Consider the following 110,603-nt stretch of genomic DNA (forward strand, 5'->3'; position numbering starts at 1 on the left):
GCGGCCGGGGCAGCGGCGGCTTCGCGCCGTTCGAAGTGCGGGGCATCCTTGAAGCTTTGCCAGTTGCCGCCCCAACGGTTGGCGGCATCGAGGCTCTCCCAGAACGCGCCCAGCTGGCGCACCGCATCGCTGTCGTAGACGAGGTTGAGCTTGCCGTCCGGCGTGGTCTCGAAGAAGTTGAGGTCGATGGCCAGGCGCTTGAGGTGCTGGCTGTTCATGGTCTGGCTGCGGCCGTTCTTCACGTGCAGCGCCTGCTGCTCCGGCGTGCGGTAGAGCTCGCCCGCCGTCAGCGTCAGGCCCAGGTCCGGCGCTTTGCGGATCAGTTCGGCAACGTGCTGCAGAAAGATGGCCTGTTCCCGGTTGAGCCCCATGTCAGCGCCCTCCCTCGTGATCGAGCCGGCTGGCCGCCATGCGCTGCGTCAGCTCGTCCAGCTGTTTTTGCTTGTTGCTGCTGCCGCGACTGGAGCCGTAGAAGTACTGGATGATGGTGGAGAGGCCCACGCCGAGCAGGAAGCCGACCACGGTATTGATGATCTGCGCCGAATCGCGTGGCAGCTCGTTCGCGCTGAACAGGAAGGGCAGCAGGATGGCGAGCACGATGAAGACGAAGGTCAGGCCGGTGATCAGGTAGGCGTAGTGGTAGGTGAAGCGGCGTACCAGCGGATCGTCGTTGTCATCGCGCTTGCTGCCGGTGGCGCGCGCATCCTGCAGATCGGCGGCGCGCAGCTTTTCCATCTCCAGTTCGTGCGCATCGATCTGCTGGCGCCAGGCGATCAATTGCGCTTGGTTGTCGAGCTCGAACTGCTTGAGCTGCAGCCACTGGTCGTCGGTGAGCTTGTTGTCGGCGACATCAGCGATGTCGATACCGGTCTTTTCCTTGATCAGCTCGGTCACCTGCTCGGCACCCTGGTCAATGGCACCGCGGAAGATGCCGCTGAGCAGGTCGAGACCGCGCTTGGCGAGTTGTGGAGCAATGGCGCTGAGCACGGCGCCGATGAGGGGCAGGGGCATGGCAATCCTCCATGCATGACCATGTCGGAGGCATGCATCTGCCTGCACCCTAGTCGCTTTTGCAAAAATGACGTGTTGCTTCTGACAATCGTTATGAACCAGCAAAACATCATATGCATGCATCCACCCGCCACCAAAGCAAACGCCCCGCTGAGCGGGGCGTTGCGGCGGGTGCTGCTGGCTTACGCCGGCAGTGCGTAGCCTTCAATCGTCGCGGTCTTCACCAAGCCTTGCAGGTACTCGTTCATGGCCTGGCGCTGGGCCATCTCGACCAGGAACTGGGCCAAGCGATCCTTCACTTCCTCAAAGCCCACCGGCTCGCCGGACTGCTTCTTGCCGGCCTTGATGATGTGATAGCCGAACTGGGTTTCCACCAGCTCCGGGCTGATCTCGCCTTCGTTCAGCGCGAATGCGGCGGCCTCGAACTCGGGCACCATCTGGCCGCGGCCGAAGCTGCCGAGCTCGCCACCCTGCGCCTTGGATGGGCAGGACGATTGCTCGCGCGCCACGGCGCTGAAGGTGAACGGCGCGGCTTTCACGTCGGCCAGTACGCGTTCGGCCTTGGCGCGCACCAGCGGCGCGCTGGCGGCGTCTTCGATCGCGAACAGGATGTGGGCGGCCTCGACCTGCTCGCCGCGCACGAAGCTTTGCGGATTGTTCTCGTAGAAGGAGCGGGCATCGGCCTCGGTGGGCGGGGCCACCTTGATTTCCTGTTGCAGCAGCGTGTTGATCGCCTCGTCGCTGTCATCGGCGGCGATGCCGTGCTTGCGCGCTTCCTGGGTGAGCAGCTCGCGCAGGATGAATTCCTGGGTCAGCGCATCGCGCGCGCCCGGTGCATCCTGTGCCTGGGCGATGGCGGCGTTGAGTTCGGCTTCGTCGATGGCGACGCCGTTGACGGTAATGGCCATGGGGGCTCCTGGGCTGACATGAAGAGGCCGTCCACAAGGACGGCCGATGGGGCGATTGTACTCGCTTGAGTGGGGCAGCACGACTTTGGACGGTCGAGCGCGAATAGCCGGTGATCCTGAGAGGTCACCGTAGTGGTTGATGGTCGAGCTGGGGTGCGGATGGGGCCGGCTTGCTGGCGCCTGGCTCGCTTGTCTCGACAAAATGAACCAGTGCGAGGCGTCCTCGGACAAGGGTGGAAAAGCACCATGCGCGTTGCAGCCCGTTCAGCGGCACGGGCGCCGAGCCCTGTGTCGCAATACGCAATTCATTCAGCGATGTTTCACGCATCCCTTTGATCTCACCTGGAACGAGCTCGTCTGCCCATGCCACTGGGGCCTGGACAAAGGACTGGGCGACGACCTGAGATAGATAGGTTCCGCCCTCAAATTCCAGGATGAATGTATAGAGCGGCATTTACGGGGGCTGATCCAACGGGTTTGTCTTGGTTTTCGCTGCTGCTGAATCGGGGTGCGGCACAAACAATCGCAAGTCGATTTGGAGAAGTTCGTTGTCTTCGTGCGCCGGATATTGCGGCCTTGCGTCGAAGGTTTGGCGACTGGGAACCACCACCATGCCAACCTGATGGGGTGCCGCTGCTGCTGCACTGTATACCAGCACCTTGCCAACCCCTGCATCGCCCCGCCATGCGTCAGGGCCAGACAGGATCTTTCCGGCCAGGTGATAGATCACGCGGCAGTGGGCCCCGTCGTCATGTGCCTCATAGGCATAGAGGTCTGACGGACGGGAGACATTGATTGGCAGTCTGCAAAGCTGGTGATAGAGCTTGTCAGGCACGGCCGTGGCGCAAGTGAGCAACCAGTTTGTGCACCACAAGCATGAGCAGGCATAAGCGGGCATTCCCGCCTGGTTCTGCAACAGCCGACTTGCTGCCAAGTCGACTGCGATTTTCCATGGGCCGACTGCGAGAGTCGGCCTTTGCCGCGTTGCGCCGATATCAGCGCGCCCCGGCCAGCTTGGCATTCCAGAATGCCGCCGCCGCATCGAGCGCAGCCTTGGCGCTCTTGCGGCCGGTGACGGCCGATTCCACTTCCTCGCGCAGCTTACGGTAGAGCGGTTCCGGATCGTCGATCCCCAGCAGCGTCAGCGTACGTACGTTGGCAAGGTTGCGCGCACCGATGGCGCGGGCCTTTTCCACGGCGCCGGCGTTGGCCGGCAGCTGCTGGAAGAAGGGATCGAGCGCGGCCTGGCGCACGGACGGGTAGGTGCCGCCGGTGGCCTTGGAGAAGCCCAGCTGGTTGGCATCGTTGGTCAGGAACTTGGCGAACTTGGCCACTTCCGGCAGGGCCTTGGGGTTCACGCCGCGCGGCACGGCGAAGTTGAACAGCCAGCCGCCCTTGACCACGCCGGTGGGGCCTTGCGGCGCCGGCAGCACATCGGTCTTGCCATACACCGCCTTCCCTTCGTCCTTCACCCGGGTGAGCGCGGTGGGCGCGGTTTCCAGCATGGCGAGCTTGCCGGTGTTGTAGGCGCCGATGGCGGCCTGGAAGTTGTCCTCGGTGAACAGCAGCGCCTTCTCGCGCGGCAGTGCGCCGTCGCGATAGGCGGCGGCGTATTTTTCCAGCAACGCCACATGGCGCGGTGAGTTGAACACGGCTTGGCGGTTCTGCGTCAGCGGCAGGCCTTCGGCGAGGAAGATGCGCACCGGCAGCCCGAGTTCGGGGGCGAAGCCGGCCACGCCGGTCTTCTGCTTGATCACGCGCGCGGCGGCGAGCTGCTCGTCCAGCGTCTTCAGCGGTTTCTTCGGATCAAGCCCGGCCTTCTGGAACAGCTCGGTATTCACCGCCAGCACCGATACGCCGTTGTACCAGGGGAAGGCGTAGGTCTTGCCGTCGAAGGTCACGTCGGCCAGCGCCCCCGGCATGTAGCGGCTGCGATCGGCGCCGAGCAGGCTGTCGAGCGGCACGATGTCGTGACGCTGCGCTAGGTCGTACGCCCATTCGACGTTGAGGTTGACGAGGGCGGGCGGCTGCGAGATGGCGATCGCGCCCAGCAGCCGGGCCTGGATTTTGTCCCACGGATGGTCGACCCAGACGATGTCCACATTGGGATTGGCGCGCTCGTAATCCTGCTCGAGCTTCTGGAAATAGCCGTCGAACTTGGGTTTCAAGCTCATGGTCCAGAATTCGATACGCGTTTTCTCGGCGTGGACGGCGGCGCTGGCGAACAGCGCGCAGGCCACGAGGACCGCACGGGTCGGTTTCATGCAACAACTCCAAGGGGATAGTGATGGCGCGGCTGCGTCGTGAGCACGGCGGAACGGCGAGGTGTGCTTGCTTGTCTTGTCAGCCTTTGGGTCGCATTCTGCCACGCTGGCCATGCCGTTGTCACGCCTTCTTCGCAGATAAGACGTTGATTATCCGTAAATATGCCGGTGTTGCGTTGTGGAGGGGCGAGGGCAAAGCTTGCAGCAAGCATGTTGAAACCTGTTTGAAACGCGTTGCTTTCGGCCAGCTCATGCCACTCGCGTAAGCGCGTGGCCATCTGCGTCGAACACATGGCAGCGGGCGGCGGGAAAGGCCAGATGGACGGTGGCGCCAAGCTGGGCGTGGGCTGGCAGCTTTACGGTGACGAAGCCGTCCACGCCGGCGATTTCCACATAGCCGAGCAGGGTGTCGCCCAGGTGCTCGACCAGATCGACCCGCGCGGCGATGGCATCGGGGTGGCCGGCATCGACCAGCGCGATGTGTTCGGGGCGGATGCCGAGTGTGACGCTGGTGGTGACCGGCAGCGCCCGTGCATCGCGCCGGGTGGCGATGGCGCTGAGTGCCAGCCGCACGGTGGCGCCGCCGGCGTCGTTGCCGACCAGCGTAGCCGGCAACAGGTTCATTCGCGGCGAGCCGAGAAAGCCCGCGACGAACAGGTTGCGCGGTTCCTCGTACAGCGCCAGCGGCGTGCCCAGCTGCTCGATGCGGCCGGCGTTGAACACGGCGATGCGATCACCCAGCGTCATCGCTTCGACCTGGTCGTGGGTGACATAGATCATCGTGGTGCCGAGCTCCTGGTGCAGCTTGGCGAGCTCCACCCGCATCTGCAGCCGCAGCGAGGCATCGAGGTTGGACAGCGGCTCGTCGAACAGGAATACCTTGGGCTCGCGCACGATGGCGCGGCCGATCGCCACGCGCTGGCGCTGGCCGCCCGACAGTGCCTTGGGCTTGCGATCGAGCAGGTGGGTGATCTGCAGGATCTCGGCGGCGCGGCCGACGCGGCTGGCGATCTCGTCCTTGGGCGCCTTGGCCAGCTTGAGCGCAAAGCCCATGTTCTGCGCCACCGTCATGTGCGGGTAGAGCGCATAGCTTTGGAACACCATGGCGATGCCGCGCTTGCTGGCGTGCATGTCGTTGGCGGACAGGTTGCCGATGGTGAGCTCGCCGCCACTGATGTCCTCCAGTCCGGCGATCATGCGCAATAGCGTGGATTTGCCGCAGCCGGAAGGGCCGACGAACACCATGAATTCGCCGTCGTCGATGTCGAGATCGAGGCCGGGGATGATGTAGTGGTCGCGGGTGTAGGCTTTCTGGATGTTGCGTAGGTGGACGGCGGCCATGGTGGCGTTCCTCTGCGATATTTGAATGCGGTGTTATGCGCCTGCGGCGCGGGTGTTCAGATGCCGGTTCCGCCCGGCGGACGGGTTCATTTCTTTTGCTTCGCCAAAAGAAACGAACCAAAGAAAAGGCGACCCGCGCCTGCGGCCCTCCGGGCTGCCCTCAGTCGGTCGCGAGCCCGAGGTCTCGCTTCGCTCCCTAGGCGCTGCGAAACGGGAGGAGAAACCCAGTTGTGTGCCGCCGTTTGCACCCCGATCTGGGTTTACGGAGCACACAACGAAGGGTTTAGCCCCGGCTCGTTTGTAGCCAAGTGGCCTACTCATTTCACAGCCCCATCCAGCCCGCGCATGAAGTAGCGCTGGGCGAGCAGGAACAGGATCAGCACCGGCAGGATGGTGAGCACGGTGCCGGCGGCGATGACGCGGGTCTTGGCGGCGAAGGTGCCGGAGAGGTACAGCACACCGACGGCGAGGGGGTACTGGTCGGGGCTTTGCAGTACCACGGCGGGCCAGATGTAGGCGTTCCAGGTGGCGACCAGCGTGAAGATCGCGAGTGCAGCGAGCGCGGGGCCGGCCAGTGGCAGGGCCACGCGCCAGAACAGCTGCCATTCGCTGGCGCCGTCGATGCGCGCGGCGTCGAAGATCTCGGCCGGAATCTCGTCGAAGGCTTGCTTCAAGAGGAAAATGCCGAAGGCGTTGGCGAGTAGCGGCAGCACCACGCCGGTGTGGCTGTTGGTGAGCTTGAGCATCGTCAGCGTGATGAAGTTGACGATGATGTTGAGCTCGGAGGGCAAAATCAGCGTGGCGAGCACAGCGAGGAACACCAGGCGCTGGCCGCGAAACCGCAGCACCGACAGCGCATAGCCGGCGAGACTCGCCAGCACCAGCGTGCCGGCAACGGTGGCGCCGCTGATCAGCACCGAATTCCAGAAAAAGCGGTCGAGCGGAATGCTCTGGCGTGCTTCCTCGATGTGCCTGAGCGTCGGTGCTTCGGGCCACAGTTGCGGCGGGAAGGCGTAGATGTTGCCGGCGTCGCCGAGGGCGGTGGAGAGCGTCCAGAGAAAGGGGAAGGTGGTGAACAGCGCCACCAGCAGCAGCAGGCTGTAACGCGGCGCCCACGACAGCAGCAGTGTGCGGACGAGATGCATGTCAGCGGCCCTCGGTGCGGAAGAAACGGAAGTTGATCCACGCCAGCACGAAGCCGATCAGCGACACCACGGCGCTGGCGGCCAGTGCGCGCGAGAAATCGAAGGCGCGGAACCCCTGGTCGTAGGCGTAGAAGGCCAGGGTGTAGGTGCTGCCGATGGGGCCGCCGCCGGTCATCACCACCACTTCCTCGAAGGCCTTCATCGCCGCCAGCGTGGAGAGCAGCGTGCACAGCAGCAGCGTGGGCCGCAGCATCGGCACGGTGATGCGCCAGAAGCGCTGCCAGCGGTTGGCGCCATCGAGCATGGCTGCTTCCTCCACCTCCTGCGGCAGCGCCTGCAGCCCGGCGATGTAGAGCACCATGTAGTAGCCGAGGCCGCGCCAGAAGGTGACGAACATGACGGAAAAGAGCGCGATGCGCTCGTCGCTGAGCCAGCCGATCGGCGCATCGATCAGCCGCAACCAGGCCAGCAGCTGGTTGAGCATGCCGTCCTCGTTGTACATCCAGCCCCACATGATCCCGACCACCGACACCGAGGTGACCACGGGCACGAAGAAGGCGGTGCGAAACAGCTTCATCGCCGGCAGTTGCGCGTTCACCAGCACCGCCAGCGCCAGCGCGGCCAGCTGGATCACCGGCACCACCAGCAGGTAGAGCAAGGTGTTGACGACGCTGGCGATGAAGGTCGGGTCGTCCCACAGCGCCTGGAAGTTGGCGAGCCCGACCCAGCGCGAGGCGGTCAGATCGAAAATGTTCACCTCGGTGAACGCGAGCATCGCCCCCAGGCCCACCGGCCAGAAGGCGAACAGCAGCAGCACCAAGAGGGCGGGGGCGAGGAACAGCCAGGCACGCGCGTCGTCGCGCCAGCTATGGTGTCGGCTTGGATTGAGTTTGAACGTGGGCTTGGACATGGCGGTCTCGTGGCCGCCACCGGGCATCTGAAAGAAATCCGGCGGCGGCGTGGTCTTGCTTTTCGGACGTACTGCTTGGCGTTACTTCTTCAGCTGCGCATTCCAGAACGCCACGGCAGCGTCGAGCGCGGCCTTGGCATCCTTGCGCCCGGTGACGGCGGCTTCGGTTTCCTCACGCAGGCGCTTGGTGAGGGGGGCCGGATCGTCGATGCCGAGGATGGCCAGCGTGCGCACGTTGGTGAGGTTCTTCGCGCCGATGGCCCGTGCCTGCTCCAGCGGGCCGGCATCGGCCGGCAATTGCTGAAAGTAAGGGTCGAGCGCGGCCTTGCGCGTGGAGGGGTAGGTGCCGCCGGTATCCTTGGAGAACGCCAGCTGGTTGGCATCGTTGGTGAGGAAGCGCGCGAACTTGCCGACCTCGGGCAGCAGCTTGGCATCGACGCCGCGAGGCACCACGAAGTCCATCAGCCAGCCACCCTTGACCACGCCGGTGGCACCGGGCGGCACCGGGAGCATCACGGTCTGGGCATAGATGTCCTTCGCGTCATCGCGCACCCGGGCGATGGCAGGTGGCGTGGTTTCCAGCATCGCCAGACGGCCGCCGTTGTAGGCGGCGATCGACACCTGGAAGTTGTCCTCGGCAAACAGGTTGTCCTTGAGCAGCGCGCCGGCCTTGTAGGCATCGGCAAACTCGCGCAACAGCGCCACATGGCGCGGCGAGTTGAACACCGCCTTGCCGTTTTCCAGTACCGGCAGGCCCTCGCCGAGGAAGATGCTCTCCACGCGCCCGAGCCGTGGCGCGAGGCCTGCAACACCGGCCTTCTGCCGGATGGTCTTGGCCACCTTGAGCTGGGCCGAGAGGTTGGCGATGGGCTGTTTCGGATCGAGCCCGGCCTTCTTGAACAGTGCGCCATTCACCGCCATCACGTCGGCCGAGTTGTACCAGGGGAAGGCGTAGGTCTTGCCGCCCCAGGTCACGTCGGCCAGTGCGCCAGGCATGTAGACGCCACGGTCGGTGCCGAGCAGCGCATCGATCGGTACGATGGCGCCGGTCTGCGCGTAGTCGTAGGCCCATTGCACATTGAGGTTGGCAAGGGCGGGCGGCTGGCCCGCGGCGACTGCGGCGGTGAACTTGGCGCGGATCACGTCCCACGGCAGGTCGGTCCAGACGATGTCGACGTTGGGGTTCTGCGCCTCGTAGGTCTTTTCGATGTTCTGGAAATAGGCTTCGAAGCGCGGCTTCATGCTCATGGTCCAGAACTCGATGCGGGTCTTGTCGGCCTGGGCGGCGCCGCTGGCGACAAGCGCGCCGATCACGAGCGCGATGGTGCTGTGTTTCATGCTTCCTCTCTCCTGTTGAGCGCGGGGTCGGTGCGCGTTTTTCAATCTACGGATCGCCCGGCATCGAACGGAACCGCCACCGGCGCATGCGGGCCATGCACGCAGCGCATGGCGGTGCGGTGCACCGTTCCCGCAAAAAGAAAGCCCCGCACGCGGCGGGGCCAAGGGGGATGGAAGACGTGCAGATGAAGCACCCAGAAGGATGCCGATGCATTAGCGCATGCCACTCACGGCTTTCACAGCGCCAGCGGCGCATTGCCGCAATGCACGCCATGCATGACGGCGGCCTGTAGTTCGGCCGGGCTGCCTACGCCGTCGCCACCGTCCTGCCGGTGATGGGCGGCAAGGTCGGCTTTGCCGGAATTGTGCTGTTGGCCGCGCGGGTGTGGTGAGCGTGCGGCCGAAAGCCGCGTGTTTCATGGCGCCTCGCGCGCGGTGCATGTGCTGCATGCGTGGCGCGCATGCAGCCCGTGCTGCCCGAACGGCATAAAGGGTTTAATGTATTGCCTAGGGCATGACTACATAAAAAAGCCGCACCGCGGCACCCGGAGGATGACCATGCTTGCTGCGAATCTCCAGCTCGATCTCAACCTGCTGCTCAGCCTGCAGGCGCTGCTCACGCAGGGCAGCGTGACGCGTGCCGCCGAAACGCTGGGCGTGACCCAGTCGGCGATGAGCCGTTCGCTCGGCCGGCTGCGCGAGGCCTTCGACGATCCGCTGTTCGTGCGGGCCGCCAACAAGCTGGCGCCGACGCCACGCGCCGAGGCGCTGCGCGAGCCGCTGAATGTGATCCTGCGTCAGATCGACCAACTGGTGGTGGCGCAGGATTTCAACCCGGCCACGGCGCGCGGCCGCTTCCGCGTCGCCTGTGCCGGCAGCGCTGAGCACGCGCTGCTGCCCGCCGTGCTCGGTACTGTGCTGTACGAAGCGCCGCAGCTGGAACTCGACGTGGTGCCATGGGAAGCGCACATCCTGGAGGCGATGTCCGATGACGGGCCGGATCTGGCGCTGGGCCTGGCGTTCGATGCGCCGGCCGATGTCTACCAACGCGTGGTCTGTCGCGACCGGATGATGTGCGCGCTGCGCGCCGATCACCCGGCCCTGGAGGGCGGCGAGCTGACGTTGGCACGCTATTGCGCCGCGCCGCAACTGCAGCTGCGGCTGGGCCAGGAGCTCTCCCGCATGGTCGATGATCGCCTGGTCGCGCTGGGGCAGACGCGCCGCGTCGGGCTGCAGCTGTCGCAATGCACGGCGGCGTTCGACCTGCTGCTCGACAGCGATCTGATCCTGACTGCGCCGGAACTGGTGCTGCGCAGCGCCACCGAGGGCCGACCGCGACTGCGGCTGGTGCCATTGCCGTTCGATGTGCCGCAATTGACGCTGTCGCTGTACTGGCATGCACGGCGTCACCACGATCCGGCGCACGTTTGGCTGCGCAACGCGCTGTGTGGCGGGCTCAAGGCCGAGTTCGACGCGCGGCGCGACACCTGGGCGGCGGTCGACTTGTCGCGCCTGGCTGCCGTGCAGCCGATGCGTCCGTTGCGGGGCGACGACCACGTGCCGTGCGCCGAGCCGCCGCGCTTCCCCCGCATCGGCAGCTTCTACCCGGCGTACCGCTGACATGAGCAATCCCCAAGTCATCCAGCGCCTGAGCGAGGCGGCCGCCACGCTGCTGCTGGCCGGTGTCTGCGCCACCACCGCGCTGATCGCCGGCAGCGAAGGCGCGAGGGCCAGCCTCGTGTGGCTGCCGGCCATCGTGGCGGTGATGCTCGCGCTATTGGGCTGTTCGCTGGCGGGCTCCGGGCTGCGTCGATGGCGGCGCGCCTGGCGCGAGCGCGTGCGGCATTGCCAGCGTTGCGGTGCCCATACCGAGTTCTGCCCGACCAACTGTTACATCCGCTACTACCGCTGCCCGCGCTGCGACGTGGGCCGTTGATCGCGCTGCGCGCTGCGGACCGGGCGGCAGTCTAGACTGAAGCCATTCCTTCGCCCGCCACCACCATGCCCGAAGCGCAATCGTTCTTCCTTGGCCGCCAGCCCATCGTCGATCGCCACCAGCACCTCGTTGCCTACGAGCTGCTGTTCCGCGATGGCACCGCCAACCGCGCCGAGGTGGAGGATGGCCTTGCCGCCAGCGCCAGTGTGATCAGTCACGCCTTCACCGACCTGGGGCTGACCGGCGTGCTGGAGGACAAGCTCGCCTTCATCAATGTCAGCGCCGAGCTGCTCTATTCGGATGTGATCGCGCTGTTGCCACCACAACGCGTGGTGCTGGAGCTGCTGGAGACCATCCCGCTCAGCGAGACAATGTACGCCCGCTGCCACCAGCTCAAGTCCGCTGGCTACCGGCTGGCGCTGGACGACGTGATCGCCGTCTCGCCGCAGCACGAGCCCTTGTTGCCCATGGTCGACATCATCAAGGTCGACCTGCCCGGCGTGCCTGCCGGCAAGCTGCCGGGCCTGGTGCAGCAGCTGCGCCAGCGGCCGGTGCAGCTGCTGGCGGAGAAGGTGGGCGATCCGGAACTGCAGCGCTGCTGCCACGACCTGGGATTCGATCTGTACCAGGGTTACCACTACGCCCGGCCGACCGTGCTGTCCGGCCGCAGGTTGCAGCCGGTGGAGGGGCAGCTGCTGCAACTGATGGCGCTGATCGGCGGCGATGCCGAGGTCGAGGAGATCGAGGCCGCGCTCAAGCGGGCGCCGGATCTGGCGGTGGGCCTGCTCAAGCTGGTGAATTCGGTGGCGAGCGGCCTGCCGGTACATATCCACAGCGTGCGGCACGCCATCACCATGCTGGGTCTTCGCCAGCTCTATCGCTGGCTGCAGATCCTGCTCTACGCGCAACAGGCGGCGCAGGGCCAGGGCGACCTGCTGCTCTATACCTCCGCCACGCGCGGCCGCTTCATGGAGTTGCTGGCGCATGCGCGCGCGCCGGCGGACAAGCGCCTGGGTGACAAGGCCTTCCTCGTCGGCATGCTGTCGTTACTCGATGTGTTGTTTGCCCGCCCGCTCGGCGAATTGCTGGCGGAGCTGCATCTCGCTGGCGATGTGCTGACCGCATTGCGCGATGGCGAAGGCGCGCTGGCCGAACTGCTGACGCTGGCCATCGCGGTGGAGCGCGGCGATCTCATCGCCATCGGGCGCTGGCTGGCGCAGCACCCTGATGCCAGCACCGGCGTGCTGAACCGGCTGCAGGTGGAGGCTCTGCAATGGGCCGCGGCCATCGGCCGCGACGGCATGGTCAACTAGGCGCTTAGTCCGCCATCCGGCGGCGGAATACCCAGGTGTCGGTGTTGCTGGCGTCGGCCACATAGCGGTATCCGTCGAGATCGAATGCCTTCAGCTCATCGACCTCGGTGAGGCCGCGTTGTGCCGCGTAGCGCACCATCAGGCCGCGTGCCCGCTTGGCGTAGAAGCTGATGATCTTGTAGCGATCGCCCTTCCAATCCTCGAACACCGGCGTCACCAGCCGATGCTTCACCCGACGGGCGCCGACCGACTTGAAGTATTCGTCGCTGGCAAGGTTGACCACCACCTTGTCCGCCTGTTTGTTCACCGCCTTGGCCAACGTCTCTCCCCAGAACGCATACAAATCCTTGCCGTGTTCGTTCGCAAGCCGGGTGCCCATTTCCAGCCGGTAGGGCTGGATCAGATCGAACGGCTGCAGCAGACCGTAGAGCCCGGACAGGATGCGCAGGTGACGCTCCAGATACTGGCGTTCGCTATCGTCCAGGCTGTAGGCATCGAGCCCCTCGTACACGTCGCCGTTGAAGGCGAACACGGCGGCGCGGGCGTTGTCCGGCGTGAACGGCGGTTTCCAGCCGTGATAGCGCCCGGCATTGAGCACGGCGAGTTCGTCGGAGATCTCCATCAGCGCGGAGAGTTCGGCTGGCGCCATGGGCTTGAGCAGCTTGACCAGCGTTTTCGACTGCTTCAGGTATTGCGGCTGGGTGTGGTGGCCGGTCGGCAACGGCGAGGCGTAGTCCAGCGACTTGGCCGGAGAGATCAACATCAACATCGGGGCGGATTCTGGAGGGTGGGGGAACGCGGGGCGATGATGCGCGATGCCACCGGTCGCGGTCAAAGGTAGGGTGTCACCTTGCGTTCGAGCAGCGTGACGAGTTCGTCCTGCAAATAGCCGTAGTCGTCCGGGATATCGAGGCAGACCACCTTCTTGCCATTCAAGTGAGCGCGGAACTGTTGCGACAGCTTGCTGCGGTGCTTGCGTTCCATCACGAAGATCACTGTTGCCCAATCGATCTGCTCGGCGGTGAGCAGCACATCGGCATCGTGGCCCAGTCCGGCCGAATCGGTGTCCACGCCCGGCCGCTGCGCGAACACCTGCTCGGCGGTCGGGCTGCGGCGGCGGTTGTGGGTGCAGAGGAACAGCGCCCGGATCATGACTCAGCCCCTTAGCAGCAGATAGAGCACGCTGGCGATCAGCGTGGCGCCCAGCAGTACCAGCACCCGGTACTGTCGGCGTAACCGCAGCGTGAGCTGCGCATTCTGCTGCGCCAGCGCCTCGATCAACCGTGCACTTTCCTCCTGCCGGGTGGAGAGTTCGATCAATACCCGGCGGTTGTCCTCGACCAGCGTTTCCAGCGTGGCGATCCGTTCCTCGGTGGAGCCGCTGGGGTTGATCTCGATCTCCACCGGTGGTGGTGGCGGCGTCTGCGCGCGGCGGAACAGCTTGCGGCTCGCCTCCAGGATGCGCGGTGCGTTCTCGATCAGCACCGCCCAAGGGATGGCGGCAAGCCAGACCGGCGCCGGCATCAGGTTTCCACACCGGCATCGCGCAGCAGCGCGGCCAGCTCCATTGCTGTCTTCACGTGCATCTTTTCCAGGATGCGCGCACGGTGCACTTCGACGGTCTTCATCGAGATCGACAGGTCGTCGGCGATCTGCTTGTTGAGCCGGCCGGTGAGGATGAGCTTCATCACCTCGCGCTCGCGCGGCGTCAGCGCGGAAAGCCGGCCTTCGACCTGGGATTTCGCATGCCACTCGTCACGGTGCGTCGCATCGGCAGAGAGCGCCTTTTCGACCAGGTCGACGATGTCGTTGTCGTTGAACGGCTTCTCGACAAAATCGGTGGCGCCGCCCTTGAGCGCCGACACGGCCATCGGCACGTCGCCGTGGCCGGTGAGGAAGATCACCGGCGGGGTATACGTGTATTCCTTGAGCTTCTCGAACAGCTCCAGCCCGCCCATGCCGGGCATGCGCACGTCCAGGATCAGGCAGCCGAAACGATCGGGGCTGTAGTCGGCCAGCAGGGCCTCGGCGCTGGCGAAGGCCTGGGCCTCGTGATTGCGGGTGGAGAACAGCCAGACCAGCGCATCGCGCAGCGCGTCGTCGTCGTCGACGACGGCAATCCGTCGGTTAAGGCTCATGGGCTTCGGTCTCCTCGGCGAACGGTACGGTGAAGATGAAGCGGCAGCCGCCACCCGGGTTGGCTTCGGCCCACAGCCGCCCGTGATGGTGCTCGATGATGGAACGGCAGATGTTGAGCCCCATCCCCATGCCGCTGTCCTTGGTGGTAAAGAACGGCTTGAACAATTGTTCCAGCTGTTCCGGCGCGATGCCAGTACCGCGATCGGCAATGGCGACACGCAGATTGCCGTCGATGCGGGTCAGCGTGATTGCCAGCTGGCGCTGCTCGGCCGGCGTGGCATCCATCGCCTCGAGCGCATTCTTGATCAGGTTGAAGATCACCTGTTCCAGCATCACCGCATCGGCATAGAGTGGCGGCAATTCGCCGGCCTGGGCGATGGAGACGTCGACACCGCGGCGCACGATCTCGTGGCCCAACAGGCCGAGCACCGTATCGAGCAGCGTGCCGATGTCGCAGCGCTTGCGATGCGGCGCGCGGCGCTGCACGAATTCGCGGATGCCGCGGATGATCTGGCCGGCGCGCTTGGCCTGCTCGCCCATCTTGTCGATGGCCTGGTCGAGCTGGGCGAGGTTGGGCACCGGTGCCGCCAGGATGTTGCGGCAGCCCGAGGCGTAGCTGGTGATGGCGCCGAGCGGCTGGTTGAGTTCGTGTGCCAGGCTCGACGCCATCTCGCCCATGCTGATCAGCCGGGCGGTCTGCTGCAGCGCTTCGTTCTGTCGCCGCTCACGTTCGGCCGCACCCTTGAGCGCGGTGATGTCGGAGGCGATCTCCAGCCACACCGCGGTGCCATCCACCCACACGCTCTGCCGGCTCTTGATCTGGTACCAGTGCTGGCGGTAGCCGTCGTACCACTCGGCATCGATCGGGGGCTCGGCGCGGCGCGGCACGAACGGCACCACGCAGCAGCGGCCGCGCCAGTCCGGCAGGCCGAAGGCACGGTCGAACTGCTGGTTGCTCATCAGCAATTCGCCGCTTTGCGCATCCGACACCGCTACGGCAGCATCGAGCCCGTTCATCACGGTGACGAAGCGCTCGTGCGACGCCTGCAACGCCTCGCGCTCGCGCCGCAGCTCGGTCACGTCGTACATCGAGCCCATCCAGCCGATGTGCTGGCCGTTGCCATCGATCAGTTTGGAGGCGTACACGTGCACGTCAAAGCGCTCGCCGTTGCGGCGCATGAAGCGAGTGGAGAAGCCGTTGCGGTCGAGCCGGCCGGCGAGGATGGCGTCGAACACCGCCTCGCAGCGTTCCAGCTCTTCTGGCGGCCAGTAGGGCATGGGCGGGTGCTGGCCAATCAGCTCCTCGGCGCTGTAGCCGACCATCTCGCAGAAGGCGCGGTTCACGTAGAGCACGCGCCCGTGCTTGTCCATGGCCCTGAGGCCCGTGACCAGCGAATCCTCCATCGCATTGCGCAGCGCGGTTTCCGATCGCAGCCGCGCCTCGGCCTCCTCGCGCACCCGCATCATGCGGCCCAGCGCCCAGGTCGAGGCCAGCATCGCCAACGCCAGCGCGAACACGATCCACGGCAGTGTCTCGGTCACCGGGTTGGTAGGTGTCTGGTAAACCTCGGCCTTCAGCGTGAGGCCGACCGGAGGCTCGTTGAGCGCGATATGGCCGATCACGCCAGCCGGATCGAGCTGGCGCTGGAACTTGGAGGCGAGCGGCGTGTTGTCGGCGCCGTACAGCGTGATCTGATAGCGCTGGGCGATCCACCAGGGCACCTGCTGTTGCAGCAGGCGGTCGAGCGCCAGCACCATCACCAGCACGCGGCGCCGGTCGGCAGTCTGGGCGGCATAGATCACGCGCGGCTGGCCGTGCGATACCCAAACCTCGCCCCAGCCTGGCTCGCCGCGATAGGGCAGCGCCCAAGCGGCCTGCGTCGCGTGCCATTCGATATGGCCGGCGCGGTCCTGCACCGACAGGCCGACCACTTCCGGACTGGTCTGCAGCAGCGACAGCACTCGTGCCTGGAAGATGGGCGAGCGGTAGTCCGAGCCGGACAGCGTGGCCGCAAGGCCATGCACCGCATCGCGGTCGATCGCCACCTGCTGCTCGATCGCCTGCTTTTGCCACAGCAGATCCTGCTCCAGCAGCGAGGCCCGCTGTTCCGCCGCTTCACCCCGGGTCAGCAGCAGGTAGCCGGCGAAGGCAAGCGTCACCAGCGCGGCCAGAAGGCCAGGCACCAGGGCAAGCCAGCGATGGGAGCGGGGAGGAGACACGCTGGAACTCGTTCGATGTTAGGTGAGCAGGTTATCTCAGTTCACATGAGTAGCGCGGCTGGTGAAAACCACAACTTCGGTTCCCGAAAAACATACGATCTACGTTGTATTTGCGCTAATCCTGACAAGTGGAGAAGGGAAGTGCAGTGGGATGTACTAGAATCCGGCCCGTCTTGTTGACCAAGCCCGGCAGAAACGCTTGTCCTAGGTCAAGTTTGTCAGCAAGGGTAGTGGTGCATCATTCCTTGTGATTGGTACACGCATCCATAAGAGAAATAAAAAAACTTACAAAATCTAACCTTGAGTTGCGCATGAGATCGCTTATGGAAGCGACAACAGACATTCAAACATATCGTTCATCAGGGGGTTTATTAATGTCCAATCTATCTACCAAAGTATGGATTGCATCCAGCTTGGCGGTGCTTCTGATTGCTTGCGGCGGTGGCGGTGGCGATGGAGCAGCTCCCACTCCGGCTCCTACGCCCACTCCGACTCCTATACCGGATGCTACTTACGCATCGTGTCTTGACACACTGCCTGCTAACCAATGGGGTGCAGGCACGCCAGCGCCGGGCCGCAACGATTTCTGGCGAGAAAATCGCGTGTTGACTTCAGCTGCGACACCGGTAGTGACGACCAATCGTATCCTGACCGTAGATCGCGCTGCAGCCAATTCGACATTTCAGGGGCAGACCGTTCGCCGGTACGACGTAACCTACTGGGATAATGGCTCGGCGACCCCGAGTGGTACCGAGTTCAACTACGACGTGGTCGACAATGCCGGCGTGACCCAGCGTTACTACGGTTACGAAGACGCAGACAACCTTCCGCCTTTCTATGGGGCCTATAAACCCCAATCGACGTATAGCCTTGCCGCAGTCAACGCAATGGCTAAAGGAGCAAGCTATAGCTACACCAATCGTCGCGAGAATGTGGGTTGGAATGCCGGAGAATTTGTGACCGAAAATGTAACGATCGAATACTTCGGTCTTGCTACGGTGACGACTACCGCAGGCACGTTCAAGACTTGTCATACCAAGACCACCACAACGGCTGATAGTGCTAGTGCACCCAACTTCAAGTTGCAGCTGACTGAAGAAATCTGGCAGACCAAGGATGTTCGCATCAAGCGCGTTTCGTCCGAGCGCCAATACAATCATGCCGATATACTGCAATGGGGACGTGATGCCGATGAGGTCGTAGTTGGCTATATCAAGAATGGTGTGGCGTACGGCAATGTGGCAACGCCCTAATTAAGGAATTTTTAGTTGTGATCGAAAACCGGTGGGCTGTCCCACCGGTTTTTTTTTTGCTCGCGCAATCTGATTGCTTGTCCCTGCACAGTTCGTAGCCGAGTTCTTGTGCGCATCTTACAAGATGAACGCACTAGCCAAAAAACGCCTGAACTTAATAGACGTTTAAGTCCAACGCTGGCATTTGACTTTACGTGGAATATTGGCGACAGGCCCGGAGGCGGCTGGCCCAAATGGGTCTATACCAGAAGGCTTCTGTGATTTATGGCCGGACCGCATTCGCCAGTGGCTTGCCTGCAGCGTAGTCCGCCACGTTCTGCATCACGGTGGTGGCGATGTTCGAGAGGGCTTCGTCGGTGAGGAAGCCCTGGTGCGAGGTGATGACCACGTTGGGGAAGGTGGTCAGCCGCGCCAACACATCGTCCTGCACGGCGGAGCCGGAGAGGTCCTCGAAGAACACGCCTTCCTCGTACTCGTAGACATCGAGCCCCACCCCGCCGAGCTGGCCGCTTTTCAGCGCGTCGAGCAGTGCGGCGCTGTCGATCAGGCCACCGCGGCTGGTATTGATGATGACGGCGCCCGGCTTCATCGTTGCCAGCGAGGTGGCATTGATCATGTGTCGTGTTTCCGGGAACAGCGGCGCGTGCAGGCTGATCACGTCGGCGCTGGCGAGGAGCTCGGGCAGACTGACGAAACGGCAGCCGAGCGCTGCTTCGTGCGCAGGATCCGGCGATCGGTCATACGCAATCACCTGCATGCCGAAGCCGCGGGCGATCTGCATCGCTGCGCGGCCGATCTTGCCGGCGCCGACCACGCCGAAGGTGCGGCCATGGAGGTTGAAGCCGACGAGGCCGTCGAGCGAGAAGTTGGCATCGCGTACCCGGTTGAACGCGCGGTGCGTCTTGCGCACCAGCGTCAGCAACAGCGCGAACACGTGCTCGGCCACCGCTTCGGGCGAGTAGGCCGGCACACGGGTGACCACGATGCCGAGCCGGGCGGCGGCGGCGACATCGACACCGTTGTAGCCGGCGCTGCGCAGCGCCACATGGCCGACGCCGAGGCGCTTCAGTTCGAGCAGCGTGGCTTCGTCGACCCGATCGTTGACGAAGGGGCAGACCACGTCGAAGCCGGCGGCCAGCGGCACCGTGCTGCGGTTGAGCCGATCCTCGAAGAACTCCAGTTCGTAGCCGGCGCCGTTGGCGGCGGTCAGTGCGGCACGGTCATAGCGCTTGCTGTCGAATACGGCGATGCGCATGCGCGGGCTATTCCCAGGAGAAGTTGGTGTGATTGGCGGTCAGATCACGGCCGTTCCAGTGGTGGCCGTTGAGCTGTTTGCACACGGTGGCGATGGCGGTGTCGCCCAGGTCCAGCTTGACCAGGGCACCGGTGCGCTCCGGGCCTTCCTCGATCACGATCTCGCCGATACCGGGCACGCCCTGCTCGGTGAGCAGCGTGCGCACGTCGTCGCTGGAGGTACCAGGGGGCAGGTTGCCGATCAGAATCTGCATGACAAAGTCTCCGGTTGGGAAAGGCGTGGGGGATGCTCAGTGTCGGGCTGGGGTGTGTGCGTGCTGCCGCAGCGTATCGAAGCGCCGGGTGCTGCCGAGGTAGCCGGGCGCCACCGCTTCCAGCGCGGTGGGTGTCCATCCGAGTTCCGGGGCGAAGCCGGGGGCGTGCACGTTGTCGACCTTCATCGAATCGAGGTTGTCGTGACTCAGTGGTGGATTGGGCAGCAGTTGCATGGCGCTGGCCTGCAGGCGTGCGGCCCAGTCCGGCAGGCCGAACACCAGGCGGCGATGCCCGGCTACCCGCCCGGCATAGCGCACCAGCTCGGCTAGGGTATACACCCTGGGCCCGACCAGGTAAAGCGTATGCCCGGCAAGTTGCGCTTGTTCGATGCCGGTGACGAAAGCGCGTGCCACATCGCCCACCCATACCGGTTGGAAACGCGCGGTGCTGCTGGCCAGCGGCACGCAGGGGGCCAGCCGCTGCAGCGCGGCGAACACGGTGAGGAAGCTGTCGCCGCGACCGAACACCACCGAAGGGCGGTAGATAGTCCAGGCGAGACCGCTGGCGCGCACCACAGCCTCGCCATCGCCCTTGCTGCGCTGGTAGCGCGAGGGGCCATTCACGTCGGCGCCGAGTGCGCTCATATGCAGATAGCGCCGCACGCCGGCCATGGCGCAGGCGTTGACAATGCGCTCGGTCAGCTTGACGTGGACCCGCTCGAAATCGGCTGTACTGCCCTGCAGGATGCCGACCAGGTTCACCACCGCGTCATGGCGCGGCACCAGCTCGGCGAGCTGGCTGCTGTCATGCACATTGGCCTCGACCAGCGTCAGCCCTGGCAGCTCGAGTAGTTGCTCGCGGTGCGCTTCACGATTGCGGCTGGGGATGGTCACCGTATGGCCATGGTCGGCCAGCTGGGCGGCGATCTGCCGGCCGATGAAACCACTGCCGCCGATCAACAGCACATTGCTCGTCATGATGGGCTCCTCGCTGCGCGTAGTGTGGCGATGGTGCACCCGCCGCGATTTGTCCTGCGTCAGGGGGCGTCGACGGCGCCACCTCGCGGCGGGATCGCAGCGAGCCGGTCCCGTAGCGCCGGCGCCTTGGGGAAGGCATAGCGGTAGACCTGGGCATTGCCCAGCACCTTCTTCACGTAATCGCGCGTTTCGTCGAACGGAATCGTCTCAATATAGATGGCGGCATCGATCGGTTGGTCGTCCTGCCAGGCGCGTGCGCGGCCAGGGCCCGCGTTGTAGCCGGCGGTGGCAAGCACCGGGTGCTTCTCCAGCCGCTCGAGGATGTAGGAAAGGTAGAACGTGCCCATCTGCAGATTGGATTCGGCGTGATGCACCGCGCTCGGGTCGTAGTTCTTGTCGCCCATCTTGGCGGCCACCCACTTGGCGGTACCTGGCATCAGCTGCATCAGCCCGCCAGCGCCGACGCGTGAGCGCGCATCGGTGACGAAGCGGCTCTCCTGGCGGATCAGGCCGAACACCCAGGCGGCATCGATGCCGTTGAGCAGTGCCTGGCGCTCGACCTCGTCGCGATACGGCACCGGATAGCGCAGTGCGATGTCGGCCATGGTGCGGCCACGCTCGGCGGCGTAGATCGAACGATCGAGCTGGCCGGCGCGCTCGGCCAGCACCGCCGCGGCGATCAGCTCGGGATCGGTGAGGCCGCGCAGCGACCAGTTCCATTCGCGCACCGCCTCGCTGCGCCAGCCGCCGTCGAACAGCGCCAGCGCCCGTGCCACACCGGGGCGCTGCCGTACCCGCGCGATCTCGGTCTCGGTGGGGCGATACGGCAGGTTGTTGGCGCTGGCGATCGGCGTATCGAGCTCAGCCGTGGCCAATTGGCCGTAGTACTCGTCGTGGGTGGCGAGCGCGGCCAGCAGCGCATCGGCCTCCATCTTGCGGTTCTTGGCCTTGAGCGCCTGCGCCTTCCAGTAGCGCCAGACCACTTCGCCTGCCTCGTCGGCGGGCAGCGCATCGATGCGCGTCAGCACGGCATCGACATCCTTGGCGCGTAGCGCCGCGCGGATGGCCCAAGCCCGGCCGCTGGCTGTCTGCGGCGTACCACCGCGGGCGAACCAGCTGCTCGCCTGCGGATGGCGCGATTTGGCTCCGGCTTCGCCGAGCTGCTGCCAACCGAAGCGCACATCGTCCTGCGGCCAGCCCTCGGTGCGGTTTTCCAGCCACGCCGCCGCCGCATCCGGGTTGCTGCGCGCCAACCGGCCGATCGCGTACAGCGCCGCTTCGCGTGCGCCGCGCCGCGCCGGGTTGTAGCCGCCGAGGGCCTTCACCGGGTCGCGCGCGGCCAGCGCCAGCGATTTGGCCTGCAGTTCGGCCGGGTTGCCGACGCGGGCGGCGATCTGGCGGGCGAAATCGGTGTTGTTGCGCAGCAGCGCGTCGCGGATGCGGGCCCAGACATCGCCCTCGCCGAGCTGGCCCTCGGCCAGCAGCCAGTCGAACACCGGGCCGCAGCTTTGCGGCTGGGCACGGCCCTGCAGATACAGCGCCTTGAGCTTGAGTGCCCCCTCACGCTTGCCGCGCGACAGGTTGGCCTGGGCGGCATAGCAATCGAGCTCGGTGGTCGGGGCATCGAGCTTCGGGTATTCGGCGAGCAGGGTGTCCCAGTCGCTGCGCTTGCCCACTTCGGACAGCCATTCGCTGCGCAGCTTGTCGGCGAGCGGGCTGCCGTCGTTGCGGGCGAAGAAGGCCCGCACCTCGTCGTTGGGCACGGTCGGCAGCTGTACGCTCAGCCAGTAGTAGTGCGGGTACATCGCCAGCACGTCGTTGGCATTGGCATCGGTGATGCTGGCCAGCCGGTTCAGGTCCCGCTTCTTGGCCGCGTCACGCACGGCGTCGAGATCGACGGCGGCCTGGGCGGCGAGGCTGCAAAAGGCAAGGGCGAAGACGAAGCGTTTCATGCGGGACGATACCGGGAGAGGGGTCAGAGTGAGGAAGAGCGCCAAGGCGCGACGAGGTTCCGTGCGCATTTTACTGCGAAACGCGGGGAGGGCTGACATGAGCCGTCATCGCCCGTTGGCGAGCTGGGGCATTTGCCATGCCCCGATTAGCGGGGCGCGGGCAAAAACAAGTAGAATCAACCGGTTTACAGGCACACACGCCGCGCATCGCGGTACACGACAACAACATGCTGACCTTCCAGGACATTCTGCTCACGCTGCAAAACTACTGGGGCCGCCAGGGCTGCGCCCTGCTGCAGCCCTACGACATGGAAATGGGCGCCGGCACCAGCCACACCGCCACCTTCCTGCGCGCCATCGGCCCCGAGCCGTGGAATGCCGCCTACGTGCAGCCGAGCCGCCGCCCCAAGGACGGCCGCTATGGCGAGAACCCCAACCGCCTGCAGCACTACTACCAGTTCCAGGTGGTGTTGAAGCCTTCGCCCGACCATATCCAGGAGCTGTACCTCGGTTCGCTCAAGGAACTCGGCATCGATCCGCAGGTGCACGACATCCGCTTCGTCGAGGACGATTGGGAAAACCCCACGCTCGGCGCCTGGGGCCTGGGTTGGGAAGTGTGGCTGAACGGCATGGAAGTCACGCAGTTCACCTATTTCCAGCAGGTGGGCGGCCTCGATTGCAAGCCGGTACTGGGCGAGATCACCTACGGCACTGAGCGGCTGGCGATGTACCTGCAGGGCGTGGAGAACGTCTACGACCTGGTCTGGACCGTGTTCCCCAATGGCCAGAAGGTCACTTACGGCGACATCTATCACCAGAATGAAGTCGAGCAGTCGACCTACAACTTCGAGCATTCCAACGTCGAATTGCTGCTGAGCCTGTTCAACAGCTTCGAAGGCGAGGCCAAGAAGCTCCTGGAAGCCAGCCTGCCACTGCCGGCGTACGAAATGATCCTGAAGGCGGCTCACACCTTCAACCTGCTCGACGCGCGTGGCGCCATCTCGGTGACCGAGCGCGCCGCCTACATCGGCCGCATCCGCAATCTGGCACGCGGCGTGGCGCAGGCGTATTTCGAAAGCCGCGAGCGCCTCGGCTTCCCGATGTGCCAGGCCTGATCCGGAATCCCCGATGAAGACCGCCCTCGTCCTGGCCTGCCTTCTCGCGCTGTCCGCCTGTGGCGACAAGTTCGAGACCGGCACGCGCGGGCCGGAGCCCGTGCCGTACAAGGGCGAGTGGCGCAACTACGGGGAAATGCCCGATTTTGACGTGTGGGTGGATGTCGATTCCATCAGCCACAATGATCGCTTCGCGCCGGACCAATACACCTATGTCTGGATGCGCCAGAACTTCAAGCGCGATCAGGTCGACGGGGTATCGAAGGGAACGTACCGCATCAAGTACGCCCGCGTCGCCATCGACTGCAAGAGCGGTCGCATGGCCGAGACCGCGGCCGAGCTGCGTGACGAGAACGATGGCGATGTGGCGCGCTACGACGTGCCCGGCTACCAGTGGGAATTCTCCACCCCGCAAACCGACAGCTATGGCGCCGATTTCGTGCGCCAGGTCTGCAAGATCATGGCGAGCAAAGACGCCGCAGAGAATCAAGAAGAGTAGAACCCATGTCCCAACAAACGCTGTTGATCGAGCTCCTGACCGAGGAGTTGCCGCCCAAGGCCCTGAAGAAGCTGGGCGACGTGTTCGCCCAGTCCGTGTTCGACGAACTCGCCAAGCTCGGCTTCGTCGACAAGTCGGTCGAGTTCCATCCCTTTGCCAGCCCGCGCCGGCTGGCGGTCAGCATCCCCAACGTGCTCGGCGTGCAGCCGGACCAACAGATCGAACGCAAGGGCCCGGCCGTGGCCGCGGGCTTCAAGGATGGCGCGCCGACCCCGGCGCTGGCCGGCTTTGCCCGCTCGTGCGGCGTGGCGGTCGAGCAGCTGGAACAGGGCTCGGACGGCAAGCAGGACGTGTTCATCTTTCGCTCGGTGAAGACCGGCGAGCCGCTGGCCAATGTGCTGGCCGGCATCGTCGAGGCTGCGCTGAAGAAGCTGCCCGCGCCCAAGATGATGCGCTGGGGTGATCGTGACGGGCAGTTCATCCGCCCGGTACATGGCCTGACGATGTTGCAAGGCGCCGAGGTGATTCCGGGCCAGGTGCTGCACCTGAATGCCGATCGCGTCACTCGCGGTCACCGTTTCCTCTCCAGCGGTGAGATCACGCTGGATCACGCTGACCACTACGCCCGCACGCTGTTCGAAGCGGGCAAGGTCGTGGCGAGTTTTGCCGCGCGCCGTGCACTGATCGGCAAGGAACTCGAAGCGGCAGCGGCCAAGCGTAGCGCCGCCATCGCTGCCGACGAGGCGCTGTTCGATGAGGTGACCGCGTTGGTGGAGTGGCCGGTGGTGCTGGAAGGCGAATTCGAGGCGGACTTCCTCAAGGTGCCGCAGGAATGCCTGATCCTCACCATGCAGCAGAACCAGAAGTACTTCCCGCTGCTCGATGGTAGCGGTCGCCTGACCAATCGCTTCCTGCTGGTGTCCAACCTCGCCAGCCTCGAGCCGGCGCAGATCGTGCAGGGCAACGCCCGCGTGCTGCGCGCACGGTTGTCCGATGCCAAGTTCTTCTACGAGCAGGACCAGAAGAAGACGCTCGACAGCCGCGTCGGCGGTCTTGCCAACGTGGTGTACCACAACAAGATCGGCAGCCAGCTCGAACGTGTCGAGCGGCTGCAGACGATAGCTGGCGCCATCGCCGGCCTGCTGCAGGCCGACGCGGCCCAGGCGCAGCGCGCTGCCCGCTTGGCGAAGGCCGATCTGTTGTCCGACATGGTTGGCGAATTCCCTGAGCTGCAAGGCATCATGGGTCGGTACTACGCCAAGCTGGACGGCGAGACCGATGCGGTGGCCGATGCCATCGAGGGCCACTATCACCCGCGCTTTGCCGGCGACACGCTGCCGCAGGGCACGATCGCTACGGCAGTTGCGCTGGCCGACAAGCTCGAGGCCATCGTCGGCATCTGGGGCATCGGCATGGTGCCGACCGGCGACAAGGATCCGTTCGGCCTGCGCCGCGCCGCGCTCGGTGTGCTGCGCATGCTGCTGAACCTGCCACTCGATGTACGTGAGTTGTTGGCGAAAACCGCAGCGGCCTTTCCGGCGGGCGTGGTCGCCGACGGCACCGTCGAGGGCGTTGCAAGCTTCATGCTGGAGCGGCTGAAGAACTACCTAGCTGCCGACTACCCGGCGGCCGACATCGATGCCGTGCTGGCGCTGGTACCCACCCGCCTCGACGATGTCGAGCGCCGGCTCGCGGCCGTGGCCGAGTTCAAGGCGCTGCCGGAGGCCGCCGCACTCGCCGCCGCCAACAAGCGCATCCGCAATATCCTGAAGAAGGTCGAGGGCGATCTGCCGGCGCTCAATGCCAACTTGTTCGCTGAGGCCGCGGAAAAGTCGCTGTACGATGCGTTGCAGACGGTGCGTGGCCCGGCTGAAACGGCGCTGGCGGCACAGGATTTCACCGGTGCGCTCAAGCAGCTTGCCGCGCTCAAGGCCCCGGTCGATGCGTTCTTCGACGGCGTGATGGTGATGGCCGACGATGCAGCGGTGCGCGGCAACCGCCTTGCCCTGCTGGCCGAGCTTGCTGCGCTGATGAACCGCGTTGCCGAGCTGTCGCTGCTGGCGGAATGATGTTCCGGCGGGGCGGCACGCGCCGTTCCCGCTTTTTCCACTCCGAATCGCCATGAAACTGCTCATTCTCGACCGCGACGGCGTCATCAACGAAGACCGGGCCGATTTCGTCAAATCGCCGGACGAATGGGTGCCGATTCCCGGCAGCCTGCAGGCGATCAGCGAACTGTCGCGCGCCGGCTGGACGCTGGTGGTGGCCACCAACCAGTCGGCGATCGGCCGCGGCATCATCAGCATGGATACGCTCAATGCCATCCATACCAAGATGCACCGCGCAGTGGCCGAGACCGGTGGCCATATCGATGCGGTGTTCTTCTGTCCGCACGCGCCCGATGCCGATTGCCAGTGCCGCAAGCCGCGGCCCGGCATGTTGCTCGACATCGGCCGGCGCTTCCATGCCAACATCGGTGATCGCGCCATGGTCGGCGACAGCCTGCGCGATCTGCAGGCGATCGCCGCGGTCGGCGGCAAGCCGGTGCTGGTGCGCACCGGCAATGGCGCCAAGACCGAGGCCACTGGCAACCTGCCGGTTGGCACCCGCGTCTACGATGACCTAGCTGCCTACGCCAGCGCCCTGCTCAATCCCAGCCTCGAATCCCAACCATGATCTGGTTCCGCTCCGCCCTGTACTGGCTCGGCATGGTCGTGCTGACGCCCCCGTTTGCCATCCTGGCCATCCTGATCCTGCCGTTGCCACCCCAGGTGCGCTATCGCGTGATCACGCTGTGGACCCACTCGCTGCTGTGGTGGCTGCGCGTGACCTGCGGCGTGCGCTATGTGGTCGAAGGGCGCGAGCACATCCCGGCGGGTCCGGCGATGATCCTGTGCAAGCACCAGTCGGCATGGGAAACGATGGCGCTGCAGCAGATCTTTCCGCCCATGGTGTTCGTGCTCAAGCGCGAGCTGTTGAAGATCCCGTTCTTCGGCTGGGGTTTGTGGGCGCTGTCGCCGATCGCAATCGATCGCGGCAACCGCGCCGAAGCGCAGCGCATGTTGATGGATCAGGGGCGTGACCGGCTGGCCAAGGGCTTCTGGATCCTGATCTTCCCCGAGGGTACCCGGGTACCGGCCGGCACCCGCGGCAAGTACAAGCACGGCGGGCCACGGCTGGCGATGGCGCTGGATATTCCCATCGTGCCGGTGGCGCTCAATTCGGGCGAGTTCTGGCCGCGCAACTCCTTCCGCAAGTGGCCGGGCACCATCACCGTGCGCATTGGCCCGACCATCCGGCCGCATGGCACGCCGACGGCGGTGAGCGAACAGGTGGAAAGCTGGATCGAAGGCGCGCTCGCCACCTTCGAAGGCCAGGGGCCGTGCCACCCGCGCAATCGCTGATGCGATGACCGTGCTGCACCGCCTCGTCACGCCAACCCGCACCCTGGAGTATGCGGTGGCGCGCTCCAGCCGGCGGCGCTCGATCGGGCTCAAGATCGATCATCGCGGGCTGACGGTGCAGCTGCCACAACGCGCACCGCTGGCCGAGGCCGAGCGGGTGCTGCGGCTCAAGCTTGACTGGGTGCTCAAGCACCTCGATGCGCAGCCCGCCGCACGGCCAGCCCTGGTGGATGGCAGCAGCGCCTGCTGGCTGGGCCAGCCCCGTGTACTGCGCAGCGGTGCCACCCGCACCCGCTTGAGCGAGCAAGAACTCCACCTGCCGGGTAGCGAGGTACAGCTTGCCGCAGCGCTGGCGCGCTTCCTGCAGCGCAGCGCCCGCACCTACTTCAGCGAGCGCGTGGCCGTCTGGTCCGCCCGCATGGGCCTGGCGCCACGCGCGCTCAAGCTGACTTCGGCGCGTACGCGCTGGGGCAGCTGCACCTCCGCGGGTGACATTCGACTCAATTGGCGTTTGCTGCAAGCGCCGCCCGAAGTGATCGACTACGTGGTGATCCACGAGCTGGCCCATCTGGCCGAGCTCAACCATTCCGAGCGCTTCTGGGCCATCGTCGAGGCGCACAGCCCGGCATGGCGCGTGCACCGCGACTGGCTGCGCCGCGAAGCGGCGCATTTCGCGGTCTAGCCCGGATCGCCTCGCGCAGCCCGTTACAATGGCGTTTTGCCCGCTGGAAGCTGCAATGAGTGATGAATCGATCAGGCTGTCCAAGCGCTTGACCGAGCTGGGCCCCTATTCGCGCCGTGAAGCCGACGAACTGATCGAACAGGGCCGCGTGCGCGTCGATGGTCAGGTGGTCGATACCCTGGGTAGCCGGGTGTTGCCAGGCCAGCGCGTGGAAGTGCTGGCTGCTGCGGCCACGGTGAGCGCATCGCGTGTGACCTTGCTGTTCAACAAGCCGGCAGGTCTGGCCGAGGGCGAAGATGGCGTGGCGGGCTGGCTGAAGCCGGCGCAACGCCAGGCGCATGGCGCCAGCGACATCCTGTTTCTCAAGCGCCACCTGCGGCACCTGCAATTGGCCACGCCGATGGCGGCGGAGGCCAGTGGCCTCGTCGTACTGACGCAGGAGCGGCGGCTGGTAAGCAAACTGCAGCAATCGCGCGATTTCGAGCATGAATGGCTGCTGTGGACCGATAAGCCGGTCGATGCCGCGCAGCTGGCGAGGCTGAATGGCGTGCGTAGCCTGGATGGGGTGGCACTGCGGCCGTTCAAGCTGACGCAGCAGGCCGAACGACAATTGCGGCTGGTCTTGCGCGAAACCCTGCCATCCGGGCTGGCCGCACTGTGCGCTGTGGCAGGAATAAGGCTGGTGCGCAGCCAGCGCATCCGGGTGGGCCAGATCGCCGTGACCGGCCTCGCGCCGGGGCAGTGGCGCTATCTGGGTTTGGGCGAGCGCTTCTGAGCGTTGTCTGGTTACCGGCTTTGTACTGCAATACAGGCGTGCTGGCACCGGTTCGCCAAAACGAGAAAACCACCGCAAGGGTGGTTTTCTCGCTTGGAGCGGGGAAAGTCGCAATTACTTGCGGCACTTCACCCACTTGCCGGCGACGGAGGCGTCCACCAGTTGCGAACCCGGCCATTGCTGTTCGCAGAACGTGATCGGGCTCATGTTGTTCAGCCAGCCGTAGAAAGTTTGCGTCTGCGGTGCGGCGGGGGCGGAAGTATCCTTGCTGCACTTCACCCATTGACCAGAGACGGAAGCATCAACCAAGTTGGAACCCGGCCATTGGCTGGAGCAGAAAGTGATCGGGCTTTGATTGTTCAGCCAGCCATAAAACGTGCGGACTTCCACCGCGGCCGATGCAGCGGTGGACATGCCCATCAGCACGAGTGCGGCGGATACGAAATACTTCTTCATGTTTCCTGTTCTCCATGGAGCAACAAGCCATCCCGGTGGGCATGGTCTTGGGTGAACGTTGCAAGGGGCTGAGTCGATACGCGAATTCAACCACACATGTTTGCATGTGCACGCCAAGAATCAGGATTTTCTACTACACGGTCAATGCACGCGTCATTTGCTGTGGTTGTGCAACAACATGCACGCGTTGCGCTTTCGAGACGGTATCAAGGCCGCACAGTATGGCGGCAGGCGCTGCCGACGCGTTGGCCTGTCGTTGCCATGCCATCAGGCGCTGCAATGCCAGATCAAGTCCGACATGCGCCGGGTGAGGGAGCGTATGCAGGATGGATGTGGGCTTGCCGTACGCATCGCCGTGGCCACGGTGTAGCCCTGCAGTGCCCAACCGTGCGTCCCGTGTTGGTGGATGGCTTAGCGCCGTGGCCGACTGGTGCCGCGGGCGTAATCGCCCACGTCGGCCGTGCCGCCTTCGCTCTGGGCGATGGAGAACTGCGGCTGGGTCTGGGTAATGACCAGCGTGCCGGCCAGTTGCTCGGGCATGCCAAGGCGCAGCGCGTCGCCCTCGATCAGGCCGTCCACTGGCATGCTGCCGGGCTTGAGTCGGTAAAGCTGCAGCCGGTCGCCCGGCTTGAGGCCGGCCATGCTGCCGGCGTCGAGATAAACCTGGCCGCGCTCGGCGCGCACGACCCGGGCCGAGAACGGTAGGCAACCGAGCTCCGCCTGGGTCGTGCGGACCATCTCGTCCAGTTGTTGCGCCACGGCGGCGCCATAGCCGGTGTCGTAGAAGCTGGCGCTGCCGAACTGAGTGCCGCCGCGCATGGCCACCTCGCCACCAGCGCGCGCCGTGAAGCGCTTGCGGCTGATCAGTGCGCCGGATACGCCATCGAACAGCAGCAGGTCGGTGTCGAAATAGCGTGTCCTGGGGGTGGCCTTGAGGCCGGGCTCGAAGAAATCCAGCAATGGCACGATAAAGCCCAGCTTGCGCTCTCCCTGGCGCACGTCATTGGCACCGTAGCTCAGCGTGTAGCGCTCGCCTTCGGTGCTCATGTCGTTGATCACACCGGCAACGACGAACTGGGTGGCGTGCTGCCGTGCCAGCCGGCGCACGTGCTCTGGTTGCTGGCGCAGGTCGGCGAGGCCGGGATCGATGGTGAACGGCGCATCGTTGCCGCTGCGGCTGGCAGCGAAGCCGGCGTCGTCGAGCCGGCTGGTCAGTGCATCCTGCAGGCCGATCTGCAACTGGCCGATGTCGCTACCCTGACCGGGCTGACGGATGCGGAATGGCGTAACCAGTAATTTGCGGCGATAGCCGTCGCTGCAAACGGGTGCTGGGGTGGGCGCAACGGCCGTCGTTGCTGCCGGTGCCGTTTCGGGCGCGGCCGCTGCGGCCGTTGCAGGGGCGGGAGCCGGTGCACTCGTCGGCTCGATTTCAATGTGGTAGAGGCCGCTGGCCTGCCATTCACGCAGCACGCGGTAGCCGGTGGGCTGGCTGCGTGGCCGCAACTGGCTGGCCTGTGCCAGCCGGCCGCCATCACTGTCTTCCATGGCCTGGATTCGGGCACCGTCGGCCAAGCCGGCATTGAGCAGCGCGTCGTCCAAGGCCTGGCTGCGCGCCAAGGCCACGTCGTTGTCGACCGGTGCCACGCCGACCACTGGCGCCGCGGCCAGCGGCGCGATGCAGACGGCGGCAAGTAGCAGGGGCAGCAGGCGTTTCATTGCGCGTAGTAGAAGTTGCTGGTCGGGCTGCGGTCCGGCACCACCTCCACGGCGGCTTCCGCCGTGGCTGCCACCGGCGCGGGTGCAGCGGTGATGGTGGAGACGATCTCGCCGTTCGGATCAGCTGCCGGCGGCGAGGTTTCCGGTAGCTCGCCGCCGGCCAGTGCGGCGACAAAGGACGGCGCCAGCGTCAGTTCCAGCGTGGTGGTGAAGCTGCCATCGGCCGCTTCGCGCACCGCGACGACGCGCGCGCCGCGCAGGTAACCATCGACGAACACGCGCATCCGGTCGTCCGTCAGTACCATCATGCCGACGGTGCTCTGGCTGGACAGCCGCACGCCCGAGACCGTCTCCGTCAAGCTGCGATAGGCATCGAGCTTGGACGCGCGCATTGCCGCGAGCTTGCGTTGGGCCGGCGACAGTTCCTTGGCTTGCGGTGGCGCACCGTGGCCGATGGCTGTGACGACCTGCGGCACGATCACGGCGGGTGCGCTCTCGGTCGGTGCGGGCGACTTGATCCAGCTGCAGGCACCGAGCAGCAGGCTGAGCGCGAGGAGGGCGATGCGTGGGGTCATGTCGGATAGAAGGCGGCTGGATGCGGCTAGTCTAGGGCCTGTCACCAACGAATGCCATGGCGACAGGCCGCGCTGTGCCGCCAGCGGGACAGCCTTAGCTGCCGCGCACCCGGAACACCAGGTCCCACACGCCATGACCCAGCTTGATGCCCCGGTTCTCGAACTTGGTAAGCGGGCGATAGTCCGGGCGTGGCGCATAGCCGTCGGCGGTGTTTTCCAGCAGCGGCTCGGCGGACAGCACCTCCAGCATCTGGATGGCGTAGTCCTCCCAGTCGGTGGCCAGATGCAGATAGCCGCCGGGACGGATGCGCGAGACCAGCTGCTTCACAAACTCGGGCTGGATCAGCCGGCGCTTGTTGTGCCGCTTCTTGTGCCAGGGGTCGGGGAAGAACACGTGGGCGCCATCCAGGCTGCCCGGCGCGATCATGTGCTCCAGCACCTCGACTGCGTCGTGATGGACGATGCGGATGTTGCCGAGGTTCTGCTCGCCGATCAGCTTGAGCAGGCTGCCGACACCGGGGGTGTGCACTTCGATGCCGAGGTAATTGGTCTCGGGGGCGGCGGCGGCGATCTCGGCGGTGGCATTGCCCATGCCGAAGCCGATCTCCAGCACGGTGGGGGCACTGCGGCCGAATGCGGTGGCAAGGTCCAGCGGCTCGGCGACATAAGGCACCAGGAAGCGCGGGCCCAGTTCTTCGAGTGCACGCTCCTGCCCCTTGGACAGATGGCCTTGGCGCAGCACGAAGCTGCGGATGCGGCGCATGAATTGCGGTTGGTCGTCTTGCGGTTGATCGGTGGTCATCATCGGGTACTCAAAGCAAAAGGCGCCGCTCGCGGCGCCTGCGAACGAGGGCGGATTATACCTGCAGGCAGCGCGGCGTTTGCCGTGGCCGCCCGGCGGGAATCAGAGCGTCAGCCCGTAGTAGCGATACACCGTATCGAGCTCGTAGCCCAGTGATTCGTACAGCGCCTGTGCGCGGGTGTTGCTGTGTGCGGTGGAGAGCTCCAGCCGGATTGCGTCGCTCGCCCTGCCATGATCGCGCGCCTTGTCCATCAACTGCCGGGCCACGCCGTGCTGCCGGGCATCCGGCGTGACATAGAGATCGGACAGGATCCAGATGCGCGCTGCAGCGGTCGAGCAGAACGAGGGATAGAGCTGGATGAAGCCCGCTGCTTGTCCGGCCTGCTCGGCGAGCAGCAGCACCGATTCCTGCCGCGCCAGCCGCTGCTGCAGGAAGGCGCGTGCGGCGGGTACATCGTGCGGCTGTTCGTAGAACACCCGGTAGGCGGCGAACAGCGGCGCCAGGGCGTCCAGATCATCGAGGCAGGCGTAGCGGACAAGCGCGGACATCGGTTTCCTTATTGGGTGGCAATCAGCCCTTGGAGCGGGCTGCTGGGGTCGCCACTATATAGCTTCCTCGGCATGCGTCCGGCCAGATAGGCATCACGCCCAGCCTCGACCGCCAGCTTCATCGCGCGGGCCATGCGGATCGGGTCGCGGGCGCCGGCAATTGCGGTATTCATCAGCACGCCGTCGCAGCCCAGCTCCATGCCGATGGCGGCGTCCGACGCTGTACCGACGCCGGCATCGACCAGTACCGGTACCGACGATTGCTCGATGATCAGCCGCAGGTTCCACGGGTTGAGGATGCCCATGCCCGAGCCGATCAGGCTGGCGAGCGGCATGATGGCGCAGCAGCCGATCTGTTCCAGCTCGCGGGCGATGATGGGATCGTCCGAGGTGTAGACCATCACATCGAAGCCTTCCTTCACCAGCACTTCGGCGGCCTTCAGCGTTTCGCGCACATTGGGGTAGAGCGTGTTCGGATCGCCCAGCACTTCCAGCTTCACCAGCCGATGGTCATCCAGCAGTTCGCGGGCGAGGCGCAGCGTACGGATGGCGTCTTCGCTGCTGTAGCAGCCGGCGGTATTGGGCAGGTAGGTGAATTCGGATGGCGGCAGGTAGTCGAGCAGGCTGGGCTCGCCGGCGGTCTGGCCGATGTTCACGCGGCGGATTGCCACGGTGATGATCTCGGCGCCCGAGGCGTCGATCGCGGCGCGCGTCTCGGTGAAATCCTTGTATTTGCCGGTGCCGACCAGCAGGCGCGAGTTGTAGTTTTTGCCTGCGATCTGGAATAGGTCTGGACCGGCGAGGTCTGGGGTCTGGGCGTTCTGGGTCATTCTGGCCTCATGGAAAGCATCGAAAGCACGTTTTTGCCCGAAGCAAGCGTAGCGAGCGGGGGCAGGGCAAGGAATAGCACTGGAGCAACCGAAATGGGCGTGTGGCCCATGAGGATTGTGAAGCGCGCATGACGCCGCAATGCGCCCGCGCAGTAGCGTTGCCGGGTAAAAATCAGCCGCCGCCGACGGCGACGACCAGCTCCAGCACATCACCGTCGGCGAGTTCGATCGCGGCATGCTGGCTGCGCGGCACGATCTCGCCATTGCGCTCCAGCGCAACGCGCTTGCCGGCAAAACCGAGTTGTTCGATCAGCGTGGTGACGGTGAGCGGGCCGGCGAAGGTCTTGGCCTCGCCGTTGATGGAGAGCTGGAGCACGGGGCGATCCTGAGAATGGAATACCGGCGGCGATTTTAACATGGGGTGGCATGGCCCCCCTTGATCTGACACAGTCGGTGCAGGCTACGGGGGCTGCGAACGTGTTCGCAAGGCGGAGTTCGCGTGAGGCGCTTAGTTGCTGCGCGTGCGCTGGATACGGTAAACCGAAGGCAGCGCGCGCAGGCGTTTCATCACCTGGGCAAGGTGGACCCGATCATGCACCTGTAGCGTGAACTGGATCTGGATGTAGCGCTCGTCACCGCTCTGTTCCTGGGTAGCGACCGAGGCGATGTTGGCGTTGGCTTCGGCAATGGATGCGGCGATCTCGGCGAGCGCGCCGCGGGTGTTTTCGGCCAGCACCCGGGCCGGCACGTCGAACAGCCGGGCCACGGCCGGATCCCATTCGACGTCGATCAGCTTGTCCGAATCGACGCGCCCGCCCGACAGCAGCGGACAGTCGTGGGTGTGGATGACGAGGCCCTGGTCCTTCTTGAAGAAGCCGATGATGGGGTCGCCCGGGATCGGGTTGCAGCAGCGGGCAAACTGGATCGCCATGCCCTCGGTGCCGCGGATGGTGACCGCGGTGGCCTTCTTGCCCGGCGCGGGCTCTTCCAGCCATTGGCCGGACAGCTGCAGCAGGCGCTTGGCGACCACCACGGCGAGGCGCTTGCCGAGGCCCACCTCGGCCAGAGCCTCTTCGCGGCTCTTGGCGTTGTTCTCGCGGATCCAGCGCTCCCACACGTCTTCCGACGGCATGGTGGCATTGGGCAGCAGCGTGGTCATGGCCTGCAGCAGCAGCCGCTCACCGAGCAGCACCGCTTCCTCGTGCCGCATGTTCTTGAGGAAGTGGCGGATATGGCTGCGTGCCTTGCCGGTGGTGACGAAGGTCAGCCAACTCGGATTGGGTTTGGCGTGAGCAGCGGTGACGATCTCGACCTGGTCGCCGTTCCTGAGCTTGGTGCGCAGCGGCACCAGCTCGTGGTTGACCTTGGCGGCGATGCAGCGGTTGCCGATGTCCGAGTGCACGGCATAGGCGAAGTCGACGCAAGTGGCGCCGGACGGCATCGACAGGATCTTGCCCTTGGGCGTGAACACGTAGACTTCGTCGGGGAACAGGTCGACCTTGATGTGCTCGAGGAATTCGACTGCGTCGCCCGATTCCGATTGCAGCTCCAGCAGCGATTGCAGCCACTGGTGGGTCTTCTGCTGCACATCGGAAAAGCTTTCGTCGCCGGACTTGTACATCCAGTGGCTGGCTACGCCGGCATCGGCGACGCGGTGCATCTCCTGGGTGCGGATCTGGATCTCGATCGGCGTGCCATAGGGGCCAAACAGCGTGGTGTGCAGGCTCTGGTAGCCGTTGGACTTCGCGATCGCGATGTAGTCCTTGAACTTGCCGGCGATCGGTTTGAACAGGCTGTGCAATGCGCCAAGTGCCAGGTAACAGGTGGGCACGTCGCGTACGATGACGCGAAAACCGTAGATGTCGAACACCTCGGAGAAGCTGAGCTGCTTTTCCTGCATCTTGCGGTAGATGCTGAAGAGGTTCTTTTCACGGCCGGTGACGCTGGCATCGATGCCGGCATCCGACAGCTTGAGCTTGATGCTGTCGAGGATCTTGCCGACCACCTCGCGCCGGTTGCCGCGTGCGGCCTTCAGCGCCTTGGACAGCACGTCGTAGCGGCGCGGATGCAGGTACTTGAACGACAGGTCGTCCAGTTCCTGGTAGATGCTGTTGAGGCCGATGCGGTTGGCGATCGGCGCGTAGATTTCCATGGTCTCGCGGGCGATGCGCTTTTGCTTGTCCTCGCGCATCGCGTCCATGGTGCGCATATTGTGCAGCCGGTCGGCGAGCTTGATCAGGATCACCCGCAAGTCGCGCGCCATCGCCAGCAGCATCTTGCGGAAGTTCTCCGCCTGCGCCTCTTCCTTGCTCTGGAACTCCAGCTTGTCGATCTTGCTCATGCCGTCGACCAGCTCGGCCACATGACGGCCGAATTTTTCGGTGAGCTCGAGCTTGGAGACGCCAGTGTCCTCCATCACGTCGTGCAGCAGCGCGGCGGCGAGGGCCTGGGCATCGAGGTGCCAGTGAGTCAGGATGCCGGCGACGGCCAGCGGATGGGAGATGTACGGATCGCCAGTACGGCGCATCTGGCCGCGGTGCGCGGCCTCGGAAAACTTGAAGGCGGTGGCGAGGAAGGCCCGGTCTTCCGGGCGGAGGTAGGCGGTTTCCTCACTGAGGAACCGGTTGGCCGCTGCCAGCACCGCCGGCGCGGAGCCGGCAAGTTCGGGCACATCTGCAGCGGCCAGTGCCGGCTCCATGACGACGGTTCCGGCGATCAGGTCCGGTTGCGCGTCAGGATCTCGCGGCCGACGAGGCCGGAGGCGATTTCGCGCAGCGCGAGCACGGTGGGTTTGTCACGGCCCGGGGCATCGATCTGCGGTGTGGCGCCGTTGGCGATCTGGCGAGCGCGATAGGCGGCAGCCAGGGTCAGGTCGAAGCGGTTCTCGATGCGGGGCAGGCAGTCGTCTACGGTCACGCGGGCCATGGGAAATCCTTGTCTTGAAAGGGGAAACAGTTAGCTTGGATTGTACCAGAAACGCAGACCGCCCCGCGAGGCGGGGCGGCAGGGGAGCACCTGGGCTCAGGCCTTCAGTGCGTCGAGCAGGGCGCCGTGGCGGATGCGCTGCGTCGGCAGGCGCAGGCGCATCGCCCGCACCACCGAGACGATGTCGCGCACGGCTTCGTCGATGTGCTCGTTGACGATGATGAAGTCGGCCTCGCCGTAGTGGCTCATTTCCTCGCGGGCGGCGGCCATGCGTTCGGCGATCACCGCCTCGCTGTCCTTGCCGCGATTGCGCAGCCGCGCTTCCAGTGCTTCGATGGCGGGCGGCAGCACGAAGATGCCGACGGCGTCCGGGAACAGGCGCTTGACCTGTTGCGCGCCCTGCCAGTCGATCTCGAGCAGGATGTCGCGGCCATTGTCGAGTACCGACGCGATCCAGGTCTTGGACGTGCCGTAGTAGTTGCCGTAGACCTCGGCGTACTCCAGCAGCTCATTGGCGGCGATCATGCGCTCGAATTCGGCGCGCTCGACGAAATGGTAGTCCTGGCCGTCCACTTCGCCGGTGCGCGGGGCACGGGTGGTGAAGGAAATCGACAGCTGCACATTCTGGTCCGCCGCCAGCAGGGCGGCCACCAGCGTGGTCTTGCCTGCACCGGAAGGGGCCGTGACTACGAAAATATTGCCTCTCGCCATCGTGAAAATCCGTAAAAAACTAAGGGGCAGGTTAGCACATTCATTGCGTCCGCAAACAGCACCGCCATTGCGTCGACGGGCCATGCAACGAAAAAGGGCGACCGAATGGTCGCCCTGGCTTGGCTGGCCCGTGATCAGCCTTGCAACAGGCTTAGCACTTGTTGCGGCAACTGGTTGGCCTGCGACAGCATCGCAGTGCCGGCCTGCTGCAGGATCTGCGCGCGGGTCAGGCTGGCGGTTTCCGCCGCGAAATCCGCATCCTGGATCCGGCTGCGTGCGGCCGAGAGGTTCTCGGTGGTGGTTGCCAGATTGGAGATGGTGGCCGAGAAGCGGCTTTGCAGGGCGCCGAACTTGGCGCGCTGGTCGTTGATGGTGGTCAGCGCGTCGTCGACGATGCGCAGTGCCTGACTGGCGTTTTCCACAGTCGAGACGTCCAGCGTTTCCACTGTCTTCAAATCGGCCTGGAAGGACGAGCCCGAGGCGAATACCGTCGAGTTGTCCACTGCCGTGAAGAACACCCCCGAGGTGAAGGCGGCGCTGGCCGTGGTGATCGAGTATGAATCGGCTGCATTCAGCACCACTTGGCCACCAAAGTACACGGAGCCGGTGGTGCCGCCGGTGAACACGCTGGCGCTGGCGAGGTACTGGCTCGAGCCGCTCGACGACACAGGATCGTAGTTCCAGATGTTGAGGTCGCCGCCGATGCCGCTGGCGATGCCGCTGGCCGAACTCAGCGCGATATTGGAGCCATCCTCGGCCACCAGCTTCACGCCGTAGCGGGTGGTACCGGTGGTGTCGGTGAAGGTTTCCACCTGCGCAGTCACGCCGGTTTGCGACGCCTTGGCATTGAAGGCGGCGACGGCCTGCGAGTATTCGTCGGCATCGATGGCGCCATTGTTGTTGCCATCAGCCACGTTGAAGGTCACCGACTGGAAGGTGCTGCTCTTGGAAGCGAGCGCCAGCGAGAAGGTGCCGCTACCCATCGACAACACGGTCTCGGTGCGGGCGCTGGCTTTTACGCCGGTGCCAGCCTGGTTGATCTTGGCGGCGATCTCGCGCGCCATGTCGGTATCCTCGACCGAGATCGAGATGCCGTTGATGCTGAAGGTGCCCGAGGCCGAGACCGCGACGCCTGCGGCATTGACGATGCCGGTGGCACCCGGCGAGAAGGCGGTGCCGGAGGTCAGGAAGTTGCTGATGGTCTTGGCGCCAGTGCCGTTGCCGTTGCCGATCTGGTAGGTACCGTATTGGTTGGTCTTCAGATTGGACGTCGTTGCCAGAATGGTTTCGTTGGCATTGGCACCGATCTGGTAGACCGCAGCGGTGAAGCTGCCGTCGAACAGCTTCTGGCCGTTGAACTGGGTGGTCTGCGCGAAGCGTTCCAGTTCGCTGGTGAGCTGGGTGACTTCGGCATTGATCGCTTCGCGGTCGCCGGCCGAGTTGGTGGCATTGCCCGATTGCACCGCGAGTTCGCGGATGCGCTGCAGGATGTCGCCCATCTGCGCGAGCGCGCCTTCACCGGTCTGGGCCAGCGAGATGCCGTCGTTGGCATTGCGCTGCGCCTGGGTGGAGCCACGGATCTGGCTGGTCATGCGCTCCGAGATGGCGAGCCCGGCGGCATCGTCTTTGGCGCTGTTGATGCGCAGGCCGGACGACAACCGTTGCAGCGATTGCTGCAGGTCGCCCTGACTCTTGTCGAGGTTGCGCTGCGCATTCAGCGACGGAATATTGGTGTTGATGACTTGCATCACGGTTCTCCTTGGCGGGCCTGCGACGGTCCGTCTGTCGGCCGACGACAAGCGCCGTGCCCGGTTCGGCAGCCACGCCACGCGTGCCACCCATTGCGGGGCGTGTCATGCAAAAGCCATGCCAAGAATATTTTCGCCAGATGACGGACGGCATTGCCGCCCGGAAATGCGCACCAATGCTCGCTGTTCCCTGCCGGGATGGGGCGGGATACGCCATTGAATCAAGGCACTAACCGCGTCTGGCTACAGGGCGGCAATCCCAGGCGGCAAAGCCCACCACGGGATGACGCGGCAAAACTTGCCGCCGCGAGGGCGGCAAGGATGTCGGCGCGCTTGGCAGGCAAAGGCTGGATGGGAAACCGCATTTCGCAACCCGCGAGCGGATCGACGTGGGCATTGCCGTGCCGCTTGCGCGTGCTCCTTTCCCCAAGGCTTCGCGCCAGAAGCTGCAACGAACCCGCGCGAACGCAGGGTGCGACCTAGTCGGCGATCAGCTGGATGCCCGGCAGGCTGGCCAGGCTGACCTCACGGGTGATGGCGACGAACTCGGTGAGGTAGGCGGTGCTGGCGCGTTCCTGCGGCACGGCAGCATAAAGCTCGGAAGTGAGCCCTGCGGCGGTGATCGGCTTGGCCACGATGTAGCCGCGCTCCAGATAGGGCTGCACGCTCCAGCGTGGCAAGGCAGCGATGCCGCGCCGGCTGGCCACCAGCTGCAGCATCGCCACCGTGAGCTCGGTGGTGCGGCGCTTCGGGTTCACGCCCGCCGGTCGCAGCACCTTGCGTATCAGGTCCAGCATGTCGTCCGGCACCGGGTAGGTGATCAGCATTTCGTCGGCGAAGTCGGCGGCGTCCAGCAGCGGCTTGCTGGCGAGCGGATGGTCGCGGGCGAGAAGGGCGACCATGTCGTAGGCGAACAGCGGAAAGTGGGTGATGCGGGCCTCAATCTCGCGCTCGGACACGATGGCGAGGTCGGCGCGGTCTTCGAAGATCAGCCCGACCGGATCGGCATGAAAGCCGGAAACGATGTCGAGCTCCACCTCCGGCCAGCGCTCGCGAAAGGTGTCCATTGCCGGCATCAGCCAGTCGAAGCAGGTGTGGCATTCCACGGCGATGCGCAGGCTGCCGGCCTCGCCTTCGCGCAGCTTGGCGATGTCACGCTCGCTCGCCGCCACGCGCGGCAGTACGTCCTCGGCGAGCTGCACCAACTTGTCGCCGGCCGGCGAGAGCTTGAGCGGCTGCTTGCGCACGAACAGCGGCAAGCCGTAGTGCTCTTCTAGCAGGCGGATCTGGTGCGACAGCGCTGACTGCGTCAGGTGCAGGCGTTCTGCCGCGCGGGTGAGGCTGCCGGCGTCGCGGATTGCCAGCAGCGTTTTCAGGTGGCGCAATTCGAGCAGCGATTGCATTGAGCAAAACTCATGATGATCGTGAAAAGAATGAGTTTGAATCATATGAAAGTCGGGCGGATCATGCAAACCACATTCATGGATGTTGGAGTTTGCAATGACTACTGCTCATGTATTGGGCTTTCCCCGCATCGGCGGCCAGCGCGAGCTGAAGTTCGCCATCGAGGCGTTCTGGCGCGGCGAGATTGCCGAGACCGAGCTCGCCGCTGTCGGTAGCACGCTGCGCCGCCGCCACTGGCAATGGCAGAAGGATGCTGGGCTCGACTTCGCCAGCGTCGGCGATTTCGCTTGGTACGACCAAGTGCTGAACACTGCGGCGCTGCTCGGTGCGCTGCCGTCCCGCTTCGGCTTCGACGCCAAAGCGCTCAATCTCAAGCAGTACTTCGAGCTGGCGCGCGGCAATGCCGGCCAGCCGGCGCTGGAAATGACCAAGTGGTTCGATACCAACTACCACTACCTCGTGCCGGAACTGGACGACCACACCCGCTTCGACGGCGGCGTGGACTGGTTCTTCCACGAGGTGCAGGAGGCGCTGGCCCAGGGCCACGCGGTGAAGCCGGTGCTGCTGGGGCCGCTGTCCTTCCTGTATCTCGCCAAGACCAAGGCGGCGGGTCTTAACAAGCTGGGGCTGGCTGCCCGCATCGTGCCGGCATATCGCCGCATCATCGACAAGCTGGCGGCGCAGGGTGTGACATGGCTGCAGATCGACGAACCCATCCTTGGTCTCGAACTCGATGCCAGCTGGCTCGCCGCATTCGAGCCGGTGTACCGCGAGTTGGCGCAAGGTGGCATGAAGCTGTTGCTGGCTACCTACTTCGACAGCGTCGCCGCGCATGCTGAGCTGCTGGCTGAGCTGCCGGTGGCTGGCGTGCATATCGATCTGGTGCGCGCGCCGGAACAACTCGATGCACTGATCACCCACTGGCCGCAGGACAAAATCTTGTCGGCTGGCGTGATCGACGGCCGCAACATCTGGGCGGCCGATCTTTCCGCCAAGCTGGCCACGCTGGAAACGGCCCAAGCGCGGCTCGGCGAGCGGCTGTGGGTAGCGTCGAGCTGCTCCTTGCTGCACAGCCCGGTCGATCTGGATTCCGAGGACGCGCTCGATGGCGAGCTCAAGTCTTGGCTGGCCTTTGCCAAGCAGAAGCTCTCGGAAGTGGCGCTGCTCAAGACCGCGTTGGTGCAGGGCCGTGCCGCAGTGGCCGAGCAGCTCGCCGCGAGCGATGCGGTGGCCAAGGCGCGCCTGACCTCGCGCCGCATCCACAATCTGGCGGTGAAGGCCCGTGTTGCCGCCCTGACAGCGGGCGATGCCCAGCGCACCAGCACCTATTCGCGCCGCGCCGAACAACAACAGGCCTGGCTCAAGCTGCCGTCGCTGCCGACCACCACCATCGGCTCCTTCCCGCAAACCCGCGAAATCCGCGCCGCCCGCGCTGCGTTCAAGCGCGGCGAGTTGCCCGAGGCTGATTACATCACCGCAATGCAGGCCGAAATCCGTCTGGTGGTGGAGAAGCAGGACGCGCTGGGCCTTGACGTGCCGGTGCACGGCGAAGCCGAGCGCAACGACATGGTCGAGTACTTCGGCGAGCAGCTGGCCGGCTTCACCTTCACCCGCTTCGGCTGGGTGCAGAGCTACGGCAGCCGCTGCGTGAAGCCGCCCATCATCTTCGGCGATGTGTCGCGCCCCAAGGCGATGACGGTCGAATGGAGCCGCTACGCGCAATCGCTGACCACCAAGCCAATGAAGGGCATGCTCACCGGCCCGGTGACCATTCTGCAGTGGTCGTTTGTGCGCGATGACCAGCCGCGCGAGCAGACCTGCCTGCAGATTGCGCTGGCGATCCGCGACGAGGTGGTCGATCTGGAACAGGCGGGCATCAAGGTGATCCAGATCGACGAGCCGGCGTTCCGTGAAGGCCTGCCGCTCAAGCGCGGCGACTGGGATGCCTACCTGGAATGGGCTGGGCGCGCCTTTCGCGTATCGGCCTCCGGCGTGGTGGACAGTACGCAGATCCACACCCACATGTGCTATTCGGAGTTCAACGACATCCTGCCGGCGATCGCCGCGATGGATGCGGATGTGATCACCATCGAGACCAGCCGCTCGGACATGGAACTGCTCGAAGCTTTCGGCACCTTCCACTACCCGAACGAGATCGGTCCGGGCGTGTACGACATCCACAGCCCACGCGTACCGCCGGTGGCCGAGATGCTGCGGCTGATCGCCAAGGCGCTGGACGTGGTCCCGTTTGATCGGCTGTGGATCAACCCGGATTGCGGCTTGAAGACCCGCGGCTGGCCGGAGACCGAGGCGGCACTGCAGAACATGCTGGATGCTACCCGCCAGGCGCGCGCCGCGCTGGCCGAGGGCCGCAAGCTGGTGGTCGATGCCGCGCAGGCCTATACGCCAGTGCACGGCAGCGGCGCCTGCAGTTGCCACTAGGAGCGGCCAACAAAACCCTTCTGGCTATGTCGCACTCCCCTGCCGTACGCCGTGTACTTTCTGCGACCGAAGGAAGTCCGGTTTATCGCCTTTCAGGGCGCTTCGTGCTCCTTGCCAGAACCGCTGCATTGGGTTTTCAGCCGCTTAGAGCCATCGAAGAAAACCCGGCAATGCCGGGTTTTCTTTTCCTGGAATGACGAGAGACCGCGATGTTTAGCCAGATCGTGCAGTTCCGTCTGATGGTTGAAGCCGATGCCGATCACTTCGAGGCGCTGATCGACCAGATGATCACCTGGCTGCAGCAACGCTCCGGCTTTATCGGCTACCAGCTGTTCCGTACCGGGCGGGACGGTATCGACCTGATCCACTGGCAGGATGAAGCCAGCTGCCGGGCCGGCTTGGCCGCTTTCCTCGAAACCGGGCTCGCCCAGGCGCTGATGGCACTGTGCGAGTCGGAGTGCAGCAGCTTCTTCGGCACGTGCCGCCGCAACGTTTGATCGGCGTCATGCATCGGAGATAGCAGCTTGCTGCGTTGCAGCATATGCTGGGATGCGACCCATCCTGAGGAGGAAGCTGCCGTGTCCTATGCCTTTGAAGACCTTTCCGTCGGCTTGACGGCCGAGTACCGCAAGACACTGACCGAGACGGACGTGGTGCTGTTTGCCGGCCTCACCGGCGACAACAACCCCATGCACATCGATGCCGAGTTCGCCGCCGAGACGCGCTTCGGCGAGCGGGTGGTGCACGGCATGCTCACGGCCAGCATGCTGTCATCGGTGATCGGCATGAAGCTGCCAGGCCCAGGCTGCATCTACATGTCGCAGAGCCTGCGTTTTCTGAAGCCAGTGCATATCGGCGAGACGGTGACTGCAACCGCCGAAGTGATCGAGTTGCTGCCTGAGAAACAGCGGGTACGGCTCAAGACCACCTGCTCGGTGCGTGGCGAGCCGGTGCTCGATGGCGAGGCGCTGATCTGGGTGCCGAAGCACGATTGAGTTTGCGCTGCCGCGTGCCGATGGGCTCAAGCCGATAGCGGCTTGCCCATCACCACCAGATCCTGCGTCCGGTAGCCATTCCTTTGGTAAAAATCGCGCGCTGGTACCACTGCACCGGTCATCAGGAATGCTTCGCCATAATCCACGGCGGCGAGCTGGTGCTCGAACTCGGCGAGCAGTCGTTGGCCGTGGCCTTGCCCCTGCACTTGCGGCGCCACGCACAGCTCCTTCAGGTGAAAGCTCCAGTGGTCGATCCAGCGCTCGCCCCAGCCAAAGACCAGGGCAATGGGCGTGGCGCCATCGTGCAGCGCCAAACCGACAAAGCGTGGAAAGGCGGCGAAGTGCTGCAGCCGTTCGCGGGCTGCGGCTTCGCTCCAGCCGTCACACCAGGGCGGGGCGTTGAACACCGTGCAGTAGAGCGGGGCATGGTCGGCGATATTGGCAGTGGTCAGCGATACGAACATGGCGGCGATGAAAAAGCCCGGCGAGGCCGGGCTGTGTGGTTGGCAGGAGGGCGGTCTTACAACCCGATCGCCTCGTCCTGGCCCAGGAGGATGTTCAGATTCTGCACCGCCGCGCCGGATGCGCCCTTGCCCAGGTTGTCGAGGCGGGCGATCAGCACCAGCTCGCCGCCGCTCTTGCTGGCGTAGGGCAGGATCTGCAGCTGGTTGGTGTTGGATAGCGTATCGGCGCGCAGGAAGGCGCCGCGCTCCAGCACGTCCTGGCTGCCCAGCGGGGCCACGGTCACGAAGCGCTCGCCCGCATACCAGTCGGTCAGTGCCTTGGCCACGTCTTCTGCCGAACCGTTCAGTTGCGAGGCATGCAGCGGGATCGCCACCAGCATGCCGGTGGGGAAGTGGCCGACGCTGGGCAGGAACACCGGCTTGGTGGCAAGGCCCGTGCAATGCTGGATTTCCGGCAGGTGCTTGTGTGACAGCCCCAGCGCGTAGAACGCGAACGGTTCGGCGTCCGCGTTTTCATGCACCTCGATCAGTGCCTTGCCGCCGCCGGTATAGCCGGAAACGCCGAGGATGTTGAGGGCGGTATCGGCCGGCAGTACGCCGCGTTCGATCAGTGGGCGCAGCAGCGCGATGGCGCCGGTGGCGTAGCAGCCTGGGTTGGCGATCCGGGTGCTGGCGCGGATTTTCTCGCGCTGGTCGGCGGCGAGTTCGGGAAAACCATAGACCCAGGTCGGATCGATGCGGTGGGCGGTGGAGGCATCGATCACGCGCACGGCTGGGTTCTCGATCATCGCAACCGATTCGATAGCGGCATCATCGGGCAGGCAGAGGATGACCACATCGGCCTCGTTCAGCAGCGCCTTGCGGTGTTCGACCGAACGGCGCAGCGCGACGGGCAGGCTCAACAGCTGCAGATCGGTGCGCCCGGCAAGGCGTTCGACGATCTGCAAACCGGTGGTTCCGTGTTCACCGTCGATGAAAATCTTGGGCAGGCTGGCCATCTCGTTCTCCTCATTGCGCGAACTGGGGAGCTTAGCGGCAGATGCCGCAGCGCATCAACGACGGTGGCGTGACAAAACGTCAGCGCTTGAGCCTGTGGGTGATCTCGAAGCATCGACCCTCGCGGAACCAGACGTCGTATGCCACCTGGCCCCTGCCAGGTGGCATACGCATCGCCGTGATCCCACGCATCCCACTGCGTGCAAGGCCCGGCGCGCGTTTCAAGTTGCTCCAGCGTCAAACCGAGCAAGGTATCTGGCTGTGAAAAGGTCTCTTCCAGACGGGCTTGCGCGATGCGGCGCTCCCGACTGGCGTGCGGCCAGCCGATCGCGCAAAGCAGGCCCAATGCGCACAGCAAACCGAGGGTGATCAACATAGGTCATCGTGCGCGTTCCGGTCAGTACTCAACAACTGCGCGATGATGAGCTTCTGGCCTGCCTCATCGTGAAGCCGTCTCTGTCGCGTTCGGTAGGCTTTAACGGCCGGGTGAGCGTGACTAGGTGCACCGTTCAGCGTTGATCTGATGCACTGTGTTATTCAGAAACACAAATTGCCGCAAGCCCTTTGAACGCCTGATTGTTGATGTAGGTAACGGGTTCTGTTTTCTGGCCTTGGATGAATTTTTTAAATAATTCAAGTGTGGTTTCGATGGGGGATTCGCCGCGAAATTGTACGAGAATGCGGGTGTCTCTGTCATTTTTGTCCTTGAATTTGTAGGGCTCACTTGTTGGATCCCAAGCCCAGAAACCCGTATCGGCCGTTCTGCCATCGGAATAATGCAAAACAAACTGCGTTTGAGGGACTTGGGGCTTTCCATAGATATTGACATTCAAGGTGTCTTTCAGGCTGCCCAACTTCATTTTCGGTTCCAGAAGTTGGCAAAACTGCAGCGCATGGTGACGATCATTGAAAAGAATCTTGGAAACAACGACGTTGTATTCGCTGCCAATTTCGATCACGTAAGACTGCTCATTCCAGAAATTGGTCGCAAATGCGCTGGAAGTACCCAGTAATAAAACGGGGGCAAGCAAAAGCGATTTCATGAAATCCTCTACAAGGGCTTGGGGGTCGAAGGGGGTTCCAATTGCAACACAGGGAAGTAGTCTCCAATTGACTGACGGCGATCAATTAAATGGGTTGAATGCCAGCCAAAAAATCCTTGACCGCCTTGGGGCGACGTCACCCCCTCATGAATAGCATTTCGCTTTAGAGTCCGGCCCCCGATATTACCGGTTTCTTCCTCGCTAGCTGCCGGGCATAGGCCGATGGCGTCAGCCCGCCCAACGCCTTCTTCGGCCGCTCCTCGTTGTATTCCCGTCGCCAGGCTTCGATCACCACCCGCGCATGCGCCAAGCTGGTGAACCAGTGCTCGTTCAGACATTCGTCCCGCAGCCGGCCATTGAATGATTCGATGTAAGCGTTCTGGTTCGGTTTGCCCGGTTCAATCTGCCGCAGCGTGATGCCGCGCCGGTACGCCCAGTGCAGCATCGCTCGACCGCAGAACTCCTTGCCGTTGTCAGTGCGAATCACCTGCGGCAAGCCGCGTGAGACCGCTAATCGATCCAGTTGCCGCGTCAGAATTTCGCCACTGATGGCTCGCTCCGGGATCACCGCAATGGCTTCATGCGTGGCATCGTCGACAACGGTCAGGCATTTGATCACTCGTCCTTCGGCCGTGCGATCAAACACGAAGTCCATCGACCAGACCGCATTGGCGACCTGCGGCCGGATCAGCGGCTGCCGCTCCGATGGCGGCACCTTCTTGCGCTTGCGTCGCCGCACTTGCAGCCCGGCCAGTGCATATAGCCGTTCTACCCGCTTGTGGTTCACTGCCCAGCCGCTCTGGCGCAGCTTCAGATAGATCATCCCTGCACCGTAGCGACGATGGCGCTGCGCCAGTTCGACGATCCGCTGCCGTAACATGCCGTTCCGATCCGGCTTGGGCCGGTAGCGCAAGGCGCTCGGACTCATTCGGGCGATGCGCAACGCCCAGCGCTCACTCAGACCCCGTCCGGCGAGGAACCGCACCAGCTCGCGTCGCGTTGGTGCGGTCACCACTTTTTTTGCAGTGCTTCCTTGATGACCTCGTTTTCGAGCATCGAATTGGCCAGCATGCGCTTGAGCCGAGCATTCTCGGCCTCGAGTTCCTTGAGCCGCTTGGCGTCGGAGACGCTCATGCCACCGAACTTGCTGCGCCAGAGATAGTAACTGGCTTCGGAGAAACCGTGCCGGCGGCACAGTTCCTTGATGGGCAAGCCCGCTTCGGCCTCGCGCAGGAAGCCGATGATTTGTTCTTCGGAAAAGCGTTTCTTCACGTCCAGTCTCCTTGATGGAAGGGATTGGACTCTAAAGCTGCGTGCTACTCAAACTTGGGGGGACGTCGGTTGTACTTTTTTATTTGGGAGAAACCATTTTTCTTGAAGAGATGAAAGGCTTTCCCAGATGGTCTGCAAGAATGCGTCAAGCGCACTCTGCAGCTCCGGCTTGAAACAGATGGGGCTCAAAAGCGCGATCGTTGACATTTGCTGAGGTGCGAAAGAGGTTGAGCAATCGGTTGGAAAAGGTGCCAGCCGCTCGACTTCGCGATACTCACCTTGCATTTGGCTGCTGCATGGCGACTGCGATCATGAACTTGAAGCAATATTGCATAATGTCTGCTTCGGTGGAGGCACTGCGCTTGCTCAACTGAGTGCGTCGGCGAGAGCGAGGTTCTGTCTAACACAGTGCCAACCCTAGGTCATGCAGTCGTCTCTTTTCGAGGGCAGTCGCGCGGTGTCGGGCTTCCAGGCAGGAACGGGCTTAAGGCCAAAGCAAAACCGGGGCACTGCCCCGGTTTTTCTGTATCAGGCCGCCAGCTTGGCTGCCGCATCGCGCAGTGCGGTGCGCAACCCTTCCTCGATCACCGGATGGTAGAACGGCATGTCGAGCATCTGCGGCACGGTCAGCTGCATCTGGTGTGCCCAGGCGAGCAGGTGGGCGATGTGCTCGGCGCGCGGGCCGATCCATTCGGCGCCGAGGAAACGACCACTCTCCTTGTCGGCATAGACATGCATCAGGCCCTTGTTCTTCAGCATCACGCGGCTACGGCCCTGGTCCTCGAAGCTGACTTCGCCCACCACGATGGTCGCGGGATCGAGATCGGCGTAGCGGGCGCCGACCATGGCGATCTGCGGATCGCTGAACACGATGGCGATCGGCGAGCGGCGCAGGCCGGGACCAACTTCCGGGTAGCGGGCGGCGTTGTTGCCGGCGGTCTTGCCTTCGTCGGCTGCCTCGTGCAGCAGTGGCAGCACGTTGTTGGCGTCGCCGGCGAGGAAGATGGGGCTGTTGCCACATCGCAGCGTATCGGCATCGAACAGCGGCACGCCGCGTTCATCCAGCGCGATGTCGGTGTGCTCAAGGCCGAGGTTCTTCACGTTCGGTGTGCGGCCGGTGGCGAGCAGCACATAGTCGAAACGCTCGGTCACCGGTTCGCCATCGCGGCCGGCAAAGCGGATCACCGCCTCGTCGCCATCGCGGCTCATCGCTTCGATCTGCGCGTGCGCACTCAGGGCGAAATCGGCGGAGAGCACGGTGTTGGCATAGTCGCGGATGGCTGGGTCGGTCAGTGGGCCGATGTGGCCGCTGCGGCCGAACACGCGCACGATCACGCCGAGCCGCGACAGCGCCTGCCCGAGCTCCAGCCCGATCACGCCGGGGCCGAACACCGCTACGCGGCGTGGCAGCGCATCCCAGGCGAACACGTCGTCGTTCACTACCAGGCGGTCACCGAACACGGTGAAGGCATCAGGCACGCTGGGGCTGGAGCCGGTGGCGATGACCACGCTGCCGGCGTGTACGCGGGTGGCGCCGACCTGCAGGGTGGTGGTGTCGACAAACTGGGCGTAGCCGGCGAGCTTGTCCTCTGCAGGAATGCCGTCGACGCTGCGCAGCACGAAACCGACGAAGCGATCGCGTTCGCGCTTCACCCGGTCCATCACCTCGCGGCCGTTGATCACGATGTCGCCATCGACACGCACGCCAAAGGCTGCCGTGTGGCGCAGCTCGTGCGCGGCTTCGGCGGCAGCAATCAGGAGCTTGGACGGCATGCAGCCGACACGGGCGCAGGTGGTGCCGCCCGGGCCGCCTTCGATCAGCAGCGCAGTCTTGCCGGAGGCCTTGGCGGCGCGATAGGCAGCAAGGCCAGCGGTGCCGGCGCCGATCACGGCAACATCGACTTGGCGGGTGTTCTGGGTCATGGCGGGCTCCTGTTCTTGATTTGGCGCTGTTGCTGCTGGTGCAACCGTCGCACCCGGCATCACTCGCTGGGAATGGGGCCGGGTCCGACGACTGTCGGACCGATCGCCTGCTGTTCGCTGGCGATTGAGGGGAGCGAAACTTCGACCCCCTTGCTTCGCACGGTTACGCGGCCGCGAGGTATTCCTCGAGCTGTTCCGAACCACCGATGAGCTGGCCATTGATGAACACCTGTGGGGCGGTCATCTTGCCGGAGACGGCACCGAGCACCTTGCCGCGTGTCTTGTGTTCCAGCGCCACGTCAATGAAGTCGAAGCCCTTGTTGGTCAGCAGTTCCTTGGCCTTGGCGCAGAACGGGCAACCTTCCTTGGAGAACACCACGACCTGGTCCGGCTTCTTGGCGTTCGGTGCAACGTGGGCCAGCATGGTGTCGGCATCGGATACCTCGAACGGATCGCCTTCCTTCTGTGGCTCGACGAACATCTTTTCGACCACGCCATCCTTCACCAGCATCGAGTAGCGCCAGCTGCGCTTGCCAAAGCCGAGGTCGGCCTTGTCCACCAGCATGCCCATGCCTTCGGTGAATTCGCCGTTGCCGTCCGGGATCATCACGATGTTCTGCGATTCCTGATCCTTGGCCCATTCGTTCATCACGAAGGTGTCATTCACCGACACGCAGAGGATGGCGTCGACGCCGTGCTTGGCGAACACCGGCGCCAGTTCGTTGTAGCGCGGCAGGTGGGTGGAGGAACACGTCGGGGTGAAGGCGCCAGGTAGCGAGAACACCACCACGGTCTTGCCGTTGAACAGCTCGTCGGTGGTGACGTTCTTCCATTCGTTGTTCTCGCGGACGCGGAAGGTGACATTGGGGACGCGTTGGCCTTCGTGGTTCTTCAACATGCGGGTTCTCCTGTTTTGAGCGGGGATGCTGCGTTGCAGCGACGGAACGAAGTATCCCGTCCCAGTGGATGATTGGTCCAATTGATCGTTTAAAAGTTTTTAGTGAAAAAAAACTATTGATCGCGATCAAGCAGAGGCTGATCAGCCATGGTGTGGCCGTTGAGCTAGAACGCGCTCCTACTCCTGCTTGAGAGCGCTTCTAGGAAGGAAAGTGACTGTGCAAACTACCGCACAGGTGCACGGATCAGGCGAGGAAGAGGTCGAGAAACCAGTAATCGCCATGGCGCTGTCGTGCACCGTGACGTACAGCGAGCGGTGCGGCGAACGCGGGCGCATCGAGCACCGCGGTGTGGTACTCGCCGTTCTCGCCACAGGCGTCGATGCCCAGCGCCTCGAGTTCGGCCAGCAGTGCGCGGTCGATGGCACGGCCGAGGAAGTCGGGCCCCATCGCGGCATGGCACGAGACGATGTGCGCCACGATGCCGCTCTCCACCATCTCCTCGACCAGTTCGCGCCGACTGCGTTGCCACAGCGGCAGCAGCGGCGTGATGCCGGCGTGTGCGCAGACCATTTCCTCCCAGTCGCGGTGTGGCTGCAGATCGATGTCGCCGAACACTGCCGCCCTGGCGCCGTGTCGCTCGCGTGCTTCGACCAGTCGGGCGATGAATTCGGCTTCATAGTCGCCCCAGCTGGCGCTGCCGGTGAGCAAGGGCAGTCCGAGTGCCGTGGCCTGCGCCTGCAACAACGCTGGCGTGAGGCCGTGCGAGCGCGAGCGCTCCCCGGTTTCGTTCAGCATGTTGAGCAGGGCGACGGGGCGATGGCCGGCGGCAAGGGCGAGCTGTAATGCGTGGCAGCTATCCTTGCCGCCACTCCATGAGGCAACGAAGGGGAGGGGCATGGCGGCGATTGTCGCACCGCTTGGCGCAACTACGTAAGCAAAGTATTCCAAGCTTACAAACTTCGAGCTATAGTGTGGGGCAAATGGTTTGAAGTTAACCCAATGAATCTGCGCGGTTTTTGGCTGTTTTCCGCAGCCTTCCTCTTTGCTGTCCCGGTGCTGTCTCAAGCAGCGTCTGACCCTGTATTAAAGGTGGCGCACACTTCGGGCACCGGGTACCCGCTGGTGACGCTGGACGGCAATCGGGTGAACGGTGGCCTGCTGCGCGATCTGGGCGAGCTGATCGCCCTGCGGCTGGGCACCCGCGCCCAGCACGTGCTGATGCCGCGCGGTCGCATGGAGAAGGCGATCGAGGTCGGTGAGGCGCATATCGTCTGCTATTCCAGCCCCGGCTGGTCGTCCGGCGCGGTCGGCAACTGGACCCGCCACGTGCTGCCGCAGATCGAGCGTGCGGTCACCCTGGCCGAAAACGCGCCGCCGCAAAAAACGCCTGACGATTTCATCGGCAAGCGCATGGCGGTGATGACGGGCTACCACTTCGCGCCGATCCAGCCCTTGTTCGAGCGCGGCGAAACGCAGCGCGTCAACGATACTAAGGTCGAGAATCTGTTCCAGCGGGTCAAGCATGGCCAGGCTGATGCGCTGATCGCGTCCGAGGCGGAAATCGAGGGCTACTTCAAGCAACGGCCGAAGGAGCGTGCCCGCTATGCGATCGGCCGCTTGCCATTCACCGTGGTGCAGACCCAATGCCTGGTCTCGCCGCGCTCGCCCTGGAGCGTGGCGGCGATCAATACCGCGCTTGCCGAGATGGAACAGGCCGGCGAGATCGAGCGCCTGGCCCGCCGCTATGGCATGTCGGTGCGCTAGCCCAGGCGCTTGAGGAACACCTTCATCTCACGCGCGGCCTGGATGTCGCCGCGTGCCTCGGCCACCGCAACCCCGTCGCGGTAGGCTTCGGCCGCTCCCGCGGCATCCCCCGTCGTTGCCAGTGCCTTGCCCAAGAGCTTATAGGCAGCTGAATACTTCGCGTCGTGTGCAATGGCGGCGCGCAGGTGCGTGACCGCCTCCGCGGCCTGGCCGTCGGCAAGCAGTGCCTGGCCCAGACCGAAGCGCAGCAACGCGTTGTCCTGGCCACGCGCCAGCATGGCGCTGAAGGCGGCGATCTGGCGAGCGTGATCCATCATTGCCCCAGTTTGCGTGCCACCCACGCCAGCAGTGCCCAGCCGACGATGAAGGCGGTGCCGCCGAGCGGGGTGATCGCACCGAACCAGCGCGGCGCGCCGAGCGCCATCGCGTAGAGCGAGCCCGAGAACAGCACGATGCCGATCTGCAGCGCCCAGCCGGCCGGGCGCACTGCGGCGGCGGGTTGTTGCAGCAGCAACAGACCGATGGCGACGAGGCCGAGCGCATGCCAGCTATGGTATTGCACGCCGGTCTGCCACCAGCCGAGCTGTTCCACCGACAGCCGGGCCTTGAGGCCATGTGCGCCGAAGGCGCCGAGCACCACGGCGAGCAGCAGGTTGAGGGCGCCAAGGGCGATGAAGTTGGGCATGGCAGGTTCCGGGTGAGGCAAAAACGAAGGGGCCGTTGCCGGCCCCTTGCGGTGATCGTCGCTGGCCACCGGCAGTGCCGCGGCCAGGCCGTGCCGGCTTACTTCTCGACGAAGGCGCGCTCGATCACGTAGTCACCGGGCTGGCCGATACGCTTGGAGACTTTGAAGCCGCGGGCGTCCAGCAGATCGCAGGTGTCCTTCAGCATGGCCGGGCTGCCACACAGCATGGCGCGGTCGGTTTCCGGATTCAGCGGTGGCAGGCCGATGTCGCTGAACAACTTGCCCGATTCGATCAGGTCGGTGAGGCGACCCTGATTGCGGAACGGCTCGCGGGTCACGGTGGGGTAGTAGATCAGCTTCTCGCGTACCGCATCACCGAAGAATTCGTTGTTCGGCAGTTCCTTCTCGATGAAGTCGGCGTAGGCGAGCTCGCTGACCTGGCGTACACCGTGCACCAGGATGATCTTGTCGTATTGCTCGTACGCTTCCGGATCCTGGATCAGGCTCATGAACGGGGCGAGACCGGTGCCGGTGGAGAGGTAGTACAGGTGCTTGCCCGGGTTCAGGTCGGACAGCACCAGCGTGCCGGTTGGCTTGCGCGACACCAGCAGCTCGTCGCCCACCTGGATCTTCTGCAGGATGGAGGTCAGCGGGCCGTCCTGCACCTTGATGCTGAAGAATTCCAGATGCTCTTCGTAGTTCGGGCTGGCGATCGAATAGGCGCGCATCAGCGGCTTGCCGTTCACCTGCAGGCCGATCATCACGAACTGGCCGTTCTCGAAGCGCAGGGCGGGGTCGCGCGTGGTCTTGAAGCTGAACAGCGTGTCGTTCCAGTGGTGTACCGAGAGAACGCGTTCGGAAGCGAAGGCACTCATTGCAAATCCTGGTTGTGATGTTCGTTGGCGCCGTCGCAACGCCGGGGGCGGTGACGGCGAAGGCCGGGATTATCCCGGCCCGTGCTTACTGTTTCAATGCGGCGGTGAGCTGCGGCACGGCGTCAAAGAGGTCGGCAACGATGCCGAAGTCGGCCACCTGGAAGATGGCCGCGTCTGGATCATGGTTGATCGCCACGATGACCTTGCTGTCCTTCATGCCGGCCAGATGCTGCGCGGCACCGGAAATACCTGCGGCGATATAGAGCTCGGGCGCGACCACGGTGCCGGTCTGACCGACCTGGATGTCGTTGGGTGCGAAGCCGGCATCGACCGCGGCGCGGGTGGCGCCCAAAGCGCCGTTCAGCTGTTGTGCCAATGGTCCGAGCACCGATTCGAAGCGCTCACCGAGGCTACGGCCGCCGGAGATCACGACGCGGGCGGTAGCAAGCTCGGGGCGGTCGCTGACATTGCGGGTTTCCGCCACCCAGCGCGACAGCGTGCCGGCGGCAGGCGCGGCCAGCGTGGTCACGGCGGCGCTGCCGCCGTTGCCGGCGGCATCGAACGCGGTGGTACGGATCGTGACGAGCTGCAGGCCGGCGGCGTTGGTTACCGAAGCGAGCACGTTGCCGGCATAGATCGGGCGCACATAGCTGTTGTTGCCCTTGATCTCGATGACATCGGCGATCAGCGCCACATCCAGCAGCGCGGCGGCGCGCGGCAAGGCGTTCTTCACGAAGGCGGTGTGGGCACCGACGATGGCCTGGTAGTCGCCGGCCAGGGCAACCAGCACGCTGGCGATGTCTTCGGCCAGCGGGTGTTCCAGATGCGCTGCGTCGACGCGGATCACCTGCGCCACGCCGGCTACCCGGGCGGCATCGGCTGCCACAGCGGCAGTGTCGCCCCCCAGCAGCAGCAGGTGGACCGGCGCATTCCATGCCTGCGCGGCGGTCACGGCCTGGCGGGTGGATTGCTTCAGTTGCTGGCCGTCGTGTTCGGCAAGAATCAGGATGCTCATCAAATCACCTTCGCTTCGCGCAGTTTCTGGACCAGCTCGGCAACGCTGCCGACCTTGATGCCGGCGGCGCGCACGGGCGGCTCGGCGGCGGCGGTGCGCGCGACGCGCGGCGCGAAATCGACGCCCAGGCTGTCGGCAGCCAGCGTCTCGATCGGTTTCTTCTTGGCCATCATCAGGTTCGGCAGCTTGACGAAGCGCGGTTCGGCCAAGCGCAGGTCGGCTGTGATCACGGCGGGCAGCTTCAGCGCTACGGTCTCGGTGCCGCCTTCGACTTCACGTACCACTATGGCTTCGCCGTTCTCGATGTCGATCTTGGAGGCGAAGGTGCCCTGCGCGGTGCCAAGCAGGGCGGCCAGCATCTGGCCAACCTGGCCGGCGTCGTCATCGATCGCCTGCTTGCCCAGCAGCACCAGTTGCGGCGCTTCGCGCTCGGCAACGGCCTTCAACAGCTTGGCCACGCCCAAGGGCTGCAGCTCGGTGGCGGTCTCGACCAGGATCACCCGGTCCACGCCCATGGCCAGCGCATGGCGCAGCACGTCCTGGCTGGTGGCTTCGCCCAGCGTCACGGCGACGATCTCGCTGACGAGACCGCGCTCTTTCAGGCGCAGCGCTTCCTCGACGGCGATCTCGTCGAAGGGGTTGATGCTCATCTTGACGCCGGCGGTATCGACGCCGGAGCCGTCCGCTTTGATCCGTACGCGCACGTTGTGATCGACAACGCGCTTTACGGCCACGAGTGCTTTCATCTTTGCAAGTCCTGGCTATCCCACGATTGCTGCGGATTATATGGCGGGGTGGGGTTATCTGTGAAGTAGATTTGTTAGAACGTTTTTATCTGAGTTAATGATATAGATCAGGATGCTACCCCGTTGTTGATGCCTGCACAGGCCTGCCAACGCACGAGCGGATCGCGCTATGTCCTTGGAATTATTAATCATTGTTAATGATCGAGAATGAATCTCGATACGGTTCAAGGCTTACAATCTCGGGCAGTCCCATCTGTCAGGAGTGCTCCGATGAAGTCCATGCTGTTTGCCCTGCTGTGCGTCGCCGGCCTTGCCCAGGCTGCCGAATACCCGATCGGCAAGCCCGCGATCAAGGCAGGCATGGAGATCGGCGCCGTCTACCTGCAGCCGATCAAGATGGACCCGCCGGGCATGATGCGTGCCGTCGAGCAATCGGATGTGCACCTGGAAGCCGACATCCATGCGGTGAAGGACAACCCGAACGGCTTCGCCGAGGGCGAGTGGATGCCCTACCTGCTGGTGAGGTACGAGATCCAGAAGGTCGGCAGCAAGAACGTGCTCAAGGGCGACTTCATGCCGATGGTGGCGAGCGATGGCCCGCATTACGGCGACAACGTGAAGCTGGAAGGCCCGGGCAAGTACAAGCTCAAGTACACCATCCTGCCGCCATCGCAGAACCCGATGGCGCACTTTGGCCGCCACGTGGACAAGGAAACCGGCGTCGGCCCTTGGTTTGCACCGTTCGAACTCAACTACGAGTTCACCTACGCCGGCACCGGCAAGAAGGGCGGTTACTGAGATGGGGAGCGCGGTGGCCCGCAGCGGTGCGCTCGCGGCCGTGCTGCTGCTGAGCGCCGTTGGCGCGCGGGCTGCCGACATGCCGGTGTTCAAGATCACGATCCGCGACGGCACCATCAGCCCAACCCGGATCGAAGCGCCGGCGGGCACCCGCTTCAAGCTCGAGATCACCAATGCCGGCAAGTCACCGGCGGAGTTCGAGAGCATCTCGCTGCGCAAGGAAAAGGTGCTGGGCCCTGGCGTGACCTCCTTCGTGGTGGTGAACCCGACCAGCCCAGCACAGCATGTCTATTTCGATGATTTCCACCCGCAGGCCAAGGGCGTGCTGGTGATCAAGTAGCGATCCGCCAAGGCATTCATGGAACAGGTTCTCTTCATCGTCTGGCGCGAAAGCGTCGAGGCGCTCTTGGTCGTCGGCATCCTCTATGCCTGGCTGCGCGCCAATCCGGCCGGTCGGCCGGGGCTGCGCTACCTGTGGGGGGGCGTCGCGGCGGGTCTGGCGCTGTCAGGCGTGCTGGCGCTGTTGATCCTCGGCGTGGCCACCTTTTTGTCGGACGATGGCCAGCAGTATTTCCAGGCCGGCATGAGCCTGGTTGCTGCGGCGCTGATCGTGCAGATGGTGTACTGGATGCGCCGCCACGGCCGCACGCTCAAGCGCGAGCTCGAATCCGGGCTGGCGTATAACGTGGCGCGGGCCAACTGGTGGAGGCTGTTCCTGCTGGTGACCATTGCCGTGGCGCGCGAAGGCAGCGAGACCGTGGTGTTCCTCTACGGCACCATCGCCACCGCGCAGGGCGGCGAGCTGCTGCACTATGCCATGGCCGGCACCGTGGGCCTTGCGGCCGCGTTCGGCACGTTCTGGCTGCTGCAGCTCTCAAGCCGCTTTGTCACCTGGCGGCTGTTCTTCCGCGTGACCGAGGTATTGCTGCTGCTGCTGGCGGGCTCGCTCTTGGTTGGCGGGTTGGAGAAGCTGGTGTCCATCGGCACGCTGCCGGGCTTGGTCGATCCGCTGTGGAACAGCTCGGCGTTGCTCGACGACAGTGGCGGCCTTGGTAAGCTGTTGGCTGATTTCGCCGGCTACCGCGCGCAACCGGCGCTGTCGGTGCTGCTGGCCTGGCTGGTGTTCTGGGCCGCATCGGTGTCGCTGCTGCGGCGCGCGGCGCGCTGACATGACGGCGCTGTCCCACGCCACGTTCGCCTTCGGCGACTTCCTGCGCCGGCACCAGCGTGCGCTGCGCCGGCTGCAATGGGGCGTGGTGCTGGTCTATGTCGCGCTGATCGTGGTGCCGGTGTTCCTGCCGCTGCCCGATGAGCACGCGCGGGTGTTCAACCACCTGACGGTGGCGGCGCAGTTCGCGTTCTGGGGCATCTGGTGGCCGTTCGTGCTGGTGTCGATGCCACTCTTGGGCCGCGCCTGGTGCGGCTGGCTGTGCCCGGAGGGCATGCTCACCGAGTGGGCCAGCGAGCGCGGCCGTGGGCGGCCGATCCCGCGCTGGGTGCGCTGGGGCGGCTGGCCGCTGGTGGCGTTCGCGCTGACCACCATCTACGGCCAACTGGTCAGCGTCTATCAATACCCGCTCGCGGTGCTGCTGGTGCTGGGCGGCTCCACCGCCGGGGCCATTGCCGTCGGCTTCTGGTATGGCCGCAGCAAACGGGTGTGGTGTCGCTACCTGTGCCCGGTGAATGGCGTGTTCACCGTGCTCGCCAAGCTCGCGCCATGGCGCTACCGCGTCGATGAGCAGCAGTGGCGTCGACACGGCAACGCCCGGGTGATCCCGGTGAACTGCGCGCCGCTGCTGCCACTGCGGCATATGCAGGGCGCCGGTGATTGCCATATGTGCGGCCGCTGCAGCGGCCATCGCGACGCCATCGCGCTGGTTGCCCGCAGCCCGGAGCAGGAAATCGTCGAGGTCGCTGCCGGCGATCACTGGCAGACCGCGCTGATCGTGTTCGGCATGATGGGCCTCGCCGTCGGCGCCTTCCTGTGGAGCGCCAGCCCGTGGTTCGTCACCGCCAAGCAGTGGATCGCCACTTGGCTGATCGAGCGCGACATCTACTGGCCGCTGAACGACAACGCCCCCTGGTGGCTGCTCACCCATTACCCCGAAGTCGCCGACAGCTTCTCCTGGCTCGATGGCGCGCTCATCGTCGGCTTCATCGCGGCAAGCGCTGCAGCCATCGGTGGTGCGCTGCTGGCCGCGCTGTGGCTGGCGGACCGGCTGTTGCCCGGACGCGATGCGCTGAGCCTGCACCGGCTGGCACAGGGGCTGATCCCGGCTGCCGGCTGTGGCGTGTTCCTGGGGCTGTCGGCCACGACGATCACGCTGCTCAAGCACGAGGCGGTACCGGTCGGCTGGGCCAACGACGCGCGCTTCGCACTGCTGGCGCTGGCGCTGGCGTGGTCACTGCGGCTGCTGTGGCGCATTGCCGGGCAACGCGGCGCGTCGATGGCGCGGCGTGGTGTGGCCATGCTGCCGTTGCTGGCCGGGCTCGCGCCGTTTGCCGCGGCGTGGTGGTTGTTGTTCGTCGCCTGGTAACCCGGGATGAATTCGCCCGGCCGCGGCTGTCGGGTTTGCCGCGGGTTCGGGGCGCGGATAGAATATCTAAAATACAGATTCTTTCCGCATCCCTTATCGGGGATGGCAATATATCCGACATGAGATACACGCTGCGCCAGTTGGAAATCTTCGTCACCGTGGGACGGCTCGAGAACGTCTCGAGTGCTGCGCGCGAGCTCAATCTGTCGCAATCGGCCACCAGCACCGCACTTGGCGAGTTCGAGCGCCAGTTCAACGTGCAGCTGTTCGACCGCGTCGGCAAGACGCTGCAGCTCAACACGCTGGGCCGCCGGCTGTTGCCGCGTGCCTCCGCGCTGATCGATCAGGCGCGCGAAGTGGAAACGCTGCTGGAGGGGCGCGAGGGCTTCGGCAAGCTGCATATCGGCGCCACGCTGACCATCGGCAACTACCTCGCCACCATCCTGATCTCGCAGTTCATGCAGCGCCACCCGGAAAGCCGGGTGAAGCTCGACGTGCACAACACCGCCACCATCGTGCAGAACCTCGCCGACTACAGCATCGACCTGGGGTTGATCGAGGGTGAGACCCACCACCCAGAGCTGGAAGTGCAGCCCTGGGTGGCCGACGAGCTGGTGGTGTTCGCGGCGCCCGGACACCCGCTGGCGCGGGCCGGCCGGGCCTCGATCGCCGCGCTGCTGGCCGAGCCGTGGATCCTGCGCGAGCACGGTTCGGGCACGCGCGAAACCTTCGACCAGGCGCTGCGCAACCAGCACAACGGCCTCAATATCCGGCTGGAGCTGGAGCACACCGAGGCGATCAAGCGCGCGGTGGAGTCCGGCCTTGGCATCGGCTGCATCTCGCGGCTGGCGCTGCGCGAGGATTTCCAGCGCGGCAACCTCGCGCCGATCGAGGTACCGGAGCTCGACCTGCGCCGGCAGTTCCGCTTTGTCTGGCACAAGCAGAAATACCAGAGCCCCGGCATGCGTGAGTTCGTCGCGCTGTGCCGCGCCATGACTGAGGACGTGCGCCGCAGCGACGAGATCCGCCTGCCGGCCCTGGCCTGAACACCGCGTCCGGCGGTCGTTTTCCCGTTTGACCTCGCGCAGTTTTTCCGGCCCCGCCGCTGACCTGGGCCATGCCGCCCGTTAGAATGGCGGACTATCCAGATTGAATGCCAAGGGTGTGTGATGGAACGCGATGTGATGCAGTATGACCTCCTGATCGTCGGCGCAGGGCCGGCCGGCCTGTCAGCCGCGATCCGCGCCAAACAGCTGGCGGGCGAGCGTGGCCAGGAAGTGAGCGTCTGCGTGCTGGAGAAGGGCGCCGAGGTCGGCGCGCACATCCTTTCGGGGGCAGTGATCGATCCCATCGCGCTCAATGAGCTGATCCCGGACTGGCAGGCCCGCCGTGCGCCGCTGCACACCGCCGTCACCGACGACGAATTCCTCGTCCTTGACGAGGACCAGTCGTACGGCCTGCCGAGCTGGGGCCTGCCGCCGATGCTGCGCAACCACGGCACCTACATCGCCAGCCTGGGCGACACCTGTAAGTGGCTGGCCGCCGAGGCCGAGGCGCTGGGCGTCGAGATCTACGCCGGTTTCGCCGCCGCGCAGGTGCTGTTCGACGACGCCGGCCGCGTGGCCGGCGTGATCACCGGCGACATGGGGCGTGACGCACAGGGCAAGGAAACCACGCAATTCGCGCTGGGCATGGAAATCCGCGCCGCCTACACGCTGTTCGGCGAAGGCGTGCGCGGCTCGCTCACCCGCCAACTCGAGGAAAAGCTCGGCCTGCGCGCCGAATCGGGCCCGCAGAAGCACGGCATCGGCATCAAGGAAGTGTGGCGCATTCCGGCGGACCAGCATCGGCCGGGCCTGGTGCAGCACACGCTGGGCTGGCCGCTCGACAACCGCACCGGCGGCGGCTCCTTCATCTATCACTATGGCGAGCAATTGCTGGCCATCGGCTTCGTCGTCCATCTCGACTATGCCAACCCGCACCTGTCGCCGTTCGACGAGTTCCAGCGCTTCAAGACCCATCCGGCCATCCGCAAGCTGCTGGCAGGTGGCGAGCGACTGTCGTATGGCGCACGCGCCATCAGCGAGGGTGGTATCCAGGCCTGGCCGAAGTTCGTGTTCCCTGGTGGCGCACTGATCGGCTGTGCGGCCGGCATGGTGAATGTGCCGCGGATCAAGGGCACGCACAACGCGATGAAGTCCGGCATGCTGGCGGCCGAATCGGCCGTCGCCGCGCTGGCGGCCGGTCGTGCACAGGACGAGCTCGCCGACTATCCGGCGGCGCTGCATGCGTCGTGGGTGGGCAAGGAGCTCGACATGGTGCGCAACATCAAGCCCATGCTGTCGCGGCTTGGCACCTTCGGCGGCATGGCCGCGGCCGGCGCCGAGCTGTGGCTGGGCGCGGCCGGCATCCGCCTGCCGTGGACGCTCAAGCACCGCAAGGCCGACCACGAGAGCCTCAAGCCCGCCGCCGAGATGCCGAGGATCGCCTATCCGAAGCCGGATAACGTGGTCAGCTTCGATCGCATGAGCTCGGTAGCACTGTCCAACCTCGCGCACGACACCAACCAGCCGGTGCACCTCACGTTGAAGGATGCCAGCGTGCCGGTGGCATACAACCTGCCACGGTTCGATGCGCCCGAGCAGCGTTATTGCCCGGCCGGCGTCTACGAGATCCTCGCCGATGCGAACGGCACGCGGCTGCAGATCAATGCGCAGAACTGCGTGCATTGCAAGACCTGCGACATCAAGGACCCGACCCAGAATATCGTCTGGGTCACACCTGAGGGTGGCAGCGGCCCGGTATATACCGCTATGTAAGCGTTTTCAAGGCGTTGCGCGTGGCGACGGCCCGTGTACGCTTGGCGATTGTCGCTTGCAAAGCGCTGTCGTGATCTGCACTATCGCCGCAAAAGATCGCGCCAGTTCGTTGCATGACTTCCCGGTTTCAGCTTCCATCATCCCCATCTGACCCGTCATCGTCGCCCGAGGACGTGCCACGCCCGCGCCTGGCGTCGGCCGACACCTCGCTCGATGCGCAGCTGGCACAGGCGGCGGCATTGGTCGCCAAGGGCCAGGCTGCGTCGGCGTTGCCGACCCTGCGTCGCTTGCTGAGTGCTGCCCGCCGCCGCGACGCCGCCAGTGGCATGCGCACGCTGCTGTTGATCGGCCGCGCCCATGCGGTGCTGGGGGCGTGGAACGAGGCAATCGCCCACTGGGCCCGCGCACTGGAGCTGGCGCTGGCCGAGCAGGATCGCGATGCCTGCATCGAGGGCTGGTTGTCGCTCGGCGAGCTCTACCTGGAACACGACGATGCCGCGCATGGCTACGAATGCATCGAGCTCGCCTGTAGCCTGGCGCAGGGCACGCCAGCGGCGATGCGCGCGCATATCGACCTGGCCGCCGCACTGATCGCATTGGGTGACCCTGACCTTGCCCGCGCCGCGCTCGACGTGGCCCGTGATGCGCTGGTCGCCGACCAGCCCGGCCTGCGGGCCCGGCTGCAGCAGCTCTATGGCACGCTGGCTGAAGCCACCGGTGACCTCGCTGCCGCCCGTCGCCATGTCGAATCGGCGCTGGCGCTGCAGGTCGAGGCGCGCAGCACGGCCGGCCAAGCGCAATGCCAGCTGGCGCTGGGCCGGCTGGCGCTGGCCGCCGGTGAGGACGTGCCGGCCGAGCAGGCGCTGCTCGCGGCGCTGCGCTTGTCCGAGCAGCTCAGCGCGCCGCAACCGGGACGCGATGCCCACCTTGCGCTGTCCGGCCTCTACGAGGGGCGGGGCGATTACGTCGCGGCGACGCGCCACTATGCCGAGTATTACCAGCGCCAGCTGCGCATCGCCGGCCAGCGCCGCCGCAGTGCGGTATCGAACCAGCGGCTGGCGCATATCGAGATGCGGCTCAAGCTGCTTACCTCCGAGATCGAACTGTGGCAGCTGCGCGAGGAAAGCGATGCCGGCCGCGTGCGCATGCGCGAGCTGCAGGAGGCTGCGTATCGCGATGCGCTTACCGGCGTCTACAACCGCCGTGCGCTGAACGAGCGGCTGCCCGAGCTGCTGGCGGAAGCGGAAAACCGCCAGCAGTCGCTGTCGCTGCTGTTGATCGATTTTGACCATTTCAAGCAGGTGAATGATCGTTACTCGCACGCCGTGGGCGATATGGTGCTGCGCGCCGGCGCCACGCTGTTCCGCGACGAGCGCCGCAGCGTCGACCTGCTGGCGCGCTATGGCGGCGAGGAGTTCGCGCTGCTGCTGCCCGGTGCCGACCTTGCCCGGGCGCGCGAGGCGGCCGAGCGGCTGCGCGAGCGGGTGGAGCATTTCCAGTGGTCGACGCTGGAGCCGGGCCTGACGGTAACGGTGAGCGTGGGCTGCGCCGAGCTGGGACCGGGCGACAGCGCCGACATCCTGTTCTCGCGCGCGGACCTCGCGCTCTACATGGCCAAGCGCAACGGCCGCAACCGCGTGTCGGTGGAGTCCGGCTTCTGATGCAGACCCCCGAACAGTTCCTTGCGGAGTTCGAACCGTTGGCTGCGGCAGCGCGCAATGGCTCGCCTGAGCGGCCCGAAGTAATGGCCGACTGGCTGGCGCGCGCCAAGCGGCTGGGCGATGCGGTGACCATCGCCCGCGTCTATGTCACGCTGGGGCATGCGCACCAGCATGTCGGCGCCTTGCCACGGGCACAGGCCGCGTTCCGCGCGGCGATCCCGCTGTTCGACGAGGCGCGGCACGACCGCGACATGATCGAGGCCCAGCTGCAGCTCGGGCATGCGTATTACGTGGCCGGCGCCTACCAGCGCGCACTCAGTGTGTGGCTGGACAGCCTGTCGCGGGTGCATGCGATGCACGACATCGAGAACGGCGCCCGCGTCTACTTGGGCGTCGGCAAGGTGTATTACGCGATCGAGGACTATGCCACCGCGCTGGCCTATCACGAGTTCGCGCTCAAGCTCGCCGAGCCGCAGGGCGATCCGTACCTCAGTTGCGAAGTGCTGATCAATATCGCTGGCGACGCGTATCGCCAGCAGGTGTACGACCGTGCACTGGCGGCACTGAAGGAGGCTGGCGGCCTGCTGCGCGGCGCGGTGCGCAACCAGGTGTGGGAGGCCGAGGTGCGCAGCTACCACGGCCTGATCCACTATGCGCGCGGTGATTACCCGGCCGCGCGCACGGCGCTGGAGGGCGCGCTTGCCATCCATAGGCTGAACCAGAACCGTTGGGGGTTGGCCCATGTGCTGCTGGCGCTGGGCCGCACGCTGTTGCGGCTCGATCAGCACGACGAGGCTGAGGCCGCATTGCAGGAGGCGATGCAGCTGGCCGGCGATGCCGGGATGACCACGGTGCAGCGCGACGCGGCGGACCTGCTGGCCGACTTGGCGCTGCGGCGCAACGATCACCGGGCCGCGCTCGCGGCCTACAAGCATCTGGCTGCGTTGGCCTGCCCGGACGATGGCAGCGCGATGTCGCTGCGCACTGGTGCGGCGGTGGCCGAGCGGCTGCGCCGCGCCATGCTGCAGACCCGCATCGAGCAGACGCGATTGCGGCTGGGCGCATGAAGCCCTGCCAACGAAAAAAGCCCGCGGACGCGGGCTTTTTCATCAGTGCGCTGATTCAGGCTGCGAGCGGCGTTGCGTCGTACTGCGCTTCGCCGAAGGCCAGGATCGGGAAGAAGATGAAGGGCAGAAACAACATGCCCAGTGCGAAACCGACACCGCGGCCGAAGTGCTTGGCGATATCGAAGATCAGCACGATGGTGATCAGGTTGAGGATGGGGATCAGCGCCAGGATGATCCACCAGTCCGGGCGCTTGGCGATCTTCACCATCAGGTAGAGGTTGTAGATCGGCACCAGCGAGCCCCAGCCCGGCTGGCCGGCCTTGGTGAAGATTTTCCACATCGCGACGAAATAGAACGCCACAAACGCCAGCGTGAACAACATGCCCAGCAATCCCGCCATTTTCCTGCTCCCTGATCATGTATTGGTCTGCGGGCGCCTGGGGCGTCCCGGCTGCCCGGCGGAAAGTGTATTTTCGTGCTCGGGCAAGCAAGGGGATATTGCAGGAAAGTTACCAGAAAGCAAAATAATGCCATCGGCGTGCAGCAGCGCTGCAACAGCGGATGGCGGTGCGTCAGAAGCAAGCAGCCCGGCGTGGGGTCGGGCTGCTTGGCATGGCGAGCGGCTGGGGCTTACGCGCCGTAGACGCGGGCCTCGCGTGGAGTCAGCCAGACAGCGTCGCCCACCGCCCAGCGCTCGCCCTGGTAGCGCTCGCGGGTGAGTTCCACTTCCAGCGCCTCGTGCGCATCGGTCTTCACTTCCAGTCGCACCGTCGCACCCAACAGGCGCACATGGGTGACGACGCCGGCGAGCGCATCGCTGCTGGCGCTGCGGGCAAGATCGATTTCGTGGGGGCGCACATAGATCACCGCCTTGTCGCCGGCTTCGGGCGCGGCGAAGCGGGTGCCGCCGACTTCGGCCCAGCCATCGTGCACGCGGGAATGGAACAGGTTCACGTCGCCAAGGAACTGGTAGACGAAGGGCGAGGCCGGTGCGTCGTAGACTTCCGCTGGCGTACCCGATTGCTCGATCTGGCCCTTGTTCATCACTACCACCCGGTCGGCCACTTCCAGCGCCTCTTCCTGGTCGTGGGTGACGAACACCGAGGTGATGTGCATCTCGTCGTGCAGCCGGCGCAACCAGCGGCGCAGCTCCTTGCGCACCTTGGTGTCGAGTGCGCCAAAGGGCTCATCGAGCAGCAGCACGCGCGGCTCCACTGCCAGCGCGCGGGCCAGGGCGATGCGCTGGCGCTGGCCACCGGAGAGCTGGGCCGGATAGCGGTCGGCCAGCCAGTCGAGCTGCACCAGATCCAGGAGCTCGTGCACCTTTTTCTTGATCGCTTCCTCGCTTGGCCGGGTCTTCTTCGGCCGCACGCGCAGGCCGAAGGCCACGTTCTCGAACACGGTCATATGGCGGAACAGCGCGTAGTGCTGGAACACGAAGCCGACCTGGCGCTCGCGCACGTGAGTGTCGGTGGCGTCCTCGCCGTGGAACAGGATCTGGCCGGCATCCGGCGTTTCCAGCCCGGCGATCACGCGCAACAGCGTGGTCTTGCCGCAGCCGGAGGGGCCGAGCAGGGCCAGGAGTTCGCCGCTTCGGATGTCGAGGTTGATGTCGTTCAGCGCCTGGAACTGGCCGAAGCGCTTGCTGATGTTCTTGATTTCGATGCTCATGATCTTTTTGTCCGATAAGGGGCGCGTACGCTCATTGATCGCTCAGGGCATTGCGCTGGTCTTCGAGGGCGAGGCGCGCGCTGCGCCATTCCACATAGCTCTTGGCCACCAGCGTCACCAGCGCCAACAGGGCGAGGACGGACGCGCAGGCGAAGGCGCCGACGAAGTTGTATTCGTTGTAAAGAATCTCGACGTGCAGCGGCACCGTGTTGGTCAGGCCGCGGATATGGCCGGACACCACCGACACCGCGCCGAACTCGCCCATGGCGCGGGCGTTGGCGAGGATCACGCCGTAGAGCAGGCCCCACTTGATGTTGGGCAGCGTCACCCGCCAGAACGTCTGCCAGCCCGAGGCGCCGAGCACCATGGCGGCCTGTTCCTCGTCGCTGCCTTGCGCTTCCATCAGCGGGATCAGCTCGCGAGCGACGAAGGGGAAGGTAACGAACACGGTGGCGAGCACGATGCCGGGCACGGCGAAGATGACCTTCACGTTGTGGTCGGACAGCCACGGCCCCCACCAGCCCTGCGCGCCAAACAGCAGCACGTAGATCAGGCCGGCGACCACCGGGGAGACCGAGAACGGCAGGTCGATCAGCGTGATCAACAGGCTCTTGCCGCGGAACTCGAATTTGGCGATGGCCCAGGCGGCGGCCACGCCGAACACCAGATTCAGCGGCACGGCGATCACGGCGACCAGCAACGTGAGCTTGATCGCGGACAGGGCATCGGGCTCGACGAGGGCCGCCAGGTAGAGATTCCAGCCCTGGCGCAGTGCTTCGACGAACACCGACACCAGCGGGATCACCAGGAACAGGCCGACGAACAGCAGTGCGAGGCCGGTCAGGAGATAGCGCACCGGTCGTGACTCGGTGGTCACGATGGAGCGCGGGGTATTGTTGATGGCACCAGCCATGTTATTTCCTCCTGCCCAGGCGCTTGGCCGACCACCACTGCAGGCCGTTGATGATGAACAGCAGCGCGAACGACACCACCAGCATCACCACGGCGATGGCGGTGGCGCCCAGGTAGTCGTACTGCTCCAGTTTGGAGATGATCATCAGCGGCGTGATCTCGGATACGAAGGGCATGTTGCCGGCGATGAAGATCACCGAGCCGTATTCGCCGACGGCACGGGCGAAGGCCAGCGCGAAGCCGGTGAGCAGCGCCGGCAGCAGCATCGGCAGGATCACCTTCCAGAAGATCTGCCAGCGGGTGGCACCGAGGCTGGCCGCGGCTTCCTCCAGCTCGTGCTCCAGATCTTCCAGCACCGGCTGCACCGTGCGTACCACGAAGGGCAGCGTGACGAAGGTCAGCGCCACCACGATACCCAGCGGCGTGAACGCCACCTTGATGCCGAGCGGATCGAGGTATTGGCCGAGCCAGCCATTGGGGGCATACAGCGTGGCGAGCGCGATGCCGGCCACGGCGGTGGGCAACGCGAACGGCAGGTCGACCAGCGCATCGATCAGCCGCTTGCCGGGGAAGGGATAGCGCACCAGCACCCAGGCCAGCAGCAGGCCGGCGAACAGGTTGAGCGTGGCGGCAATCGCGGAGGCGCCGAAGGTCACCTTGTAGGTGGCGACCACCCGTGGATCGGCCACCGCTGCCCAGAACGCCGTCCAGGTCAAATCCGAGGACTTGACCACCAGCGCCGTCAAGGGCAACAGCACGATGATGGAGAGATAGAGCAGCGTGTAGCCCAGTGACAGGCCAAAGCCCGGCAGCACGCTGTGTTGTTTGAAAGCCATGGGGACTCCAGGCGGAAAAGCTTGTCGTTATGAATGCGGTGTGAAGCAGGGCGGCGCGAGTGGGGGCTCGCGCCTTGCCCGGTAGGCTTACTTGCCGGCGACCTTGGCCGCGATCTGGTCGTAGATGCCGCCGTCGTCGAAGTGAGTCTTCTGGGCCTTGGCCCAACCACCGAAGTCGGCGACGGTGAAGAGCTTCACGGCTGGGAACTGCTTGGCGAACTTGGCGGCAACGCCTGCATCACGCGGGCGCAGGTAGTTCTGCGCGGCCACGGTCTGGCCTTCCGGGCTCCACAGGTACTTCAGGTATTCCTCAGCCGCCTTGCGGGTACCCTTCTTGTCGACCACCTTGTCGACCACGGCCACCGGCAGGTCGGCATCGATCGAGATCGACGGGTAGACCACCTCGAAGCCGCCACGGCCGAATTCGCGGGCGATCATCTCGGCCTCGTTCTCGAAGGTGATCAGCACATCGCCGATCTGGCGCTGCATGAAGGTGGTGGTGGCGGCACGGCCACCCGAATCGAGCACCGGCACGTTCTTGAACAGTGCGGTCACGAAATCGCGCGCCTTGGCATCGTTGCCGCCCGGCAGCTTGGCGGCATAGCCCCAGGCCGCGAGGTAGGTGTAGCGACCGTTGCCGCTGGTCTTGGGGTTGGGCACGATGATCTGTACACCCGGCTTCACCAGGTCGTTCCAGTCGCGGATAGCCTTGGGGTTGCCCTTGCGCACGATCAGCACCTGCAGGCTGGAGAACGGCGAGGCCTCGTTCGGCAGCTTCTTCTCCCAGCCCGCGTTCACCTGCTTGCCCTTGTCGACGATGGCGTCGATATCGAGGCTCTGGTTCATCGTCACCACGTCCGCTTCCAGCCCGTCGATCACCGAGCGCGCCTGCTTGGACGAGCCACCGTGCGATTGCTGGATGGTGACCTTGTCCTTGAACTTGGCTTCGTAATATTTGGCGAAGACCGGGTTGTAGTCCTTGTAGAAGTCGCGCATCACGTCGTAAGAAACGTTGAGCAACGTCACGTCGGCGAGGGCCGGTTGGGCGACGAGCGCAAGGGCGACGAGCAGGGCGGAGGCACGCTTGATCATGATGGGTTCCGGAAAGTAGGACCTGCCGATTATCGCCGCGCTTGATATCTCGCCAAAGACTATAAAATTCGATGTGTATGGCGCAGCGGAATAAGGCTGGCCGTCGCTACAGACTGACTTTGACGGTCAGCAAATTCAGGCGCGCTGCGGCTTGACCGGCCTTGCCATGCATGCCAAGGTTCATCCCGCTCGGGGGGCCGCAGTCGCGGCTGAGAGGCGCAGGGCGCCGACCCGTTGAACCTGATCTGGGTCGTGCCAGCGTAGGGAAGCCCGTGTGCGTCGTTGAACACCTCTTCCTGGCCGATCCGTTTTGCATCCTGCTTGGATAGGCCATGTCCCAACCCGTCAATTCCGCGCTCAGCGCGATTCCTGCCGCCGAGCGCCGCTTCGGCTTCCTAGATCATCTCACGTTGTGGGGCAGCCTCGGCGTCGGCCTCTTGGTGATCCAGCTCGGCACCTTCCTCGTGCCGGCGCTGTCGTTTGCCGAGGCGCTGTCCGCCATCGCGCTGGGCTCGCTGGTGGGGGTGGCGCTGCTGGCGTGGGTGGGCCGGCTGGGCGCGCAATCGGGCCTGGCGAGCGCCGGGCTGATCCATGGCGCGCTCGGCAGCAAGCTGGCGGCGCTGCCGGTGTCGGCCAATGTGTTGCAGCTGATGGGCTGGGCGGTATTCGAGATCGTGGTGCTGCGCGATGGCATCGGCGCCATCGCCAAACAGCAATGGGGCGTGACGGCGCCGCTGGCGACCACGGTGTTCGTCGGCGCCATCCTGTTTGCGCTGCTTTCCCTCTCCATGGTTGGCGTGGTGCGCAAGCTGGTGCGCCACATCGGCCTGCCCTTGATGGTGCTGGCGCTGGGCTGGCTCACCTGGCAGTTCCTCGGTGAAGCATCGCGTACCGGCTGGGACGTGCTGTTCGCGCGCGCCGGCACCGGTGTCATGGGCTTTGGCGCGGCGGTCGATCTGGCGATTGCGATGCCAATCAGCTGGCTGCCGCTGGTGGCCGACTACAGCCGCTACGGCAAGAGCAGTCGCGGCGCGGCCGGCGGCATTGCTGTCGGTTATCTGCTGGCCAACACCTGGTGCCTGTCGCTCGGCGTGCTGATCGCCATGCTGCATCCGGGCGGCGAGATGATGGCGACCATCCTGCTCGCCAGCGGCGGCGCCATCGCGCTGGCGCTGGTGCTGTGCGACGAAATCGACAATGCCTATGGCGACCTGTATTCGGGCTCCGTGTCCACGCACAGCCTTGCGCCATGGCTTCCCCTGCGCCGGCTGGGCCCGGTGCTGGCGGTACTGGCCACGGCGCTCGCCTGCTTCGTGCCGATCCACGACTACGAAGGGTTCCTGCTGATGATCGGTTCGGTGTTCGTGCCACTGTTCGGCGTGGTGATCGCGCACCACGGCCTGCATGCCAAGCAGCCGGATGGCCGCGCCGTGGCATGGCCGGCACTGATTGCCTGGCTGGCCGGCATTGCGGTGTACCAGCTGGTGAGCCGCGCCGCCGGCGACATCGGCGCCTCGTTGCCGTCACTGGCCACGGCGTTCTGCCTGCAGCTGGCCTTGTCCGGCGTGGCAGCACGCCGGCTGCAACCGGCGTAGCGACCGGTTCTCACCCGCCCGCCGAGTGATCGGTGCAGCGGCTAACAAAGAACCCGGATGTGTCCGGGTTCTTTGTTTGGTGGCGAGCAAACTATAGCGTGGCGATCGAGACTTCGGTCGATTTGACGAAGGCGATCACCTCGCTGCCCGGCTTCAGATCGAGCTCCTTGACCGAGCGCGTGGTGATCACCGAGGTGACGATGCCGGCGGGCGTGGCCACATCGACTTCGGAGACCACCGGGCCTTCGATGATTTCCTGGATGGTGCCGCGGAACTGGTTGCGTACGTTGATCGACTTGATGCTCATGGTGTTGCTCCTGGTGGTGAGGTCAGAGCGCCCAGCGCAGAGCGCCGGGGGCGATGGCAGGTTCGACGGGTGCGGCGGCAGGCTGGCCTTCGGGTTGCTGCAGCACGCGGTTGAGGATGCTTTCTTCCAATGTGGCAAAGGTGGCGGCGCCACGGGTGCGCGGGCGCGACAGCGCCACGGGGGTATCGAGACCGATGCGACCCTGCTCGATCAGGATCACCCGGTCGGCGAGGGCAACGGCCTCCTGCACGTCGTGCGTCACCAGCAGCACGGTGAAGCGGTGGTGCTGCCAGATGCGTTCGATCAGCTGCTGCATCTCGATGCGGGTCAGGGCATCGAGCGCGCCCAGCGGCTCGTCGAGCAGCAATAGCTGTGGCTGGTGGATCAGCGCGCGCGCCAGCGCCACGCGTTGCCGCTGGCCGCCGGAAAGCTGGCTCGGCCACTTGTCGGCGTGCTCGGCGAGGCCGACTTCGGCCAGCGCGTCGCGTGCCTTGGCCTGCCAGTTGCCGGTAAGGCCAAGGCCGACGTTGGCCAGCACCGTCTTCCACGGTAGCAGCCGTGCATCCTGGAACATCAGCCGGGTATCGATGCCGGAGCGGGCCAGCGGTGCGCCATCGGCGTGGATGACGCCGCCACTGGCGGTGTCGAGCTGGGCGATCAGCCGCAGCAGCGTCGATTTGCCGCAGCCGGAGCGGCCGACGATGGCGACGAACTCACCGGCAGCGATGTCGAGATCGAGGTCGTGCAGCACGGTCTGCGTGCCGAAGCGGCGCGCGAGCCCACGGATGGCGAGCGCGACGCCAAGGCCGGGTTGAAGCGTGGTCTGGGTCATGGCGTTCATCCTTGGTAGGCCGGGTGCCAGCGCAGCCAGACGCGTTCCAGCTGGCGGGCCAGCACATCGCTGGCCTTGCCGAGCAGCGCGTACAGCAGGATGGCGAGCACCACGATGTCGGTCTGCAGGAATTCGCGTGCATTCATCGCGAGGTAGCCGATGCCGGAACTCGCCGAAATGGTCTCGGCCACGATCAGCAGGATCCAGGCAAAGCCGATGGCGAAGCGCACGCCGACGAGGATGCTGGGCAGCGCACCCGGCAGGATCACGTCGCGGAACAGTGGCCAGCCTTTCACGCCATAGCTCCTGGCCATTTCGACGAGGCCAGTGTCCACTGATTTGATGCCGTGATAGGTGTTGATGTAGACCGGGAACAGCGTGCCGAAGGCGACCAGGAACAGCTTGGCGCCCTCGTCGATGCCGAACCACAGGATCACCAGCGGGATCAGCGCCAGCGGCGGGATGTTGCGGATCATCTGCACGCTGGTATCGAGCAGTAGCTCGCCACGGCGCGACAGGCCGGTGATCAGCCCCAGCAGCAGCCCAAGGCCCCCGCCGATGGCAAAGCCGATGGTGGCGCGCCAGAAGCTGATCTTGAGATGGGTCCACAGCTCGCCCGATTGTGCGAGCGTCACGCCGGCCTTCAGCACGTCGAACGGCGGCGGCAGGATGCGGCTGCCGATCAGGCCGGCCACGGCCGCCCACTGCCAGCCGGCGATCAGCAGCACGGGCACCGCCCAAGGCGCCAGTCGCTTGTAGAGGGTGTTGGCAATGCTCATCACACTGCCCTCAAGCAACCGGCGCGGGTTGGCGCGCAGCCGGCACGATATCGTTGGCGATCACCTCGCCGAACGGGCCGGTCAGGTTCTGCTTCTGCGGCGGCGGCACATGATCGAGCGGCAGCAGCGGGAACAGCAGCTCGGCCACGCGATACGATTCCTCCAGGTGCGGGTAGCCCGAGAGAATGAAGGTCTCGATGCCGAGCGCGTGGTATTCCTTTACCAGCGCCGCCACTTCCTCGGCGCTGCCGACCAGGGCCGTGCCCGCGCCACCGCGCACCAAGCCGACGCCAGCCCACAGGTTGGGGTGGATTTCGAGTTGGTCACGGCGGCCGCCGTGCAGCTCGGCCATGCGGCGCTGGCCTTCCGAATCGAAGCGTGCGAAGGCCTTCTGCGCGGCGGCGATGGTGTCGTCGGTTACGTACTGGATCAGCGCGTCGGCCGCCTTCCACGCTTCCTCGCTGGTTTCGCGCACGATGATGTGCAGGCGGATGCCGAACTTCACCGTGCGGCCCTGCGCCGCGGCGAGTTCGCGCACTTCGCGGATCTTCTCGGCGACAGCGGCCGGTGGCTCGCCCCAGGTGAGGTAGACGTCGACCTGCTCGGCAGCCAGCGCCTTGGCAGGCTCGGACGAACCGCCAAACCACAGTGGCGGATATGGCTGCTGCACCGGCGGGAACAGCGTCTTGGCGTTCTTCACCGTGAGGTGCTTGCCTTCGAAATCGACAGCCTCACCGGAGAGCACGCCGCGCCAGATGCGCAGGAACTCGTCGGTCACTTCATAGCGCTCGGCGTGGGTGAGGAAGCTGCCGTCGCCGTGCTGCTCGTCCGGGTCGCCGCCGGTCACCACGTTGATTAGCAGGCGGCCGTTCGAGATGCGATCGAGCGTGGCGGCCTGGCGGGCCGAGACCGTGGGCGAAATGATGCCGGGGCGGATCGCCACCAGGAACTTCAGCCGTTCGGTCAACGGCGCGAGCGAGGCGGCCACTACCCAGGAATCCTCGCAAGAGCGGCCGGTGGGAATCAGCACGCCCTCGAAACCAAGGCGGTCGGCTGCCTGGGCGATCTGCGCGAGATAGCGGTGATCGACGGTGCGGGCACCATGCTGGGTACCGAGGTAGCGGCCGTCGCCGTGGGTGGGGAGGAACCAGAACAGTTTCATGATCGTTATCCTTGTTCGCCATACACAAAACCGAAGCTGGCGGCGTTGTACTCGCTTGCCGTACGACTTGTACTGTCTACGACCGAAGGAAGTCCGGTTTATCGCAATACAGGACGCTTCGTACGCCTTGCCAGCACCGCTGCGCTGGGTTTTGCGTGTGGCTATTGATGTGGTTCGCTTTGAGGTGATCCGCTTGCTAGCGATAAGTCGCCGGGGGAAGCGGAGCGGATCACGGTTGCCAGACGATGTCCTTCACGGCGACCGGCTTCGGGATGAGCTTGAGCTCGGCGAAGCGGTCGGCGATGCGTTGTTGTTCGGCCACCACCTGCGGCGTGAGCCAGGTGACCTTGAAGCTGGGGCGGCGCTCGATCACCCGTTCGAAGGTGGGCACATCAAGGCCGACGGAGCGGGACAGCACCTGCGCCGCCTCGGCCGGCTGCTTTTCCAGGAAGTCGTCGTTGTCGGTCAGCGCGTCGAACACGATCTGCAGCAACTTGGTTTCCTTGCTCGCGAACGGTCGCGCGGCGAGATAGAACGACTGGTTGGCCGACAGGCCTTCGCCCGTGGTCAGCACGCGTGGCTTCACCGTTTTCTCGGCGGCGGCGTAGAACGGATCCCAGATCGCCCAGGCGTCAATCGAGCCGCGCTCGAACGCGGCGCGCGCCTCGGCCGGGGTCAGGTAGGCGGGCTGGATGTCTTCCCACTTGAGACCGGCCTTGTCGAGCGCACGCACCAAGAGGTAATGCGCGCTCGATCCCTTTTGCAGTGCCACACGCTTGCCCTTGAGCTCGGCGAGCTTCTTGATCGGCGAATCGCTCGGCACCAGGATGGCCGAGGCCTGTGGCTTGGGCGGCTCGAAGCCGACGTAGACCAGTGGCGAGCCGGCGGACTGGGCGAAGATCGGCGGGGTATCGCCGGTCATGCCCACGTCGACCGAACCGGCGGCCAGCGCCTCCAGCAATTGCGGGCCGGCGGCGAACTCGTGCCACTTCACCGTGTGGCCGCCCTCGGCCAGTCGCTTTTCCAGGATGCCCCGGCTTTTCAGCACGATCAGGTTGAGCGAGCTTTTCTGGTAGCCGATGCGTACTTCGGTGGCATGGGCACTGGCAGCGACGAGCGCGACGGCCAGCAAGGGAGCGAGGAGGCGCTTCATGGCGTGATCCTTATTTCTGCGAGACCAGCGCGTCCTTCACCTTGATCGGCTTCGGGATCAGCTTGAGCTCATGGAACACGTCGGCGATCTTCTGCTGGGCGTCGGCCACCTTGGCGGTTACCGGCACCACGCCGTAGCTGTAGCGGGCAACGGCCAGCTGCACGATGTCGGTCGGCAGGCCCAACAGCGGCGCGATTTCCTTCACCACTTCGGCCTGGTTCTTTGCGGCCCACTCGTCGGTCTTGTCGAGCTCGTCGAGCACGGCGGCCAGCACCTTGGGGTTCTTCTCGGCAAAGGGGCGGGCGGCGAGGAAGAACTGGTGGTTGGCAACGAGGCCCTTGCCATCGCGCAGCGTGCGGGCACCCAGCTGCTTCTCGGCGGCGGCGAGGAACGGGTCCCAGATCACCCAGGCGTCGACCGAACCGCGCTCGAACGCGGCGCGTGCGTCAGCCGGCGGCAGGTAGACGGGGGTGATGTCGGTCCACTTGAGGCCGGCTTCCTCCAGCGCCTTCACCAAGAGGTAATGCACGTTGGAGCCCTTGTTCAGCACCACCTTCTTGCCCTTGAGCTCCTTCACCGACTTGATCGGCGAATCCTTGGGGATGACGATGGCTTCGGAGATCGGTGCCGGCGGCTCGTTGCCGACATAGACCAGGTTGGCGCCGGCGGCTTGGGCGAAGATGGGCGGCGCTTCGCCGGTGGTGCCGAAATCGATGGCGCCCACGTTGAGGCCTTCCAGCAATTGCGGGCCGGCGGGGAATTCCACCCAGCGTACGGTGAAGCCCAGCGGCTTCAGGCGGGTTTCCAGCGTGCCGCGTGCCTTGAGCACGGTCAGCGTGCCGTATTTCTGGAAGCCGACGCGCAGTTCTTCTGCGGCGGCGCCGGTGGCAACGCTGATCGCGGCGGCAAGCAGCAGGGGTTTGATCAGTCGGGACAACATGGGCAGGGCTCCTCGGTCTTGGTATGGCGGGTCAGATGCTGATGCGCGCCGCGGCCACCTGCCGCGACAGCGCTTCCGGATGCAGCTCGACGCTGCCCGGGTTCGGTAGATGGGCGATCAGGCGGCCGATGGCGTGGTGCAGCCGGGTGTCGATGTCCTCGCCCACCTGGTAGCTGCCGTCTTCCTGCGGCGTGAAATCGCGGTCGGTGGCGTAGACGCCGCCGACGATGTGGCGGGCTTTCAAGGCGGAGAGCACCGGTTGCAGCGCGTAGTCGACTGCCAGCAGGTGGCCGGGGCTGCCGCCGGTGGCCAGCGCCAGTGCCGCTTTCTGTTCCAGCGCGCGCTCGGGCAGGAGGTCGAGCACGGCCTTGACCGCACCGCCGTAGGCCGCCTTGTAGACCGGCGTGGCGACGACGAGGCCGTCGGCCGCGGCCAGCGTTTCATTGAAGCGGCGCACCGCTGGGCTGTCCCAGCGCGCATAGATCAGGTCGTCGCTGGGGAAGTCGGTCAGCGCGAACGACTGCGTTTCTACGCCGTAGCTGGCGAGCAGGGCACTGGCGCGATGCAGCAGCGTGCTGGAGCGGGAGCGCTGGCTGGGGCTGCCGGCAAGCAGGACGACACGAGTCATGGACATACACTCCGGCGCGCACGGCGCAATGAAATCACCGGAGCCAATATAAAGACCCGTCTTTATTGCTGAAAATACTTTGTAATTTGATTGATATAACAACTTGCCGCTATTGAAACCCGCAGTGCTGATTTTTGCGCAACTCCTTGGGCGATGTCGGCAGTTGCTTGACGACCATGTCCGGCCAGAGGCGCTTGCATTTAATAATCATGTTTATAATAATCTCGGCTATGAAAACACCGGATTTCTCCCGCCGCTTCGGCTTTATCGTCAACGACGTGGCACGGCTCTATGGCCGGCGCTTCGATCAGCTTGCCCGTGCGCAGCTCGGCGTATCGCGGGCGCAATGCCGGGTGATGGGGGCGCTGCATCTGGAGCCGGGGCTGTCGCAGGCGCAGCTGGCACAGCGGCTCGACCTGACTGCAATGGCGGTGGCGCGCATCACCGACCGGATGGAAGCGGCCGGCTGGCTGCGGCGTGAACCCAGTGCGGCGGATCGGCGGGTGAACCTGCTCTACCTCAACCCGCCGGCCGAAGCGGCGTTGCAGCGCGCGATGGCAATCGGCGATGCGATGCAGCAGGAGGCACTGGCCGGCCTTGATGCCGCCGAACAGGCGCAATTGCTCGATCTGCTGGGCCGCGCCCGCGCCAACCTTGCCGCGCTCGATCGCGACGGACCGCTTGATCACGAAGACTGAAGCACCATGAACACCGCGCAGCATCCCACCGTCGCCCACAAGGGCATGATCACGCTGTCCATCATGCTGGCGACCATCATGCAGGCGCTGGACACCACCATCGCCAATGTGGCGCTGCCGCACATGCAAGGTGCGTTGCAGGCCTCGCAGGACCAGATCACCTGGGTGCTCACCTCGTACATCGTTGCCGCCGCCATTGCCACGCCGCTGACCGGCTGGCTATGCGGGCGCTTCGGCCGCAAGCAGGTGTTCCTGGCTGCGGTGGTCGGCTTCACGGTGGCGTCTGCGCTGTGCGGCCTCGCCGAATCGCTGACGCAGATCGTGCTGGCGCGGCTGCTGCAGGGCGTCTTCGGCGCCGCACTGGTGCCGCTGTCGCAAGCGGTGCTGCTGGACATCAACCCGCGCGAGAAGGTGGGGCAGGCGATGGCGTTGTGGGGCGCCGGCATCATGGTCGGGCCCATCATGGGGCCGATGCTGGGCGGCTGGCTGACCGAGTACTACAACTGGCGCTGGGTGTTCTACATCAACCTGCCGGTGGGGCTTTTCGCCTTCTACGGCATCTGGCGCTATCTGCCGGACAGCCGCCCGGCGCGCACCCGGCTCGATCTGTTCGGCTTTGCCACACTGAGCCTCTCGGTCGGCTTCCTGCAGCTGTTCCTCGACCGGGGCGAGCAGCTCGACTGGTTCGCCTCGACCGAGATCCGCATCGAGGCGGTCGGCGCACTGGTGTGCTTCGCCTATTTCGTGGTCCACACCTGGACCGCCGGCGCGCAATCGTTCTTCAACCGCGCGCTGCTGCGCGATCGCAACTTCGTCACCGGGCTGGTGTTCGCCTTCATTGTCGGCGTGATCCTGTACGCGACGATGGCCTTGCTGCCCTCGCTGCTGCAGGGCCTGCTCGGCTATCCGGTGATCGATACCGGCCTCATCACCGCACCGTCCGGCGTGGGCACCATGATCGCGATGGTGCTGGTCGGCCGGCTGATCCATCGCTTCGACATCCGCGCCATCATGGCGCTGGGCTTTGCGCTGACCGCGTTCTCGCTGTGGCAGATGTCGACGATGACGCTGGAGATGGGCGAGAGCCTCATCGTCTGGTCCGGCTTCATCCGGGGTCTTGGCATCGGCTTCGTGTTCGTGCCGCTGTCCACTGCCACCTTCGCCACGCTGCCGGCGCAGCTACGCAACGAAGGCACCCCCATATACAGCCTGCTGCGCAATCTCGGCAGCAGCGTCGGCATCTCCATCGTGCAGGCGCTGCTGATCCAGGGCACCGGCCGTGCCCACGCCCACCTGGCCGAGCAGGTGAACCCCGCCAACCCGGCCGTACAGCAGCTGCCGGCACTGCTCGATCCGCACACGCCCCTTGGCGTTGCGCTGCTCAATGGCGAGGTGGACCGCCAGGCCGCCATGATCGGCTACCTCGACGATTTCCACCTGATGATGTGGGTCACGCTGGCGGCGATGCCGTTGCTGCTGCTGATCCGTACGCCTGGCCGGCAGCCGGCGCAGGCCAAGGATGATGCCGTGGCGCACGCGGTGCTGGAGTAGACCGGCCCCGGCTGGAGCCTAGGCGGCCAGCGAGAGCGGCAGTGGCTCCTCGCGCAACTGCTCGCGTGCCAGCCGGCGCAGCCATTGCCGCCCCAGCGGCCACGGCCCGTGGCCGGAATCGACGTTGATATGGCCAACGCCGCGTAGCATCACCAGCCGGCTGCCCCAGGTATCGGCAAGCTGGCTGGCGCGCTCGGCACTGCACGCCTCGTCGTTGTCGCTGGCGATCAGCACCGACGGGAAATCGAGCCGGCGATGCGGCAGCGGCAAAAAGCCGCGGAATTCCACCGGCGCATGCGGCCGCGCCACATCGGCCGGCGCTACCAGCAAGGCGGCGACCACCGGGTGATGGCCGCCGGCGAGTGCCGCCCAGTGCGCAACGGTGACGCAACCGAGGCTGTGGGCAATGAGCAGCGTCGGTGCCGTCGATTCGGCGATCTTGTGTCGCAGCGCCACCACCCAGTCGGCTGCATGCGGGTGCTCCCAGTCCGCCTGCACCAGCCGCTCGCTGCCCGGATAGCGGCGGTGCCAGCGGCTTTGCCAGTGGGTGGGGCCGGAATCGCGCCAGCCCGGCACGATCAGGACCCGACCGCCTTCAGCAATGAATTGTTCGACGCTGTCCATCTGTCTCTCCCTGGTTCGATGTCCGCCGTCAATGGCGATAGCCGGGCTCGCCCAGCAGAAAGCCCTGCAGCGCGTCCACACCGGCATCGCGGGCGATGGCGAGCTCAGTGGCGGTTTCCACGCCCTCGGCCACGATGCGTGCGCCGGTATCGCGCAGTAGCGCCACCAGCTGGCGATAGCCGCGCGCTGCCTTGTCGTCGCGACCGGCAAGGCGCAGCAGCTCGCGGTCTAGCTTCACGTAGTCCGGCGCGGTGGCCCACAGCCGGTCGAAATTGGCATGGCCGTGGCCGAAATCGTCGAGCGCGATGCGATAGCCGCGGCTGCGGAAATTGGCCACGGCCCGGGTCAGCGCCTCGGGCTCGGCCGCGGTCACGTCGCTCTCCAGGAGCTCCAGCACCACGTCGGCAGGCTTGAAGCCCTGGCTTTCCAGAATGCGTTCGAAGTAGGCGCCATGCGCCTCCACGGCCGGCAACAGCTCGGGGTGCACGTTGAGGAACAGCGTGCGGTTGGGGCGGGCGTAGGCGGCGAAATTGATCAGGTGCAGCGTGCGGCACAGCCGGTCGAACCCCACCAGCACGTCGCTCGCGCGCGCGGCGGAGAACGCGGTTGGCGGCGCCAGCGACTTGCGCCTGAGGCTGGCACGCAGCAGCGCCTCCTCGCCCAGCACCGTGCGGCCGTCCGGCGCGAAGATGGGCTGGAACGCCGACGCCAGCCGCATGCCGAGTGCCTCGGTCACCACGCCTTCGATGGCGTCGATGCTGAACTGGCTGCGGGGCCAGTCGCGGCGGATTTCGGGCGGGACCGGGAAGGTCGGCGGACGCAGGGTATCGTTCATGGCAATGGCGGTGACAAAAAAGCCAGGTCAGGGCCCATTGTTGCGGGGACCCCAAGCCTGGCCTGAGTCGTGCTCCAGGAGGAAAGGCGATTACAGGTTCGGTTGCGGCGTCAGGCGCAGGTAGGGGCGCACGGCGCGGTAGCCCTTGGGGAAGCGCTGGGCGATCTCGGCCTCGTCGGTGAGCGAGGGCACGATCACCACGTCGTCGCCGTGTTCCCAGTCGGCGGGCGTGGCCACCTTGTGGTATTCGGTGAGCTGCAGCGAATCGATCACGCGCAGGATCTCGTTGAAGTTGCGGCCGGTGCTGGCCGGGTAGGTCAGCGTCAGGCGGATCTTCCTGGCCGGATCGATGATGAACACCGAGCGCACGGTGGCGGTGGTCGAGGCGTTCGGATGGATCAGGTCATAGAGTTCCGACACCTTGCGGTCCGCGTCCGCCAGGATGGGGAAGTTCACCGTGGTCTCTTGCGTGTCGTTGATGTCGGCGATCCACTTCAGGTGCGATTCGACCGGATCGACGCTGATCGCCAGCGCCTTCACGTTGCGCTTGGCGAATTCGTCCTTCAGCTTGGCGGTCTTGCCGAGCTCGGTGGTGCACACCGGGGTGAAATCGGCCGGGTGCGAGAACAGCACCACCCAGTGATCGCCGGCCCACTCGTGGAACCGGATCTCCCCTTCGGAAGATTGCTGGGTGAAGTCGGGGGCGATGTCGCCTAAACGCAAGGTCATGTCGATACTCCTGAGGATGATGCCGCGATCGCGTGAACTCGCAGCGGTAGTCAGCGAACGGTCCGAATCGAGCGAGCGATCCGGGGATCGGATGGCTTGCTCGCCCCGGCGGTTAGGAGGACGCACCGCAGCGACCGGAGTGGACTGGCTGTCCATGAGGATCGCGAGGAGCGCCCGACAACGCAGCCGGGGATGAGCAATCCATACGATTTATTTGGCGTTGGCGGCCTGGATCTGGTCGAACACGCCCCCATCACTGAAGTGGGTCTTCTGCGCCTTGCCCCAGCCACCGAACAGGTCGTCGATGTCGAACAGCTTCACGTTCGGGAACTGTTTGGCGTACTTGGCATAGATGGCCTTGTCGATCGGGCGGTAGTAGTTCTTCGCGGCGATTTCCTGGCCTTCCGGCGAGTACAGGTACTTCAGGTATTCCTCGGCCACCTTGCGGGTGCCCTTCTTGTCGACCACCTTGTCGACCACGGCGACCGGCGGTTCGGCCTTGATCGACAGCGACGGTGCAACGATGTCGAACTTGTCCGGACCGAATTCCTTGACCGACAGCACGGCTTCGTTTTCCCAGGCCAGCAGCACGTCGCCCTGGCCGCGTTGGGTGAAGGTCACCGTCGAGCCGCGGGCACCGGTATCCAGGACCGGTACGTTCTTGAAGATCTTCTGCACGAACTCACGCGCCTTGGCGTCGTTGCCGCCCGGCTGCTTCAGCGCATAGCCCCACGCCGCCAGGTAGTTCCAGCGCGCACCGCCGCTGGTCTTCGGGTTCGGGGTGATCACCTTCACGTCCGCACGGATCAGGTCGTTCCAGTCCTTGATGTTCTTCGGATTGCCCTTGCGCACCAGGAACACGATGGTCGAGGTATAGGGGCTGGCGTTGTCCGGCAGCTTCTTCTGCCAGTCGGGCGTGAGCAGCTTGCCCTTCTCGTTCAGCTCGTCGATGTCGTAGGCCAATGCCAGCGTCACCACGTCGGCTTCCAGACCATCCAGCACCGAGCGGGCCTGCTTGCCCGAGCCGCCGTGCGACTGGCGGACGGTGACGTCGTCACCGGTCTTCTTCTTCCAGTAGGCGGAGAAGGCTTTGTTGTAATCCTGATAGAGCTCGCGGGTCGGATCGTACGACACGTTCAGGAGTTCGACCGAGGCGGCCCAGCCGCTGGCGGCGGTCAAGGCAAGAGTGACGGCGAGGACGGTTTTGCGCAGCGACATGTTTTTGCTCCCTGGGGTGTTTGATGCGAACGGGAGCCAGTGTGGCAGCGCGGCCTATATTCTGTGAAATACCAATATTTTGTTTTTTTATGAATTTTGGAAATAAACGATCGTGTCGCGGTCCAGCGTCACATGGCAGGCCAGTCGCGGCGTGTCCGCGCGATCCGGCTGGACCAGTGGTGCATCCACCGGTAGCGCGCCACGTCGCGCCAGGACGTTGCGTTCCATCGCCGTCAAAACCATGCCATCAGGATTTATTTCCGCATGGGAAAGGAATACCAAGCAGGTGCCGCAGGTGCCCTGGGCGCAACGCCAAGGCAGGTCCAGATGGCCATTACGGCTTTGCTCGCGCACCACATCGATCAGTCGCTGGCCGGCGCGCACGTCCGTTTGTAAGATTTCTTCGCCGTCGCGAACAAATTTAAGGTGGATCATGGATGCACATGACGGGGTGCTTGGCATAGGCTTATAGCGTCATCTTGCGCGGGCGGTGCGTTCCATGATCAAGAAGATTCCAGCCACGGCACTCCGGATCGGCATGTTCGTCCACGACCTCAATGCCGGCTGGATGTCGCATCCCTTCGTGCTCTCGCAATTCAAGGTGACCACGGGCGACGAGATTGCCAAGGTGATCGGCGCCGGCATCCGCGAGCTCTACATCGATACCGCGCGCGGGCTGGATGTGGAAGGGGCGCCGGTGCAGGCCGAGGTGGATGCGCACATCATGGATGAAATGGTGGCCGCCGTGCAAAAGCCGGCACCCGCGCGCGTCGATGCCGCGGCCGAGCTCGGCCGGGCTGGGCGGATCAAGCAGCAGGCCACCAGCGTGGTGCGTGCGATGATGCACGATGCGCGGCTCGGGCGCGCCATCGAGATCGCGCAGGCCGAGGCGGTGGTCGAGACCATCAACGAATCGGTGTTGCGCAACGGCGGCGCGCTGATCGGCCTCTTGGGCATCAAGAACAAGGATGAATACACCTTCCTGCATTCGGTCAGCGTCTGCGCGCTGATGGTGGCGTTTGCCCGGGCGCAGGGCTTCGACGACGAGACGGTGCGCATCGCGGGTCTGGGCGCCCTGCTGCACGACACCGGCAAGATGATGGTGCCCGAGTCCATCCTCAACAAACCGGGCCGCTATACCGACGACGAGTTCGCCATCATGAAGCGCCATCCCGAGGAGGGCTGGAAGCTGCTGCAGGCGATGCCGGGGCTGGAGGAGATGGTGCTCGACATCGCGCTGCATCACCACGAGCGCGTCGACGGCACCGGCTATCCGCACGGCCTCAAGGGTGAAGCGATCGCGCTGACCACGCAGATGTCGTCCATCGTCGATGTCTATGACGCCATCACCTCGGATCGCTGCTACCACCGCGGCATGCCGGCGCCGGAGGGCCTGAAGAAGCTGTGGGAGTGGAGCCGCCATCATTTCGATCCACAGCTGGTACAGGCCTTCATCCGCACGCTGGGTATCTATCCGGTGGGCAGCCTGGTGCGGCTGGAATCGGGCCGGCTCGCCATCGTGATCGAGCAGAACGAAGCGCAGCTGATAAGCCCCGAGGTCAAGGTGGTGTTCTCCACCCGCTCCAACGCCTATGTGCGCCCGGAGCGGCTGGAGCTGGCGCGCAGCCAGGACCGTATCGTCGGCCACGAGGATCCCCAGCAATGGGGCATCGACGTGGCGCGTTTCCTCACCGCCTAGTCGATCGCCTCCAGCACGCCGTCGCGATAGCGCACCCGCCGGCCCTGCCAGTGGACCGGCGCATCCGGCAGCACCGCCGCGGGGATTCCCAGTTCGCGCAGCAGCGTGGCGCCATGCGACAGCTTGCCGCCGCTACGGGCGATCACCGCGCGGGCTTGGCGGTACGCGTCGTACTGGCCGGGGTCCAGCGTATCGACCAGCAGGATGTCGTCACCGACCACGCCGTCGACGCTACCCGGCACGATGACGAAGCCGAACTGCTGCGCCGTGCCGCCGCTGCCGTCCTGCCAGAAGCTGCCCGATTGCGTGCGCGGCGCCGGATGCGGCGCGAACCAGTACTCGCGCTCCGTTTCCGGCATCGCGTGGTGCAGCTTGTAGAGCAGCCGCATCAGATTGTCGCGATACCACTCGCGCACCTCCGCATACCAGCCGCGCAGCCCCGGCAAGCCCAGCTTGTGCGCCACTTGCACTGCCAGCGGCCAGTGCGGGAACGGCTGCAGCGGCAGGTCGGCGCCGGGCTGGCGCGGCGTGGCCGGATCGCTCTCAAAGGGCAGACGATGCGGTGCATCGGCAAGGCCGGCGTACACCGTGCGCGGCCGGCCCAGCCAGGCACCGCCACTGCTGGCGATGGCCGGGGCAATGCACAGGTTGCCCTGTACCGTGTGCACGTAGTGGCGGGTCAGCCAGCGCGCTAGCGCCTTGCCGTCGGCACCTGAATCGATCAGCGCGTCGAGCTCGGCATCGAGCCGGCGCAAGCCCGTTTCCAGCTGCGGCAACGCGGCACGGCTGGCGTAGTGCATGGCCAGCAGTTGCGGCAGGTTGCGCAGCAAGCGCCAGGGGCGCAGCGGCAGCGCGGGCACGGCACCACCCACTTCGTCGGCGTAGCGGTGCGTCGGCAGGCCCCAGTCGGCCAGCCGGGCCAGGAACAGGTCGTTGTTGATATAGCTGGCGTCGCCAAAGCAGGCGGTGAACGGCTCGTTGTCGGCGAGCACCCGGCCATCCCAGCGTGCCCAGACCGCGGGGATGCTGGCGGCGGCGTGGCGCTGCGCCGCCTCGATCAGCCGGCTGGGCTGCGGCGGCAGGATCTCGCCGATGTTGGCGGCGGTGAGGTGGCGCCGCCACGGATAGGAGGTCACCGGCCGCGCCTGCAACAGGTGCAGCGCGCGGCCATCCCATGCCCATTCGATGTCGAGGTGGGCGTAGTGGAAGGTGCGCACCACTGCCTGCAGGAAATCCCACAGACGGGTCTCGGTCAGCCCTGCGTGCTCGCCGAAGCCAGCCTGCGCCCAGTCGCCGCCGAGGCGCGACAACACGGCGCGCTGCGGCGTCACTTCGCCATCAGCCAGCACGGCGAGGTGGCCGTCCACCCATTCGATTTCTGCGCCCAGGTGGCGGGCAAAGGCGATGCCGGACAGCACCGGTTCGACAAAGCGCTGCACCACCACGTCGCCGATGCCATCGGCCAGCAGCTCGGCGATCCGCGCCGCGACTTCCCCGGCCGGAACGCGCAGGAAGGTGCGGGTGAGGCCGGCATTGGCGTGATCGATCTGGTCCTCATGCGCGCCGGATGAGCGCACCGCCCAGCGGGCATCGGGTTGTGTAGCAAGGAAGGCGGCCAGCCTATCATCGTCGGGCGAGGCAACGGTCAAGCGAGCCGGCACTGGCAGGCCCGCGAGCTCGGCCAGCTGCAGCCGTCCGGCTTTGCCATGGGCGACGAAGCCCGTGGCGCCGCTTTCCAGCCAGTGCGCGAAGCCGGTTGCATCGTCGATCCACGGGTAGTGGCCCCAGTCGGGCTGGATGGCGACAGTAAGCGCGGCACGCGGCAGGATGGCCTCCCACGCGGCGGCCTGGTTAGCCGGGATCACGCCGTCGTGCGCACCCCACACCAACTCGATGCGATCGGTGATGTGGTCGAACAGCGTCAGCGCGGTATCGGCACGCACGATGTCCCAATAGCTGTTGAAGGCGCGGCAGGCGCGATAGCCGGCGCCCATGCGGACGATCCGCTCCTGCGACCAGTTCTGGCGCGAGAACTTGCGGCGCATCAGCCCAGGTGCATGGCCTAGCAGCAGGTGCACCAGCTGCCGTAGTGGTCGAAAGCGCATCAGCCGTGGCAGGCGGCGCTGCCACAGATACGCGCCGATCGGCGACTGGATCACCACGCGGCCGAAATGGCCCGGCTGGCGCACCAGCGCATGCAGCACCACCAGCGCGTTCACGCCGACCGCATAGATGGCGGCGCCCGGCGCGGTGCTCGCGAGCAGCACGGTGGTGAGCTCATCCAGATCACGGCACAGCCGCGCCGTGTTGCTGCCAAAGCCCGGCAGCTCGATCACCTGTGGCGTGTAGCGGCGAAAGTGCGGCAGGACGTCTTCCCACCAGGCGGCGCAGCTGCCGTTGCCGCCGAGCAGATAGAGTGCTTGGGTCATGCGTGTTCGATCCTGTGCTTGAGCGCAATCAGCCGGCGCCGGGTTTCAAACTGGAAGTAGCGCTGCAGCAATCCATCCAGCCAGCGCCAGCGCGCCGAGAGCGTATAGCGAAACTGCACTTCGGTCATGCCATCGGCTTGTGGCAGGAAGCGCCAGCTGCCGGCAAAGCTGCGCAGCAGGCCGGGGCCGGCCACCATGCGGATCGCGGCGCACTGGCCCGGCTGGAACGACACATACTCAACCAGCATGCGGCTGCCCAGCCACGAGCGCACCGCCACCCGCACACCCACCGCCGGGGCCTCGGCGCCATCCTGGTAAACCAGCGCCTTTGTGAATGGGTCCCAGCTGCGGCGCCGGCTTGAATCCTGAGTCAGCGCGAACAGCGCTTGCGGCGTGGCGTGGATGTGAGCGCGAGATTCGGCGATGGGCATGGCGTGTTCCTCGGCTTCGGTTCTCAGGCTTCGGCACGCAAGGCATCGCGCAGCGTCGGGTAGCGGAAGCGGAATCCGGCGGCGAGCAGCCGTTGCGGCACCACGCGCTGGCCGCCGACGAACAGCTCGGCCATCTCGCCCGCCAGCAGGCGGATCGGCCACACCGGCAGGTGCAGCCATACCGGGCGGCGCAGCACCTGGCCAGCGAGGCGGGCGAATTCGGCCTGCGGCTGCGCATCGGGCGCGACGGCGTTGTAGGCGCCCTTGTACTGTGGATCGGCCAGCGCGCGGGCGATCAGCGCCAGCACATCGTCACGATGGATCCAGCTCATCACCTGCGCGCCGTTGCCCATGCGGCCACCGGCAAACAGCCGGAATGGCAGCAACAGCATGGGCAGCGCGCCACCGGCGCCGAACACCACGCCGAAGCGCAGCACCACCCGGCGCACGTCCAGCGCATCGACTCGCGCCGCGGCGGCTTCCCAGCGCTGGCACAGCGTGCTCATGAATTCATCCTGCGGGCCGGTCGATTCATCGACCGGTGCACCATCCAGCCGGTTGCCGTAGTAGCCGATGGCCGAGGCGTTGATCAGCACGGCCGGCCGCTGGCGGGCGCGGCCCAGCCAGGCGATCAGTGCTTCGGTGGTGCCGATCCGGCTTTGCAGCAGCGCGGCCTTGCGGCGGGCGGTCCAGCGACCGCCGGCAATGGGCGCACCGGCGAGGTTGATCACTGCGTCGAAGGCCGTGGCGGGCGAGAGCGCATCGAGGCTGGCAATGCAGCGGGCTCGGCCCTGGAACAGGTAGGCGGCGCGCAATGGATCGCGCGTCAGCAGCGTCACTTCATGGCCGGCATCGAGCAACTGCCGGACCAGCGCCTCGCCGATGAAGCCGGTGCCGCCGGTGACCAGCACCCGGCGATGGGCGCCCTCGAAAGGGTTGGGCACGGCATCTTGCTGGCGCAGCCGCCATGCGGCGATGCCGTCACGCACACCTGATAGCGCCACGCCGGCAGCGAATAGCGTCAGTACCCAGGCGATCCAGCCATGCTGCGCCGATAGGAGCGCGGTTGGCTGCGGCCACCAGTACTGCGCGGCATGCACGGCCAGCAGGCCGAACACGGCGCCGCCGTTGATGGCGAGCACTGTGTGCAGTACCCGCTCGCTGGCCGGCAGCTTGCGTGAGTCGTCCTCGATCACGAAATCCCACAGCGTCAGCCCGATCTCGACACCGATCAGCAGCGCCAATACCAGCAGCCACAGGCCATGCCACTCCAGCCAGGCAAGCCCGGCGAACACCACGCCGTAGAGCAGCGCGCGCACCGCGTGAATGGCGAGCTCCAGTCGGGCCGACGCCTGCCTGGGCAGTGCGACGGTAAGTTCGTGGTGGTACAGCGTATCAAAGGCCCCCATCAGGCCTTGCAGCAGCAACAGGGCGAGAACGACTTCCATGGCGCGCTCCTTCAGCTTGGCGATGATGGAAGTATATTCCGTAATTTCTGTTTAAACAGAAATAAATGTCGGGGATGGATTGGAACGGACTGCTACTGCTACGGGCCAGCAAAGTGCTGCTGGTTGCCAAATCATCCAGCGTTTCCCGTGGCGGGAGGGGGAAGTCCGGCGGCAAGGGCAACGGGCCGGCGTCAGCGCAGCACCGGCCACTGCCTGGGAGCGGAGCCCGAATTTACGGCTCGACCACTTCCCCGGTCTGCAGCCGCCACAGCGCGGCATAGACACCATCCTCGGCCAGCAGCGCCTCGTGCGTACCGGATTCGACGACGCGGCCCTGTTCCAGCACATGGATCATGTCGGCGTGGCGCACGGTGGAAAGCCGGTGGGCGATCACCAGCGTGGTACGGTCGCGCGCCACGTGCGACAGCGAGCGCTGTATTGCTGCCTCGGTTTCGTTGTCGACCGCACTGGTTGCCTCGTCCAGCACCAGGATGGGGGGATTCTTGAGGATGGCGCGCGCCAGGGCGATGCGCTGGCGTTGGCCGCCGGACAGCTTCTGGCCGCGCTCGCCTACCGGCGTGGCGTAGCCTTGTGGCAAGCGGGCGATGAAGTCGTGTGCCTCGGCGGCGCGGGCGGCGGTTTCGATGTCGGCTGCGCTGGCATCCGGCATGCCATAGCCGATGTTGTCGGCGATGCTGCCGTCGGTGAGGAAGGGCTCCTGCGCCACATAGCCGATGGCGCGGCGCAGATCCTGCAGCGCCAGACCGGCGATGTCGTGGCCATCGAGCAGGATACGGCCGTGCTGTGGCGTGTAGAAGCGCAGCAGCAGCTTGATCAGCGTGCTCTTGCCCGCGCCGGTGCTGCCGACGAAGCCGATGGTGGCGCCGGCTGGCACGGTGAGGTCGATGCTGGCGAGTGTGCGCTGTTGCGCGTCGTAGCCGAAGTCCACCCCCTCGAAGCGCACCTCGCCCTGCACCGCGGCGCGCGGCAATGCAGTGCCGGCGTAGGGGATGGCGATGGGCGTCTGCACCAGATCCAGCACCCGGGTGATCGACGCCATCGAGCGCTGGTACAGATCGGCAATCTCTGCGAGCCCGGTGAACGGCCACAACAGCCGCTGGGTGAGGAACACCAGCACGCTGTAGCTGCCGACAGCGATTTTGCCTTCGAGTGCCAGCCAGCCGCCGTAGACCAGGGTGACGACAAAGCCCGCCAGGATGGCCATGCGGATCACCGGGGTGATGGCAGCGGCCAGCGCGATGGCTGCGGCATTGGCGCGCACGTAGTCTTCACTTGCCGCGCGGACGTGCTCGGTCTCGAAATCCTCGGCGGCGTAGCTCTTGATGGTGGCGATGCCGTGCAGGTTGTTGTTGATGCGGCCGTTGATTGCGCCGGCCGCCTCGCGCACGGCGGCGTAGCGCGGTGCCAGCCGGCGCTGGAACCAGAAGGCGCTGATCAGGATGAAGGGCACGGGCGCGAGGGCGATCAGCGCCAGCTTGGGCGCCAGCGCGAAGAAAATGGCCGATACCAGGATGGAGGACATCAGCACCTGCAGGATGGCATTGGCGCCGCTATTGAGAAAACGCTCCATCTGGTTGATGTCGTCGTTCATCACCGACAGCAGCTTGCCGCTGGAGCGGTTTTCGAACCATGCCAGTTCCAGCTGCTGTACATGGGCATACGCCTCCAGCCGCAGGCTGTGCTGCAGGTTCTGCGCCAGGTTGCGCCATTCGCGGGTGTAGAGGAATTCGAACAGCGACTCTCCCCCCCAGATCAGCACGGTGAGCACGCCCAGCAGCAGCAATTGCTGGCTGGCGTCGACCACGCCTAGGCGGGCGAGGAACGATGCCTCGCGGCTGATCACCACATCCACCGCTACGCCGATCAGTACCTCGGGCAGGATGTCGAACAGTTTGTTGATCGCCGAATAGGCGCTGGCACGCCAAGCGTTGCGACGGTACTGGCGGGCGTGATCGAACAGTTTCTTCAGCGGGTGCATGGCGACGGTGCAGGTAACAGGCTGGCCGCAGCATAAAGCCTCCAAGCCCGCCACGCGAGGCGGAAACATTGCGACGAGGCCGAGGCAGTCGCCCCGTGTGGCGGCCCGGCGCAACAGCGGGCGGGGTGCCACTTGCCGGGCTGTCGGCGCACAGGCAGTCTGTCGCCCACGCAAGGCCGGGCGCACCGGCCCCGTGCGATGGAGCGAACATGAAGTGGATCGTGATTGCCGCGCTGTTGCTGGCGGCCGGCTGGTACTACGCCAACCTCGATACCGGCGCAGCGCCGCAAGCCGTACCCAGCGCAGTGGCCGCACCCGTTGCGACCAGAACCGCTGCCGCCACGCCGTCCGCAGCGGCGGGCACCACCACGGTGCGCTGCGATACCACGCGCGGCCCGCTCGATATCGTGGTGAAGCCCGAATGGAGCCCCAAGGGTGCAGAGCGCTTCCTGCAGCTGGTCGACGACGGCCATTTCAGCGACATGCCGCTATTCCGCTGCGTGCCCGGCTTCCTGTGCCAGTTCGGCTACAAGCCGGGCGGCCGCGACTACCCGACCTTCGCCGACGATGCCCCGGGTGCCGCGCTACTGCCGTTCCGCCAGGGCTATGTGAGCTTTGCCGGCGGCGGTGCCAACAGCCGCTCCAGCCATCTGTTCATCACGCTGGGCGAAACGGTGGATGCGCTCGGCAAGGCCGCGTGGGAAACGCCGATCGGTACCGTCACGCCCGACACGCTGGCGACGGTGGCGCACCTCAATACCGAATACGGCGACATGCCCCCTTGGGGCAAGGGCCCGGACCCGACCAAGATCACCGCGGCCGACGGCGCGGATTACCTGAAGCGTGAGTTTCCGCGGCTGGATTACATTCGGGCTTGCCGGCGGAGCTAAACTGCAGCGCCCAAGCGCATCTCAGGTGGTGGCAGGTGGGCGACATCCGATTGCGCCCCGCCGAGCGGGTTTGCGGCTCTAGATGGATTGCGGCCAACGGTCAGCGATGTCGTACCAGGGTGCCTTGGAGCTGGTGTGGATGTGTTTCTGCTTCGGCGCGAAGTAGGGCGTATCGAGGGAGCCAAGCGGAAACGATACCCACTCGGCGTGGCTTCGCGAACCCTGCCACAGCAGCGGTGAGCCGCAGACCGAGCAGAATGTCCGCACGGCTTGCTCGGATGACCGATAACGCCGCAGCAACGCCTCGCCTTCGATGAACACATGTGCGTCGCCCGGCACGCTGCCGTAGCTACCGAACGCTGCGCCATGTGCCTTGCGGCACATCGTGCAATGGCAATGTGATACCGCCTTGATCTCGCCGTTGATCTGGTACTTCACGCCGCCACACAGGCAGCTGCCATGGTAGGGCGGCGACGTTTGATGTGTGGCGGGTTTCATTGTCCCTACGCCTCTGGCGCGCTTGATTTACCGGGTCGAACCGGCACCGAAAATGCCACGCCGAAGGCGTTAAGTCGATCTGCCAATCGCCACATCAGCTGATGCCCCGCGCCACAAACCAACTCCCCGGCTCGATTTCCTTGGCGTGATACATCGCTTCATCGGCGCGGCGCAGCAGCGTGGTCACGTCGTCGCCATGAGTGGGGTAGAGTGCGATGCCGATGCTGGCACTGATCGCCTGCGGTATGCCAGCTGCCTCGTGCGCGGCGGCGACGGCGGCATTGAGTTGATCGGCGAGCCGCTCGACGTCCACTGCATCCTGCAGGTTTTCCAGCAGGACCACGAATTCGTCGCCACCCAGCCGTGCCACCGTATCGCTGGCACGCACGGCGCCCTGCATGGCCCGGGCGACCGCCTGCAGCATGCAATCGCCCGCTGCGTGGCCATAGTGGTCGTTCACCGGCTTGAAGCGGTCAAGGTCGACCAGCAGCAGCGCCAGTAGCGTGCGGCTGCGTTGTGCGCGCACGATGGCATGGCTCACGCGCTCGTTCAGCAGCAGTCGATTGGGCAGGCCGGTGAGCTGGTCATGGTGCGCCAGTTCCAGCAATTGCGCCTCGCTGGCGGCCAGCCGTGCGTTGGCTTCGGTCAGCGCGCGGGTACGTTCGTCCACGCGCTGCTCCAGTTCCTGCTCGTGCGCACGCAAGGTGGCGAGCGTGGCTTCCCGCGTGGCCAGCATTTCGGTCTGCGCCAGTTCCTTCTCGCGCCGCAGCACGTGGATGCGGTCGGCCAGCGCGAACGACAGCAGCAGCATTTCCAGCGCCGAGCCGATCTGCATGGTGTGGCTGGTCAGCGCGTTGGTCGGTAGCCAGGCCAGGTTGCGCAGCGCCTGCATGCCGACGCCGATCAGCAGTAGCGTCCAGGCCAGCAGGAAGTAGCGCGCACCGGGCTGGCGGCGATACAGGCAGACCACGCCCACGATTACTGCCACGGCGGCGAACGAGGCGCCTGCCAGCGAGGTGAGGATGGCGGACCACTGGTAGGGCATGAAGGCGGGGCCCAGCGCGGCCAGCATGAAGGCCGCCATCAGCACCACGATCAGGCTATCCCAGCGCGGGGCGATCTGCCGGGTGTTGAGGAACAGCCGGGTGAAGAGCGCGCCGAAGAAGCCGGTAAGTGCGAAGCCGGTGGACAATGCCACATGTCCCCATGCTGGCCAATCGGGCCACAGGTACTGGTTGCCAAGGCCATTGAGCGAGAGCTGGCCGATGGCCATGCTGGCGACGAAGGCGACATAGCACAGGTAGAGCCGGTCCCGCAGCGACAGGAAGAGCAACAGGTTGTAGAGCCCCAGCGCCAGCAGCATGCCGTAATAGAGCGCCAGCAGCGCGTAGAGATCCTGGTTGTGCCACTGGAAGCGCTTGGCCTCCCACAGCCGCAACGGCACGGTGAGATTGCCTTCGGAGCGCACGCGCAGGTAGATCGTCGCAGTACCGGAGTCGGGCAGTGCCAGCGGGAACACGAAGTTGCGGTGCGGCACCGGTCGCTTGGCAAAGGGCTGGCGATCACCCGCGTGGTCGGCGCGGCCCGAGTAGGGCTGGAACAGCTCGACATGATCGAGCGAGGGGTAACCCACTTCCAGCAACCAATCCCGCCCTGGCGCCGCGTGGGTATCGAGCGTGAGCTTCAGCCAGTACACGCTGTGCGAGTAACCGAGGTTGATGTCGTTGCCACCGGTGGCAGCGGGCCGGAACGCGGTGCTCTGCATCGCGTCGGCCAGTGTCAGCTGCCCGCTTTTGTCCTCCAGCACGGCCACCGCGGCCACCGGATTGACCGGCCCTGCGGTGCTGGGCAGCACCAGCGCGGCGCAGGCAAGGCGGATGGCAAGGGCGAGGAAGACGAACAGTCGGAGGGCTGCGTGCACGGCAGGCTTCTAGTCGGGGTGTGACTGAAGTTTACCGTAGCATTACTACATCTCAAGTTCGGTACCCTAGCCGGCGTGCTTTGGCTGAATCGCATTCAGCAGCGCCAGCACATTCTCCGGGGGCCGCCCGAGCGCAGCGTGCGCGTCGTCGACCACCACGATGGGACGTTCGATCAGCCGCGGGTGGGCCACCATGGCGGCGATCAGTCCGGCGCGGTCGAGTGCGGGATCGGCGAGGTTCAGTGCGGCGTAGTCGTCTTCCTTCTGCCGCATCAGCTGGCGTGGCTCCAGCTGCAGCAGCGTCAGCAGCCGGCCCAGCGTGGCAGCGTCGGGTGGGTTGTCCAGGTATTCGATGACATCGGGCTGAATGCCCTGCTCGCGCAATAGCGCCAGTGTTTCGCGCGATTTGCTGCAGCGCGGGTTGTGATAGATGACGACGTGCATGGTGGCTCCAGGCTGGATGGACGTCGCCAGTCTAGAGCGTGTTTCCGATGGTTTCATCCGGATGGGGGCGGGCACCGGGAAACAGCAGGAGACGAAGGGCGGCATCGATTGAATCCGGTTTTTCATTCCAGCCGCTGGAACCGCCATATTTGACCTGCGCCGCTGACGAGCGCTGGCGAACGTTATCGGCGCGGCGCGGCAGGCTGGATCAAACGGAATCGCGGCGGTTCGGTCCGCAGAAACAGGCAGGAACCCGGCTGTGCCGGGTTCCTGGTGTCGGTTGCCTGCGGCGCACGGCCGCGATGTGCACGAGCGGTGCTCAGCGCTGGTAGGTTGCGGTGAAGCTGGCGCTGCCGAGGCTGGCTGCCTTGATCTTCGCTTCGGCTTCCGCTGGTGGCGTGTCTTCGGCCAGCGGCAGCGTGGCTACCTTCAATGCATACAGCGTGAAGTTGTAATGGTGCACGCCGTGGCCGATCGGGGGGCAGGCGCCGCCGAAGCTGTTGCCGCCGAAGCTGGTGCGGCCTTGCTTGGCCCCCTTGGGCAGCTTGCTGCCGGTACTGTTGCCGGCATTGGTCGGCAAGGCGCTGGTGGTGGCCGGCAGATCGTACAGCGACCAGTGGTACCAGCCGCCGCTGACCGGGGCATCCGGGTCGTGCAGCACCAGCGCCAGGCTCTTGGCGCCGGCCGGCACGCCGGACCACTGCAGCGCAGGCGATTGGTTGCCGCCGTTGCAGCCGTAGCCGATGTAGACCTGCTTCTCGGCGAGCTTGCCGTCGGCGGGCACATCGGGGCTGCTGAGCTTGAAGTCGCTGGCGTGGGTGAGCGGCAGCAGGGTGGCGAACAGCAGGGGCAGAAGGCGGTTCATGGTCGGCTTGTCCTGTGGCTGGAGGAGACCCCACCACGATAGGGCTGCGCCAGACTGGCGTCTCGCCCCGTGCGTGCAATCATCCGCCCTTGGCGCTCAAGTTGCGCCGTGGCGCGCTCAGCCGGCTTCCTGCACGCTGGGCACCGGCGAGGCTGCACCGCGCAGCGCGGTCGGCGTCAGGCCGAAGCGGGCGCGGAAGGCATCGGTGAAGCGCGACGGCGAGCCATAGCCGCAGGCTTCGGCGATACGCTGCACTGTCTGCCCCGTCTTCATCACCAGGTACAGTGCCCGATCCATCCGCGCATCGGCCAGCAGCGCGGCGAAGCTGGTGTGCTCGCTGGCGAGCCGACGCCGCAGCGTGGCCTCGCTGACGCAAAGCCGGTTGGCGATGTCCTGCATCTTCCACTCGGCCGCCGGATCGGCCCCGATCCAGCGCAGCACCCGCTCGCGCCAGTTCTCCGGCGGCAGCGTCACCAGATCGCGCGCTACGCCCTGCCGTGCCAGTGCCAGCCACAGCGCCTGCCAGCGGTGCTCGGCCAGCGCTTCGTCGAGCGGGCTGTGCACGGGCAGCAGCACCTGCTCCACGTAGTCCGCCAGCGTTTTCCAGCACAGTGCATCGGCGGTGAACACCGGCGCGGCGTCGAGCCGCGAGGGCAGGTCGGCCGCGTAGCGCTCGGCAAAGCGCTGCATCCAGGCTGGATCTGCAGCGATGGTGAGCCCGGCGAAATAGCCACGCGCGGGATCGGGCAGGTTGCGAAAGCTCACCTCCTGCCCGGCGCCGACGGCGATCCACTGGCCGGGCCGGCAGCGCAGCACGCCATCGCCGCGCAGGATTTCCTTCTCGCCGGCCAATACCACGATCAGACAGGACCAGAAGAATGGTGCCCGCAGCACCCGCACTTCCTCGCGAAACTGGAACAGCCCAGCCCGCCCCAGCTGCATGCGTGGGCCGTGGCGATCGATCTGTAACAGGTGCTGGAGGATGTGGGCGTGCATGGCTTCAATCTGTGCGTGCAGGTGCAAGCATGATAACGCGACCGTGCGTGTCAGGCCGGCGAGTGCCTGGCCAGCCGTCGGTAGGGTGGGCTCGGCATAAGTACACGCTGCCGAGCATGACCGTACCTGGCGTCCGTACCGGTCGTGCATGCCTTCGGCTTGCTGGTAGCATGCGGCCGATGTTGATCCTGAACATCGAAGACCACCAGCGCGCGCTTCATCGGGTGGCCCTGGTGCTGGCACTGCTGGTCTTGCTCGCCACCTTGCCCTGGGCGTGGGAAGCCGCCACACCGAGGGCGTCGAGCTGGCAGATGCTGAAGTTCATCGTGGCCTGCATGATCGCGCTGTTGGTCTGGTTGGTGCTGCTGAGCTGGCTCAACAGCTGGGCCAGCCACGCACGGATGACGATCACTGCCGATGGCCTACGCAGTCGTTTCCTGGGCTTCCTGCCGCTTGGTGACATCGAGCGGGTTCGGCTGTGGTGGCAAAGCGAACATGGCATCGTGAGTGTCACCGCACACGAGGGCGCAACCCAGCGGTTGCGGCTGGAAACCGCGCGAGGCACGTTCGACTACACCGTGCATCCGCCGTGCGACGTGGCAGCATTGAAGATGGCGCTGGCCACGCCTCGTCTGCTCTGGCAACAAGCGCCACGCGAGTTGCAAGCGCCTTGTGCGCGGGTGATCGTCGCTACGCAAGCGGGCTGGAAACCGCTCGTGGTGCTTTGCTTCGCGATCTTGGGCACGCTGTGCGTCGGCATGGTCTTGGGTCAGGAGCTGGAGGACGAGGCGCTGGACTGGCATGTTGCCGGTACTGTGATCGCGAGCATGCTGCTTGGCGCCGCTGCGCTGTGGTGGAGCACGCGGGACGAAATCACCTTCGTTGATGACGCCGGGTTTCGTTCCCGCCGCTTCGGTCTTGTAGGCTGGGCGGATGTCGCGGCGGTTCGCCTCAGCGACGGCGGCTCGCAGCAGATGTTGCAGGAGGAGCTGCTACTGACGCTGAAAGACGGCCGGACCATCGGCTTTGTCTACTACTTTTCTGGCAGACAGTTCGGCCATCTGGTAGAAGCATGCCGTCGCCAAAAGTTGCTGTGAGGCCACCACTGGCAGGCCGGCAGCGCATCCATTCCTAGAGCATCTTACCCATGGCCCTCAAATCCACCATCTTCAAGGCCGAGCTGCATATCGCCGATCTCGACCAGAACTACTATGGCTCGCACGCGCTCACCATCGCCCAGCACCCGTCGGAAACCGACGAGCGCATGATGCTGCGGCTGCTGGCCTTCGCGCTCAATGCCAGTGAAACGCTGGAATTCGGTCGCGGTATCAGCGATGAGGACGAACCGGCGCTGTGGCAGCGCAGCCTCACTGGCGAGGTGGAACGCTGGATCGATCTGGGTCAGCCGGACGAGAAGCGGCTGAAGAAGGCGGCCAACACCGCGGGCGAGGCCGTGGTCTACGCCTACGGCGCGCGTGGCGCCGAAGTGTGGTGGCAAGGCGTGTCCAGTCAGGCGGCACGCCACGGCAACCTGAAGGTGTACGCGATCGAAGCCGACACCATGACCGCGCTGGCCAGTCTGACCGAGCGCACCATGCAGCTGCATGTGACCATCCAGGAAGGCGCGATCACCGTATCGAGCGAGGCTGGCAGCGTTGAGGTGGCATTGAAGGCGTTGCAGTAGGCCTGCTTACCAGCCGGACTGGGCGGCGGTGGACTTGCCACCCAACTGAGCGATCCACGTCTGCTGGGCTGCTGTGGCGGCACCTTCCAGATGAGCGACCCGCTGTACCAGCGCAAGGATCTGGCTGGCCTGCGCCTGATCCAGCTGCTTCCAGTGCTGCTCGGCGAAAGTCTGGCTATGGCGATGGAACTGATCGTCACGCAACTTGAAGGCGCTGGCGTCGAACAAATCGCGTGCCTCGCGCTCATCGGTCTTGAAGGTGCTCTGATAGAGCGAGATGAGTTCAGTCTTGGTCTCTCGAGTGAGCTCGCCCTTGAGCTTGGCCGTATGCATCAACGCCAGCGCCGCGATGTCCATGACGTGACGTACCGTCAGGCCAAGATGGGCCGCGTGCTGTTTGGCCCAGTGGCGGCGGCGCAGCCAGGTGAACGGGTTGAGAGCATTCAGGTCCAGGCCGGCGCGTTGCAGCGCGTGCAGGGCCCAGACCAGACCGGCGATTGAGGTGAGCAGTCCGATGATGATGTGCATGATGGGTTGCCAAAAAGCGCACGAGCGCAGGAGTGCGCGAGAAGATAACGCAACCGTGCTGACAGGGAAAATCCTGCTGTTTGTGGTGTTGCGTAAGTATTTCCTGACGGGATGTCGTGGCGCCGCGCCTAGCGAGCCAGCTCCGGTTCGACACGTGATACCGGCTTGTCCAGCGGTTTGGACAACACGATCGACGTGGTCACTGCGCCGTAGCGGCTGAGCGCGTCGATCAGCCGTTCCAGCTCCTGCGGCCGGGCGATGGCGCAGCGCAGGCAGAAGCAATCCTCGCCGGTGATGCGGAACATCTCCAGCACCTCGGGCATGGCTGCGCAGGTGGTGACGAAGGCAGGAATCTCGTCGTGGCGTGCCCGCAGCCGGATCAGCGCCTGCAGGCCGTAGCCGAGTTTCTGCAGGTTGAGCCGCACGCCATAGCCTTCGATCACGCCAGCATCCTCCAGCTTGCGGATGCGTTCGCTCACCGCCGGCTGCGACAGGCCGATACGCTTGCCGAGCGCGGAGAGGCTTTGCCGGGCATCCTGCTGCAGCGCTTCGAGGATCTTCCAATCCTTGCTGTCGAGCTCGGGCGATGAATTCACGGTCGAGTCCTTCAATTTTCGATCACTTGACGGTAACACGCCGCGAATTCGAATGACCGTGCATTCAGCGCGTGCGGCCAAACGCATACGATTTTTCCAGATCACCCACTGGAGAAATCATCATGCAAAGACTGGCAAACTGGTGGTCCGCCCGCTGGCAGGCGATGTTGGCACGTCGGCGGTTGAACCGTGATCTGGCGCTGCTTGCGTCGATGAGTGGGCGTGAGCTGCAGGACCTTGGCATCGCGCGCAGCGAGCTGCTGGCGATCGAGCAACGCTGTTTTACCGGACGTTCGACGGAGCGTTGAGGCGCGCTTACTGCAGCAAGCCTTCCAGTTCGTCCACCCGTGCCGCGGTGACGGTTAGCAGGCAATCGCTGCCGATCACGCGGGCCAAAGAGCCCCCATCCGGGTCTGCGTAGTAGCTGCAATTGGCGTCGCGGAATTTCAGCCATGTGCGCTGTGCATCGCGCAGCTGCAGCTTGCGCGGTCCGGTGTGGTGCATCAGCAGCGTCTGGTAGGCGGCGTTCAGCCGGCTATCGAGCAGGCGATATTCCTGGTCCATGCATTCGAGCATGCTGGCGGTGGCACCGCCCGCCTTGTCCATGCAGCCGTGATAGGTGGCGCTGAGCGCGGGATCGGCGTGCGATGGCATGCAGGTGAGGCCCGGCGAGCAAGGCGGAGCAGAGCAAGGAGCGCACGGGTTCGCCTCTAGGGTCAACCGGGATCGGCGTGCCCGCGTTACCCTGCCAATCTGCCGCGTGCGAGAGAGGCCAGGATGCGCCGTCTGATCCATCAGCTGACTATGACACTGTTGTTGCTTACAACGCCAGCGCTACATGCGGTAGCGGCGGATTGGGCGGTCGAAGCAACGACCGAACGCTATTCGATGACGCCCGGCGCGCGCCGCATTGCCGATCTGCATTACGGTCCTTCCGCTGCCGAAACCTATGATGTCTACCTGCCGCAGACGCCGCAACAGGCTCCCCTGCTGGTGATGGTGCATGGCGGCGCCTGGCGCCACGGCGACAAGGCGATGCGGCCAGTGGTGCAGCACAAGGTGGCGCGTTGGGTGCCACGCGGCGCGGTGGTCGTTTCCATCAACTACCCGATGCTGCCGCAGGCGATGGCCTTCGAGCAGGCGCAGGCCGTGGCCCGGGCCATTGCTGCCATCCAGCGGCGGGCGGGCGAATGGGGCGCGGAAGGCGAGCAGGTCATCCTGATGGGCCATTCAGCCGGCGCCCATCTGGTGGCCTTGCTGTCGGCCAATCCGGCGCTGGTGACCGCTGCAGGCGGCCAGCGCTGGCGCGGCACCGTGGTGCTCGATTCCGCCGCGCTCGACATCGTCACCACCATGCAACGCCGGCACTACCGCTTCTACGATCCCGCTTTTGGCAGCGATCCAGCCTACTGGCGCCAGGCGTCGCCGTTGCTGCAGCTGTCGCGCTTATCGATCCCGATGCTGGTGAGTTGCTCCAACCGCCGCCCGGACCGGCCATGCGACGGCGCGGAAGCCTTTGTTCATCGGGCCAGGGAATTGGGCGTTGCAGCGACGGTGTTGCCGCAGCCGTTCAGTCATCGCGGGATGAACGAGCAGGTCGGGGAGGCGGGGGCGTATACCGAGGCGATCGAGGCGTTCATGGCAAAAACGGCCCTCGGGTGGCGGCGCATCTTGGCGGGGCGCTGAGCAGGGCGTTCATGAGGGTGAAGGCCCAACATTTGAACTTCATTCGAAGCGCGGCCGGCTCGCTGTTGCCAGCCACCTGCTCAATGCGCCTCGTCCCAGTTGTTCCCCACGCCCACTTCGGCGAGCAGCGGCACCCTGAGCTGCGCCACGCCTGCCATCCGTTTCGGCAGTTCGGTCGTCACCAGTGCCACCTCGGCATCCGGCACTTCCAGGATCAGTTCGTCGTGCACCTGCAGGATCAACCGGCTGGCGAGATTGGCTTCGATCAGCCAGGCGTCGACGGCCAGCATGGCGAGCTTGATCAAGTCCGCTGCGGTGCCCTGCATTGGCGCATTGATGGCGGCGCGTTCGGCGCCGGCGCGGCGGGCAGGGTTGGCGGATTTGATCTCGGGCAGCCACAGCCGGCGGCCGAACACTGTTTCGACGTAGCCCCCTTCGCGGGCCTGGCTGCGGGTGCGCTCCATGTACTGGGCCACGCCGGGGAAGCGGCCGAAGTAACGCTCGATGTAGCTCGCTGCGGCGCTGCGCTCGATTTCCAGCTGGCTGGCGAGACCAAAGGCACTCATCCCGTAGATCAGGCCGAAGTTGATGGTCTTGGCGTAGCGGCGCTGTTCGCTTGTCACTTCAGCGAGCGGCACACCAAAGACCTCGGCGGCGGTGGCGCGGTGGATGTCCTGGCCTTCGGCGAAGGCCTTGAGCAGCGCGTCGTCCTCCGACAGGTGCGCCATGATCCGCAGCTCGATCTGCGAGTAGTCCGCGGAAATCAGCTTGTGGCCGGGCGGGGCGATGAAGGCTTCGCGTACCCGGCGGCCTTCCGGCGTGCGGATGGGGATGTTCTGCAGGTTGGGATCGGTGCTGGACAGCCGCCCGGTCACCGCCACGGTCTGGTTGAAGCTGGTGTGCACCCGGCCAGTGGCCGGGTTGGTCATCAGCGCCAGCTTGTCGGTGTAGGTGGACTTGAGCTTGGACAACGAACGGTGCTCCAGCAACACCTTGGGCAGCGGGAAATCCTTGGCGAGCTCGGTGAGCACGTCCTCGTCGGTGGACGGCGCGCCCTTGGGCGTCTTCTTCACCACCGGCAGCTTGAGCTCGTCGAAGAAGATCTCGCCGATCTGCTTGGGCGAGCCGAGGTTGAACGGCCGGCCGGCGAGTCCGTGCGCCTCTCGTTCCAGCTCGATCAGCCGTAGGCCGTGGTCGTGGCTTTGCTGGGCAAGCTTGCGCCCATCGAGCAGCACGCCGTTGCGCTCCATCTTGAACAGCACCTCGCGCACCGGCAGCTCGATCTCGCGGTAGAGCGCATTGAGGCGTGGCGCACGCGCCAGCTTCTGCGTCAGCACCTGTGCCAGCCGCAGCGTAATGTCGGCATCCTCGGCGGCGTAGGCGGTAGCGGTGTCGACACCGACCTCGTCGAAGCCGATCTGCTTGGCGCCCTTGCCGCAGACTTCCTCGTATTTGATGGTGGTCTCACCGAGTTCGCGTGCGGCCTGGTCATCCATATTGTGGCGTTCGTGGCTGGCGAGCACGTAGCTCATCAGCAGCGTGTCGTCGGCGACGCCGGCCAGCGCGATACCGTGATTGGCGAACACATGCTGGTCGTACTTGAGGTTCTGGCCGAGCTTCTTGTGTGCGTCCGACTCCAGCCAGAGCTTGAGCACGGCGAGCGCGGCGTCGAGCGGAATCTGCTCCGGCGCTTCGGTGCCGCGATGGGCCAGCGGCAGGTAGGCGGCTTCGCCGGCTGTCACCGAGAACGAGATGCCAACAATGCGTGCCTGCATCGGATCAAGGCTGGTGGTCTCGGTATCAAGCGCGGTGATGCCGGTGGCGTTCAGCCGGGCGAGCCAGTCGTCGAGCTGCGCCATGGTCAGCAGCGTGTCGTAGCGGCGCTCGCCCACCTGCGGGATGGGGACATCGCCGCTGGCGGCCAGCGCCGGTGCGGCAGCGGGTGGCGTGTCGTTGACGGCGTCGAAATCGAGTTGGCCGCATTCGCCCAGCGCCGGGGCCGGTGCGGCGGGCGGTGGGGCATCGCCCAACTGCTGCTCGGCTTCACGCATCCAGGTGCGGAAGTTGTAGCGGCGGAACATCGTCAGCAGCGTGGCCCAGTCCGGCGCAATGGGGGCGAGGTCGTCGAGGCCACCGGGCAGTTCCAGCGCGAGGTCGACGTCCTGCTTGATGGTGACGAGCTGCTGCGCCATCGGCAGCCAGTCCAGCGTGGCGCGCAGGTTGTCGCCGACCACGCCCTTGATCTCGCTGGCGTGCACCATCACATCGGTCAGGCTGCCGTATTGCTCCAGCCATTTCACGGCGGTCTTGGGGCCGCACTTGGGCACGCCCGGCACGTTGTCGACGGTGTCGCCGATCAGCGCCAGGTAGTCGACGATCTGGTCCGGTCGCACGCCGAATTTTTCCTTCACGCCGGCTTCGTCCAGCACTTCCTCGGTCATCGAGTTCTCGATGCGCACGTGGGCATCGACCAGTTGCGACATGTCCTTGTCACCGGTGGAGATCACGGTGGTGATGCCGCGCCTGCTGGCGGCGACGGCCAGCGTGCCGATCACGTCGTCCGCCTCCACGCCGCTCACGCACAGCAGCGGAATGCCGAAGGCCCGCACCGCGGCGTGAATGGGGTCGACCTGCACGCGCAATTCATCCGGCATCGGCGGGCGATTGGCCTTGTAGTCGGCGTAGAGATCGTCGCGGAAGGTCTTGCCCTTGGCGTCGAATACGCAGGCGATGTAGTCGGCGGGCGTGGTCTTCTGCAGGCGCTTCAACATGTTCACGAAGCCGTACAGCGCATTGGTCGGCGTGCCGTCGGGCGCGGACAGCTCGCGGATGGCGTGGAAGGCGCGATACAGGTAGGACGAGCCGTCGATCAACAGCAATGTGGGCATGGTGGCGGAACCTGGAAGCAGCCGGGTGAGGCTTAAGCTGCCTGCTATACTCGTTGTAAGGAACAGGGAGAACTGCCAATGAGCCTGAAAGAGAAACTCCCCGATTTCGTCGACCCCAGCGTCAATGCGGATAAACACGGTTTTCGTGCGCGCGAGGCGTGGCGGGTTTTCGAGATCATGTCGGAATTCGTCGAAGCCACCGAGCGCTTGCAGGCGATCCAGCCTGCGGTATCGATCTTCGGCTCGGCGCGAACCCCGCGTGACCACGCGTATTATAAGCTCACCGAGGAGATCGCCCGGTTGTTGTCCGATGCCGGTTTTGCGGTGATCTCCGGGGGCGGCCCCGGCATCATGGAGGCGGCCAACCGCGGCGCGTACTACGGCAAGAGCCCGAGCGTGGGGCTCAACATCCAGCTGCCGCACGAGCAGAGCGGCAATCCCTACCAGGATGTGTCGCAGACCTTCCGCCACTTCTTCGCCCGCAAGGTGATGTTCGTGAAGCACGCCAGCGCCTACGTGGTGATGCCGGGGGGCTTTGGCACGCTGGACGAGCTGACCGAGGCGCTGACGCTGATCCAGACCGGCAAGACGCGCAAGATCCCGGTCATCCTGGTTGGCAAGGCCTTCTGGCAGGGGCTGGTCGACTGGATCGGCAGCACGCTGGTGGACGAGCGCATGATCTCGGCAGCCGACATGGACCTGCTCCAGATGATCGACGAGCCACGTGCCATCGTCGAGGCGATCTTCGATTTCTACGAAACGCGCGGCTTCGAGATGAGTTCGGCCGAGCGCGAAATGCAATTCAGCCTGTGACCCAAGGAAATCCCATGTCCCGTACCCTGATTCCCGCCCTGCTGCTGGCCGCTGCGCTGGGCCCGCTGGCGCAGGCCGCCGAAGACCCGCCGCCGCCGCCGATGCCACCGGAAGGTGGAGACGGCGCCGCGATCGAAGAGCCCGAGGTGCGCATCGTCGAGAAGGACGATGCCACGATTGCCGAGTACCGGATGCACGGCAAGCTCTACATGATGAAGGTCACGCCCAAGGTCGGGGTGCCGTACTACCTGATCGACCGCGAGGGCAACGGACGTTTCGACCGGATGGATACCGGCGGCAGCAATATCTCGGTGCCGCGCTGGGTGCTGTTCGAGTGGTAAGCGACGTGGGCCGGTGCGCTGCCATCGTCAGCGGCGCCCGGCTTGCGTAAACTGCGGCCTTCCGCACCGAAACCCCAGCCGCCATGTCCGTCTTTACCACTGTCACCGCCGAAGACCTGCAGCCCTTTCTCGCGCGCTATTCGATCGGCGCCTTGGTCGAGCTCAAGGGCATTGCCGCTGGGGTGACCAATACCAACTATTTCGTCACCACCACGCATGGCCGCTACGTGCTGACGCTGTTCGAGACGCTGCATGCGCACGAGCTGCCGTTCTACGTGAACCTGCTGGCGCACCTGGCCCATCACGGCATCGCGGTGGCCGCGCCGATCGCCAACCTGAACGATGCCTATATCGACACTCTGAACGGCAAGCCGACGCTGCTCGTCACCTGCGTGCCGGGTGTGGTGGTCGATACCCCCACTGCGGCGCAATGCGCGAGCGTGGGCGAGATGCTGGCACAGATGCACCGTGCCGGCACCAGCTACCAAGGCCGCATGCACAACCCACGCGGTCCGCAGTGGTGGGCCGACACCGCCGCACTGGTCTACGACCAGATGGCGCCGCACGATGCGCAGCTGCTGCGCGACCAGCTGGCGCTGCAATCGCGCCACCGCTTCGATCATCTGCCGCTGGGCGTGGTCCATGCCGACCTGTTCCGTGACAACGTGTTGATGGATGGGGATGCGGTCGGTGGCTTCATCGACTTCTACTACGCCTGCAACGACGTGCTGCTGTACGACGTGGCGATCACGCTGAACGACTGGTGTGTGCAGCCCGATGGCGATATCGACGCGGCCCGTGCCCGTGCGCTGCTGGCTGCCTACCAGACCGTGCGGCCGTTCACCGCCGAGGAAAAGGCCGGCTGGCCGATCATGCTGCGTGCCGCCGCGATCCGCTTCTGGACCTCGCGCCTGATCGACTTCTACCGCCCCGCAGCCGGCGAAATGACCTTCGCCAAGGATCCCGGCCACTTCCAGCGCGTGCTGGCGCACCACGTCGCCCGCAGCGATTTCTGGCTGTAGGATCGGGCCGCCCGCGCAGCTAGACTGCAAAGCACCTGCCGGCACGGCCGGCGCAGGACCAAATCATGGATTTTCTGAACGCATTGCATGCGCTGCTCGGTGAGGGCGGTGTGTTGACCGGTGACGATACTGCCGGCTACACGCTTGATCAGCGTCGACGCTGGCAGGGCGTGGCACTCGCGGTGGCGCGGCCGCGCAGCACCGATGAAGTCGCGGCGCTGGTGCGGCTGTGCCGCGAGCACGGCATCGCCATCGTGCCGCAAGGTGGCAACACCAGCCTGTGCGGCGCGGCAACGCCGGATGAATCCGGGCGCCAGCTCGTGGTATCGCTGGAGCGGATGAACCGCATCGTCGAGGTCGATGCCGCCAACAACACCATCACCGCCGAGGCTGGCGTCACCATTGCCGAGGTGCAGGCCGCCGCGCGTGCTGTCGGCCGGCTGTTCGCGGCGGAATGGGGCGCCGCTGCATCGGCGCGGGTCGGTGGCGGGCTCGGCACCAACGCCGGCGGCGTCAACGTGCTGCACTACGGCAACATGCGCGAGCTGACCTTGGGTCTGGAAGTGGTGCTGCCGGATGGCCGCATCTGGAATGGCCTGCGCGGCCTGCGCAAGGACAACACCGGTTACGACCTCAAGCATTTATTCATTGGCGCCGAGGGCACGCTGGGGCTGATCACCCAGGCGGTGTTCCGGCTGCACCCGCTGCCGTCGGCGACTGCCACGGCGCTGGTCACAGTTGCCGATCCGGCCGCTGCCGTGGGCCTGCTGCGCGGTCTGCAGGGCGAGGTGGGCGATCGGGTCACCTCGTTCGAACTGATTTCGCGCCGTTGCTGGGAGCTGCTGGACGAACACTGCCCGGAGCTGCCGCACCCCTATGCCACACTGCCGGGCTGGAGCGTGTTGCTCGAGCTGTCGGATGCCGGGGAGAGCGACGCGCTGTTGGAGCGGCTGATGGAAGCGCTGGTTGCCCAGGGCTTCGACGACGCACTGATTGCACAGACCGAGGGCGATGCGCGCGCGTTCTGGCTGCTGCGCGAAGGCATCCCGGAGGCGCAACGCCGGCGCGGCGTCTCGATCAAGCACGACATCGGCGTGCCGATCTCGCGCATCCCCGATTTCCTCAGTCGCGGCGAAGGGGCGCTGAAGGCGCTGTTTCCCGATGCTGACATCGTCGCCTTCGGCCACGTGGGCGACGGCAACCTGCACTACAACGTGTTCCTCGCCGATCGCGGCAAGGGCGTGTATGCGCATGAGCCGGCAATCAACGCCGCCGTCTACGCACTGGTGGCCGAGCTGGCTGGTACGTTGTCGGCCGAGCATGGCATCGGCGTGCTCAAGCGCGATGAGCTGGCGCATTACCGCTCCGAGGTCGAGCTCGACCTGATGCGCAGCATCAAGCGCGCGTTTGATCCGGATAACCTGATGAATCCGGGCAAGGTGCTCGGCCTGTAAACAGCGAGGGCAGCCCATGGTCACGATATCCAGCAACTTCGATTCCGGCGCCATCACGGTGCTTGATGCCAGCGACGCGGCGGACGTGCGCCTTGCCTTGCGGCCGGACAACGCATCCGCCTTCGCGCAGTGGTTCCACTTTCGCGCCAGCGGCGTGCGCGGTGTGGCCTGCCGTTATGTGATCGAGAACATCGAGGATTCGGCGTACATCGGTGGCTGGGACGGCTACGCGGTGCGGGCGAGCTACGACCGCCTGCACTGGCTCACCGTGCCGACCCGAATTGAGCAGGGCCAACTGGTGTTCGAGCAGCTGCCGCAGGCCGATACCGTCTGGTACGCCTATTTCGAGCCGTATTCATGGGAGCGCCACCTGGCGTTGCTCGGCCGCGCACAGGGTTCGCCGCTGTGCCGGCTCACGCGGCTGGGCGCGACGCTGGATGGGCGCGATCTTGATCTGCTGACCATAGGCACGCCCGGCGAGGGCAAGCGCAACATCTGGGTGATCGCACGCCAGCACCCCGGCGAGAGCATGGCCGAATGGTTTGCCGAAGGGCTGGTCGATGCGCTGCTCGACCCGGATCACGGGCCAGCGCGTGCGCTGCTGGAGCGGGCCGCGTTCCATATTGTGCCGAACATGAATCCGGATGGCAGTGTGCGCGGCAATTTGCGCACCAATGCGGTGGGTGCCAACCTCAATCGCGAGTGGGCCGAGCCAAGCGAGGCGCGCAGCCCGGAAGTGCTGCTGGTGCGGCAGGCGATGCAGCGCATTGGTGTCGATGCCTTCCTTGATGCGCATGGCGACGAGACCATTCCGCACAATTTCGTGGCTGGTTGCGAGGGCAACCCTTCGTTCTCGGCGCACCAGCGTGCGCTGCAGGAGGCGTTCAAGGCGGCGTGGCTCGCAGCCAGCCCAGACTTCCAGGTGGAGTACGGCTACGAGGACCATCAGTTCGGCCCCGAGCAGCTGACGCTGGCCACCAACTGGGTGGGCGATGCCTTCGATTGTCTCGCCTTCACCATCGAAATGCCGTTCAAGGACACCGCGAGCCGTCCGCGCCCGGAAACGGGCTGGAATGGCGAACGCAGCCGGCAACTGGGCGCGTCGGTACTGCTGCCCTTGCTGGCGGTAGCGGATCGGTTGCGCTGAGCGGCTAGACTTTCAGCGTGGTCCAGGGATCGGCATCGCCGATGCGGCGGCCGCGTTGCCGGCGATCACTGCCACAACGGGTATCGAGTAGCGTGCCTTGCTGTTCCTGGCGGCGCGCATTGCAGCGCCGATCTTCGCCAATGCGGCGTTCTTCGCCGTTCCAGACAGGCGCGGCTTGCGGGGCCGGCGTCGACGGTGTGCGCTCCGATTGCGGGGAGGGCGCACCGCCGGTATCGGTGCCGCTGTAGGGGCTGATGGGGCCAAGGTGGCGGGGTGTGAACAGGCGCATGGTGAGGTAAGACGTTGATTCCATAGCCCTGTTCGGCCAATCCGGGCAAATCTTGAGCGATTTGTGCCGGTCGGTCGATTGGCTGGGACAGGCGGTGCATACGTGCAGCAAAAAGCCCGCAACTGCGGGCTTTTTGTCGGATGCGGCTGGAACTTAGGCTGGCAGCAGCGCCTGCTTCATCTTCTGCAGCGCCTTGGCTTCGATCTGGCGGATGCGCTCGGCCGAAACGTTGAATTCGGCGGCGAGGTCGTGCAGGGTCTTGCCTTCACCTTCGTCGGCCAGCCAACGTGCCTCGACGATACGACGGCTGCGTGCGTCCAGCGTATCGAGCGCCTCGACGATGCCTGCCGATTGCAGGCGGTCGTAGGCACGGCGATCCAGCGTGGCCAGCGGCTCATTGTCGTGGTCGGCCAGCCAGTCGATCGGGGCGTAGCCGTCCTCATCGTTGTCGTCTGCCATCAGCGCCACATCCTGGCCGCTCATGCGCAGTTCCATTTCCAGAACTTCCTCGCGCTTCACGCCCAGGTCGTCAGCAATTTCCTGCGCTTCCTTGTGGGTCAGCGCGGAGAGGCTGGACTTCATCGAACGCAGGTTGAAGAACAGCTTGCGCTGCGCCTTGGTGGTAGCCACGCGCACCAGCCGCCAATTGCGCAGGATGTATTCGTGGATTTCGGCCTTGATCCAATGCACGGCGAACGAGAACAGACGCACGCCACGATCACCGTCGAAGCGCTTCACCGCCTTCATCAAGCCGATGTTGCCTTCCTGGATCAGGTCGGCCTGCGGCAGGCCGTAGCCGGCATAGCTGCGGGCAATGGATACCACCACGCGCAGGTGAGACATCACCAAGCGGCCGGCCGCCTCGATGTCGTTGTCGCGACGAAGGCGGGCGGCCAGGGCGGTCTCTTCTTCCTGTGTGAGCATGGGGATGGCATTGACGCGCTGGATGTACGACTCAATGCTGTCGCCGCCCGAGATGACGGGAAGGGTGAGACTGTGGCTCATGTGTTTCTCCTTGGCCTGAACCGGTAGTTCCGGAACGATGTTAGCACTCGAACGATTCGAGTGCTAAGCCGTCTGGAAAGTTCACACTACCGTTCGGTTTTTAATAGGACTAACTCGAACAGAGTTTAGTCCGATTGCATGGCCGTGTGCAGCTAAATTATCGCTATCGGACCGATAGCCAAGATCGCCCATATTTACCTTGCCGTTGGCTTCAGAAGAAGCGGCGTAGATGACGCCAGACGGCGAGCCAGGCGCCGACGAGGCTGAGCAGCACCGTGGTAAGGCAGACGGCGCCGATTTCCAGCGGTCCCGGCAGGTGCAGCGCGAAGCGCTGGCCATAGGCACTGGCCAGTTCGGCGACGGTCGGGTTGAGCCAGTGCAGCGCTGCCCCGACGATGCCGCAGGCAAGCAGGCCGCCGATCAGGCCCTGCATGGCGGCGGCATAGAGGAAGGGGCGGCGGATGAAGGCGTCGGTGGCGCCGATCAGCTTGGCCACTTCGATCTCGTCGCGGCGGGTGAGGATCTGCATGCGGATGGCGTTGCCGGTGATCAGTGCCAGCGCTACCGCGAGCAGCACGATGATGACCTGCAAGAGCCCTTCGCCCACCCGGATCAGCCGCTCCAGCCGCTGTGCCCACGCCGAATCGAGCTGCACCTCGTCGATGCCCGGCAACTTGGCGATTTCCGCCTTCAGCGCATCGAGTGCCGCCGCGCTGGCATCGCTGCGCGTGGTGACCAAGAAGGCATCGGGCAGCGGGTTCTCGGCGAGGCCGGCCAAAAGATCATCGCTGCCGACTCGCGCCTGCAGCCCTTTCAGCGCTTCGTCCTTGCCGACGAAGCGGGCATTGGCGACGCGTCCATCACGCGCCAGCAGCTCCTTCACCGCGCCGACCTCGCCAGCGCTCGCTGCGGGCTTGAGGAAGATCGACAGTTGCGGTTCCACCGGCATGTGGGCGGCTACATCGGCGACACTCGTCAGCAGCAGGTAGAAGCCGAACGGGAAGGCGGCGGCGATGGCGATCACCAGCAGGTTGAGCCCGTGGTTGACCGGGTGGCGCACCATGGCGGCCAGCGTGTGGCCGAAGGCGAGGGCGTTCAGGCGGAACCAGTGTTTCATTGCGTCCTCACGCGGTGAATTCGCCGTGCTTCAGGCGCAGGATGCGGCGGCCGTAGTCGGCCATTAGCGTCTCGTCGTGCGCCGAGATCACCAGCGTTACGCCCACCTGGTGGAACGATTTGAACAGCTCCAGGATGTCGTGCGCGTAGTCGCGGTCCAGGTTGGCGGTCGGCTCGTCGGCGAGCAGGATGGCCGGGCGGTGCACCACTGCGCGGGCAATGCACAGCCGCTGCTGTTCGCCGCCGGACAGTGCTACCGGGTTGAGCTTCTCCTTGCCGGCGAGGCCCACCTTGTCGAGCGCGGCCAGCACCCGGCGTTTCACCTCGCGACCATCGAAGCCGATGATGTCGAGCGGCAGGCGCACGTTGTCGTACACGCTGCGGTCGTACAGGATCTTGTGGTCCTGGAAGATCAGCCCGAGATGGCGCCGCACATAGGGCAGC

115 protein-coding genes, 1 pseudogene and 1 riboswitch (2 of these 117 only partly in view) are annotated in these 110,603 nt (G+C 65.3%); of the genes and pseudogenes, 37 read left to right on the top strand and 79 right to left on the bottom strand.

Going from position 1 to position 110,603, the window contains the following annotated elements:
• From FLM21_RS02925 to FLM21_RS02970, 10 genes are all read right to left on the bottom strand, one after another.
• Positions 1-371: the beginning of a M15 family metallopeptidase gene (locus FLM21_RS02925; protein WP_148714129.1), read on the bottom strand. The gene continues 853 nt to the left of window position 1, outside the view; the window shows 371 of its 1,224 coding nt (coding positions 1-371); it begins with the start codon at positions 369-371; its stop codon lies beyond the left edge, outside the window.
• Between the two features lies 1 nt (position 372).
• Positions 373-1,011, bottom strand: coding sequence for a hypothetical protein (locus tag FLM21_RS02930; protein ID WP_148714130.1), 639 nt, complete (start codon positions 1,009-1,011; stop codon positions 373-375).
• Positions 1,012-1,193: 182 nt separating this feature from the next.
• Positions 1,194-1,919, bottom strand: coding sequence for a peptidylprolyl isomerase (locus FLM21_RS02935; protein WP_148714131.1), 726 nt, complete (start codon positions 1,917-1,919; stop codon positions 1,194-1,196).
• Positions 1,920-2,043: 124 nt separating this feature from the next.
• Positions 2,044-2,373, bottom strand: a complete 330-nt coding sequence (locus FLM21_RS02940) for a hypothetical protein (RefSeq protein ID WP_148714132.1) — start codon at positions 2,371-2,373, stop codon at positions 2,044-2,046.
• Entirely contained in the window at positions 2,374-2,754 is a 381-nt protein-coding gene (locus tag FLM21_RS02945; protein ID WP_148714133.1) for a hypothetical protein, read from the bottom strand.
• A gap of 160 nt (positions 2,755-2,914) precedes the next feature.
• A complete protein-coding gene (locus FLM21_RS02950) occupies positions 2,915-4,183 on the bottom strand; it encodes an ABC transporter substrate-binding protein (protein ID WP_148714134.1) in 1,269 nt (422 codons plus the stop codon).
• A 249-nt stretch (positions 4,184-4,432) separates the two neighbouring features.
• Positions 4,433-5,524, bottom strand: a complete 1,092-nt coding sequence (locus tag FLM21_RS02955) for an ABC transporter ATP-binding protein (RefSeq protein WP_148714135.1) — start codon at positions 5,522-5,524, stop codon at positions 4,433-4,435.
• A 317-nt stretch (positions 5,525-5,841) separates the two neighbouring features.
• Positions 5,842-6,669 (bottom strand): carbohydrate ABC transporter permease, encoded by an 828-nt coding sequence (locus tag FLM21_RS02960; RefSeq protein ID WP_148714136.1) that lies wholly within the window; start codon positions 6,667-6,669, stop codon positions 5,842-5,844.
• Between the two features lies 1 nt (position 6,670).
• Positions 6,671-7,579, bottom strand: coding sequence for a carbohydrate ABC transporter permease (locus FLM21_RS02965; protein ID WP_148714137.1), 909 nt, complete (start codon positions 7,577-7,579; stop codon positions 6,671-6,673).
• An 81-nt stretch (positions 7,580-7,660) separates the two neighbouring features.
• Positions 7,661-8,917: an ABC transporter substrate-binding protein gene (locus FLM21_RS02970; RefSeq protein WP_148714138.1), complete on the bottom strand. Its 1,257-nt coding sequence runs from the start codon at positions 8,915-8,917 to the stop codon at positions 7,661-7,663.
• A 558-nt stretch (positions 8,918-9,475) separates the two neighbouring features.
• On the opposite strand from FLM21_RS02970, the gene FLM21_RS02975 reads away from it, so the two are divergent.
• The 3 genes from FLM21_RS02975 (at position 9,476) to FLM21_RS02985 (ending at position 12,166) form a co-directional block, all read left to right on the top strand.
• A complete protein-coding gene (locus FLM21_RS02975) occupies positions 9,476-10,537 on the top strand; it encodes a LysR family transcriptional regulator (protein ID WP_187360057.1) in 1,062 nt (353 codons plus the stop codon).
• A gap of 1 nt (position 10,538) precedes the next feature.
• Entirely contained in the window at positions 10,539-10,853 is a 315-nt protein-coding gene (locus FLM21_RS02980; RefSeq protein ID WP_148714140.1) for a hypothetical protein, read from the top strand.
• Between the two features lie 65 nt (positions 10,854-10,918).
• Entirely contained in the window at positions 10,919-12,166 is a 1,248-nt protein-coding gene (locus tag FLM21_RS02985; RefSeq protein ID WP_148714141.1) for an EAL and HDOD domain-containing protein, read from the top strand.
• Positions 12,167-12,170: 4 nt separating this feature from the next.
• Here the strand turns inward: FLM21_RS02985 and yaaA are convergent, their stop codons facing one another.
• From yaaA to FLM21_RS03010, 5 genes are all read right to left on the bottom strand, one after another.
• Entirely contained in the window at positions 12,171-12,935 is a 765-nt protein-coding gene (yaaA, locus tag FLM21_RS02990) for a peroxide stress protein YaaA (protein ID WP_148714142.1), read from the bottom strand.
• A gap of 62 nt (positions 12,936-12,997) precedes the next feature.
• Positions 12,998-13,318: a low molecular weight protein tyrosine phosphatase family protein gene (locus FLM21_RS02995; protein WP_148714143.1), complete on the bottom strand. Its 321-nt coding sequence runs from the start codon at positions 13,316-13,318 to the stop codon at positions 12,998-13,000.
• A 3-nt stretch (positions 13,319-13,321) separates the two neighbouring features.
• Complete coding sequence (locus FLM21_RS03000; protein WP_148714144.1) at positions 13,322-13,690, bottom strand: hypothetical protein; 369 nt, start codon at positions 13,688-13,690, stop codon at positions 13,322-13,324.
• The gene (locus FLM21_RS03005; protein ID WP_148714145.1) at positions 13,690-14,304 is read right to left on the bottom strand and encodes a response regulator transcription factor; all 615 of its coding nucleotides are present in this window, start codon (positions 14,302-14,304) and stop codon (positions 13,690-13,692) included. Before FLM21_RS03005 ends, FLM21_RS03000 begins: the two co-directional genes overlap by 1 nt.
• Complete coding sequence (locus FLM21_RS03010; protein WP_148714146.1) at positions 14,294-16,489, bottom strand: PAS domain-containing sensor histidine kinase; 2,196 nt, start codon at positions 16,487-16,489, stop codon at positions 14,294-14,296. The genes FLM21_RS03005 and FLM21_RS03010 overlap by 11 nt, the downstream gene beginning before the upstream one ends.
• A gap of 347 nt (positions 16,490-16,836) precedes the next feature.
• Here FLM21_RS03010 and FLM21_RS03015 point away from each other — a divergent pair, with 347 nt between their 5' ends.
• The gene (locus FLM21_RS03015) at positions 16,837-17,778 is read left to right on the top strand and encodes a hypothetical protein (RefSeq protein ID WP_148714147.1); all 942 of its coding nucleotides are present in this window, start codon (positions 16,837-16,839) and stop codon (positions 17,776-17,778) included.
• Between the two features lie 262 nt (positions 17,779-18,040).
• Here FLM21_RS03015 and FLM21_RS03020 read toward each other — a convergent pair whose 3' ends face one another.
• Genes FLM21_RS03020 through FLM21_RS03035 form a run of 4 tightly spaced genes read right to left on the bottom strand, consistent with a single transcriptional unit; the run spans position 18,041 to position 22,216 of the window.
• Positions 18,041-19,033 (bottom strand): 2-hydroxyacid dehydrogenase, encoded by a 993-nt coding sequence (locus tag FLM21_RS03020; RefSeq protein ID WP_148714148.1) that lies wholly within the window; start codon positions 19,031-19,033, stop codon positions 18,041-18,043.
• A gap of 7 nt (positions 19,034-19,040) precedes the next feature.
• Positions 19,041-19,286, bottom strand: a complete 246-nt coding sequence (locus tag FLM21_RS03025) for an RNA recognition motif domain-containing protein (protein WP_148714149.1) — start codon at positions 19,284-19,286, stop codon at positions 19,041-19,043.
• A gap of 36 nt (positions 19,287-19,322) precedes the next feature.
• Positions 19,323-20,264, bottom strand: a complete 942-nt coding sequence (locus FLM21_RS03030) for a complex I NDUFA9 subunit family protein (protein ID WP_187360058.1) — start codon at positions 20,262-20,264, stop codon at positions 19,323-19,325.
• A 59-nt stretch (positions 20,265-20,323) separates the two neighbouring features.
• Positions 20,324-22,216, bottom strand: coding sequence for a lytic transglycosylase domain-containing protein (locus tag FLM21_RS03035; protein ID WP_187360059.1), 1,893 nt, complete (start codon positions 22,214-22,216; stop codon positions 20,324-20,326).
• A 227-nt stretch (positions 22,217-22,443) separates the two neighbouring features.
• Here FLM21_RS03035 and glyQ point away from each other — a divergent pair, with 227 nt between their 5' ends.
• From glyQ to FLM21_RS03070, 7 genes are read left to right on the top strand one after another with little or no spacing between them, the layout of a single operon-like run.
• Entirely contained in the window at positions 22,444-23,331 is an 888-nt protein-coding gene (gene glyQ, locus FLM21_RS03040) for a glycine--tRNA ligase subunit alpha (protein WP_148714151.1), read from the top strand.
• Positions 23,332-23,344: 13 nt separating this feature from the next.
• Positions 23,345-23,830 carry a surface-adhesin E family protein gene (locus FLM21_RS03045; protein WP_148714152.1) on the top strand — a complete coding sequence of 162 codons (486 nt, stop codon included), beginning with the start codon at positions 23,345-23,347 and terminating at the stop codon, positions 23,828-23,830.
• Between the two features lie 5 nt (positions 23,831-23,835).
• Positions 23,836-25,899: a glycine--tRNA ligase subunit beta gene (gene glyS / locus FLM21_RS03050; protein ID WP_148714153.1), complete on the top strand. Its 2,064-nt coding sequence runs from the start codon at positions 23,836-23,838 to the stop codon at positions 25,897-25,899.
• Between the two features lie 52 nt (positions 25,900-25,951).
• The gene (gene gmhB, locus FLM21_RS03055) at positions 25,952-26,506 is read left to right on the top strand and encodes a D-glycero-beta-D-manno-heptose 1,7-bisphosphate 7-phosphatase (protein ID WP_148714154.1); all 555 of its coding nucleotides are present in this window, start codon (positions 25,952-25,954) and stop codon (positions 26,504-26,506) included.
• Positions 26,503-27,234 carry a lysophospholipid acyltransferase family protein gene (locus FLM21_RS03060; RefSeq protein ID WP_148714155.1) on the top strand — a complete coding sequence of 244 codons (732 nt, stop codon included), beginning with the start codon at positions 26,503-26,505 and terminating at the stop codon, positions 27,232-27,234. The genes gmhB and FLM21_RS03060 overlap by 4 nt, the downstream gene beginning before the upstream one ends.
• Positions 27,235-27,238: 4 nt before the next feature.
• Positions 27,239-27,916, top strand: a complete 678-nt coding sequence (locus FLM21_RS03065) for a M48 family metallopeptidase (protein WP_148714156.1) — start codon at positions 27,239-27,241, stop codon at positions 27,914-27,916.
• A 55-nt stretch (positions 27,917-27,971) separates the two neighbouring features.
• On the top strand, positions 27,972-28,691 hold the full coding sequence (locus tag FLM21_RS03070; RefSeq protein WP_187360060.1) for a S4 domain-containing protein: 720 nt from the start codon (positions 27,972-27,974) through the stop codon (positions 28,689-28,691).
• A 114-nt stretch (positions 28,692-28,805) separates the two neighbouring features.
• Here the strand turns inward: FLM21_RS03070 and FLM21_RS03075 are convergent, their stop codons facing one another.
• The 12 genes from FLM21_RS03075 to FLM21_RS03130 all read right to left on the bottom strand — a co-directional run bounded on the left by FLM21_RS03075 (position 28,806) and on the right by FLM21_RS03130 (position 40,406).
• On the bottom strand, positions 28,806-29,147 hold the full coding sequence (locus tag FLM21_RS03075; RefSeq protein WP_148714158.1) for a hypothetical protein: 342 nt from the start codon (positions 29,145-29,147) through the stop codon (positions 28,806-28,808).
• Positions 29,148-29,558: 411 nt separating this feature from the next.
• Positions 29,559-30,863, bottom strand: coding sequence for a flagella assembly protein FlgT middle domain-containing protein (locus FLM21_RS03080; protein ID WP_148714159.1), 1,305 nt, complete (start codon positions 30,861-30,863; stop codon positions 29,559-29,561).
• Positions 30,860-31,438, bottom strand: a complete 579-nt coding sequence (locus tag FLM21_RS03085; RefSeq protein ID WP_187360061.1) for an LPP20 family lipoprotein — start codon at positions 31,436-31,438, stop codon at positions 30,860-30,862. Before FLM21_RS03085 ends, FLM21_RS03080 begins: the two co-directional genes overlap by 4 nt.
• 94 nt (positions 31,439-31,532) lie before the next feature.
• Positions 31,533-32,240, bottom strand: coding sequence for a tRNA (guanosine(46)-N7)-methyltransferase TrmB (gene trmB, locus FLM21_RS03090; RefSeq protein WP_222846831.1), 708 nt, complete (start codon positions 32,238-32,240; stop codon positions 31,533-31,535).
• A gap of 102 nt (positions 32,241-32,342) precedes the next feature.
• A complete protein-coding gene (locus FLM21_RS03095; protein ID WP_148714162.1) occupies positions 32,343-32,789 on the bottom strand; it encodes a GNAT family N-acetyltransferase in 447 nt (148 codons plus the stop codon).
• A gap of 8 nt (positions 32,790-32,797) precedes the next feature.
• A complete protein-coding gene (locus tag FLM21_RS03100) occupies positions 32,798-33,619 on the bottom strand; it encodes a thiazole synthase (RefSeq protein WP_148714163.1) in 822 nt (273 codons plus the stop codon).
• A gap of 172 nt (positions 33,620-33,791) precedes the next feature.
• On the bottom strand, positions 33,792-33,995 hold the full coding sequence (thiS, locus tag FLM21_RS03105) for a sulfur carrier protein ThiS (protein WP_148714164.1): 204 nt from the start codon (positions 33,993-33,995) through the stop codon (positions 33,792-33,794).
• A 132-nt stretch (positions 33,996-34,127) separates the two neighbouring features.
• Complete coding sequence (locus tag FLM21_RS03110) at positions 34,128-36,317, bottom strand: RelA/SpoT family protein (protein ID WP_148714165.1); 2,190 nt, start codon at positions 36,315-36,317, stop codon at positions 34,128-34,130.
• 17 nt (positions 36,318-36,334) lie between these two features.
• The gene (gene rpoZ, locus FLM21_RS03115; RefSeq protein WP_148714166.1) at positions 36,335-36,544 is read right to left on the bottom strand and encodes a DNA-directed RNA polymerase subunit omega; all 210 of its coding nucleotides are present in this window, start codon (positions 36,542-36,544) and stop codon (positions 36,335-36,337) included.
• Between the two features lie 96 nt (positions 36,545-36,640).
• Positions 36,641-37,255 (bottom strand): guanylate kinase, encoded by a 615-nt coding sequence (gene gmk / locus FLM21_RS03120; RefSeq protein ID WP_148714167.1) that lies wholly within the window; start codon positions 37,253-37,255, stop codon positions 36,641-36,643.
• 134 nt (positions 37,256-37,389) lie between these two features.
• A complete protein-coding gene (locus FLM21_RS21480) occupies positions 37,390-39,003 on the bottom strand; it encodes a flagellin N-terminal helical domain-containing protein (protein ID WP_148714168.1) in 1,614 nt (537 codons plus the stop codon).
• Positions 39,004-39,482: 479 nt separating this feature from the next.
• On the bottom strand, positions 39,483-40,406 hold the full coding sequence (locus tag FLM21_RS03130; protein ID WP_148714169.1) for a LysR family transcriptional regulator: 924 nt from the start codon (positions 40,404-40,406) through the stop codon (positions 39,483-39,485).
• A 97-nt stretch (positions 40,407-40,503) separates the two neighbouring features.
• On the opposite strand from FLM21_RS03130, the gene metE reads away from it, so the two are divergent.
• The 3 genes from metE (at position 40,504) to FLM21_RS03145 (ending at position 43,844) form a co-directional block, all read left to right on the top strand.
• Positions 40,504-42,849: a 5-methyltetrahydropteroyltriglutamate--homocysteine S-methyltransferase gene (gene metE / locus FLM21_RS03135; RefSeq protein ID WP_148714170.1), complete on the top strand. Its 2,346-nt coding sequence runs from the start codon at positions 40,504-40,506 to the stop codon at positions 42,847-42,849.
• A gap of 209 nt (positions 42,850-43,058) precedes the next feature.
• Positions 43,059-43,346: an antibiotic biosynthesis monooxygenase family protein gene (locus FLM21_RS03140; RefSeq protein WP_148714171.1), complete on the top strand. Its 288-nt coding sequence runs from the start codon at positions 43,059-43,061 to the stop codon at positions 43,344-43,346.
• Positions 43,347-43,427: 81 nt separating this feature from the next.
• On the top strand, positions 43,428-43,844 hold the full coding sequence (locus FLM21_RS03145) for a MaoC family dehydratase (protein WP_148714172.1): 417 nt from the start codon (positions 43,428-43,430) through the stop codon (positions 43,842-43,844).
• Between the two features lie 26 nt (positions 43,845-43,870).
• Here FLM21_RS03145 and FLM21_RS03150 read toward each other — a convergent pair whose 3' ends face one another.
• The 8 genes and pseudogenes from FLM21_RS03150 to FLM21_RS03180 all read right to left on the bottom strand — a co-directional run bounded on the left by FLM21_RS03150 (position 43,871) and on the right by FLM21_RS03180 (position 51,338).
• Positions 43,871-44,308 carry a GNAT family N-acetyltransferase gene (locus FLM21_RS03150; protein WP_148714173.1) on the bottom strand — a complete coding sequence of 146 codons (438 nt, stop codon included), beginning with the start codon at positions 44,306-44,308 and terminating at the stop codon, positions 43,871-43,873.
• A gap of 56 nt (positions 44,309-44,364) precedes the next feature.
• Entirely contained in the window at positions 44,365-45,306 is a 942-nt protein-coding gene (gene argC, locus FLM21_RS03155) for an N-acetyl-gamma-glutamyl-phosphate reductase (RefSeq protein ID WP_148714174.1), read from the bottom strand.
• A gap of 531 nt (positions 45,307-45,837) precedes the next feature.
• Positions 45,838-46,347: a hypothetical protein gene (locus tag FLM21_RS03160; RefSeq protein ID WP_148714175.1), complete on the bottom strand. Its 510-nt coding sequence runs from the start codon at positions 46,345-46,347 to the stop codon at positions 45,838-45,840.
• 163 nt (positions 46,348-46,510) lie between these two features.
• The gene (locus FLM21_RS03165; RefSeq protein WP_246120704.1) at positions 46,511-47,542 is read right to left on the bottom strand and encodes an IS3 family transposase; all 1,032 of its coding nucleotides are present in this window, start codon (positions 47,540-47,542) and stop codon (positions 46,511-46,513) included.
• Positions 47,470-47,619: pseudogene (locus FLM21_RS21215) on the bottom strand (transposase); the annotation flags it as partial. The pseudogene FLM21_RS21215 and the gene FLM21_RS03165, both read right to left, overlap by 73 nt.
• Before the next feature lie 528 nt (positions 47,620-48,147).
• Positions 48,148-49,542 (bottom strand): dihydrolipoyl dehydrogenase, encoded by a 1,395-nt coding sequence (locus tag FLM21_RS03170; RefSeq protein WP_148714176.1) that lies wholly within the window; start codon positions 49,540-49,542, stop codon positions 48,148-48,150.
• 163 nt (positions 49,543-49,705) lie between these two features.
• A complete protein-coding gene (locus FLM21_RS03175; protein WP_148714177.1) occupies positions 49,706-50,440 on the bottom strand; it encodes a glutathione peroxidase in 735 nt (244 codons plus the stop codon).
• Positions 50,441-50,684: 244 nt separating this feature from the next.
• A complete protein-coding gene (locus tag FLM21_RS03180; protein ID WP_148714178.1) occupies positions 50,685-51,338 on the bottom strand; it encodes a Dph6-related ATP pyrophosphatase in 654 nt (217 codons plus the stop codon).
• Between the two features lie 102 nt (positions 51,339-51,440).
• Between FLM21_RS03180 and FLM21_RS03185 the strand changes: the two genes are divergently transcribed.
• Positions 51,441-52,205 carry a substrate-binding periplasmic protein gene (locus FLM21_RS03185; RefSeq protein WP_148714179.1) on the top strand — a complete coding sequence of 255 codons (765 nt, stop codon included), beginning with the start codon at positions 51,441-51,443 and terminating at the stop codon, positions 52,203-52,205.
• Here the strand turns inward: FLM21_RS03185 and FLM21_RS03190 are convergent.
• The 5 genes from FLM21_RS03190 to FLM21_RS03210 form a co-directional block, all read right to left on the bottom strand.
• Positions 52,202-52,522 carry a tetratricopeptide repeat protein gene (locus tag FLM21_RS03190; RefSeq protein ID WP_246120811.1) on the bottom strand — a complete coding sequence of 107 codons (321 nt, stop codon included), beginning with the start codon at positions 52,520-52,522 and terminating at the stop codon, positions 52,202-52,204. The two genes, FLM21_RS03185 and FLM21_RS03190, sit on opposite strands and share 4 nt — an antisense overlap.
• Positions 52,519-52,890 carry a DUF423 domain-containing protein gene (locus FLM21_RS03195; protein ID WP_148714180.1) on the bottom strand — a complete coding sequence of 124 codons (372 nt, stop codon included), beginning with the start codon at positions 52,888-52,890 and terminating at the stop codon, positions 52,519-52,521. Before FLM21_RS03195 ends, FLM21_RS03190 begins: the two co-directional genes overlap by 4 nt.
• Positions 52,891-52,988: 98 nt before the next feature.
• Positions 52,989-53,765, bottom strand: a complete 777-nt coding sequence (locus FLM21_RS03200) for a ferredoxin--NADP reductase (protein ID WP_148714181.1) — start codon at positions 53,763-53,765, stop codon at positions 52,989-52,991.
• A gap of 85 nt (positions 53,766-53,850) precedes the next feature.
• The gene (locus FLM21_RS03205; RefSeq protein WP_148714182.1) at positions 53,851-54,780 is read right to left on the bottom strand and encodes an electron transfer flavoprotein subunit alpha/FixB family protein; all 930 of its coding nucleotides are present in this window, start codon (positions 54,778-54,780) and stop codon (positions 53,851-53,853) included.
• Entirely contained in the window at positions 54,780-55,526 is a 747-nt protein-coding gene (locus FLM21_RS03210; RefSeq protein WP_148714183.1) for an electron transfer flavoprotein subunit beta/FixA family protein, read from the bottom strand. The genes FLM21_RS03205 and FLM21_RS03210 overlap by 1 nt, the downstream gene beginning before the upstream one ends.
• Before the next feature lie 270 nt (positions 55,527-55,796).
• Here FLM21_RS03210 and FLM21_RS03215 point away from each other — a divergent pair, with 270 nt between their 5' ends.
• From FLM21_RS03215 to FLM21_RS03250, 8 genes are all read left to right on the top strand, one after another.
• Positions 55,797-56,324, top strand: a complete 528-nt coding sequence (locus tag FLM21_RS03215) for an iron transporter (RefSeq protein WP_148714184.1) — start codon at positions 55,797-55,799, stop codon at positions 56,322-56,324.
• A 13-nt stretch (positions 56,325-56,337) separates the two neighbouring features.
• Entirely contained in the window at positions 56,338-56,664 is a 327-nt protein-coding gene (locus FLM21_RS03220; RefSeq protein ID WP_246120812.1) for a cupredoxin domain-containing protein, read from the top strand.
• 18 nt (positions 56,665-56,682) lie between these two features.
• Entirely contained in the window at positions 56,683-57,492 is an 810-nt protein-coding gene (locus FLM21_RS03225; protein WP_148714186.1) for an FTR1 family iron permease, read from the top strand.
• 1 nt (position 57,493) lies between these two features.
• Positions 57,494-58,861, top strand: a complete 1,368-nt coding sequence (locus tag FLM21_RS03230; RefSeq protein ID WP_148714187.1) for a 4Fe-4S binding protein — start codon at positions 57,494-57,496, stop codon at positions 58,859-58,861.
• Between the two features lie 119 nt (positions 58,862-58,980).
• Positions 58,981-59,907, top strand: coding sequence for a LysR family transcriptional regulator (locus FLM21_RS03235; protein WP_148714188.1), 927 nt, complete (start codon positions 58,981-58,983; stop codon positions 59,905-59,907).
• A gap of 123 nt (positions 59,908-60,030) precedes the next feature.
• Positions 60,031-61,680, top strand: coding sequence for an electron transfer flavoprotein-ubiquinone oxidoreductase (locus tag FLM21_RS03240; protein WP_148717432.1), 1,650 nt, complete (start codon positions 60,031-60,033; stop codon positions 61,678-61,680).
• 173 nt (positions 61,681-61,853) lie between these two features.
• On the top strand, positions 61,854-63,341 hold the full coding sequence (locus FLM21_RS03245) for a GGDEF domain-containing protein (protein ID WP_187360062.1): 1,488 nt from the start codon (positions 61,854-61,856) through the stop codon (positions 63,339-63,341).
• On the top strand, positions 63,341-64,408 hold the full coding sequence (locus FLM21_RS03250; RefSeq protein ID WP_148714190.1) for a tetratricopeptide repeat protein: 1,068 nt from the start codon (positions 63,341-63,343) through the stop codon (positions 64,406-64,408). The genes FLM21_RS03245 and FLM21_RS03250 overlap by 1 nt, the downstream gene beginning before the upstream one ends.
• Positions 64,409-64,463: 55 nt before the next feature.
• On the opposite strand, the gene FLM21_RS03255 is transcribed toward FLM21_RS03250, so the two are convergent.
• The 5 genes from FLM21_RS03255 to FLM21_RS03275 form a co-directional block, all read right to left on the bottom strand.
• On the bottom strand, positions 64,464-64,808 hold the full coding sequence (locus tag FLM21_RS03255; RefSeq protein WP_148714191.1) for a DUF5684 domain-containing protein: 345 nt from the start codon (positions 64,806-64,808) through the stop codon (positions 64,464-64,466).
• Positions 64,809-65,038: 230 nt separating this feature from the next.
• Entirely contained in the window at positions 65,039-66,079 is a 1,041-nt protein-coding gene (locus FLM21_RS03260; RefSeq protein WP_148714192.1) for a sulfate/molybdate ABC transporter ATP-binding protein, read from the bottom strand.
• Positions 66,080-66,110: 31 nt separating this feature from the next.
• On the bottom strand, positions 66,111-66,992 hold the full coding sequence (gene cysW / locus FLM21_RS03265) for a sulfate ABC transporter permease subunit CysW (protein ID WP_148714193.1): 882 nt from the start codon (positions 66,990-66,992) through the stop codon (positions 66,111-66,113).
• Between the two features lies 1 nt (position 66,993).
• Positions 66,994-67,827 carry a sulfate ABC transporter permease subunit CysT gene (cysT, locus tag FLM21_RS03270; protein ID WP_148714194.1) on the bottom strand — a complete coding sequence of 278 codons (834 nt, stop codon included), beginning with the start codon at positions 67,825-67,827 and terminating at the stop codon, positions 66,994-66,996.
• 87 nt (positions 67,828-67,914) lie between these two features.
• Positions 67,915-68,919 carry a sulfate ABC transporter substrate-binding protein gene (locus FLM21_RS03275; RefSeq protein ID WP_148714195.1) on the bottom strand — a complete coding sequence of 335 codons (1,005 nt, stop codon included), beginning with the start codon at positions 68,917-68,919 and terminating at the stop codon, positions 67,915-67,917.
• Positions 68,920-69,099: 180 nt separating this feature from the next.
• A riboswitch (TPP riboswitch) is annotated at positions 69,100-69,203 on the top strand.
• A gap of 48 nt (positions 69,204-69,251) precedes the next feature.
• Here FLM21_RS03275 and FLM21_RS03280 point away from each other — a divergent pair.
• Positions 69,252-70,514: a purine-cytosine permease family protein gene (locus FLM21_RS03280; RefSeq protein WP_148714196.1), complete on the top strand. Its 1,263-nt coding sequence runs from the start codon at positions 69,252-69,254 to the stop codon at positions 70,512-70,514.
• Positions 70,515-70,605: 91 nt separating this feature from the next.
• On the opposite strand, the gene FLM21_RS03285 is transcribed toward FLM21_RS03280, so the two are convergent.
• From FLM21_RS03285 to FLM21_RS20725, 8 genes are all read right to left on the bottom strand, one after another.
• Complete coding sequence (locus FLM21_RS03285; protein ID WP_148714197.1) at positions 70,606-70,821, bottom strand: TOBE domain-containing protein; 216 nt, start codon at positions 70,819-70,821, stop codon at positions 70,606-70,608.
• 22 nt (positions 70,822-70,843) lie between these two features.
• Entirely contained in the window at positions 70,844-71,653 is an 810-nt protein-coding gene (locus FLM21_RS03290; protein WP_148714198.1) for an ATP-binding cassette domain-containing protein, read from the bottom strand.
• A 5-nt stretch (positions 71,654-71,658) separates the two neighbouring features.
• The gene (ssuC, locus tag FLM21_RS03295) at positions 71,659-72,432 is read right to left on the bottom strand and encodes an aliphatic sulfonate ABC transporter permease SsuC (RefSeq protein ID WP_148714199.1); all 774 of its coding nucleotides are present in this window, start codon (positions 72,430-72,432) and stop codon (positions 71,659-71,661) included.
• 10 nt (positions 72,433-72,442) lie between these two features.
• Positions 72,443-73,594 carry an FMNH2-dependent alkanesulfonate monooxygenase gene (gene ssuD / locus FLM21_RS03300; protein WP_148714200.1) on the bottom strand — a complete coding sequence of 384 codons (1,152 nt, stop codon included), beginning with the start codon at positions 73,592-73,594 and terminating at the stop codon, positions 72,443-72,445.
• A 229-nt stretch (positions 73,595-73,823) separates the two neighbouring features.
• Positions 73,824-74,747, bottom strand: coding sequence for a sulfonate ABC transporter substrate-binding protein (locus FLM21_RS03305; RefSeq protein ID WP_148714201.1), 924 nt, complete (start codon positions 74,745-74,747; stop codon positions 73,824-73,826).
• Positions 74,748-74,757: 10 nt separating this feature from the next.
• On the bottom strand, positions 74,758-75,687 hold the full coding sequence (locus FLM21_RS03310) for a sulfonate ABC transporter substrate-binding protein (protein ID WP_148714202.1): 930 nt from the start codon (positions 75,685-75,687) through the stop codon (positions 74,758-74,760).
• Between the two features lie 31 nt (positions 75,688-75,718).
• Positions 75,719-76,315, bottom strand: coding sequence for an NADPH-dependent FMN reductase (gene ssuE / locus FLM21_RS03315; protein WP_148714203.1), 597 nt, complete (start codon positions 76,313-76,315; stop codon positions 75,719-75,721).
• Positions 76,316-76,377: 62 nt separating this feature from the next.
• Entirely contained in the window at positions 76,378-76,515 is a 138-nt protein-coding gene (locus tag FLM21_RS20725) for a hypothetical protein (protein ID WP_187360063.1), read from the bottom strand.
• Between the two features lie 30 nt (positions 76,516-76,545).
• On the opposite strand from FLM21_RS20725, the gene FLM21_RS03320 reads away from it, so the two are divergent.
• The gene (locus FLM21_RS03320; RefSeq protein ID WP_187360064.1) at positions 76,546-77,013 is read left to right on the top strand and encodes a MarR family winged helix-turn-helix transcriptional regulator; all 468 of its coding nucleotides are present in this window, start codon (positions 76,546-76,548) and stop codon (positions 77,011-77,013) included.
• A 6-nt stretch (positions 77,014-77,019) separates the two neighbouring features.
• Positions 77,020-78,564: a DHA2 family efflux MFS transporter permease subunit gene (locus FLM21_RS03325; RefSeq protein WP_148714205.1), complete on the top strand. Its 1,545-nt coding sequence runs from the start codon at positions 77,020-77,022 to the stop codon at positions 78,562-78,564.
• A gap of 18 nt (positions 78,565-78,582) precedes the next feature.
• On the opposite strand, the gene FLM21_RS03330 is transcribed toward FLM21_RS03325, so the two are convergent.
• The 5 genes from FLM21_RS03330 to FLM21_RS03350 all read right to left on the bottom strand — a co-directional run bounded on the left by FLM21_RS03330 (position 78,583) and on the right by FLM21_RS03350 (position 82,405).
• Positions 78,583-79,188 (bottom strand): RBBP9/YdeN family alpha/beta hydrolase, encoded by a 606-nt coding sequence (locus FLM21_RS03330; protein ID WP_187360065.1) that lies wholly within the window; start codon positions 79,186-79,188, stop codon positions 78,583-78,585.
• Between the two features lie 28 nt (positions 79,189-79,216).
• Positions 79,217-80,023 carry an EAL domain-containing protein gene (locus FLM21_RS03335; RefSeq protein WP_148714207.1) on the bottom strand — a complete coding sequence of 269 codons (807 nt, stop codon included), beginning with the start codon at positions 80,021-80,023 and terminating at the stop codon, positions 79,217-79,219.
• 90 nt (positions 80,024-80,113) lie between these two features.
• On the bottom strand, positions 80,114-80,752 hold the full coding sequence (locus FLM21_RS03340; RefSeq protein ID WP_148714208.1) for a peroxiredoxin: 639 nt from the start codon (positions 80,750-80,752) through the stop codon (positions 80,114-80,116).
• A 210-nt stretch (positions 80,753-80,962) separates the two neighbouring features.
• Positions 80,963-81,970, bottom strand: a complete 1,008-nt coding sequence (locus FLM21_RS03345) for a sulfate ABC transporter substrate-binding protein (RefSeq protein WP_148714209.1) — start codon at positions 81,968-81,970, stop codon at positions 80,963-80,965.
• An 87-nt stretch (positions 81,971-82,057) separates the two neighbouring features.
• Complete coding sequence (locus FLM21_RS03350; RefSeq protein ID WP_187360066.1) at positions 82,058-82,405, bottom strand: 2Fe-2S iron-sulfur cluster-binding protein; 348 nt, start codon at positions 82,403-82,405, stop codon at positions 82,058-82,060.
• Positions 82,406-82,469: 64 nt separating this feature from the next.
• Here FLM21_RS03350 and FLM21_RS03355 point away from each other — a divergent pair, with 64 nt between their 5' ends.
• On the top strand, positions 82,470-83,669 hold the full coding sequence (locus FLM21_RS03355; RefSeq protein WP_148714211.1) for an HD-GYP domain-containing protein: 1,200 nt from the start codon (positions 82,470-82,472) through the stop codon (positions 83,667-83,669).
• On the opposite strand, the gene FLM21_RS03360 is transcribed toward FLM21_RS03355, so the two are convergent.
• From FLM21_RS03360 to FLM21_RS03375, 4 genes are all read right to left on the bottom strand, one after another.
• Positions 83,666-86,098 (bottom strand): PEP-utilizing enzyme, encoded by a 2,433-nt coding sequence (locus FLM21_RS03360; protein ID WP_148714212.1) that lies wholly within the window; start codon positions 86,096-86,098, stop codon positions 83,666-83,668. The genes FLM21_RS03355 and FLM21_RS03360 overlap by 4 nt on opposite strands.
• Positions 86,095-86,529: a type II toxin-antitoxin system RatA family toxin gene (locus FLM21_RS03365; protein WP_148714213.1), complete on the bottom strand. Its 435-nt coding sequence runs from the start codon at positions 86,527-86,529 to the stop codon at positions 86,095-86,097. The genes FLM21_RS03360 and FLM21_RS03365 overlap by 4 nt, the downstream gene beginning before the upstream one ends.
• Positions 86,530-86,552: 23 nt before the next feature.
• On the bottom strand, positions 86,553-87,977 hold the full coding sequence (locus FLM21_RS03370) for a TIGR01777 family oxidoreductase (RefSeq protein WP_148714214.1): 1,425 nt from the start codon (positions 87,975-87,977) through the stop codon (positions 86,553-86,555).
• 232 nt (positions 87,978-88,209) lie between these two features.
• Positions 88,210-89,976 (bottom strand): ABC transporter ATP-binding protein, encoded by a 1,767-nt coding sequence (locus FLM21_RS03375; RefSeq protein WP_148714215.1) that lies wholly within the window; start codon positions 89,974-89,976, stop codon positions 88,210-88,212.
• A 209-nt stretch (positions 89,977-90,185) separates the two neighbouring features.
• On the opposite strand from FLM21_RS03375, the gene FLM21_RS03380 reads away from it, so the two are divergent.
• Positions 90,186-90,866, top strand: a complete 681-nt coding sequence (locus tag FLM21_RS03380) for a peptidylprolyl isomerase (RefSeq protein ID WP_148714216.1) — start codon at positions 90,186-90,188, stop codon at positions 90,864-90,866.
• 78 nt (positions 90,867-90,944) lie between these two features.
• Here the strand turns inward: FLM21_RS03380 and FLM21_RS03385 are convergent, their stop codons facing one another.
• The 5 genes from FLM21_RS03385 to FLM21_RS03405 all read right to left on the bottom strand — a co-directional run bounded on the left by FLM21_RS03385 (position 90,945) and on the right by FLM21_RS03405 (position 95,590).
• Complete coding sequence (locus FLM21_RS03385) at positions 90,945-91,364, bottom strand: GFA family protein (RefSeq protein ID WP_148714217.1); 420 nt, start codon at positions 91,362-91,364, stop codon at positions 90,945-90,947.
• Positions 91,365-91,458: 94 nt separating this feature from the next.
• Positions 91,459-93,285, bottom strand: a complete 1,827-nt coding sequence (locus FLM21_RS03390) for a diguanylate cyclase (RefSeq protein WP_148714218.1) — start codon at positions 93,283-93,285, stop codon at positions 91,459-91,461.
• A 66-nt stretch (positions 93,286-93,351) separates the two neighbouring features.
• On the bottom strand, positions 93,352-93,729 hold the full coding sequence (arsC, locus tag FLM21_RS03395) for an arsenate reductase (glutaredoxin) (RefSeq protein WP_148714219.1): 378 nt from the start codon (positions 93,727-93,729) through the stop codon (positions 93,352-93,354).
• A 319-nt stretch (positions 93,730-94,048) separates the two neighbouring features.
• Positions 94,049-94,594, bottom strand: a complete 546-nt coding sequence (locus FLM21_RS03400; RefSeq protein ID WP_148714220.1) for a YbhB/YbcL family Raf kinase inhibitor-like protein — start codon at positions 94,592-94,594, stop codon at positions 94,049-94,051.
• Positions 94,595-94,711: 117 nt separating this feature from the next.
• Positions 94,712-95,590, bottom strand: a complete 879-nt coding sequence (locus FLM21_RS03405) for a helix-turn-helix transcriptional regulator (protein ID WP_148714221.1) — start codon at positions 95,588-95,590, stop codon at positions 94,712-94,714.
• 179 nt (positions 95,591-95,769) lie between these two features.
• Between FLM21_RS03405 and FLM21_RS03410 the strand changes: the two genes are divergently transcribed.
• Together FLM21_RS03410 and FLM21_RS03415 are read left to right on the top strand one after the other, a co-directional pair.
• Entirely contained in the window at positions 95,770-96,687 is a 918-nt protein-coding gene (locus FLM21_RS03410; protein ID WP_148714222.1) for a hypothetical protein, read from the top strand.
• Positions 96,688-96,737: 50 nt separating this feature from the next.
• Complete coding sequence (locus FLM21_RS03415; RefSeq protein WP_148714223.1) at positions 96,738-97,274, top strand: YaeQ family protein; 537 nt, start codon at positions 96,738-96,740, stop codon at positions 97,272-97,274.
• A gap of 6 nt (positions 97,275-97,280) precedes the next feature.
• On the opposite strand, the gene FLM21_RS03420 is transcribed toward FLM21_RS03415, so the two are convergent.
• Together FLM21_RS03420 and FLM21_RS03425 are read right to left on the bottom strand one after the other, a co-directional pair.
• The gene (locus tag FLM21_RS03420; RefSeq protein WP_148714224.1) at positions 97,281-97,802 is read right to left on the bottom strand and encodes a hypothetical protein; all 522 of its coding nucleotides are present in this window, start codon (positions 97,800-97,802) and stop codon (positions 97,281-97,283) included.
• 128 nt (positions 97,803-97,930) lie between these two features.
• The gene (locus FLM21_RS03425) at positions 97,931-98,398 is read right to left on the bottom strand and encodes an Lrp/AsnC family transcriptional regulator (RefSeq protein WP_222846761.1); all 468 of its coding nucleotides are present in this window, start codon (positions 98,396-98,398) and stop codon (positions 97,931-97,933) included.
• A gap of 122 nt (positions 98,399-98,520) precedes the next feature.
• On the opposite strand from FLM21_RS03425, the gene FLM21_RS03430 reads away from it, so the two are divergent.
• Positions 98,521-98,706, top strand: a complete 186-nt coding sequence (locus FLM21_RS03430; protein ID WP_148714226.1) for a DUF1127 domain-containing protein — start codon at positions 98,521-98,523, stop codon at positions 98,704-98,706.
• Between the two features lie 7 nt (positions 98,707-98,713).
• Here FLM21_RS03430 and FLM21_RS03435 read toward each other — a convergent pair whose 3' ends face one another.
• Complete coding sequence (locus FLM21_RS03435; RefSeq protein ID WP_148714227.1) at positions 98,714-99,052, bottom strand: lysozyme inhibitor LprI family protein; 339 nt, start codon at positions 99,050-99,052, stop codon at positions 98,714-98,716.
• A 123-nt stretch (positions 99,053-99,175) separates the two neighbouring features.
• Between FLM21_RS03435 and FLM21_RS03440 the strand changes: the two genes are divergently transcribed.
• Complete coding sequence (locus tag FLM21_RS03440; protein ID WP_222846762.1) at positions 99,176-100,084, top strand: alpha/beta hydrolase; 909 nt, start codon at positions 99,176-99,178, stop codon at positions 100,082-100,084.
• A gap of 80 nt (positions 100,085-100,164) precedes the next feature.
• Here FLM21_RS03440 and polA read toward each other — a convergent pair whose 3' ends face one another.
• Positions 100,165-102,972 carry a DNA polymerase I gene (gene polA / locus FLM21_RS03445; protein WP_148714228.1) on the bottom strand — a complete coding sequence of 936 codons (2,808 nt, stop codon included), beginning with the start codon at positions 102,970-102,972 and terminating at the stop codon, positions 100,165-100,167.
• Between the two features lie 78 nt (positions 102,973-103,050).
• Between polA and FLM21_RS03450 the strand changes: the two genes are divergently transcribed.
• The 5 genes from FLM21_RS03450 (at position 103,051) to FLM21_RS03470 (ending at position 107,749) form a co-directional block, all read left to right on the top strand.
• Entirely contained in the window at positions 103,051-103,785 is a 735-nt protein-coding gene (locus FLM21_RS03450) for an LOG family protein (protein WP_148714229.1), read from the top strand.
• Positions 103,786-103,799: 14 nt separating this feature from the next.
• A complete protein-coding gene (locus FLM21_RS03455; RefSeq protein ID WP_148714230.1) occupies positions 103,800-104,126 on the top strand; it encodes a DUF2782 domain-containing protein in 327 nt (108 codons plus the stop codon).
• Between the two features lie 83 nt (positions 104,127-104,209).
• Positions 104,210-105,148 (top strand): homoserine kinase, encoded by a 939-nt coding sequence (locus tag FLM21_RS03460; RefSeq protein ID WP_148714231.1) that lies wholly within the window; start codon positions 104,210-104,212, stop codon positions 105,146-105,148.
• A gap of 65 nt (positions 105,149-105,213) precedes the next feature.
• Positions 105,214-106,602 (top strand): FAD-binding oxidoreductase, encoded by a 1,389-nt coding sequence (locus FLM21_RS03465; RefSeq protein WP_308418776.1) that lies wholly within the window; start codon positions 105,214-105,216, stop codon positions 106,600-106,602.
• Positions 106,603-106,618: 16 nt separating this feature from the next.
• Positions 106,619-107,749 carry a M14 family metallopeptidase gene (locus tag FLM21_RS03470; protein ID WP_148714233.1) on the top strand — a complete coding sequence of 377 codons (1,131 nt, stop codon included), beginning with the start codon at positions 106,619-106,621 and terminating at the stop codon, positions 107,747-107,749.
• A gap of 4 nt (positions 107,750-107,753) precedes the next feature.
• On the opposite strand, the gene FLM21_RS03475 is transcribed toward FLM21_RS03470, so the two are convergent.
• The 4 genes from FLM21_RS03475 to ftsE all read right to left on the bottom strand — a co-directional run.
• Complete coding sequence (locus FLM21_RS03475) at positions 107,754-108,062, bottom strand: hypothetical protein (RefSeq protein ID WP_148714234.1); 309 nt, start codon at positions 108,060-108,062, stop codon at positions 107,754-107,756.
• Between the two features lie 129 nt (positions 108,063-108,191).
• Positions 108,192-109,043, bottom strand: coding sequence for an RNA polymerase sigma factor RpoH (gene rpoH / locus FLM21_RS03480; protein WP_148714235.1), 852 nt, complete (start codon positions 109,041-109,043; stop codon positions 108,192-108,194).
• Between the two features lie 211 nt (positions 109,044-109,254).
• Positions 109,255-110,160, bottom strand: a complete 906-nt coding sequence (gene ftsX, locus FLM21_RS03485) for a permease-like cell division protein FtsX (protein ID WP_148714236.1) — start codon at positions 110,158-110,160, stop codon at positions 109,255-109,257.
• Positions 110,161-110,167: 7 nt separating this feature from the next.
• Positions 110,168-110,603: the 3' portion of a cell division ATP-binding protein FtsE gene (ftsE, locus tag FLM21_RS03490; RefSeq protein ID WP_148714237.1), read on the bottom strand. It continues 218 nt past the right edge of the window; only the last 436 of its 654 coding nucleotides appear in the window; its start codon lies off the right edge, out of view; it ends in the stop codon at positions 110,168-110,170.

The sequence above is a fragment of the Chitinolyticbacter meiyuanensis genome (assembly GCF_008033135.1).
Taxonomy (GTDB): domain Bacteria; phylum Pseudomonadota; class Gammaproteobacteria; order Burkholderiales; family Chitinibacteraceae; genus Chitinolyticbacter; species Chitinolyticbacter meiyuanensis.

Coding starts and splice junctions, on each gene's coding strand:
- FLM21_RS03035 (WP_187360059.1), bottom strand. CDS start 22,216: ATGAAACGCTTCGTCTTCGCCCTTGCCTTTTGCAGCCTCGCCGCCCAG.
- FLM21_RS03370 (WP_148714214.1), bottom strand. CDS start 87,977: ATGGAAGTCGTTCTCGCCCTGTTGCTGCTGCAAGGCCTGATGGGGGCC.
- cysW (WP_148714193.1), bottom strand. CDS start 66,992: ATGGCTGGTGCCATCAACAATACCCCGCGCTCCATCGTGACCACCGAG.
- FLM21_RS21480 (WP_148714168.1), bottom strand. CDS start 39,003: ATGCAAGTCATCAACACCAATATTCCGTCGCTGAATGCGCAGCGCAAC.
- FLM21_RS03405 (WP_148714221.1), bottom strand. CDS start 95,590: ATGCACGCCCACATCCTCCAGCACCTGTTACAGATCGATCGCCACGGC.
- FLM21_RS02940 (WP_148714132.1), bottom strand. CDS start 2,373: ATGCCGCTCTATACATTCATCCTGGAATTTGAGGGCGGAACCTATCTA.
- ftsX (WP_148714236.1), bottom strand. CDS start 110,160: ATGAAACACTGGTTCCGCCTGAACGCCCTCGCCTTCGGCCACACGCTG.
- FLM21_RS03080 (WP_148714159.1), bottom strand. CDS start 30,863: ATGAAACGCCTGCTGCCCCTGCTACTTGCCGCCGTCTGCATCGCGCCG.
- yaaA (WP_148714142.1), bottom strand. CDS start 12,935: ATGTTGATGTTGATCTCTCCGGCCAAGTCGCTGGACTACGCCTCGCCG.
- metE (WP_148714170.1), top strand. CDS start 40,504: ATGACTACTGCTCATGTATTGGGCTTTCCCCGCATCGGCGGCCAGCGC.
- FLM21_RS03460 (WP_148714231.1), top strand. CDS start 104,210: ATGTCCGTCTTTACCACTGTCACCGCCGAAGACCTGCAGCCCTTTCTC.
- FLM21_RS03160 (WP_148714175.1), bottom strand. CDS start 46,347: ATGAAATCGCTTTTGCTTGCCCCCGTTTTATTACTGGGTACTTCCAGC.
- FLM21_RS03240 (WP_148717432.1), top strand. CDS start 60,031: ATGGAACGCGATGTGATGCAGTATGACCTCCTGATCGTCGGCGCAGGG.
- FLM21_RS02985 (WP_148714141.1), top strand. CDS start 10,919: ATGCCCGAAGCGCAATCGTTCTTCCTTGGCCGCCAGCCCATCGTCGAT.
- ssuE (WP_148714203.1), bottom strand. CDS start 76,315: ATGACTCGTGTCGTCCTGCTTGCCGGCAGCCCCAGCCAGCGCTCCCGC.
- FLM21_RS03340 (WP_148714208.1), bottom strand. CDS start 80,752: ATGACCTTGCGTTTAGGCGACATCGCCCCCGACTTCACCCAGCAATCT.
- FLM21_RS02965 (WP_148714137.1), bottom strand. CDS start 7,579: ATGTCCAAGCCCACGTTCAAACTCAATCCAAGCCGACACCATAGCTGG.
- gmhB (WP_148714154.1), top strand. CDS start 25,952: ATGAAACTGCTCATTCTCGACCGCGACGGCGTCATCAACGAAGACCGG.
- FLM21_RS03085 (WP_187360061.1), bottom strand. CDS start 31,438: ATGACCCCACGCATCGCCCTCCTCGCGCTCAGCCTGCTGCTCGGTGCC.
- FLM21_RS03075 (WP_148714158.1), bottom strand. CDS start 29,147: ATGAAGAAGTATTTCGTATCCGCCGCACTCGTGCTGATGGGCATGTCC.
- FLM21_RS03255 (WP_148714191.1), bottom strand. CDS start 64,808: ATGGCGGGATTGCTGGGCATGTTGTTCACGCTGGCGTTTGTGGCGTTC.
- FLM21_RS03465 (WP_308418776.1), top strand. CDS start 105,214: ATGGATTTTCTGAACGCATTGCATGCGCTGCTCGGTGAGGGCGGTGTG.
- ssuC (WP_148714199.1), bottom strand. CDS start 72,432: ATGAGCATTGCCAACACCCTCTACAAGCGACTGGCGCCTTGGGCGGTG.
- FLM21_RS03190 (WP_246120811.1), bottom strand. CDS start 52,522: ATGATGGATCACGCTCGCCAGATCGCCGCCTTCAGCGCCATGCTGGCG.
- FLM21_RS02980 (WP_148714140.1), top strand. CDS start 10,539: ATGAGCAATCCCCAAGTCATCCAGCGCCTGAGCGAGGCGGCCGCCACG.
- FLM21_RS03440 (WP_222846762.1), top strand. CDS start 99,176: ATGCGCCGTCTGATCCATCAGCTGACTATGACACTGTTGTTGCTTACA.
- FLM21_RS03065 (WP_148714156.1), top strand. CDS start 27,239: ATGACCGTGCTGCACCGCCTCGTCACGCCAACCCGCACCCTGGAGTAT.
- FLM21_RS03305 (WP_148714201.1), bottom strand. CDS start 74,747: ATGAAGCGCCTCCTCGCTCCCTTGCTGGCCGTCGCGCTCGTCGCTGCC.
- FLM21_RS02930 (WP_148714130.1), bottom strand. CDS start 1,011: ATGCCCCTGCCCCTCATCGGCGCCGTGCTCAGCGCCATTGCTCCACAA.
- ssuD (WP_148714200.1), bottom strand. CDS start 73,594: ATGAAACTGTTCTGGTTCCTCCCCACCCACGGCGACGGCCGCTACCTC.
- FLM21_RS03400 (WP_148714220.1), bottom strand. CDS start 94,594: ATGAACCGCCTTCTGCCCCTGCTGTTCGCCACCCTGCTGCCGCTCACC.
- FLM21_RS03235 (WP_148714188.1), top strand. CDS start 58,981: ATGAGATACACGCTGCGCCAGTTGGAAATCTTCGTCACCGTGGGACGG.
- FLM21_RS03285 (WP_148714197.1), bottom strand. CDS start 70,821: ATGAGCATCAAGTCGATCAACGTACGCAACCAGTTCCGCGGCACCATC.
- FLM21_RS03310 (WP_148714202.1), bottom strand. CDS start 75,687: ATGTTGTCCCGACTGATCAAACCCCTGCTGCTTGCCGCCGCGATCAGC.
- FLM21_RS03345 (WP_148714209.1), bottom strand. CDS start 81,970: ATGTCGCTGCGCAAAACCGTCCTCGCCGTCACTCTTGCCTTGACCGCC.
- FLM21_RS02975 (WP_187360057.1), top strand. CDS start 9,476: ATGCTTGCTGCGAATCTCCAGCTCGATCTCAACCTGCTGCTCAGCCTG.
- FLM21_RS03330 (WP_187360065.1), bottom strand. CDS start 79,188: ATGGACAGCGTCGAACAATTCATTGCTGAAGGCGGTCGGGTCCTGATC.
- FLM21_RS03420 (WP_148714224.1), bottom strand. CDS start 97,802: ATGCACATCATCATCGGACTGCTCACCTCAATCGCCGGTCTGGTCTGG.
- FLM21_RS03375 (WP_148714215.1), bottom strand. CDS start 89,976: ATGCACCCGCTGAAGAAACTGTTCGATCACGCCCGCCAGTACCGTCGC.
- FLM21_RS03130 (WP_148714169.1), bottom strand. CDS start 40,406: ATGCAATCGCTGCTCGAATTGCGCCACCTGAAAACGCTGCTGGCAATC.
- FLM21_RS03380 (WP_148714216.1), top strand. CDS start 90,186: ATGAAGTGGATCGTGATTGCCGCGCTGTTGCTGGCGGCCGGCTGGTAC.
- FLM21_RS03100 (WP_148714163.1), bottom strand. CDS start 33,619: ATGACCCAGAACGCCCAGACCCCAGACCTCGCCGGTCCAGACCTATTC.
- FLM21_RS03260 (WP_148714192.1), bottom strand. CDS start 66,079: ATGAGCATCGAAATCAAGAACATCAGCAAGCGCTTCGGCCAGTTCCAG.
- FLM21_RS03430 (WP_148714226.1), top strand. CDS start 98,521: ATGCAAAGACTGGCAAACTGGTGGTCCGCCCGCTGGCAGGCGATGTTG.
- FLM21_RS03415 (WP_148714223.1), top strand. CDS start 96,738: ATGGCCCTCAAATCCACCATCTTCAAGGCCGAGCTGCATATCGCCGAT.
- FLM21_RS03005 (WP_148714145.1), bottom strand. CDS start 14,304: ATGAGCCTTAACCGACGGATTGCCGTCGTCGACGACGACGACGCGCTG.
- rpoZ (WP_148714166.1), bottom strand. CDS start 36,544: ATGGCCCGCGTGACCGTAGACGACTGCCTGCCCCGCATCGAGAACCGC.
- FLM21_RS03355 (WP_148714211.1), top strand. CDS start 82,470: ATGATCAAGAAGATTCCAGCCACGGCACTCCGGATCGGCATGTTCGTC.
- FLM21_RS03325 (WP_148714205.1), top strand. CDS start 77,020: ATGAACACCGCGCAGCATCCCACCGTCGCCCACAAGGGCATGATCACG.
- FLM21_RS03180 (WP_148714178.1), bottom strand. CDS start 51,338: ATGCCCCTCCCCTTCGTTGCCTCATGGAGTGGCGGCAAGGATAGCTGC.
- FLM21_RS03230 (WP_148714187.1), top strand. CDS start 57,494: ATGACGGCGCTGTCCCACGCCACGTTCGCCTTCGGCGACTTCCTGCGC.
- glyQ (WP_148714151.1), top strand. CDS start 22,444: ATGCTGACCTTCCAGGACATTCTGCTCACGCTGCAAAACTACTGGGGC.
- FLM21_RS03110 (WP_148714165.1), bottom strand. CDS start 36,317: ATGGAGCCGGCACTGGCCGCTGCAGATGTGCCCGAACTTGCCGGCTCC.
- FLM21_RS03250 (WP_148714190.1), top strand. CDS start 63,341: ATGCAGACCCCCGAACAGTTCCTTGCGGAGTTCGAACCGTTGGCTGCG.
- FLM21_RS03095 (WP_148714162.1), bottom strand. CDS start 32,789: ATGTCCGCGCTTGTCCGCTACGCCTGCCTCGATGATCTGGACGCCCTG.
- FLM21_RS03045 (WP_148714152.1), top strand. CDS start 23,345: ATGAAGACCGCCCTCGTCCTGGCCTGCCTTCTCGCGCTGTCCGCCTGT.
- FLM21_RS03290 (WP_148714198.1), bottom strand. CDS start 71,653: ATGACCCAGACCACGCTTCAACCCGGCCTTGGCGTCGCGCTCGCCATC.
- FLM21_RS03175 (WP_148714177.1), bottom strand. CDS start 50,440: ATGTTGAAGAACCACGAAGGCCAACGCGTCCCCAATGTCACCTTCCGC.
- FLM21_RS03205 (WP_148714182.1), bottom strand. CDS start 54,780: ATGAGCATCCTGATTCTTGCCGAACACGACGGCCAGCAACTGAAGCAA.
- FLM21_RS03020 (WP_148714148.1), bottom strand. CDS start 19,033: ATGCGCATCGCCGTATTCGACAGCAAGCGCTATGACCGTGCCGCACTG.
- FLM21_RS02960 (WP_148714136.1), bottom strand. CDS start 6,669: ATGCATCTCGTCCGCACACTGCTGCTGTCGTGGGCGCCGCGTTACAGC.
- FLM21_RS03030 (WP_187360058.1), bottom strand. CDS start 20,264: ATGACGAGCAATGTGCTGTTGATCGGCGGCAGTGGTTTCATCGGCCGG.
- FLM21_RS03455 (WP_148714230.1), top strand. CDS start 103,800: ATGTCCCGTACCCTGATTCCCGCCCTGCTGCTGGCCGCTGCGCTGGGC.
- FLM21_RS03435 (WP_148714227.1), bottom strand. CDS start 99,052: ATGCCATCGCACGCCGATCCCGCGCTCAGCGCCACCTATCACGGCTGC.
- FLM21_RS20725 (WP_187360063.1), bottom strand. CDS start 76,515: ATGCAAGCGCCTCTGGCCGGACATGGTCGTCAAGCAACTGCCGACATC.
- FLM21_RS03140 (WP_148714171.1), top strand. CDS start 43,059: ATGTTTAGCCAGATCGTGCAGTTCCGTCTGATGGTTGAAGCCGATGCC.
- argC (WP_148714174.1), bottom strand. CDS start 45,306: ATGGCCAGCCTGCCCAAGATTTTCATCGACGGTGAACACGGAACCACC.
- arsC (WP_148714219.1), bottom strand. CDS start 93,729: ATGCACGTCGTCATCTATCACAACCCGCGCTGCAGCAAATCGCGCGAA.
- cysT (WP_148714194.1), bottom strand. CDS start 67,827: ATGGCTTTCAAACAACACAGCGTGCTGCCGGGCTTTGGCCTGTCACTG.
- FLM21_RS03070 (WP_187360060.1), top strand. CDS start 27,972: ATGAGTGATGAATCGATCAGGCTGTCCAAGCGCTTGACCGAGCTGGGC.
- FLM21_RS03475 (WP_148714234.1), bottom strand. CDS start 108,062: ATGGAATCAACGTCTTACCTCACCATGCGCCTGTTCACACCCCGCCAC.
- trmB (WP_222846831.1), bottom strand. CDS start 32,240: ATGACCACCGATCAACCGCAAGACGACCAACCGCAATTCATGCGCCGC.
- FLM21_RS03280 (WP_148714196.1), top strand. CDS start 69,252: ATGTCCCAACCCGTCAATTCCGCGCTCAGCGCGATTCCTGCCGCCGAG.
- FLM21_RS03000 (WP_148714144.1), bottom strand. CDS start 13,690: ATGCCGGCGCCGGTCTGGCTTGCCGCCATCCCTTGGGCGGTGCTGATC.
- FLM21_RS03410 (WP_148714222.1), top strand. CDS start 95,770: ATGTTGATCCTGAACATCGAAGACCACCAGCGCGCGCTTCATCGGGTG.
- FLM21_RS03015 (WP_148714147.1), top strand. CDS start 16,837: ATGAGATCGCTTATGGAAGCGACAACAGACATTCAAACATATCGTTCA.
- gmk (WP_148714167.1), bottom strand. CDS start 37,255: ATGGCGAGAGGCAATATTTTCGTAGTCACGGCCCCTTCCGGTGCAGGC.
- FLM21_RS03215 (WP_148714184.1), top strand. CDS start 55,797: ATGAAGTCCATGCTGTTTGCCCTGCTGTGCGTCGCCGGCCTTGCCCAG.
- FLM21_RS03275 (WP_148714195.1), bottom strand. CDS start 68,919: ATGATCAAGCGTGCCTCCGCCCTGCTCGTCGCCCTTGCGCTCGTCGCC.
- FLM21_RS03360 (WP_148714212.1), bottom strand. CDS start 86,098: ATGACCCAAGCACTCTATCTGCTCGGCGGCAACGGCAGCTGCGCCGCC.
- FLM21_RS02995 (WP_148714143.1), bottom strand. CDS start 13,318: ATGATCCGGGCGCTGTTCCTCTGCACCCACAACCGCCGCCGCAGCCCG.
- FLM21_RS03225 (WP_148714186.1), top strand. CDS start 56,683: ATGGAACAGGTTCTCTTCATCGTCTGGCGCGAAAGCGTCGAGGCGCTC.
- FLM21_RS03320 (WP_187360064.1), top strand. CDS start 76,546: ATGAAAACACCGGATTTCTCCCGCCGCTTCGGCTTTATCGTCAACGAC.
- FLM21_RS02955 (WP_148714135.1), bottom strand. CDS start 5,524: ATGGCCGCCGTCCACCTACGCAACATCCAGAAAGCCTACACCCGCGAC.
- FLM21_RS02970 (WP_148714138.1), bottom strand. CDS start 8,917: ATGAAACACAGCACCATCGCGCTCGTGATCGGCGCGCTTGTCGCCAGC.
- FLM21_RS03450 (WP_148714229.1), top strand. CDS start 103,051: ATGAGCCTGAAAGAGAAACTCCCCGATTTCGTCGACCCCAGCGTCAAT.
- FLM21_RS03025 (WP_148714149.1), bottom strand. CDS start 19,286: ATGCAGATTCTGATCGGCAACCTGCCCCCTGGTACCTCCAGCGACGAC.
- FLM21_RS03195 (WP_148714180.1), bottom strand. CDS start 52,890: ATGCCCAACTTCATCGCCCTTGGCGCCCTCAACCTGCTGCTCGCCGTG.
- FLM21_RS03470 (WP_148714233.1), top strand. CDS start 106,619: ATGGTCACGATATCCAGCAACTTCGATTCCGGCGCCATCACGGTGCTT.
- FLM21_RS03185 (WP_148714179.1), top strand. CDS start 51,441: ATGAATCTGCGCGGTTTTTGGCTGTTTTCCGCAGCCTTCCTCTTTGCT.
- FLM21_RS03170 (WP_148714176.1), bottom strand. CDS start 49,542: ATGACCCAGAACACCCGCCAAGTCGATGTTGCCGTGATCGGCGCCGGC.
- rpoH (WP_148714235.1), bottom strand. CDS start 109,043: ATGAGCCACAGTCTCACCCTTCCCGTCATCTCGGGCGGCGACAGCATT.
- FLM21_RS03365 (WP_148714213.1), bottom strand. CDS start 86,529: ATGCCCATCGCCGAATCTCGCGCTCACATCCACGCCACGCCGCAAGCG.
- FLM21_RS03200 (WP_148714181.1), bottom strand. CDS start 53,765: ATGAGTGCCTTCGCTTCCGAACGCGTTCTCTCGGTACACCACTGGAAC.
- FLM21_RS03335 (WP_148714207.1), bottom strand. CDS start 80,023: ATGAACGATACCCTGCGTCCGCCGACCTTCCCGGTCCCGCCCGAAATC.
- FLM21_RS02950 (WP_148714134.1), bottom strand. CDS start 4,183: ATGAAACCGACCCGTGCGGTCCTCGTGGCCTGCGCGCTGTTCGCCAGC.
- polA (WP_148714228.1), bottom strand. CDS start 102,972: ATGCCCACATTGCTGTTGATCGACGGCTCGTCCTACCTGTATCGCGCC.
- FLM21_RS03210 (WP_148714183.1), bottom strand. CDS start 55,526: ATGAAAGCACTCGTGGCCGTAAAGCGCGTTGTCGATCACAACGTGCGC.
- glyS (WP_148714153.1), top strand. CDS start 23,836: ATGTCCCAACAAACGCTGTTGATCGAGCTCCTGACCGAGGAGTTGCCG.
- FLM21_RS02935 (WP_148714131.1), bottom strand. CDS start 1,919: ATGGCCATTACCGTCAACGGCGTCGCCATCGACGAAGCCGAACTCAAC.
- FLM21_RS03060 (WP_148714155.1), top strand. CDS start 26,503: ATGATCTGGTTCCGCTCCGCCCTGTACTGGCTCGGCATGGTCGTGCTG.
- FLM21_RS03385 (WP_148714217.1), bottom strand. CDS start 91,364: ATGAAACCCGCCACACATCAAACGTCGCCGCCCTACCATGGCAGCTGC.
- FLM21_RS03350 (WP_187360066.1), bottom strand. CDS start 82,405: ATGATCCACCTTAAATTTGTTCGCGACGGCGAAGAAATCTTACAAACG.
- FLM21_RS03150 (WP_148714173.1), bottom strand. CDS start 44,308: ATGTTCGTATCGCTGACCACTGCCAATATCGCCGACCATGCCCCGCTC.